Source organism: Thermotoga neapolitana DSM 4359 (genome assembly GCF_000018945.1).
Lineage (GTDB): Bacteria > Thermotogota > Thermotogae > Thermotogales > Thermotogaceae > Thermotoga > Thermotoga neapolitana.
Genome location: NC_011978.1, coordinates 1 through 115,343 on the forward strand (window position 1 = coordinate 1; position 115,343 = coordinate 115,343).

At 46.8% G+C, this 115,343-nt stretch carries 115 protein-coding genes, 1 tRNA gene and 1 CRISPR repeat array (1 of these 117 running past the window's edge); of the genes, 55 read left to right on the forward strand and 61 right to left on the reverse strand.

Going from position 1 to position 115,343, the window contains the following annotated elements; translation table 11 throughout:
* The first annotated feature begins 182 nt into the window (after window positions 1-182).
* The 7 genes from CTN_RS00005 to CTN_RS00035 all read left to right on the forward strand — a co-directional run bounded on the left by CTN_RS00005 (window position 183) and on the right by CTN_RS00035 (window position 5,731).
* Window positions 183-713, forward strand: a complete 531-nt coding sequence (locus CTN_RS00005) for a cupin domain-containing protein (protein WP_038068235.1) — start codon at window positions 183-185, stop codon at window positions 711-713.
* 25 nt (window positions 714-738) lie between these two features.
* The gene (gene speD, locus CTN_RS00010) at window positions 739-1,131 is read left to right on the forward strand and encodes an adenosylmethionine decarboxylase (RefSeq protein WP_038068175.1); all 393 of its coding nucleotides are present in this window, start codon (window positions 739-741) and stop codon (window positions 1,129-1,131) included.
* A gap of 13 nt (window positions 1,132-1,144) precedes the next feature.
* On the forward strand, window positions 1,145-2,026 hold the full coding sequence (speE, locus tag CTN_RS00015; RefSeq protein ID WP_038068177.1) for a polyamine aminopropyltransferase: 882 nt from the start codon (window positions 1,145-1,147) through the stop codon (window positions 2,024-2,026).
* Between the two features lie 72 nt (window positions 2,027-2,098).
* A complete protein-coding gene (gene miaB / locus CTN_RS00020; protein ID WP_012644895.1) occupies window positions 2,099-3,430 on the forward strand; it encodes a tRNA (N6-isopentenyl adenosine(37)-C2)-methylthiotransferase MiaB in 1,332 nt (443 codons plus the stop codon).
* Window positions 3,393-4,253: a phospholipase D-like domain-containing protein gene (locus tag CTN_RS00025; protein WP_038068180.1), complete on the forward strand. Its 861-nt coding sequence runs from the start codon at window positions 3,393-3,395 to the stop codon at window positions 4,251-4,253. Before miaB ends, CTN_RS00025 begins: the two co-directional genes overlap by 38 nt.
* Window positions 4,231-5,037 (forward strand): Cof-type HAD-IIB family hydrolase, encoded by an 807-nt coding sequence (locus tag CTN_RS00030; protein ID WP_012644897.1) that lies wholly within the window; start codon window positions 4,231-4,233, stop codon window positions 5,035-5,037. The genes CTN_RS00025 and CTN_RS00030 overlap by 23 nt, the downstream gene beginning before the upstream one ends.
* On the forward strand, window positions 4,997-5,731 hold the full coding sequence (locus tag CTN_RS00035) for a hypothetical protein (protein WP_174872575.1): 735 nt from the start codon (window positions 4,997-4,999) through the stop codon (window positions 5,729-5,731). Before CTN_RS00030 ends, CTN_RS00035 begins: the two co-directional genes overlap by 41 nt.
* 1 nt (window position 5,732) lies before the next feature.
* Here CTN_RS00035 and CTN_RS00040 read toward each other — a convergent pair whose 3' ends face one another.
* From CTN_RS00040 to CTN_RS00055, 4 genes are all read right to left on the reverse strand, one after another.
* Entirely contained in the window at window positions 5,733-5,990 is a 258-nt protein-coding gene (locus CTN_RS00040) for a ribonuclease toxin HepT-like protein (protein WP_012644899.1), read from the reverse strand.
* Window positions 5,991-6,110: 120 nt separating this feature from the next.
* Complete coding sequence (locus CTN_RS00045; RefSeq protein WP_012644900.1) at window positions 6,111-6,509, reverse strand: nucleotidyltransferase family protein; 399 nt, start codon at window positions 6,507-6,509, stop codon at window positions 6,111-6,113.
* Window positions 6,491-6,973, reverse strand: a complete 483-nt coding sequence (gene ispF, locus CTN_RS00050) for a 2-C-methyl-D-erythritol 2,4-cyclodiphosphate synthase (RefSeq protein ID WP_038068186.1) — start codon at window positions 6,971-6,973, stop codon at window positions 6,491-6,493. Before ispF ends, CTN_RS00045 begins: the two co-directional genes overlap by 19 nt.
* 4 nt (window positions 6,974-6,977) lie before the next feature.
* Entirely contained in the window at window positions 6,978-7,508 is a 531-nt protein-coding gene (locus CTN_RS00055) for a Holliday junction resolvase-like protein (protein ID WP_004081152.1), read from the reverse strand.
* Between the two features lie 59 nt (window positions 7,509-7,567).
* On the opposite strand from CTN_RS00055, the gene nadE reads away from it, so the two are divergent.
* Complete coding sequence (nadE, locus tag CTN_RS00060) at window positions 7,568-8,413, forward strand: NAD(+) synthase (RefSeq protein ID WP_038068191.1); 846 nt, start codon at window positions 7,568-7,570, stop codon at window positions 8,411-8,413.
* A gap of 27 nt (window positions 8,414-8,440) precedes the next feature.
* Window positions 8,441-10,366: an exopolysaccharide transport family protein gene (locus CTN_RS00065; protein WP_012644903.1), complete on the forward strand. Its 1,926-nt coding sequence runs from the start codon at window positions 8,441-8,443 to the stop codon at window positions 10,364-10,366.
* A 19-nt stretch (window positions 10,367-10,385) separates the two neighbouring features.
* On the opposite strand, the gene CTN_RS00070 is transcribed toward CTN_RS00065, so the two are convergent.
* Genes CTN_RS00070 through CTN_RS10015 form a run of 6 tightly spaced genes read right to left on the reverse strand, consistent with a single transcriptional unit; the run spans window position 10,386 to window position 18,044 of the window.
* Window positions 10,386-11,798 (reverse strand): clostripain-related cysteine peptidase, encoded by a 1,413-nt coding sequence (locus CTN_RS00070; protein WP_038068194.1) that lies wholly within the window; start codon window positions 11,796-11,798, stop codon window positions 10,386-10,388.
* A gap of 14 nt (window positions 11,799-11,812) precedes the next feature.
* Complete coding sequence (locus tag CTN_RS09910) at window positions 11,813-13,231, reverse strand: hypothetical protein (protein ID WP_038068239.1); 1,419 nt, start codon at window positions 13,229-13,231, stop codon at window positions 11,813-11,815.
* A gap of 4 nt (window positions 13,232-13,235) precedes the next feature.
* The gene (locus tag CTN_RS00080; RefSeq protein WP_004081157.1) at window positions 13,236-13,841 is read right to left on the reverse strand and encodes an HAD family hydrolase; all 606 of its coding nucleotides are present in this window, start codon (window positions 13,839-13,841) and stop codon (window positions 13,236-13,238) included.
* A 13-nt stretch (window positions 13,842-13,854) separates the two neighbouring features.
* Window positions 13,855-15,057 (reverse strand): hypothetical protein, encoded by a 1,203-nt coding sequence (locus CTN_RS00085; protein ID WP_012644906.1) that lies wholly within the window; start codon window positions 15,055-15,057, stop codon window positions 13,855-13,857.
* Window position 15,058: 1 nt separating this feature from the next.
* Window positions 15,059-17,875 (reverse strand): SLBB domain-containing protein, encoded by a 2,817-nt coding sequence (locus CTN_RS00090; protein WP_244857350.1) that lies wholly within the window; start codon window positions 17,873-17,875, stop codon window positions 15,059-15,061.
* Window positions 17,850-18,044, reverse strand: a complete 195-nt coding sequence (locus CTN_RS10015) for a polysaccharide biosynthesis/export family protein (protein ID WP_012644908.1) — start codon at window positions 18,042-18,044, stop codon at window positions 17,850-17,852. Before CTN_RS10015 ends, CTN_RS00090 begins: the two co-directional genes overlap by 26 nt.
* Window positions 18,045-18,270: 226 nt before the next feature.
* On the opposite strand from CTN_RS10015, the gene CTN_RS00095 reads away from it, so the two are divergent.
* The 20 genes from CTN_RS00095 to CTN_RS00195 all read left to right on the forward strand — a co-directional run bounded on the left by CTN_RS00095 (window position 18,271) and on the right by CTN_RS00195 (window position 34,379).
* A complete protein-coding gene (locus CTN_RS00095) occupies window positions 18,271-18,465 on the forward strand; it encodes a DUF1659 domain-containing protein (RefSeq protein WP_038068197.1) in 195 nt (64 codons plus the stop codon).
* Window positions 18,466-18,479: 14 nt separating this feature from the next.
* On the forward strand, window positions 18,480-18,689 hold the full coding sequence (locus CTN_RS00100; protein ID WP_012644910.1) for a DUF2922 domain-containing protein: 210 nt from the start codon (window positions 18,480-18,482) through the stop codon (window positions 18,687-18,689).
* An 18-nt stretch (window positions 18,690-18,707) separates the two neighbouring features.
* Window positions 18,708-18,941 (forward strand): hypothetical protein, encoded by a 234-nt coding sequence (locus CTN_RS00105; RefSeq protein WP_012644911.1) that lies wholly within the window; start codon window positions 18,708-18,710, stop codon window positions 18,939-18,941.
* A complete protein-coding gene (locus tag CTN_RS00110) occupies window positions 18,934-19,296 on the forward strand; it encodes a sigma factor (RefSeq protein WP_038068199.1) in 363 nt (120 codons plus the stop codon). The genes CTN_RS00105 and CTN_RS00110 overlap by 8 nt, the downstream gene beginning before the upstream one ends.
* A gap of 40 nt (window positions 19,297-19,336) precedes the next feature.
* Window positions 19,337-19,747, forward strand: a complete 411-nt coding sequence (locus tag CTN_RS00115) for a glycoside hydrolase family 73 protein (protein ID WP_012644913.1) — start codon at window positions 19,337-19,339, stop codon at window positions 19,745-19,747.
* 26 nt (window positions 19,748-19,773) lie between these two features.
* Window positions 19,774-21,000 (forward strand): sugar transferase, encoded by a 1,227-nt coding sequence (locus CTN_RS00120; protein WP_012644914.1) that lies wholly within the window; start codon window positions 19,774-19,776, stop codon window positions 20,998-21,000.
* A complete protein-coding gene (locus CTN_RS00125; RefSeq protein ID WP_196776456.1) occupies window positions 20,979-21,797 on the forward strand; it encodes a glycosyltransferase family 2 protein in 819 nt (272 codons plus the stop codon). Before CTN_RS00120 ends, CTN_RS00125 begins: the two co-directional genes overlap by 22 nt.
* 368 nt (window positions 21,798-22,165) lie before the next feature.
* Window positions 22,166-22,564, forward strand: coding sequence for a hypothetical protein (locus CTN_RS00135; protein WP_038068201.1), 399 nt, complete (start codon window positions 22,166-22,168; stop codon window positions 22,562-22,564).
* Window positions 22,565-22,593: 29 nt separating this feature from the next.
* Entirely contained in the window at window positions 22,594-23,391 is a 798-nt protein-coding gene (locus tag CTN_RS00140; RefSeq protein ID WP_012644917.1) for a glycosyltransferase family 4 protein, read from the forward strand.
* 12 nt (window positions 23,392-23,403) lie between these two features.
* A complete protein-coding gene (locus CTN_RS00145; RefSeq protein WP_012644918.1) occupies window positions 23,404-24,561 on the forward strand; it encodes an EpsG family protein in 1,158 nt (385 codons plus the stop codon).
* A 38-nt stretch (window positions 24,562-24,599) separates the two neighbouring features.
* Window positions 24,600-25,520, forward strand: coding sequence for a glycosyltransferase family 2 protein (locus tag CTN_RS00150; RefSeq protein ID WP_038068212.1), 921 nt, complete (start codon window positions 24,600-24,602; stop codon window positions 25,518-25,520).
* Complete coding sequence (rfbA, locus tag CTN_RS00155; protein WP_012644920.1) at window positions 25,521-26,429, forward strand: glucose-1-phosphate thymidylyltransferase RfbA; 909 nt, start codon at window positions 25,521-25,523, stop codon at window positions 26,427-26,429.
* Complete coding sequence (rfbC, locus tag CTN_RS00160) at window positions 26,426-26,992, forward strand: dTDP-4-dehydrorhamnose 3,5-epimerase (protein WP_012644921.1); 567 nt, start codon at window positions 26,426-26,428, stop codon at window positions 26,990-26,992. Before rfbA ends, rfbC begins: the two co-directional genes overlap by 4 nt.
* Window positions 26,989-28,017 carry a dTDP-glucose 4,6-dehydratase gene (rfbB, locus tag CTN_RS00165; protein WP_012644922.1) on the forward strand — a complete coding sequence of 343 codons (1,029 nt, stop codon included), beginning with the start codon at window positions 26,989-26,991 and terminating at the stop codon, window positions 28,015-28,017. Before rfbC ends, rfbB begins: the two co-directional genes overlap by 4 nt.
* Before the next feature lie 32 nt (window positions 28,018-28,049).
* The gene (locus tag CTN_RS00170; protein WP_012644923.1) at window positions 28,050-28,811 is read left to right on the forward strand and encodes a glycosyltransferase; all 762 of its coding nucleotides are present in this window, start codon (window positions 28,050-28,052) and stop codon (window positions 28,809-28,811) included.
* Between the two features lie 4 nt (window positions 28,812-28,815).
* Window positions 28,816-29,667, forward strand: a complete 852-nt coding sequence (rfbD, locus tag CTN_RS00175; protein ID WP_012644924.1) for a dTDP-4-dehydrorhamnose reductase — start codon at window positions 28,816-28,818, stop codon at window positions 29,665-29,667.
* Window positions 29,668-29,669: 2 nt separating this feature from the next.
* A complete protein-coding gene (locus CTN_RS00180; RefSeq protein ID WP_012310457.1) occupies window positions 29,670-31,037 on the forward strand; it encodes an MATE family efflux transporter in 1,368 nt (455 codons plus the stop codon).
* A gap of 78 nt (window positions 31,038-31,115) precedes the next feature.
* The gene (locus CTN_RS00185; RefSeq protein WP_012644925.1) at window positions 31,116-31,667 is read left to right on the forward strand and encodes a polysaccharide biosynthesis C-terminal domain-containing protein; all 552 of its coding nucleotides are present in this window, start codon (window positions 31,116-31,118) and stop codon (window positions 31,665-31,667) included.
* Window positions 31,668-31,791: 124 nt separating this feature from the next.
* A complete protein-coding gene (locus tag CTN_RS00190) occupies window positions 31,792-32,985 on the forward strand; it encodes a glycosyltransferase family 4 protein (RefSeq protein WP_012644926.1) in 1,194 nt (397 codons plus the stop codon).
* Window positions 32,982-34,379, forward strand: coding sequence for an oligosaccharide flippase family protein (locus CTN_RS00195; RefSeq protein WP_012644927.1), 1,398 nt, complete (start codon window positions 32,982-32,984; stop codon window positions 34,377-34,379). The genes CTN_RS00190 and CTN_RS00195 overlap by 4 nt, the downstream gene beginning before the upstream one ends.
* A gap of 520 nt (window positions 34,380-34,899) precedes the next feature.
* Here CTN_RS00195 and CTN_RS10245 read toward each other — a convergent pair.
* Both CTN_RS10245 and CTN_RS00200 read right to left on the reverse strand, forming a co-directional pair.
* Window positions 34,900-34,992, reverse strand: a complete 93-nt coding sequence (locus tag CTN_RS10245; protein ID WP_010865166.1) for a nucleotidyltransferase family protein — start codon at window positions 34,990-34,992, stop codon at window positions 34,900-34,902.
* A 174-nt stretch (window positions 34,993-35,166) separates the two neighbouring features.
* Entirely contained in the window at window positions 35,167-36,564 is a 1,398-nt protein-coding gene (locus tag CTN_RS00200) for an ATP-binding protein (RefSeq protein WP_012644928.1), read from the reverse strand.
* 255 nt (window positions 36,565-36,819) lie between these two features.
* Here CTN_RS00200 and CTN_RS00205 point away from each other — a divergent pair, with 255 nt between their 5' ends.
* Window positions 36,820-37,977: an AAA family ATPase gene (locus CTN_RS00205; RefSeq protein ID WP_011942970.1), complete on the forward strand. Its 1,158-nt coding sequence runs from the start codon at window positions 36,820-36,822 to the stop codon at window positions 37,975-37,977.
* A 54-nt stretch (window positions 37,978-38,031) separates the two neighbouring features.
* On the opposite strand, the gene CTN_RS00210 is transcribed toward CTN_RS00205, so the two are convergent.
* On the reverse strand, window positions 38,032-38,382 hold the full coding sequence (locus CTN_RS00210) for a nucleotidyltransferase family protein (RefSeq protein WP_004081204.1): 351 nt from the start codon (window positions 38,380-38,382) through the stop codon (window positions 38,032-38,034).
* A complete protein-coding gene (locus CTN_RS00215) occupies window positions 38,333-38,593 on the reverse strand; it encodes a HEPN domain-containing protein (RefSeq protein WP_012644930.1) in 261 nt (86 codons plus the stop codon). The genes CTN_RS00210 and CTN_RS00215 overlap by 50 nt, the downstream gene beginning before the upstream one ends.
* Window positions 38,594-39,108: 515 nt before the next feature.
* Here CTN_RS00215 and CTN_RS00220 point away from each other — a divergent pair.
* The 3 genes from CTN_RS00220 to CTN_RS00230 all read left to right on the forward strand — a co-directional run bounded on the left by CTN_RS00220 (window position 39,109) and on the right by CTN_RS00230 (window position 41,610).
* On the forward strand, window positions 39,109-39,513 hold the full coding sequence (locus CTN_RS00220; protein WP_012644932.1) for a hypothetical protein: 405 nt from the start codon (window positions 39,109-39,111) through the stop codon (window positions 39,511-39,513).
* Between the two features lie 351 nt (window positions 39,514-39,864).
* A complete protein-coding gene (locus tag CTN_RS00225) occupies window positions 39,865-41,082 on the forward strand; it encodes an AAA family ATPase (RefSeq protein ID WP_038054488.1) in 1,218 nt (405 codons plus the stop codon).
* 9 nt (window positions 41,083-41,091) lie between these two features.
* Window positions 41,092-41,610 (forward strand): DUF4276 family protein, encoded by a 519-nt coding sequence (locus tag CTN_RS00230; RefSeq protein WP_012644934.1) that lies wholly within the window; start codon window positions 41,092-41,094, stop codon window positions 41,608-41,610.
* A 209-nt stretch (window positions 41,611-41,819) separates the two neighbouring features.
* On the opposite strand, the gene CTN_RS00235 is transcribed toward CTN_RS00230, so the two are convergent.
* Window positions 41,820-42,830 (reverse strand): coiled-coil domain-containing protein, encoded by a 1,011-nt coding sequence (locus CTN_RS00235; protein WP_049750493.1) that lies wholly within the window; start codon window positions 42,828-42,830, stop codon window positions 41,820-41,822.
* 89 nt (window positions 42,831-42,919) lie between these two features.
* Between CTN_RS00235 and CTN_RS00240 the strand changes: the two genes are divergently transcribed.
* The gene (locus tag CTN_RS00240; protein ID WP_161595585.1) at window positions 42,920-44,164 is read left to right on the forward strand and encodes an HD domain-containing phosphohydrolase; all 1,245 of its coding nucleotides are present in this window, start codon (window positions 42,920-42,922) and stop codon (window positions 44,162-44,164) included.
* On the opposite strand, the gene CTN_RS10010 is transcribed toward CTN_RS00240, so the two are convergent.
* From CTN_RS10010 to CTN_RS00255, 4 genes are read right to left on the reverse strand one after another with little or no spacing between them, the layout of a single operon-like run.
* Window positions 44,148-44,246 carry a UDP-N-acetyl glucosamine 2-epimerase gene (locus CTN_RS10010; protein WP_144399056.1) on the reverse strand — a complete coding sequence of 33 codons (99 nt, stop codon included), beginning with the start codon at window positions 44,244-44,246 and terminating at the stop codon, window positions 44,148-44,150. The two genes, CTN_RS00240 and CTN_RS10010, sit on opposite strands and share 17 nt — an antisense overlap.
* The gene (locus tag CTN_RS00245) at window positions 44,243-45,346 is read right to left on the reverse strand and encodes a glycosyltransferase (protein WP_038066242.1); all 1,104 of its coding nucleotides are present in this window, start codon (window positions 45,344-45,346) and stop codon (window positions 44,243-44,245) included. Before CTN_RS00245 ends, CTN_RS10010 begins: the two co-directional genes overlap by 4 nt.
* Before the next feature lie 28 nt (window positions 45,347-45,374).
* Window positions 45,375-46,103, reverse strand: coding sequence for a queuosine precursor transporter (locus CTN_RS00250; protein ID WP_244857357.1), 729 nt, complete (start codon window positions 46,101-46,103; stop codon window positions 45,375-45,377).
* Window positions 46,088-46,963, reverse strand: coding sequence for an MBL fold metallo-hydrolase (locus CTN_RS00255; RefSeq protein WP_012644939.1), 876 nt, complete (start codon window positions 46,961-46,963; stop codon window positions 46,088-46,090). Before CTN_RS00255 ends, CTN_RS00250 begins: the two co-directional genes overlap by 16 nt.
* A gap of 115 nt (window positions 46,964-47,078) precedes the next feature.
* Between CTN_RS00255 and CTN_RS00260 the strand changes: the two genes are divergently transcribed.
* Window positions 47,079-47,408, forward strand: coding sequence for a DUF1292 domain-containing protein (locus CTN_RS00260; RefSeq protein WP_038066244.1), 330 nt, complete (start codon window positions 47,079-47,081; stop codon window positions 47,406-47,408).
* A 28-nt stretch (window positions 47,409-47,436) separates the two neighbouring features.
* Here CTN_RS00260 and rpsR read toward each other — a convergent pair whose 3' ends face one another.
* From rpsR to CTN_RS00280, 4 genes are all read right to left on the reverse strand, one after another.
* Window positions 47,437-47,664, reverse strand: a complete 228-nt coding sequence (gene rpsR, locus CTN_RS00265) for a 30S ribosomal protein S18 (RefSeq protein WP_038066246.1) — start codon at window positions 47,662-47,664, stop codon at window positions 47,437-47,439.
* Between the two features lie 14 nt (window positions 47,665-47,678).
* Window positions 47,679-48,107 (reverse strand): single-stranded DNA-binding protein, encoded by a 429-nt coding sequence (locus CTN_RS00270; protein WP_012644944.1) that lies wholly within the window; start codon window positions 48,105-48,107, stop codon window positions 47,679-47,681.
* A complete protein-coding gene (rpsF, locus tag CTN_RS00275) occupies window positions 48,107-48,490 on the reverse strand; it encodes a 30S ribosomal protein S6 (protein WP_012644945.1) in 384 nt (127 codons plus the stop codon). The genes CTN_RS00270 and rpsF overlap by 1 nt, the downstream gene beginning before the upstream one ends.
* A 76-nt stretch (window positions 48,491-48,566) precedes the next feature.
* A complete protein-coding gene (locus CTN_RS00280) occupies window positions 48,567-49,022 on the reverse strand; it encodes a metal-dependent transcriptional regulator (RefSeq protein WP_012644946.1) in 456 nt (151 codons plus the stop codon).
* 56 nt (window positions 49,023-49,078) lie between these two features.
* Here CTN_RS00280 and CTN_RS00285 point away from each other — a divergent pair, with 56 nt between their 5' ends.
* The gene (locus CTN_RS00285; protein WP_012644947.1) at window positions 49,079-49,414 is read left to right on the forward strand and encodes a hypothetical protein; all 336 of its coding nucleotides are present in this window, start codon (window positions 49,079-49,081) and stop codon (window positions 49,412-49,414) included.
* On the opposite strand, the gene CTN_RS00290 is transcribed toward CTN_RS00285, so the two are convergent.
* From CTN_RS00290 to CTN_RS00305, 4 genes are read right to left on the reverse strand one after another with little or no spacing between them, the layout of a single operon-like run.
* The gene (locus CTN_RS00290) at window positions 49,402-50,748 is read right to left on the reverse strand and encodes an NAD(P)/FAD-dependent oxidoreductase (protein WP_041437353.1); all 1,347 of its coding nucleotides are present in this window, start codon (window positions 50,746-50,748) and stop codon (window positions 49,402-49,404) included. The two genes, CTN_RS00285 and CTN_RS00290, sit on opposite strands and share 13 nt — an antisense overlap.
* A complete protein-coding gene (locus tag CTN_RS00295) occupies window positions 50,748-52,388 on the reverse strand; it encodes a CehA/McbA family metallohydrolase (RefSeq protein WP_012644950.1) in 1,641 nt (546 codons plus the stop codon). Before CTN_RS00295 ends, CTN_RS00290 begins: the two co-directional genes overlap by 1 nt.
* Before the next feature lie 13 nt (window positions 52,389-52,401).
* Window positions 52,402-54,510: a carbohydrate ABC transporter permease gene (locus CTN_RS09920; protein ID WP_012644951.1), complete on the reverse strand. Its 2,109-nt coding sequence runs from the start codon at window positions 54,508-54,510 to the stop codon at window positions 52,402-52,404.
* A gap of 9 nt (window positions 54,511-54,519) precedes the next feature.
* On the reverse strand, window positions 54,520-55,782 hold the full coding sequence (locus tag CTN_RS00305; RefSeq protein WP_012644952.1) for a carbohydrate ABC transporter permease: 1,263 nt from the start codon (window positions 55,780-55,782) through the stop codon (window positions 54,520-54,522).
* Between the two features lie 96 nt (window positions 55,783-55,878).
* Here CTN_RS00305 and CTN_RS00310 point away from each other — a divergent pair, with 96 nt between their 5' ends.
* The 5 genes from CTN_RS00310 (at window position 55,879) to CTN_RS00330 (ending at window position 60,753) form a co-directional block, all read left to right on the forward strand.
* Window positions 55,879-57,138 (forward strand): ABC transporter substrate-binding protein, encoded by a 1,260-nt coding sequence (locus CTN_RS00310; RefSeq protein WP_012644953.1) that lies wholly within the window; start codon window positions 55,879-55,881, stop codon window positions 57,136-57,138.
* Between the two features lie 123 nt (window positions 57,139-57,261).
* On the forward strand, window positions 57,262-58,578 hold the full coding sequence (locus tag CTN_RS00315; protein ID WP_038066247.1) for an NCS2 family permease: 1,317 nt from the start codon (window positions 57,262-57,264) through the stop codon (window positions 58,576-58,578).
* 38 nt (window positions 58,579-58,616) lie between these two features.
* Entirely contained in the window at window positions 58,617-59,357 is a 741-nt protein-coding gene (locus CTN_RS00320; RefSeq protein WP_012644955.1) for a basic amino acid ABC transporter substrate-binding protein, read from the forward strand.
* 14 nt (window positions 59,358-59,371) lie between these two features.
* Complete coding sequence (locus tag CTN_RS00325) at window positions 59,372-60,022, forward strand: amino acid ABC transporter permease (protein WP_012644956.1); 651 nt, start codon at window positions 59,372-59,374, stop codon at window positions 60,020-60,022.
* A complete protein-coding gene (locus CTN_RS00330; protein ID WP_012644957.1) occupies window positions 60,019-60,753 on the forward strand; it encodes an amino acid ABC transporter ATP-binding protein in 735 nt (244 codons plus the stop codon). Before CTN_RS00325 ends, CTN_RS00330 begins: the two co-directional genes overlap by 4 nt.
* Here CTN_RS00330 and CTN_RS00335 read toward each other — a convergent pair.
* From CTN_RS00335 to mreB, 4 genes are read right to left on the reverse strand one after another with little or no spacing between them, the layout of a single operon-like run.
* Window positions 60,698-62,371: a penicillin-binding transpeptidase domain-containing protein gene (locus CTN_RS00335; protein ID WP_038066249.1), complete on the reverse strand. Its 1,674-nt coding sequence runs from the start codon at window positions 62,369-62,371 to the stop codon at window positions 60,698-60,700. The genes CTN_RS00330 and CTN_RS00335 overlap by 56 nt on opposite strands.
* Entirely contained in the window at window positions 62,368-62,706 is a 339-nt protein-coding gene (locus CTN_RS00340; protein ID WP_012644959.1) for a hypothetical protein, read from the reverse strand. Before CTN_RS00340 ends, CTN_RS00335 begins: the two co-directional genes overlap by 4 nt.
* On the reverse strand, window positions 62,703-63,326 hold the full coding sequence (locus tag CTN_RS00345) for a hypothetical protein (RefSeq protein ID WP_038066271.1): 624 nt from the start codon (window positions 63,324-63,326) through the stop codon (window positions 62,703-62,705). The genes CTN_RS00340 and CTN_RS00345 overlap by 4 nt, the downstream gene beginning before the upstream one ends.
* On the reverse strand, window positions 63,326-64,336 hold the full coding sequence (mreB, locus tag CTN_RS00350) for a rod shape-determining protein (RefSeq protein WP_012644961.1): 1,011 nt from the start codon (window positions 64,334-64,336) through the stop codon (window positions 63,326-63,328). Before mreB ends, CTN_RS00345 begins: the two co-directional genes overlap by 1 nt.
* Window positions 64,337-64,414: 78 nt before the next feature.
* Between mreB and CTN_RS00355 the strand changes: the two genes are divergently transcribed.
* Genes CTN_RS00355 through CTN_RS00370 form a run of 4 tightly spaced genes read left to right on the forward strand, consistent with a single transcriptional unit; the run spans window position 64,415 to window position 68,672 of the window.
* Window positions 64,415-66,055, forward strand: a complete 1,641-nt coding sequence (locus CTN_RS00355; protein WP_038066252.1) for a putative manganese-dependent inorganic diphosphatase — start codon at window positions 64,415-64,417, stop codon at window positions 66,053-66,055.
* A 4-nt stretch (window positions 66,056-66,059) separates the two neighbouring features.
* Window positions 66,060-66,956 carry a DMT family transporter gene (locus tag CTN_RS00360; RefSeq protein WP_012644963.1) on the forward strand — a complete coding sequence of 299 codons (897 nt, stop codon included), beginning with the start codon at window positions 66,060-66,062 and terminating at the stop codon, window positions 66,954-66,956.
* Window positions 66,886-67,965: a Gfo/Idh/MocA family protein gene (locus tag CTN_RS00365; RefSeq protein WP_012644964.1), complete on the forward strand. Its 1,080-nt coding sequence runs from the start codon at window positions 66,886-66,888 to the stop codon at window positions 67,963-67,965. The genes CTN_RS00360 and CTN_RS00365 overlap by 71 nt, the downstream gene beginning before the upstream one ends.
* Window positions 67,965-68,672 (forward strand): rhomboid family intramembrane serine protease, encoded by a 708-nt coding sequence (locus tag CTN_RS00370; protein WP_038066274.1) that lies wholly within the window; start codon window positions 67,965-67,967, stop codon window positions 68,670-68,672. The genes CTN_RS00365 and CTN_RS00370 overlap by 1 nt, the downstream gene beginning before the upstream one ends.
* On the opposite strand, the gene CTN_RS00375 is transcribed toward CTN_RS00370, so the two are convergent.
* The 6 genes from CTN_RS00375 to CTN_RS00400 all read right to left on the reverse strand — a co-directional run bounded on the left by CTN_RS00375 (window position 68,659) and on the right by CTN_RS00400 (window position 75,012).
* Entirely contained in the window at window positions 68,659-69,963 is a 1,305-nt protein-coding gene (locus CTN_RS00375; RefSeq protein WP_012644967.1) for a nucleotide sugar dehydrogenase, read from the reverse strand. The genes CTN_RS00370 and CTN_RS00375 overlap by 14 nt on opposite strands.
* On the reverse strand, window positions 69,957-71,414 hold the full coding sequence (locus CTN_RS00380; RefSeq protein ID WP_038066255.1) for a B12-binding domain-containing radical SAM protein: 1,458 nt from the start codon (window positions 71,412-71,414) through the stop codon (window positions 69,957-69,959). Before CTN_RS00380 ends, CTN_RS00375 begins: the two co-directional genes overlap by 7 nt.
* Window positions 71,374-71,796 (reverse strand): thioesterase family protein, encoded by a 423-nt coding sequence (locus CTN_RS00385; RefSeq protein ID WP_231555923.1) that lies wholly within the window; start codon window positions 71,794-71,796, stop codon window positions 71,374-71,376. The genes CTN_RS00380 and CTN_RS00385 overlap by 41 nt, the downstream gene beginning before the upstream one ends.
* Complete coding sequence (gene ftsH, locus CTN_RS00390; RefSeq protein ID WP_012644970.1) at window positions 71,796-73,628, reverse strand: ATP-dependent zinc metalloprotease FtsH; 1,833 nt, start codon at window positions 73,626-73,628, stop codon at window positions 71,796-71,798. The genes CTN_RS00385 and ftsH overlap by 1 nt, the downstream gene beginning before the upstream one ends.
* Window positions 73,615-74,859 carry a tRNA lysidine(34) synthetase TilS gene (tilS, locus tag CTN_RS00395; protein WP_038066259.1) on the reverse strand — a complete coding sequence of 415 codons (1,245 nt, stop codon included), beginning with the start codon at window positions 74,857-74,859 and terminating at the stop codon, window positions 73,615-73,617. The genes ftsH and tilS overlap by 14 nt, the downstream gene beginning before the upstream one ends.
* Window positions 74,860-74,936: 77 nt before the next feature.
* Window positions 74,937-75,012: transfer RNA gene (locus CTN_RS00400), tRNA-Thr, on the reverse strand.
* A gap of 168 nt (window positions 75,013-75,180) precedes the next feature.
* Window positions 75,181-75,482: a CRISPR direct-repeat array (repeat unit 30 nt; unit sequence GTTTCCATACCTCAAAGGAAGTATTGAAAC).
* 618 nt (window positions 75,483-76,100) lie between these two features.
* Between CTN_RS00400 and proC the strand changes: the two genes are divergently transcribed.
* Together proC and CTN_RS00410 are read left to right on the forward strand one after the other, a co-directional pair.
* Complete coding sequence (gene proC / locus CTN_RS00405; protein WP_012644973.1) at window positions 76,101-76,868, forward strand: pyrroline-5-carboxylate reductase; 768 nt, start codon at window positions 76,101-76,103, stop codon at window positions 76,866-76,868.
* Entirely contained in the window at window positions 76,869-77,408 is a 540-nt protein-coding gene (locus tag CTN_RS00410) for a GNAT family N-acetyltransferase (protein ID WP_012644974.1), read from the forward strand. It begins immediately after the preceding gene.
* On the opposite strand, the gene CTN_RS00415 is transcribed toward CTN_RS00410, so the two are convergent.
* The 6 genes from CTN_RS00415 to CTN_RS00440 all read right to left on the reverse strand — a co-directional run bounded on the left by CTN_RS00415 (window position 77,405) and on the right by CTN_RS00440 (window position 87,151).
* Window positions 77,405-81,508: a PolC-type DNA polymerase III gene (locus CTN_RS00415; RefSeq protein WP_012644975.1), complete on the reverse strand. Its 4,104-nt coding sequence runs from the start codon at window positions 81,506-81,508 to the stop codon at window positions 77,405-77,407. The two genes, CTN_RS00410 and CTN_RS00415, sit on opposite strands and share 4 nt — an antisense overlap.
* A complete protein-coding gene (gene ruvC / locus CTN_RS00420; RefSeq protein ID WP_038066281.1) occupies window positions 81,495-81,992 on the reverse strand; it encodes a crossover junction endodeoxyribonuclease RuvC in 498 nt (165 codons plus the stop codon). The genes CTN_RS00415 and ruvC overlap by 14 nt, the downstream gene beginning before the upstream one ends.
* 81 nt (window positions 81,993-82,073) lie before the next feature.
* Window positions 82,074-83,081, reverse strand: coding sequence for a tRNA preQ1(34) S-adenosylmethionine ribosyltransferase-isomerase QueA (gene queA / locus CTN_RS00425; RefSeq protein ID WP_038066286.1), 1,008 nt, complete (start codon window positions 83,079-83,081; stop codon window positions 82,074-82,076).
* Between the two features lie 10 nt (window positions 83,082-83,091).
* Window positions 83,092-84,528 carry an apolipoprotein N-acyltransferase gene (gene lnt / locus CTN_RS00430; RefSeq protein ID WP_041437364.1) on the reverse strand — a complete coding sequence of 479 codons (1,437 nt, stop codon included), beginning with the start codon at window positions 84,526-84,528 and terminating at the stop codon, window positions 83,092-83,094.
* Entirely contained in the window at window positions 84,521-85,672 is a 1,152-nt protein-coding gene (locus CTN_RS00435) for a DegT/DnrJ/EryC1/StrS family aminotransferase (RefSeq protein WP_038066311.1), read from the reverse strand. The genes lnt and CTN_RS00435 overlap by 8 nt, the downstream gene beginning before the upstream one ends.
* Before the next feature lie 96 nt (window positions 85,673-85,768).
* On the reverse strand, window positions 85,769-87,151 hold the full coding sequence (locus CTN_RS00440) for a DegQ family serine endoprotease (RefSeq protein ID WP_012644980.1): 1,383 nt from the start codon (window positions 87,149-87,151) through the stop codon (window positions 85,769-85,771).
* A gap of 115 nt (window positions 87,152-87,266) precedes the next feature.
* On the opposite strand from CTN_RS00440, the gene ftsY reads away from it, so the two are divergent.
* Genes ftsY through CTN_RS00460 form a run of 4 tightly spaced genes read left to right on the forward strand, consistent with a single transcriptional unit; the run spans window position 87,267 to window position 90,859 of the window.
* Window positions 87,267-88,151: a signal recognition particle-docking protein FtsY gene (gene ftsY / locus CTN_RS00445; RefSeq protein ID WP_012644981.1), complete on the forward strand. Its 885-nt coding sequence runs from the start codon at window positions 87,267-87,269 to the stop codon at window positions 88,149-88,151.
* Window positions 88,148-88,801 (forward strand): DUF2225 domain-containing protein, encoded by a 654-nt coding sequence (locus tag CTN_RS00450; RefSeq protein WP_012644982.1) that lies wholly within the window; start codon window positions 88,148-88,150, stop codon window positions 88,799-88,801. Before ftsY ends, CTN_RS00450 begins: the two co-directional genes overlap by 4 nt.
* Window positions 88,777-90,441, forward strand: coding sequence for a peptidoglycan DD-metalloendopeptidase family protein (locus tag CTN_RS00455; protein ID WP_012644983.1), 1,665 nt, complete (start codon window positions 88,777-88,779; stop codon window positions 90,439-90,441). Before CTN_RS00450 ends, CTN_RS00455 begins: the two co-directional genes overlap by 25 nt.
* 10 nt (window positions 90,442-90,451) lie before the next feature.
* Entirely contained in the window at window positions 90,452-90,859 is a 408-nt protein-coding gene (locus CTN_RS00460) for an Rrf2 family transcriptional regulator (RefSeq protein ID WP_231555936.1), read from the forward strand.
* A gap of 18 nt (window positions 90,860-90,877) precedes the next feature.
* Here CTN_RS00460 and CTN_RS00465 read toward each other — a convergent pair whose 3' ends face one another.
* From CTN_RS00465 to CTN_RS00485, 5 genes are read right to left on the reverse strand one after another with little or no spacing between them, the layout of a single operon-like run.
* Window positions 90,878-91,072, reverse strand: a complete 195-nt coding sequence (locus tag CTN_RS00465) for a hypothetical protein (RefSeq protein WP_012644985.1) — start codon at window positions 91,070-91,072, stop codon at window positions 90,878-90,880.
* A 3-nt stretch (window positions 91,073-91,075) separates the two neighbouring features.
* Window positions 91,076-91,744 (reverse strand): DNA/RNA nuclease SfsA, encoded by a 669-nt coding sequence (gene sfsA, locus CTN_RS00470; protein ID WP_012644986.1) that lies wholly within the window; start codon window positions 91,742-91,744, stop codon window positions 91,076-91,078.
* Window positions 91,741-92,220 carry a flavin reductase family protein gene (locus CTN_RS00475; protein ID WP_081434628.1) on the reverse strand — a complete coding sequence of 160 codons (480 nt, stop codon included), beginning with the start codon at window positions 92,218-92,220 and terminating at the stop codon, window positions 91,741-91,743. Before CTN_RS00475 ends, sfsA begins: the two co-directional genes overlap by 4 nt.
* Window positions 92,141-93,520: an MFS transporter gene (locus tag CTN_RS00480; protein WP_012644988.1), complete on the reverse strand. Its 1,380-nt coding sequence runs from the start codon at window positions 93,518-93,520 to the stop codon at window positions 92,141-92,143. The genes CTN_RS00475 and CTN_RS00480 overlap by 80 nt, the downstream gene beginning before the upstream one ends.
* On the reverse strand, window positions 93,517-94,101 hold the full coding sequence (locus CTN_RS00485; RefSeq protein WP_414625524.1) for a DUF2238 domain-containing protein: 585 nt from the start codon (window positions 94,099-94,101) through the stop codon (window positions 93,517-93,519). Before CTN_RS00485 ends, CTN_RS00480 begins: the two co-directional genes overlap by 4 nt.
* Window positions 94,102-94,175: 74 nt before the next feature.
* Here CTN_RS00485 and CTN_RS00490 point away from each other — a divergent pair, with 74 nt between their 5' ends.
* Window positions 94,176-94,688 carry a DedA family protein gene (locus CTN_RS00490; protein ID WP_012644989.1) on the forward strand — a complete coding sequence of 171 codons (513 nt, stop codon included), beginning with the start codon at window positions 94,176-94,178 and terminating at the stop codon, window positions 94,686-94,688.
* Window positions 94,689-94,711: 23 nt separating this feature from the next.
* On the opposite strand, the gene CTN_RS00495 is transcribed toward CTN_RS00490, so the two are convergent.
* The 4 genes from CTN_RS00495 to CTN_RS00510 form a co-directional block, all read right to left on the reverse strand.
* Complete coding sequence (locus tag CTN_RS00495) at window positions 94,712-95,251, reverse strand: D-alanine--D-alanine ligase family protein (protein ID WP_255347888.1); 540 nt, start codon at window positions 95,249-95,251, stop codon at window positions 94,712-94,714.
* A gap of 52 nt (window positions 95,252-95,303) precedes the next feature.
* The gene (corA, locus tag CTN_RS00500; protein WP_038066295.1) at window positions 95,304-96,359 is read right to left on the reverse strand and encodes a magnesium/cobalt transporter CorA; all 1,056 of its coding nucleotides are present in this window, start codon (window positions 96,357-96,359) and stop codon (window positions 95,304-95,306) included.
* An 84-nt stretch (window positions 96,360-96,443) separates the two neighbouring features.
* Window positions 96,444-96,992, reverse strand: coding sequence for a DNA protection during starvation protein (dps, locus tag CTN_RS00505; protein ID WP_012644993.1), 549 nt, complete (start codon window positions 96,990-96,992; stop codon window positions 96,444-96,446).
* 109 nt (window positions 96,993-97,101) lie between these two features.
* Window positions 97,102-97,512, reverse strand: a complete 411-nt coding sequence (locus tag CTN_RS00510) for a PHP domain-containing protein (protein ID WP_012644994.1) — start codon at window positions 97,510-97,512, stop codon at window positions 97,102-97,104.
* Window positions 97,513-97,835: 323 nt separating this feature from the next.
* Here CTN_RS00510 and carA point away from each other — a divergent pair, with 323 nt between their 5' ends.
* Together carA and carB are read left to right on the forward strand one after the other, a co-directional pair.
* The gene (gene carA / locus CTN_RS00515) at window positions 97,836-99,008 is read left to right on the forward strand and encodes a glutamine-hydrolyzing carbamoyl-phosphate synthase small subunit (RefSeq protein ID WP_012644996.1); all 1,173 of its coding nucleotides are present in this window, start codon (window positions 97,836-97,838) and stop codon (window positions 99,006-99,008) included.
* A complete protein-coding gene (gene carB / locus CTN_RS00520) occupies window positions 99,008-102,307 on the forward strand; it encodes a carbamoyl-phosphate synthase large subunit (RefSeq protein ID WP_012644997.1) in 3,300 nt (1,099 codons plus the stop codon). Before carA ends, carB begins: the two co-directional genes overlap by 1 nt.
* A gap of 17 nt (window positions 102,308-102,324) precedes the next feature.
* On the opposite strand, the gene leuB is transcribed toward carB, so the two are convergent.
* Genes leuB through ilvB form a run of 9 tightly spaced genes read right to left on the reverse strand, consistent with a single transcriptional unit; the run spans window position 102,325 to window position 113,230 of the window.
* A complete protein-coding gene (leuB, locus tag CTN_RS00525) occupies window positions 102,325-103,389 on the reverse strand; it encodes a 3-isopropylmalate dehydrogenase (protein ID WP_012644998.1) in 1,065 nt (354 codons plus the stop codon).
* 3 nt (window positions 103,390-103,392) lie between these two features.
* Complete coding sequence (gene leuD / locus CTN_RS00530) at window positions 103,393-103,893, reverse strand: 3-isopropylmalate dehydratase small subunit (protein WP_038066298.1); 501 nt, start codon at window positions 103,891-103,893, stop codon at window positions 103,393-103,395.
* A gap of 4 nt (window positions 103,894-103,897) precedes the next feature.
* Window positions 103,898-105,151, reverse strand: coding sequence for a 3-isopropylmalate dehydratase large subunit (gene leuC / locus CTN_RS00535; RefSeq protein ID WP_012645000.1), 1,254 nt, complete (start codon window positions 105,149-105,151; stop codon window positions 103,898-103,900).
* On the reverse strand, window positions 105,152-106,693 hold the full coding sequence (gene leuA / locus CTN_RS00540; protein ID WP_012645001.1) for a 2-isopropylmalate synthase: 1,542 nt from the start codon (window positions 106,691-106,693) through the stop codon (window positions 105,152-105,154).
* Entirely contained in the window at window positions 106,680-108,296 is a 1,617-nt protein-coding gene (cimA, locus tag CTN_RS00545) for a citramalate synthase (RefSeq protein ID WP_012645002.1), read from the reverse strand. Before cimA ends, leuA begins: the two co-directional genes overlap by 14 nt.
* 12 nt (window positions 108,297-108,308) lie before the next feature.
* Window positions 108,309-109,973 (reverse strand): dihydroxy-acid dehydratase, encoded by a 1,665-nt coding sequence (ilvD, locus tag CTN_RS00550; RefSeq protein ID WP_038066300.1) that lies wholly within the window; start codon window positions 109,971-109,973, stop codon window positions 108,309-108,311.
* Window positions 109,963-110,973 carry a ketol-acid reductoisomerase gene (gene ilvC, locus CTN_RS00555; protein WP_012645004.1) on the reverse strand — a complete coding sequence of 337 codons (1,011 nt, stop codon included), beginning with the start codon at window positions 110,971-110,973 and terminating at the stop codon, window positions 109,963-109,965. Before ilvC ends, ilvD begins: the two co-directional genes overlap by 11 nt.
* Window positions 110,973-111,488, reverse strand: coding sequence for an acetolactate synthase small subunit (gene ilvN / locus CTN_RS00560; protein WP_012645005.1), 516 nt, complete (start codon window positions 111,486-111,488; stop codon window positions 110,973-110,975). The genes ilvC and ilvN overlap by 1 nt, the downstream gene beginning before the upstream one ends.
* Window positions 111,485-113,230 carry a biosynthetic-type acetolactate synthase large subunit gene (gene ilvB, locus CTN_RS00565; protein WP_038066302.1) on the reverse strand — a complete coding sequence of 582 codons (1,746 nt, stop codon included), beginning with the start codon at window positions 113,228-113,230 and terminating at the stop codon, window positions 111,485-111,487. The genes ilvN and ilvB overlap by 4 nt, the downstream gene beginning before the upstream one ends.
* Window positions 113,231-113,448: 218 nt before the next feature.
* Between ilvB and CTN_RS00570 the strand changes: the two genes are divergently transcribed.
* A protein-coding gene (locus tag CTN_RS00570) for an aspartate kinase (RefSeq protein ID WP_012645007.1) crosses the window boundary here: on the forward strand, window positions 113,449-115,343 show its 5' portion. It continues 277 nt past the right edge of the window; only the first 1,895 of its 2,172 coding nucleotides appear in the window; it begins with the start codon at window positions 113,449-113,451; the stop codon falls past the right edge of the window.

Sequence of the window (115,343 nt, forward strand, 5' to 3'; positions counted from 1 at the left end):
ACTCATAAAAAATTTTTGGATATCACGTAACTAAATTATACACTAATTGTCTTTCAAAGTAATTTGTTTGTAATAAAAGTAACACAAAATTAACCTTGACAGCGAGGAGGGGGTGTGTATAATAATGTCTGTGATACTGAACAAATTTGTCAACTATAGTGGTCAAAGGGGCTGGGAATTTTGTGAGGATCGGTGAAAAACTCAAAAAACTCAGGCTCTCGAGGGGACTCACTCAGGAGGAACTCGCAGAACGAACGGATCTTTCAAGGAGTTTCATATCACAACTTGAGTCGGACAAAACATCACCCTCCATAGACACACTCGAGAGAATCCTCGAGGCACTGGGAACCGATCTGAAACACTTCTTTTCCGACTTCGAAGAGGAAAGGGTTGTGTTTAAAAAAGAGGAAAGAGTTCCGGTCTACGACGAGCCTGAGGGTGTGAAGAGCGAGATTTTGATGAGTGGTGTGGAGGACAAGGAGATAGATCCAATACTGGTAACGCTCGAGCCCGGTGCTCAGACAGAGGAAGAATCTTATCACGAAGGGTCGGAGTTTGGTTTTGTGATTCAGGGAAAGATCGATCTCTATCTCGACGGCAAAAGGTACAGGTTGAAGGAAGGAGACTGCTTCTACTACAGGGCGGACAAGAAACACTACGTGAAGAATCCGGGTAAGAAGAAGGCGGTGTTACTCTGGATCATGATTGACTGAAAATCTTCAGAGGGGAGGGATTCACATGAAAAGCCTGGGAAGGCACCTGGTGGCGGAGTTTTACGAATGTGACAAGGAGATTCTCGACAACGTGCAACTCATTGAGCAGGAGATGAAACAGGCAGCCTACGAAAGTGGAGCGACAATAGTCACATCAACGTTTCACAGGTTCCTCCCCTACGGGGTGAGTGGTGTGGTGGTGATTTCCGAATCCCACCTAACCATTCACACCTGGCCAGAGTACGGCTATGCTGCGATCGATCTGTTCACCTGCGGAGAGGACGTGGACCCATGGAAGGCGTTTGACCATCTGAAAAAAGTCCTCAAGGCAAAGAGGGTACACGTTGTGGAACACGAAAGAGGCAGGTACGACGAGATAGGAATCCCGGAGGACTCGCCGCACAAAGTCACCGTTTGAGGAGGTGTGTGAATTGAAAGAACTGGAAAGAGAACTTCAGCCAAGACAGCACCTCTGGTACTTCGAATACTACACGGGAAACAACGTGGGGCTTTTCATGAAGATGAACCGCGTGATTTACTCAGGACAGAGCGACATACAGAGGATCGACATCTTTGAAAACCCCGATCTCGGTGTAGTCTTCGCACTCGATGGCATCACGATGACAACAGAGAAAGACGAGTTCATGTACCACGAGATGCTCGCACACGTTCCCATGTTCCTTCATCCCAACCCGAAGAAGGTGCTCATCATCGGTGGAGGAGACGGAGGAACACTCAGAGAAGTCTTAAAGCACGATAGTGTGGAAAAGGCGATTCTCTGTGAGGTCGATGGCCTCGTCATAGAAGCGGCGAGGAAATATCTGAAACAGACCTCCTGTGGTTTCGACGATCCCAGAGCGGAGATCGTGATAGCGAACGGTGCCGAATACGTGAGGAAGTTCAAAAACGAGTTCGACGTCATCATCATAGACTCCACGGACCCGACGGCGGGTCAGGGCGGGCACCTCTTCACCGAGGAGTTCTACCAGGCCTGCTACGACGCATTGAAGGAAGACGGAGTCTTCTCTGCAGAAACGGAGGATCCGTTCTACGACATTGGATGGTTCAAACTCGCCTACAAGAGGATCAGCAAGGTCTTTCCTATCACGAAGGTTTACCTTGGTTTCATGACCACCTATCCCTCCGGCATGTGGTCCTACACCTTCGCCTCCAAGGGAATAGACCCGATAAAAGACTTCGACCCGGAAAAGGTGAGAAAGTTCAACAAAGAACTGAAGTACTACAACGAAGAAGTCCACGTTGCCTCCTTTGCCCTCCCGAATTTCGTGAAGAAAGAACTCGGACTGATGTGAACAGCCCCGCTTCGGCGGGGTTTTTCCTTTCTGGTATAATCTAATTAGCCTGAACGAACTGGGAGGTCGAACATGAGATTTTACATCAAGACCTTCGGCTGTCAGATGAACGAGAACGACTCGGAAACGATGGCCGGTCTTCTAATGAAGGAAGGGTTCACCCCCGCCTCGGCTCCCGAAGAGGCGGATGTGGTCATCATAAACACCTGTGCAGTGAGAAGAAAGTCTGAGGAGAAGGCCTACAGCGAGCTCGGTCAGATGCTGAAGATCAAAAGGAAAAGAAAGCTCGTTGTGGGAGTTGCGGGTTGTGTCGCCGAAAAGGAAAGAGAGAAACTCCTGGAGAGAGGAGCCGACTTCGTCCTTGGAACCCGTGCCGTTCCGAGGGTGACAGAGGCCGTCAAAAAAGCACTCGAAGGAGAAAAGGTGGCGCTCTTTGAAGACCACCTGGACGAGTACACACACGAACTTCCAAGGATAAGAACGAGCAGGCACCACGCATGGGTCACGATCATCCACGGCTGTGACAGGTTCTGTACCTATTGCATCGTCCCCTACACCCGGGGAAGGGAAAGAAGCAGACCGATGGCGGACATCCTGGAAGAGGTGAAAAAACTCGCAGAGCAGGGCTACCGTGAGGTTACCTTCCTCGGCCAGAACGTGGACGCCTACGGAAAGGACCTGAAGGATGGCTCCTCTCTTGCAAAACTCCTCGAGGAAGCCTCGAAGATCGAGGGAATAGAGCGAATCTGGTTTCTCACCTCCTATCCAACGGACTTTTCCGATGAACTCATAGAGGTGATAGCAAAAAACCCGAAAGTGGCAAAGTCCGTTCACCTTCCCGTTCAGTCCGGAAGCAACAGAATTTTGAAACTCATGAACAGAAGGTACACGAAGGAAGAGTACCTTGCCCTCCTCGAGAAGATCAGATCGAAGGTGCCAGAGGTTGCAATAAGCAGTGACATCATCGTGGGCTTTCCCACGGAAACGGAAGAGGACTTCATGGAGACGGTGGACCTTGTAGAGAAGGCACAGTTCGAGCGTCTGAACCTTGCCATTTACTCTCCACGTGAGGGAACTGTAGCCTGGAAGTACTACAAAGACGACGTGCCCTACGAAGAAAAGGTGAGACGTATGCAGTTTCTCATGAACCTCCAGAAGAGGATCAACAGAAAACTCAACGAGCGATACAGAGGAAAGACGGTGCGTATCATCGTCGAAGCGCAGGCAAAGAACGGCCTCTTCTACGGCCGCGACATCAGGAACAAGATCATCGCCTTCGAAGGTGAAGATTGGATGATAGGGCGCTTTGCGGACGTGAAAGTGGAAAAGATCACTGCAGGGCCCCTCTACGGAAAGGTGGTCTGGGTTGAAAAGACTCCTTCTCCCGTTTCTTCTTCTGAGTGAAGTTCTTCTTTCACAGGTCTACTTCAGCATGGTGGATGACCTTTCTTTTCTTGTCATCTCACACCTGGAGTCTGCAAGCGATGTGACGGTGGTCGCCTACTCGATCGACCCTGATTATCTTGGCCTGAAAGAGTGCAGCATGGCCACAGAAGTTCCCGTAGAAGGTGCCTTCGTTCACATCTCAGATGGGCTTCTTCACTCGAAGTTCATCGTCCTCGACCACGAAACGGTGATCTTCGGCTCTGCGAACTTCAACCGCTCCAGCTTAGAAGAACATCTGAACAACCTCATCGTCTTTCACTCCAAAGAGATAGCGGACTTTTTCGAGGGAATTTATGACTGGCTCGTTCACGGGAAAAGGCCACAGGTTCGGCTCAAGACTGAAGAAGGTGAGTTCTTTTTGATCCCCGCGGTGGATGTCGAAGAGATCGTCTTGGATTCGCTCTGGAAAGCGAAAAGGTACGTTCTTCTCTGCAGCTACGCTTTCACAGATGAAGACGTCTTTGCCACGCTGAAATTCCTCTCCTCGCAGGGTGTGGAGGTGTACATCATCACGGACGAGTGGTTCGAGTCTTCAAGGCTCAGGGAACTTCCCCTTGAGACCTTCCACGTCCTCGAGGTGAGAGAACCCTTGATGCACCACAAGTTTCTTGTCGTCGATGGAAAAACTCTGATCACGGGTTCTGCCAACTTCACAGAGAGCGGGTTTCACAGAAATGTGGAAGTGATGTTCGAAACGAGTAACAGAGAGTACGTAGAATCTTTCGAGGAAGAGTTCAACAGGATCTGGAGGGGATACTTTGTACAGGGTGTTCGTTTTTGACCTGGACGGAACGCTCCTGAACGACAGCCTGGAGATCTCGGAAAAGGACAGAAAAGTGATCGAAAGGCTCTCGAGAAATTGCCACGTCGTTTTTGCAAGCGGAAGAATGCTCGTTTCCACACTGAACGTGGAGAAAAGGTACTTCAAAAGAACCTTTCCCACGATCGCTTACAACGGTGCGATGGTGTACCTTCCAGAAGAAGGCGTCGTCCTGAACGAAAAGATCCCGCCTGAGGTAGCAAAAGACATCATAGAATACATAAAACCGCTCAACGTTCACTGGCAGGCTTACATTGACGATGTGCTCTACTCCGAAAAGGACAACGAAGAGATAAAAAGCTACGCAAGACACTCGAACGTGGACTACCGCGTTGAACCGAACCTTTCTGAACTCGTCTCAAAGATGGGAACGACGAAACTTCTTCTCATCGATACCCCGGAAAGACTCGACGAGTTGAAAGAGATTCTCTCTGAAAGGTTCAAAGATGTGGTGAAGGTCTTCAAGTCCTTCCCTACTTACCTTGAAATCGTTCCGAAGAACGTGGACAAAGGAAAGGCACTGAAGTTTTTGAGAGGGAGGATGAACTGGAAAAAGGAAGAGATCGTCGTCTTCGGTGACAACGAGAACGACCTGTTCATGTTCGAGGAAGCGGGGCTTCGCGTGGCCATGGGAAACGCCATCGACAAGGTGAAGGAGGCGGCGGACGTTGTCACGCTCACTAACAACGATTCTGGTGTGTCTTATGTTCTTGAGCGCATTTCCACAGATTGTCTTGATGAGTGAGATACCGGAGAGCACCAGTACTTCTGTGGCGGTGAACGTTCCCCTTCAGAGCATACTGAAGGATGTTTCCCTTCTATGTCTTGGAAGTTCTGGAAACCTGAACCTCTCGAGGGATGTAGGAATCGCCGTGGGAAAGATCCTGAAAGAAAGGGGAGTCTCTTACTACGTATTTGGCAGTTTCGACGTTCTGAGAAGAACAGACCCTGATCCCCTCCTGAAAGTTTCCTCCTCCCCATACATCACCGCACAGGTTCTCTCTCTCCTTGCAGAGGGGCTCTCCATCGCCGGTGTCGTTCCTGTCTTCAACGCAACAGGCCCCGTCAATGATCAGGTTGTCACCGCTCTCATCACGAGAAAGGCCACCTACCCTGTGATGGTGGAAGATATGGAAAAGTACGAGTACCTGAAAAAACTCGGCTACACCACAACGTTCGTTATGGACACGAAGGGAAACGTGCTCGTGGGAAGGCCAGTAAGATTCTCCTGGGCCTATGGAAAGGAGATAGACTACGAAGATCTCAGAAGGGAAGTTCTGGAAAGCTCCGTAGTCCTTCTGGATAGAAACACGGGAAGAATCAGTGTGAACGATCCATGGGGTGGTGGAGTGCTCGTTTTTTCCAACGAAGAGTGGCTTTTGAAGATCGCACAGGACGTGCTCGATGGGAGAAGAGCCCCTACAGGAAGGACACCTTGATTCACATTTTTTCTGCAAGCTCTTTAAGAAAATCTTTGAATTCGCCTATTTCTTCTCTGAAACGTTCGTAAACAGTCCACGCTCTTTCCAGAAGAGGTTTCATCCTCGCCCATTCCAGAAGATAACCGTACACGTTCCTGAAAACATGTCTGAATCTCAGATATTCATCAAGAGTTTCCCTGAGTTTTTTTGAAATCACAGCGGGACGAACCCTCGGGATCTCAAGCGACATTTTGTTCAGTAACCTCGCTCCGTTCATCTCATAAGATATCAGTTCGAAGGAGACTTCCGAGCGCCCTCAAGATGAAACGGTCTGGCTCTTTATTGGAAAATTCTCTGCTTTACTCTTTCATCTCTTTCACAACCACATCAAGGGCATCTATCTATCTCCGCTATCAGTGAGAGAATCTGTTCCCTCTTCAATCTCCATTCCCTCCCTCTCGATCAGGTTCCTGAGGAACGCAGGACATCCTTCAAGATCGATCAGATCTACCTCGAACTCAGAGAGCCTGTTGATCTCAGAGAGCACCCTGAAGTACTCCTCTTTCGGAAGGCCTTCCACCGCAAGATCGATATCGGATCGCTCAGTGAACTCTCCTGCCCCTCTTAAGTACTTCGCAAGAGAGCCAAAAAGAACCACCCTTTTTGCACCGTACTTTTCTCTCAGTACCCTGGTGACCTTCCTTGCCTCTTCAAGAGCCTTCTGAGCCATCAATTTCATCTTTTCTTCTTCCTTCTTTTTTCTCTCTACCCAGGCCCTTATATACTCTTCGTACATTTTTTCTCCTCCACAAGACACACCGCATATGCGGAGATTCCCCTTTCTTCTCCCTCAAACCCCAGCGTGTTTCCGCTCTTGAACTTCACGTTCACACGGGATGTTTCAAGTGCACTTTTGAGGTTTTCCAAGATCTTTTCTCTGTAGGGGGAGAGTTTCACGATGGAGGCCACAACCGTTGCGTCCACGTTGACCACACTGAATCCTCTCTCCTCCAGTATCTTCACCGTTTCTTTCAAAAGGTCCAGACTGTTTGCGTCCTTGTACTCCTTCGTCTCCGGAAACCACGTTCCTATGTCGCCAAGACACCCTGCCCCCAGAAGGGCATCTATGATCGCATGTGAGAGAACATCTCCGTCGGAATGTCCAAGACTTCCAAGGGGTGCGTCTATCTCCACCCCGGCAAGGACCAGCCTTCTTCCCTCAACGAGCGGATGTCTGTCGTATCCAAAGCCGATGAACATGGAATCACTCTCCACGATAGTGCAGTTTCTCCCAGTAAACCTCTCTTTTTTCCACCACGTCCCTTACCTGTCTTTCTCTGGTGTTCAGATTTCCCGTTTTTCCCGTCTTGACCTCAACAAACACTATTCTTCTCAAGTTTCCTTCACTCAAACCATCGAAGACCACAAAATCCACTGGAGTTCCTATAAATCTTGCATCTTTTGGATTGTATCTGAATTCTGGGAAGAAAGGTATCAGGTGCTCTGTAACCTGACCCATTATCACACTTTTGCTTTTGTTGATGGCATCCTCTCTGATCCTTTTCTCCTCTTCCATCTTCCACTCCTGAAATTTCACTTCGTATTCTCTTTTCAAATTTGCCTCAAGAACTCTTCTCTGGAGTTCCCACTCGCTCTTCTTCCACTCTTCAAACATTTTCATAGCATTGCTCTCAATTTTTCCCCTGAGTTCCTGGATCTCGCGTGACATTTTCAGAAGGTTTCTTGTCAGGATAAAAACAACGATGATGAGAATTACGATGATCAAAACCGTCATGTAAATCCCCCTCCTCTATTCACATATTCTACATGTTAAAATCCCAGAGGGTGACCACAATGAAAGAAAGTCTCATCAGTTTCATAAGAGAAAAGATAGAAGAGTACAACTACAGAGGAGCCGTCGTTGGTGTGAGTGGTGGGGTGGATTCCGCCGTCGTTCTCTCGCTGTGTGTTCAGGCACTGGGAAAAGACAGGGTCTTTGCGCTCATCCTTCCTGAAAGGGACTCCTCGAAAGATTCATTGAAGGATGCCGTAGATCTCTGTGAGACTCTCGGTGTCGAGTACAGGAAAAGATCGATCACACCCATTCTGAGAAAGATCGGCGCCTACAGGCTCTTTCCCCCAAGGTTTTTCCTTCCAAACTCGATCGTGAAAAGATACGTCCTGAACAGGTGGAACACACTCTCGAAAGACCCTTTCCTGGACGATCTCAGAAACACCGGCCCTGAAGAGTTCCTGAAAGGTCTTGCGTACTACAGGATAAAGCACAGAATCAGAATGTGCCTTCTCTACTTCGAGGCAGAAAAGAGAGGATACGCCGTCGTGGGAACAACAAACAGAACGGAGTATCTGACGGGCCTTTATGTGAAATGGGGTGACGAGGCAGTCGACATAGAACCCATCATGCACCTGTACAAGACACAGGTCTTCGAACTCGCAAAAGAGATGAACGTTCCAGAAAAGATCCTGAAAAAACCCCCTTCTCCCGATCTCATTCCCGGCATCACAGACGAGATGGCGTTCAACATGAGTTACTTGGAACTCGACCGCATTCTGATGAAACTCGAAAAAAACGAAGACCTCTCAGACGAGGACCCGAAAAAAGTCGAGAGGGTGAAGAAGATTCTGGAATTTTCAGAAAAGTACAGAAGAGACATTCCCATCACTTTTGATAGAATATGATACAGAACACACCAGGGAGGGAAAAACGTGGAAGAAAGAGAACTCACACTCTCTGACATTCTTTTGATGTTCAAAAGAAGATCAAAACTCTTCTGGCTCGTTCTTGTTCTGACTGTCTTTGCAACAGGGATCTATCTTTTCCTTGCGACACCCCGGTACGAAGCCGCCGCGAAGGTGAAGGTTTCAACCCAGAAAGGAATGAGTCTTGGCCTTTCGATCGAGGGCCTTCTTGGAGGACTCTCCAGTCTTTTCGGTTCAGGTGGAGGTGCCATCGAAGACGAAATTGAGATCATGCTCTCAAGACGAAACATCATGGCCGTGATCGACGAACTCGACCTTGTTCACAAACTCCTCGACGAAAAAGACATAGAGAAGGCAAAGAAAAACGGCCTCACAGAAGACGATCTGAAACTATCCCTCTACAGTTACATGGTGGAAAAACTCATAACGGTAGAGCCGGTGAAAAACTCGAACATACTGGAAGTCAAGGTTACCTGGCACGATCCCAAACTTGCAGCAGAAATAGCAAACAAAATCGTTGAAAACTACACAAAGATCAGCGAAAGCATCGCAAAAAGTCAACTTGGAGCAAAGAAGGCATTCCTCGAAGAGCAAATCCCGAAGATAGAACAGGAACTCAAAGAAGCAGAGAGCAAACTCAAGGTCTTCAAAGAACAGAACAAAATCTACTCTGTAGAAACACAGACAGAGGTTCTGATAGAAAGATATGCTTCTCTTCTTCAAAAAATGGAAGAAGCCAGAATCGCCATGGAGGCAGCACAGAAACAGTCCGAGTTCTTCTCAAAAGAACTCGAAGATCTCGACATCGAAATTGAGCAGATCAAGGACAGTATCACCTTCGATCCCATCATCTCTCAGCTCAAAAGCAGGCTGATCAACCTTCAGATAGAACTCGCCGGTCTCATGGAACGCTACACAGAGACAAACCCGGCGGTGATACAGAAGAAAGCAGAACTTCAAGAGACACAAAAACAACTCGAAACAGAACTCAGAAGACTCCTCACCTCCCAAGTGAAAAAGACTGGCAATCCCATCTACGAGGAAGCACTCAGCAGTCTCATAAAGGCAGAGTCGGAGAAAATCCTGTATCAGTCTCAGTACGAAGCCTTCAAGAAACTCTACGAGGACATGGAAAAAGAACTTTCAAAACTTCCCGAACTCGAACAGAAACTGATAGAACTCGAAAGAGACTACAAGGTGAAAGAAACGATCTACACCACACTGCTTCAGGCAAAGTACGAGTCTCTCATCTCCGAAGCCGCCATCACCGCCAACGCGAACGTCATAGACTGGGCGGTGCCACCTCTTGAACCATCCAAACCCAACAAAAAACTCACGCTCGCAATTGGAGGTGTTCTGGGGATATTCCTTGGAATCCTCGCTGTTTTCTTCGCTGAGTTCTCGGACAGAAGGATCAAGTCTGAAAGCGAGGCGGAATACCTCCTGGGATTGGAAAAGATCGTCGCAAGGGTTCCACTAACACAGAACGAAGAGGTGATAGAAAAAGCCCTGGGAATTCCCGCCGTGAAATCAGGAAAGGTTACCTTCATCACCGCACTCGAAGACGGAGCGGGAGTGAGTACAATCGCGAGATACATGGCGGAACTGCTCTCGAAAAAAGAAAAGGTATTACTCCTTACAGAAGAAAAAGTGGAAGGCACTTTCGACAGAAAAGACGTTTTCGACCTTCTGAAAAATCCTGACGTTCTCGAAGAACTGAAAGAGCGCTACGACAAAATCATCGTTGACGCTCCATCCCTGAAGAGGACACCCGACTTTCTCCCAATTGCAGAAAAGAGCGACACCGTCTACATCGTGATCCGACTGGAACACACCCTCTCCGAAGACCTCAAGATGCTTCACTCTCTCAAAAAGATCGACGGGTTCATCCTGAACGGCCTGACGAAGAACAATTCAACGTATGTGAAATGAAGGCGGCTGAGCCGCCTTTTTAGTTTAACCAGTATTCCAGAAACTCGTCCCACTGAGTGTCATACGGAAAGGAAAGTGTCTGATAGTCTTCCCAATAGTCCTGATAACACAACATGCTCTCTGGCATGAAGATACTGATGGGAGAAGAGAGTGGCTGTCTGGCCATCTCACTGTAGGATATCTCACCGTAGGAATAAACGACAACAGATCTCGGATCTGGAGCAGCAGTGATCCTTGAAGAAACCCACTTGTCTATGAAATCTCCAAGATCAACAAGAACTGTCTGATTGTAATCGTCAATATAACTCTTCACCACATCAGAATAAACCGCATCGACCTTGCTCAGATCTGCTTTCAGATCACTGATGAACAAGTTTAAATCAGAAACAAACACCTCCACCTGCGAGGTGTCGTACACTGCAAGACTCAGTCCGATCTGGCGGTAATAATCATAAGAGGAATAGTACTCCCTATAACTGTCAACTATCATACTCGCTACGTCCAGCGGAGTGCTATCTGATGCTATCTCACCAAGAAAGGAGTAGTCCCATCCTTCAGCTGGCTCGTTGAAACTTGATGCCACGATATAATCTGCTGTGTTTCTGAGTTCGTATATCACCTCAAGAGATCCCATGAGACACGCGTCAAACCCGAGGATGTCGAGTTTGTCTCCAGAAAGAGCGTTTTCAAGTGCTTTCCTCAGGTCTGCTACAGCAATTGCCGTTCCTCGAGTCTCGTCGAACCCAACAGCCTTCGTTGAGATGTAGTATGAGTCACCGATCCACGCACTCCCGTGATCCCAAATCACAAGCGCGTAGCGATCGGCATCGAATTGATTGAGAATCATCTCAAGCCAGGCTTCCAGATTTGTGTACGATCCACTGTTGAAGTCAATTCCCACCATTCCAACAACAGCCTGCCAGTTTCCGTTTTCATCGAGCACCAGTACTCCATCACCAATTTCTACACCATCGTAGACAACAACCACAGAAACACTTCCACTGGCGTTTCTCATCTCGGAAAGGTCATCCTCGGAGTAGTAATAAAGATTGTTGTCTGCTGCCATCCACACGATGAAAAGCCACTTCGGTTTTGTGAAACTAACATCAAAAGACCTGCTCACACCACCTGCCACCGCTGTGAATGTGTAAGTTTTCTCCGATGGAGAGAAAAAACCTATTCTTGCTACACCGCTTGTGTCGGTGGTTGCTTCTCCAAGGAAGGCACCATCCACATAGAAAGAAACATCCTCACCTGAGACGGGAAGACCGTACTCGTCGAGCACCTGAACGTCCACAAAAGCGTATCTCCCAGCGATGTGGGTTTCATTATCCGCGATTATTGTGGAAGGTGTGGACGCGTGTGTGTAGATCTCCGGCATACATCCAGAAAGAAAAAGAGCAGAAACCACAATCAAAAGAAACCATCTCAAACTTCTCTTCCTCCTCAAAAGCCAAATTCGATCCCAAGACCAGCCAGAAACTCACTACCTGAAAAAAGAAGAGAAAAACTCACGTGCCCGATTTTCCCCCTCAAACTCGCCCCGAAAATGGTTTTCGTTTCCCCTTCCTCCGCCGTCGGATATTCCGTATAGAGTGTGTTCGGCCCCTTCACAAGGTAGAAGAAATCCGTTTCAAGACTGACGTTCTCTTTGAAAAGATCAAAAGATACGTTCAAAAGTTTTGCGTCCGGCCCGAAGGCAAAACCTACAGGATAGTCAACGATCGTTCTGGAAGATGGGAGATTTGTGAGATAGACGATCCTGTTGTTGAACTTCAAGTAGGGAAGGAACGTGTTGTAGACGAATTTTGTAGCCAGAGCGTACTCCACACCGAGCACGCCTTTCAAAGATCCGGTGGAAAGCGCTCTTCTCACACCCACGTTGAACGCATAAGCGGTGGGTTTTGACTCATCCTCAGTTGTTCCCACAAGATCGTCGAGAACGAACTCTCCGTGAACTTCAAAGCCTTTTTTTGGGACCCAGGAAAAGTCGAAAGATGCCATCGAGTTCGTGTAGCCCTCGTTGTAGTTGTTGTGCCAGATCGAAAAGGGACTCACGGCGAAAAGATCAGGGTACTTTCCACCGATCATCGTGAGCTCTCCCACACCGAGTCTCAGATTCTCCCTGATATGAAAGTCCAGTCGATGTGCTGCAAGTGTCTTCACCTTCTCCGTGTAAGGAGAAAGAGGATCCGCGTTGACCGGAACAAAAGTACTCTGCTTTTCCCACTCATCTTCTGTCAAAACCGGGTTGATCGATACAAGATGGAACGTGTACTGGATCTTTCCTTTTGTAGAAAACGTGAAGTGATTGAAATAGGGACTCACGTCCGATATCGCAACCGGAAACTCAGAACTTCCCCATCTGATCTTCGACCTTCCGATGACAGCGTAGAAGGAGTCTCCATCATAGACACCGTAAGCAGTGTAAGGAAAGTTCGAGTCGGGACTTGCTATCTCCTTCCACAAAGGTGGAATGTTGTTTAAAGACTCCTTGTAGAAGTAGTTGTAGTTGTTGTTGAAGGGAATTTCCGTGTAGAAAGAAAGATCCCCCACGTTTCCTTCCAGAATGACACTGAAAAGCGGTGGGGTGTTCTCGTACAGATAGAAGTTTTCCCAGGGTGGATCCGACAGAACAAACCAGCCCGTTTTCGTCTTTCCTTCGAAGTTTCCAGAGTAGAAAAACGGTGAAACACGAAAAGAGATTCCATTTCCCTTCTCACCGGACGGCACAGGAAGAACACCGGGAAGCGCTTCTTTGCTCTCAAGACTCTCATACACGAACTGTGGACTCATCTGTGTGACGAGGGGCTCAGAAAAAAGAACGCAGGAAAGCATCACGAAGAGAAAAACAGGCCACCTCATCTTCTCACCTGCCGATCTTGAGAGTTTCAAACAGGAGTTCCTTCAACCTGGAAGGCTCTGGAAGGTGTATCGTGTTGAAGCCAAGTTCTTCTGCTGCTTTTACGTTCTCCTCCATGTCGTCTATGAAAAGACTCTCCTTCGGTGTGATCTTATACTTTCTGATCAACTCAAGATAGATCTCTTTCTCTGGCTTTATGAAACCAACGTGCGATGAGATCACCATCCCATCGAAAAAGTCAAAAAATCGATATCTTCTTCTCACCATCTCGAAATAGATCTTCCCGTAGTTCGAAAGAACGTACAGTTTGAAGTTCTTTTCCTTCAAAATAGAAAGCAACTTCACGTTCTCCTCTATGGGTTTTAAGAGTTTCGGGACCTCCCTTTCCAGTTTTTCAACGTACTCTCTGTACTCTGAAAGTTCTTTCTTTTTCTTTTCCCAGAGATCGTTCTCTGGAAGAGTTCCCCTGTCCATTTTCTTCCAGTCTTCGTGCTTGAAGATCTCCCTCTCCAGAACCTTTGCCACGTCCTCTGGAAAGGACTCCACCAGGTATTCGCAAGGCCTCCAGTCGATCAGAACTCCTCCAAGATCGAAGACGATGTTTCGTATCATTTCACCCCTCCTGCTACATCTTGAAACTCAAAAAAACCCCAGCTCCAATCCCCTCAAGACTGCTCCACCAGACCTCCACCTTTCCACCGTACTCTCCAAAATCGCTTTCTGCAGAAACCTTCAGCGTGTGCTCTTTTGTGAGGTCTCCTATGAGCCACTTGGTGTCGGGTGGCATCTCCTTTCCATGCCAGGGCGTCTCCGGTGTTCTGTCTCCGTAGACGAGGTAGTGGTACATCAGATCGAGCGTGCACCATCCAGAGAACCTTCTCACACCGAGTTTCAAAGAGAAGGAGTTCTCGCCGTATTTGTATCCGATCATCCTCTCTTCGATCTTTCCCGTGTCAAAATAGGTGTACTCGTACGGAAGATTCTCCTGTGTTCTCTCAAAGGTGTACGCGCTCGCACCGGACACCTCCCCGTAGATCTTCCACGCACCAGTTCTGTACTCTCCTCCAAGAAGGAGTGCGACCTTGTCCGGATTCAGATAACTTCCTGTTCCAAGAAGCCTGTTCAGGCTCATGTCGTCTATCAGGGCTTCAAAATAGACTCTTCCCGCACCGAAGTTGAACTCGATCCATCCTCCCATGAGGGCGTTTGCGTTTTTGCTCTCATCTTTCCAGGGTGCTCCCTCCTGAGACAGCCAGATCTCCTGGATGGCGATCGGTGGAAGTGGAACGAAGAAGTAATACGGATTGAACACCTCGTTCAGATAGACCACGGCGTCTTCGTAGGCGATCTTCAACTGCCCAAAATCGAACACAACCGTTCTGTAGTTGAAACTCTTTTCCTCGTTTATGTTGAGCCAGAGAGATTCCACGTGCCAGTTGTCCTTTTTGTACTTCAAAGAAACACCGGGAAAACCGTAAAAGCGGGAGTTGTCGTCCAGAAAGAGTTTGTCGATCCCGGGGCCTCTTTCCTCGTTCAGTATGCCCGCCTTCAACTCGAAAGGCCCAACATTTCCGGAAACGAACGCCTCTGGAAAGTAGTAGAACTCCACGAACTTTTTGAGTTCGTCGATGATTCCGGTGTGAACGATTCCGTATCCCTTTCCCACACCGACCTCGAAACTGAAGGCCCAGTCCCTGAAAAGTGGCAGAGTCCAGTCCAGCTCCCCTGTCCACCTGAAAGAGCCCTCGTACGAAAGATCAAAAGAAACGCTCCCTCCGGCAAAGACAAGCGCCGGAAGGAGGATCAGAAGGAAAAGGTTCCTTTTCATATTACCACCCCATCACGTCTTTGACGTTTCTTATAGTGCTGAATATGGTGTTCACGATGGAGAGTGCCTCTGTCACCTGTATGAGCGGGTTGTCCGGAACGAAGACCACATCACCCGGCGAAACGTTCAGGTTCACTCCACCACCTTTTCCAGACAAAACTCCAGAAAGATCACAGACGGTCACCTCTCCCTGCGGCCCTCCCCTGAAGAGGAAGATCCTGCTTGCTGCCGCTTTCTCTGTGAAGCCTCCTGCCCTCATCACCACATCGAACACGGTGGAATACCTGTCCACCTTCACAATGCCGGGGTTTTTCACGTTTCCAAGAACGTACACGTAGTTCGTCTCAACGGGTGGCACGTACACCACATCTCCTGGCTCCACCTTCACGTTCTGGACCTCTTCGATGCTGGTGAAGTCGTAGGTGAACTCTTTCTCTCCTCTTCTCAAGATCACCTTCGTTCTCAGTGCCCAGTTGCTCAGGCCACCTGCCTGTGCGATGAGTTTGAGAAGCGTCACGTCTCCTTTCAACTCGTACGCTCCTGGACGTGCCACCTCTCCGACCACGTAGGCAAAGTTCTCCGTCTCAAGGGGCACGAAGACCACACTGCCGCTTTCAAGAACGGGGCCACCTGTTTTTATCACCTCTTCGTAGTCCACCTCTTCTTTTTCGCCGTCCGGTTTCACAACGACTATCCTCTCAGAGCCCGTGCTCTTCACACCACCGACCTTTCCAAGAACGCTCCTCAGAGTGGGAGTCTCTTCGTCCTCGAAGGTCACGAGTGTGTTCGTGATCCCTTCACCGAAGACGTACACGTGGGTTTTTTCTCTGTACTTCACAAAGACAAGATCTCCATCCTCGAGTTCAAAGGAACTTGTCTGCTCTTTTGGAACGGTGATCTCGTGGCCGTCTCGCAGAACAGTTATGTTTCCTGCCTCAAAGAGTGTGTCTTCTCTGTAACCTCCTGCCTTCACGATCGCCCTGTCGAGCACGGGAGTTTCGTCCGGCTCGAACACGACCATCTGGGGTGCTCTCACAAAGCCGTCCACGTAGACCCTGATCGACTCCTTCAGATTCAGTTCAACAACCGCACCGTCTTCAAGCGGAACATCCACAAGTTCATCGAACTTCTGAACCCTTCCATCCATGATCACCTTCAAACCTGCGATGTACTTTCTCTGAACCTTTCCAAACCTTGCGAGCGCCTTTTCCAGTGTGATATCCTCGTCCTTTGCAAAGTCAACGTAGCCGTACACGTCCCCTGTGAAGTAGACCCTCTTTGTCTGAACCGTTCTCACAAGGATCGTGTCACCCTTTTCGAGGGGAACGTCTTCTGTGAGGATCTTTTCCGGATCGAAAGTCATCTCTCTGCCATTCCTCAAAAGCGAAAGGCTCTTTATCAAAGAGAAGTCCTCGATCCCGTACTTTTTAAGAGCGGTCGAAAGTGTGAAGGGTTCTTCCTTCTCGAAACTCATCTTTCCATTCCTTGAGACGTTGTCTCCCACCATGTAGACGAACCTGTCCGTATACCTCTCCACGTAGACGAACACACCATCTTCGAGCAAGATGTCTTCCTTTACGATCTCGTCCGGGGAGTACTCCTTTCCTGCCACCTTCACGGACACGACCTGGCCTTCGTCAACGAAGCCCCCCGCCTTTGCGATGAGGTTTCTCAGGGTGAACGCCTCGTTCTTTCCGAAGGTGTAAAGCCCCGGATTTCTCACGTATCCCAGTACGTAGGCCTTCTTCGGGACGAACTCTTTCACGTTCACCACGTCTCCTGGCTTCACAGAAAAATCCAGATTGTTCGGTGAGAGTGTGATCACACTGCCATCTCTTGTCACGACGATGCTGTCGACCTCTTCCAGAGTACCCTTTATGCCTCCTGCCATGGAGAGGAGCTTTTCCAGGGTCACGTTCTCTTTTGGGGAGATCTCGTAAACCCCGGGCCTTGAAACGTATCCGGAAACATAGACTTCTGTCTTTTCGAACTTCTTTATCTCGACCACGTCGCCGACTTCTATCTCAACGTTTTCGTCCAGAACGTCCGGGTCGTACTCGAGAGTTTCTCCACCTCTTGTGATGAGGGCCTTCTCGATGAACCTTTTATCGACGGAGAGTCCTCCGGCCTTCGCCACGAGGTTCTTGAGTGTGAGAGACTCTTCCTTAGAAAACGCGTACATGCCAGGCCTTGAAACTGCTCCCACGATGTAGGCAAACCTTTCGTCCATCTTTTGAACGTGCACCGTGTCACCTGGTTTCAGAGGAACGTTCTTCTGGTAGAGTTCCTCTTCTGAGACCTCAACGGTTTCATCTTTTGAGAGAACAACGATCTTCCCAGAACTTTCCTGCGTTGTCCCACCTGCCACCGCGAGAAGGTCGACAAGGGTCATTCCCTTCCTGTAGGGGTACACTCCGGGTTTTGCCACGGCCCCAACGACCTTCACAAAGTCCGTGTAGGTCTTCTCTGGTAGTATGACCTGGTCGTTCTCTTGAAGCGTAATATCTTTCTCCGGTACCTCTCCCCACAGAAGAGAGGAAAGATCGAGCGCATATACCTTCCCATTCCTCACCACCTTTACCGAGGAAAGATCCACCATGGAAAGATCTACTGTGTTGTTGAGAAGAGATAGGAGCTTTGAGACGGTGAGATCTTCCATTCCCATGTCCACGGTCCTGTTCACAACACCTGAGATGTAGACGTTCCTCGGTGCGATCTGAAGGAGAGACACGACAACTTTTGGCTCAGAAAAACTGGAAGAGAGTCTTTCTTCCAGAAGTTTCATCACCTCTTCAACGCCAAGACCCTCCACCTTCACCCGTCCCCACGTAGGGAAAGGTGATCGCACCCTCGATATCAACGGTGCAGTCTCTTGTGAGGTCCGGATACCCCACGACCTCGATCCTCAGAACGTCTCCCTTTCTGATGCTGTAGGAAAGAAGAAGCACCGTCATCAGAAGAAATGCCACAAACAAAACCTTCTTCATCGAATTCCCTCCTCCTCTCTTTTCTGAAAAGATTATACCCCAGAACGGACAAAATCGGCACAGACAGATCGTTCGCTATTCTACTTTTATTCACTAATATGTTGAATACATCAAATTGTTTTCTTAACTTAAAATAACATATTAAGAGTTAACATTCCTGTCAGGACTTATATAAATGGAGGGGCTGCGCAGCCCTCAAAAAAAAATTCGTCAGGAGGTGTTCTCTGTGGAGAAGGCTCTCAGGATCCTCTGGGCAACGGGAGAGGTGGACGAAAACGGTGACCCAGTGACAAGAAGGCAGACCATCTCTGTGAGTCCGAACGCCACGGCACAGGACCTTGCAAACGCGGTGAACGCTCTCGATTCTCTCACAAACCACACCTACGTCTCCGCTCAACTCGTCACGTACGAAACCATATGAGGAGGTGATGGGGTATGAAGAGGCTCTATCTGGATTTTTACAACGAAACTGAGAACAAAAGAAGAAGGATCATCGTCAACGATCCCGTGGAAGGCCTCACAGCAGAACAGGTTCAGTCGGCCATGCAGACACTCCTTGACTCGAAGGTCCTGGAAGGATACGCGATCGACAGGGCAGTGGTTGTAGAGACTTCTTCAAATGAATTTTTTGATCTCATTCAGTGACGAAGGGAGGGCGTCTGCATGATGACAATACTTCCAATTTTGAAGGACGTCCTCCCGCTCGCCGTCTCCCTGGTCGAAAGACCGGGGGACGGTGAGGCCAAAAAAGAAGAGGTGAAAGAGATCGTGTTCAGCCTCTTCGACGACTTCGGTATCGACCTTCCCTTCGACGACGACATCTTCGAACACATACTGGACCGCGCGATAGACTTCATCGTCGATTTCTTCAACATTCGGGTGTGGAACAATGCCTAAGAGAAATACGAAGAAACTGAAAGATGAAGAACTCAACATCAACGAACTCTTCGAAAGATACAGGGCCGAGGTAGAAGCGAAAACGAGGTACTTCTTCAAGAAGTGGGGATACAAGGTCCACTCCTACGAAGACCTCTACCAGACGGTAGCCTGTATTTTCACCTACGCTTATAAAACGTGGAAAAAAGAAAAGGGAAGGTTCGATGCGCATCTAAAGTCCACCATAAACAGAAAGGTGATCGATCTTCTTCAGGGTATACCCCTTCCAGGTTGCAGCGATGCTCCATTCGACATCCTGAAGACAGAATACAAATCACGCTGCGAACTGATGGACTTCGAAGAAGAAAATCTCTGAAGGCGGGGGTCTCCCCCGCTTTCTTTCTGGAGGTGATAAGATGAAAGAGAAGTTTCTCGAAAGATTCGGCGAAACCGCCTTTCTTCTTGGAAAGCTCACCGGGATGGATCCGAAGATACTCCTTGCCCAGTCCGCCCTCGAAACTGGCTGGGGAAGACACACGGTGGGAAACAACCTCTTCGGCATAAAGAAACTCTCCTGGCTCGAAAGAGGAGTTGAAGCGGAAACGAAAGAGTTCGATGGGGTGAAAACGAGCGATACGTTTCAAACTTTTGTCAGTCCAGAAAACAGTATGATCGCCTACTTGATTCTTATAAAAGAGTGTTATAATAAGGCCTGGGCAGAAAGAAAGAACCCCAGGTTATATTTTCATCTCCTTCAGGAACTGGGATACGCAACAGATCCGGTGTACGCAAAAAAGTGCCTTGATGTTTACAATTGTGTTGAATAACTTTTAATTAAGGGGAGGCGAATGTTTTGTATCAACTGATTGTCTTCGATCTTGTGGTGCTTTCTGCACTCAACCTCCCTTTTTTTAACTGGTACGTGGGAATACTCTTTTCGCTGTGTATGACACTTTCTTTCTTTGCCTTCAGGCTCTACGACCTTGAAAATGTTCAAAACTACAACGAACAAATCATAAGAACAACTGTTGGCACTCTTTTTTCTTTCATACTGATCCTTTTCTTCTATCCCCTCTTCGAAAAAGACATCACCCGATACAACTTCTTCTACAACTTTTTGGTCTCTGTCGTTTTGATCCCTCCTCTGAACACCCTTCTTGGAAAACTCTTCATCAAAAACCAGCCCACAAAAACGTTCCTTGTCGTGGGAAGAAAAGAAGAAATAGAACCCATCCTGAAAGAAATAGAAGAAAAAACGACGGGAAAGTACCGCTTTGCAGAGTACATAAACCCAACGGTTGAAGTTCTGAAAAGAAAACTCGTCCATTACGACGGAGTCCTTCTTGCAGACCCAGAGTTCGAAGACGTTCTGAAGAAGGTGAACATCGAACGTGTGGAATACCTGCCAAACCTTGTGGAAAAAACCCTGAAGAGAATCCCCATGAAAGTCCTGGAAAAGTTCAGAGAGTACTACGAGGTTTGCTTCAGCGCTGTGAATGATGACTCACCGGCAAAAAGAATCCTGGACATCGCTGTCTCTCTGATCGCCCTTGCTGTCTTCTCCCCCATCATGCTCGTTGTTGGTATAATTATATACCTGGAAGATGGAAGGCCCGTTGTGTTCAGGCAAAAGAGGGTTGGGAAAGATGGGAAAACATTCACGATGCTAAAACTCAGAAGTATGAGGAAAAAGCAGGAGAAAACACCGAAGTTCGCAGACCAGGAAAAAGACAGGATACTCAAGATTGGAAGAATCATAAGACCATTCAGAATAGACGAGGCGCTTCAGTTTGTGAACGTGCTCAGAGGAGAAATGAGCGTTGCAGGACCAAGACCGGAACAGGTGGAGTTTGTCCGAATCTTTGAAAAACAGATTCCCTTCTATCACCTGAGACACAAGGTGAAACCCGGTATCACCGGCTGGGCACAGCTCATGTACAAGTATTCTTCCAGTCTGGAAGAAGTCAAAAAGAAACTCAGCTACGACCTTTGGTACGTGAAGAACAGAAACATCTTTCTGGATCTAAGGATAATCCTTCAAACGCTGGAGGCTGTGCTGTGGAGGAGAGGGGCGAAGTGAATAATAGCGATTTGGATATTTCGATCATAAGTTTGACGTGGAATAGTGAGAAGTACGTGAAGAAGTTTTTAGATTCGATTTTAGAAGATTTAAAAGAAAGTGGTTTGTCCTACGAAGTTATAATCATAGACAACGGTTCGAAAGATTCCACTTTGAAAATCTTGGAAGAATATCGTAGCAGAGAACCAAATTTTATATACATTCCCCTTGGAAAAAACACAGGTACAACTTTCTCGAGGAACATAGGGATACGCATAGCACGTGGAAAGTATATTGGAATTCTTGATTCAGATACGATGGTTCCAAAAGGAACTATAAAAAAGATAATTGACGCTTTCCAGGAAATACCATCAAACAGAATAGGAATAATTCATCCCAAGCTGGTCTATCCAGATGGTACGTTCCAGGAATCAGCTAGGCGATTTCCAACCTTCTGGATTAAAGTTGCTCGGTTAATGGGATGGGAAAGAATCAGAAAAAAGTTGGAGAGTATAGAAGAAGTATTAAATGAAAAAATCACAACTGTTGATTATGCCATTTCAGCTGCCTGGTTCTTAAAACGTTCTGTTTTTGATGAGGTTGGCCTTCTTGATGAAAAGATCTTCTATGCCCCAGAAGATGCAGAATTCTGTGCAAGATTATGGAGAAAAGGGTATGAAGTCTGGTACTATCCAAAGGTTACCATAATTCATGATGCTCAACGAATCACAAAGAAAAAACCTTTTTCAAAACTGGGAATACTTCATATTCTTGGTTTACTGCGTTTTTGGGTTAAGCATCACAGGATTTTGAGTTGAAAATCGTGAAGAAGATAGCAAGGAGGAAATTTGATTTCGTTTGTTTTAAAAATTCTCCTGAAAATGCTCCTCGTGGTCATGGAAAAGTTCAGAGAGTACTACGGAGTTGTGTTCACCAGTATACGATCTTTGGTACGTGAAGAACAGAAACATCTTTCTGGATCTAAGGATAATCCTTTGTTATCAAGAGAATTTTTGATGAAAATTCAAAATAATTCGGTTATTTGAAGAAAGCAAAATTCGGTTTTGATTTCTACTCTATATCCACATTCATATTCTCAAAACTCATATTGACATTTCCTAAGCTTCCATAATACTTCGTAAAACTCACGAGTATTTCCTTACAAATAGCGTAAGGAGGTATTTGAATGATGAAAAGAATGCTTTACATTACACGTTTTTTTGATCCTACAATCAGCTCTGGCTTGACAAACAGATTTTTAAGAATATTCCAGCAATTGTGTCAGAATTTTTCCGTTTATATGTTGGTGTTCGTTCCAGAAAAAGAAGCAAATAAGCTGAAGCATTTCAAAAACATAGGAGCAAAGACCATAATTCCCGTTTATATGAGTCCTTGGAAAAAAATGACAGGGTATTTTCGAGCCACCTTACTTAATGGTACGTTTTACGACTTCTTGTTTTATAATGAAAAAATCAAGGCCACAATTAAAAATCTTATACATGAGGAGTCAATAGACATGATTTTTGCAAATTATTTTTATTCAGCAAAAGTTTTTGAGGATATTCATAACGTAAAAAAAAAATAGTTGATCTTGTTGATTCTGTATCTCTTCACATGGAGTATGCATTGAGAGACAAAAATATTCCGATTTTACGAAGGATTTTGTATAAAAAAGTTAAGGAAAGGATTCTCAAGGAAGAAATTGAAGTAATAAGGAATGCAGATACAATCTTCATAACAACTGAAAAAGAAAAACAATTTTTTAAAGAAAAAATTGAAGAATCAGATTACAACAAGATACAGGTAGCTTATAATGGAGTAGATGAAAAAATATTAGAAGTTGGGAAAAAACGAGTCCAGATGATAAGAGACAAAGCTTTTGTGTTTAACAACAGATTGTTGTTTCTTGGAACCTTAAATTATTATCCGAATGAAATAGCTGCTATCAGACTGGTCGAAAAAATCTTTCCACAAATACTGAAACACAAAAAAGATCTGGAATTGTACATAGTGGGGTCGAATCCTTCAAATAAACTAAAAAGGCTATGTGGGAATAATGCAAAAATAAAATTGCTTGGTTACGTTGAGGATTTGCATGAGCTTCTAGTCAAGACAGACATTATAATACTTCCAATGACAGTAGTCAGTGGCATCCAAAACAAGCTTCTGACAGGATTATCATCCGCTATACCCGTTGTTATAACTTCTCAGGCTATCTTCGATGATAAACTTCAACATCTCAAAAATGTTATGGTCGCAGAAACTGATGATGATTATGTCAACGCAGTTGTTAAACTTTATGAGTCACCTTCCTTATATTTTGAAATAGCTGAAAACGCGTTTAAATTTGCTGATGAAAACCTTAGATGGTCTAAGGTTATAGAAAAATACATGAATGCGATTCTCTCATAAGGAGAATAAATAATGGTATATCTGCTTCCTGTAGTGGTACTATTCTTTATGAATTTAATACTATCGAAAAGTAATTTTAGGTATTCCAAGATAATTATCCTGTTTTTTTCAGTTACCTTCATTTTCATTTCATCATTGAGGTATAGAATAGGCACAGATTGGGAACCATACTATGAATTTTTTCATCTTCCCTCATATAAATTGATGTTGGAACATTATTTTGAACCCCTTTATAAACTGTTGGCAATTATTGTGAAATTGTTATTCAACAATTATTATGCATTTTTATTCGTTATAGGTTCTTTTTTCCTGGTAGAAACTTACACCGTAAACAAAATAGCACTTGAGACAATGAAACCAAGGGGATATAGCTCTACAATTTTATTGCTGGCTATTTACATGTTCAGGTTTGCAGATTACATGGGGGGACAACGACAAGCATTGGCTGTAGCTTTATGTATGGTTTCTTTAATGTTTCGATTAAAGAATAAAACGTTTGCATCTATAATAGTGTGGATTCTTGCAATTCTTTTCCATTATTCGGCATCTATCTTTATCATACCTATGATTATCTACGGTATGATCGAAGAAAGGGGAAGAAGAATTTTCGAAATAAATCCTTTGGTAATCTCATTGTTTCTTATTGTCTTTTTCTCAATATCATATTGGATCATCAACAACTCGTTAGTGCTCAATAGAAATATTCCAGTAATCTCCAGCATATTAATGAAAATGGTTGTGTATCAGGGAAAAAGGGGCACACTTGGGATAATTGATTACAGCTTTCGTGATCCTCTTTTAGTTAGTGAAAGGATACTTTTCAATCTGCTCTTTATCATAATCGGAAAAAATTTTTATCGTAAAAATAGATTTGGTAAATTCTTACTAGCGACTTACAGCTTTTCCACATTATATTACATATTCTTCATGTTTACTGCAAGAGTAATAGCAGGAAGAGGAATTGCTTACTTTAGATTTTCAGACGTACTGTTGTTATCAACGTTGCCAGAAGCTCTACGTTCTAGACTTCGTAAAAGTGACTACAATAGTCTCTTAGCCACAAAGCTCTTTGAATTTTTAATAATTACGTATATCGTTGCACGATTTGTCGTTGTAGTACTCTGGGCAAATCGTATTTTCTACTTACCATATAAAAGCATCCTGCAATAAATAAATGATTGTGATAGAACCTTTAAGGACGTGATATGGTGCCAAAAACAGTTGCCATTTTAGTGAGCTATAACGGTTTCCATGACACAGTAGAATGCGTAAAAACTCTGCTTAATCAAACGGTACCACTACATAAGATAGTGATTGTTGATAATGCTTCTCCTAACAATGACTATGAAAAACTCAAAGAAGTATTCTCAAACGAATCCAAGGTGGTTGTTCTCAAGACCCCAAAGAACGGTGGTTTCGCCTATGGTAACAACTTTGGGATAAAGTATGCTATGGAACATTCCAAGCCAGATTTTTTCCTCCTTATAAACAATGACACGATTGCTGACAGGCACTTACATGAGGAACTATTAAGGGCTTACGAAAGATTCAAAGATCAAAAGATAGGAATCGTTACTGGAAAGATCTACTATTACAACGAAAAAGACAAAATATGGTTCGATGGTGGATATTTCTCTAAGTTAAAATGCAGTGGTTATCATTCTAATTACGATAAATATGACACAGTCGTTGTCAATAACGATGAAATAAGAGAAATAACATTTGCCACTGGGTGCTTGTGGTTTGTACCCACCAAGATTTTTGAGGAAGTAGGTTTTCTTCCTGAAGAGTACTTTCTCTACCTCGAAGACACAGATTATTGTTTAAAGCTACAGCGGAACGGCTACAAGATTATCTACAATCCTAACACTAAAATCTGGCACAAAGTGGGAGCAAGCTCCGGCAACACAAAGAAGACTCCAAAATATTACTGGATGAACCGAAACAGGATAATACTTTGCAAAAAGTACTTTGGGACTTTCAGAGCCTACCTGTTCACATTTGGATTTCTGATACCAACAAGACTCATTAGATTCCTCCAGTTTTTGATGAAAGGAAAGTTAGTCAACACATTTGAGGGTATTATAGATGGCTTGAATTTCCGTGTGAACAAAGGAGGGGAGAAGTAAATGAATAGCATTGCGCGCAAAGGCATCATCCTCGCTGGTGGAGCTGGAACACGCCTGTACCCTATGACCCTTATAACTAGTAAGCAACTGTTACCCATATATGACAAGCCCATGATCTATTATCCGCTCACCACGCTCATGCTGGCTGGAATAAGAGAGATTCTTATCATATCAACACCCAGGGATCTTCCAAATTTCCAGAGACTTCTCGGTGATGGAAGTCAATTTGGAATTTATCTCGAATACGCTGAGCAATCTGAACCAAGGGGTATAGCGGAAGCTTTCATAATAGGGGAAAAGTTCATAGGGGACGATCCGAGCGCTCTTGTTCTTGGAGACAACATCTTTTTTGGACACGACCTCACAAAACTTCTCAGAGAGGCAAGCAGTAACACGGAGAAAGCTACTATTTTTGCCTACTACGTTGATGATCCAGAAAGATTTGGAATCGTGGAGTTTGACGAAACGGGAAAGGTGCTTTCCATAGAAGAGAAACCTAAAAACCCCAGATCGAACTACGCAGTCGTGGGACTTTATTTTTATCCGAAAGGTGTCTCTGAACTTGCAAAGACATTGAAACCCAGCAAAAGAGGAGAACTGGAAATAACAGACCTGAACAAGCTGTATCTGGAAAAATGCCTTCTCGAAGTGAAAATACTTGGAAGAGGATTCGCTTGGTTCGACACAGGAACAGCGGACGCAATGCTCGAAGCTTCAGAATTTGTGAGGATTGTTCAAAAAAGACAGAATATCATAATCGCATCTCCGGAAGAGGTTGCTTTCAGAAACGGCTGGATCTCAAGAGAAGAACTCTTAAAAGCTGCTGAAAGGTACAAAAATTCCGTCTATGGAGAATATCTGAGGAGAGTTGCAGAAGGTAAAATTATATACCGGAGGGAAGAGAAATGAAGGTCATGGAAACAGATTTGCCAGGAGTTTTGATTATAGAACCCAGAGTCTTTGAAGACGAACGTGGCTGGTTCATGGAAAGTTATTCTTACAGAGTATTCAAAGAGCTTGGAATAGATGCTGTGTTCGTCCAGGATAATCACTCCTACTCTAAGAGAAAAGGAACTCTCCGGGGAATACACTTCCAGAATAATCCGGTGGCACAGGCAAAGCTAGTAAGGTGTACAAGGGGAAAAATCCTCGATGTGGCAGTTGACTTGAGAAAGGGTTCACCCACGTACAAAAAATGGATCATGGTAGAACTCTCAGAGGAGAACAAAAGGATGCTCTTCATTCCAAAAGGCTTTGGTCATGCCTTCCTAACTCTCACCGATGATGTAGAAGTGCAGTACAAAGTCGATCAATACTACTCGAAAGAACATGACAGAAGCATCAGATGGAACGACCCGGATATAGGGATCGACTGGCCAATAGAAGAACCTATCCTCTCAGAAAAGGACAGAAACGCTCCGTTTTTAAAAGACAGTGACTGTAACTTTGTCTATGGTGGTGATGAACAGTGAAAATTCTCGTCACAGGTGGAGCAGGATTCATAGGAAGCAACTTTATACACTACATGATGGAAAAACATCCAGATTACAGAATTATCTGTCTTGACAAGCTCACCTACGCTGGAAATCTAAGAAACCTGGAAAGTGCGTTGAATAGAGAGAATTTCCGCTTCATAAAGGGAGACATATGTGACAGGGAACTGGTCTACAAGGTGTTCGAGGAAGAAAGGCCAGATATCGTTGTGAACTTCGCTGCAGAGTCGCATGTGGATAGATCCATTGAAGATCCGGAGATCTTTCTCAAGACCAACATCATAGGCACACAGGTTCTGATGGACGCTTGCAGAAAGTACGGCATCAAAAGATTCCACCAGGTTTCAACAGACGAGGTGTACGGAGATCTTCCACTGGACAGACCCGATCTGAAGTTCACAGAAAAAAGCCCGTTAAAACCCTCTTCTCCATATTCTGCCTCTAAAGCCTCTGCCGATCTTCTCGTCATGGCCTACCACAGAACTTACGAACTTCCTGTTACTATATCTCGCTGTTCCAACAATTACGGTCCATACCAGTTCCCTGAAAAGTTGATTCCATTGATGATTATCAACGCTATCCACGATAGACCTCTGCCCGTTTACGGAGATGGAAGAAATGTCAGAGACTGGATACACGTGAAAGACCACTGCGAAGCGATAGATCTTATAATACACGAAGGAAAAGAAGGAGAAATCTACAACATCGGTGGGGAAAACGAAAGATCCAACATAGAAGTGGTGAAGATGATTTTAAAGGAATTAGGCAAGCCCGAGAGTCTCATCAAGTTCGTGAAAGATAGACCCGGACACGATAGAAGATATGCCCTCGACATCACGAAGATGAAGGAAGAATTCGGCTGGTCACCAAAGATTTCTTTTGAGGAAGGACTCAGAAGCACTATAAAGTGGTACCTTGAAAACAGAAACTGGTGGGAAGAAATTATAAACGGTGAATATATGAAATACTACGAAAAGATGTATGGGGAGAGATTGAAAGAATAAATAAGAGCTAGTGGGATTGAGGGGGTGATTAGGTGATTTCCATAGTTTGTGTCTATAACAAAAAAAACATTTTAAATGAGTATCTAATAAAAAGTTTAGAAATCCAAACCTACAGTGATTATGAGCTTATACTGCTGGATAACCGAAGAAATAAATACAAATCCGCCGCTACTGCTCTAAACGTTGGAGGAAAGCGTTCAAAAGGTGAGTGGATAATGTTTGTTCATCAAGATATAAAATTTGAAAAACCGACGGTTTTGTCGGATATTGTTGAGATATTATCATCAAATTCAAGAAAACAGGAAGCAATTTTTGGAGTAGCTGGTCGTGATCCAAAAAAAGGTGTTTTGACAAACATCACCCACGGTTATCCACCAGTAAGAGCTGGTGAGGAGAATGTGAAAAATGATGTTATAGAAGTACAAACCGTTGATGAATGTCTTTTTATTATTCCGAGATCATTATTTGAAAAATTAAGATTTGATGAAACAACAATTGACGGCTGGCATTTGTATGCCGTTGATTATTGCCTAGAGGCATATGAAAAATTTAGGGCAAAATCATATGTAATGGGTATAGAGGGCATTTACCACAAATCCTCTGGATCATTGGACGAAAGCTATTTTAAGATCCTAAGAAAAGTGAGCAACAAGCATAAAAAAATAAAAAGGATATATACGACAATGGGTACATGGCCCACAAACACCATTGTATTAAGAAGCAAGATTTTCCTTCTAAAAATGAAAGTCAAGTTAAGACAAATTTACAAAAAAATAATTTTTAATTGGAGATGAGGAAATGCTGGTCCTCATAACAGGAGCCAATGGGCAGCTTGGGAGAGCCTTTCAGGAACTTTTTAAGGAACAAGGAATAGATTTTATCGCAGCTACAAAGGAAGAGCTCGATATCACAAACCTTCAGCAGATCAGGGAGTTTGTACGGAAAAATGAAGGGATCACCCACATCATCAACTGTGCTGCTTACAACAAAGTGGACGAAGCTGAAAGAGACTGGAAAACAGCGTACCTTGTCAACGGCATCGGCCCGAAAAATCTTGCGATAGTTTCAAACGAAATAGGTGCGGAACTCGTTCATTATTCAACGGATTATGTCTTTTCAGGAAAGAAAGGATCTCCATACACGATATACGACACTTCCGATCCTATAAACAAATATGGTGAGAGTAAGGTACTTGGAGAAAGATTCGTTATGAGCTTTTCTAACAGATACTACCTCATCAGAACGAGCTGGGTGTTTGGTGATGGTATGAACTTTGTGAGAAAAGTTTTGGAATGGAGCAAGAAAAGCAAAGTGCTGAGAATCGTAGATGATGAAGTGAGTTCCCCAACGTACGCACCAGATCTTGCAAAAGCAACGTGGGAGTTGATAAAACTCAAAGCGTACGGATTGTATCACATAACGAACAGTGGCTATTGCTCTCGATATGAATGGGCTGAGTTCATTCTGAACGAAATAGGGTGGGATGGAGAGCTCAAGAGAGCAAAGCAGGAAGATTTTAATCTTCCCGCGAAAAGGCCTAAGTTTTCGGTGTTGGATGGGTTTGGATTGAGGGAATTTACTGGGATGAAGATGGAATCGTGGAAAAGGAGAACAACAGAATTTATCGAAAAATTAGGAAGTGATTACTGAATATGAATTTGAAAAAGGATTTGGTAAAAGTCTTAGGCGCTAACTTTATCCAATTTTTGATAGGAGTGGTTAATGGCTTTCTAATACCTGCTGTCTTAGAAATTGATCAATATGCTTATCTAAAAACTTTTACTCTTTACACAAGTTACGTTGGTGTATTACATTTTGGGTTTAACGATGGTATTTATTTAAAATATGGAGGGAGAAAAAGACACGAAATAGATCTATCCTCACTGAAGTACGAACGTAATTTTCTTCTTAAGTTTCAACTGGTTGTAACGTTAATATTTATTGTCTTGGGTGTACTAAAAAAAGATTTTATAATCATATCATTTGCTCTGACAATTGTGCCTTCCAATTTACGAACATTCTTTAACTTTCTCTATCAAGCAATGGGAGAATTTTCAGTATACTCAAAAATTGCAGTCATTTATCCAATCAGCTTGCTTACATTTAATTTGATTATAATATTTGTCCTTAATTCGAAAAGTTATATTCCTTTTGTAATATCTTATCTAATAGCACTTTATCTTCCATACCTTGTATATGAAATAGAATACAATCGCTCGTTTAAAATAAACAATGTCGCTGTTGGAAAAGATTTTTCTGAAATAAAGATGTTGTTTAAAATAGGAATATTTATAATGCTCGGAAATCTTTCAACACTTCTCGTTTACTCTTTAGACAGGTGGTTCGTCAAGTTGTGGCTTACAATAGAAGATTTTGCTTTCTATTCCTTTGCAGTATCGTTGATGTCAGTTATAAACTTAGTGATCTCATCTGTTGCAATGACGTTTTATCCATATTTATCGAGAGGATATACAGAATCATTGCTCAACAAACTGAAAAGCTATCTTATCATTGTTGGAAGCATTTCATCAACTTCATATTTTATTATAGGTTTGATCGTGAAGGTTTTTCTCTTTAAATATGTGAAATCACTAGACATAATATCAATACTCTTTGCCAGCTTCCCTGCCACTGCTATTATCAGTGTTTTATATACCAATTTATATAAAGTCAATAAACTGGAAAGAAAGTATTTCAGGACTGTTGTCACAATACTTATTATTTCTTTCACCTTGAATACCATAGCTCTATCTATCGGCCACAATAGTCAATCTATAGCCTTAGCCACAACTATCACCTTTTATATATGGCTGTTCTACTCTCTGAAAGATTTTAGAGATCTTCGATTTCATCAGAAAGAATTTCTATTCTTAGTTGTTTATTTATCTCTGTTCTTTATATGTACTCTTGTCCTGGGATTCATGGAAGGTTTCGTCACTCTTGGAGCGGGTATTTTTCTACTGACAATTACAATTTATAAAAAAGAATTCATCGAATTGATTGGTGAGATATTTAAGTAGAGAACTAGTTTGTAATTTACATATTTATCCCAACTAAGACGTATAGGGATAGGATTTACCTAATACTCTATTCTTGCAATGGTACTCATTTTGGTTACGATGAAGGATTTCGTGCCATTGTTCTTTGGAAGTAAGTTTCTTAAGGTAAAAGATCTTGTGATTTATATAACACCCATAATTCTTTTCATATCTTGGAGCAATCTGTTTGGTATCCAGATCATGGTGCCGATGAAGAAAGAAAATTACCTGACAGCCTCCGTGATAGCTGGAGCATTGGTCAATTTCACAATGAACCTGCTGTTGATTCCAAACTATCAAGCTTTGGGAGCAGTTATCGGAACAGTTGTAGCAGAGTTTACAGTTACACTGGTTCAGATGATCCTGGTACGAAAGCTGATTTCTCTAAAACCTTTATTCTCTCAGATCTGGAAACACATTGTAGCAGGACTAATAACTCTTCTTGTATTGTTCCTTTTGTCTCAGATCAATCTAAATCCGATCTGGAGGATTGTCTTGGAACTCGCTACAGGTTTAACTGTTTATGTTTCAGTGGAGATGATATTGAAATCTTCCATAAATACTCTTGTTTTCAGAAAAATCCTTTCGTTCCTAAGAATATATCCCTCCTAAAAATGATCCCAATAGTCTTTTTATAAAGAAAGAATCGTTTTTTTCTAATTACTGCTTTTGAGATATCATAAGAGAGGATTTCACATTCTACAAAATCGAAGAACACTGGGGGTAACTTCAAAATATGAACACTCTCCTCATCACCAATCTTTTTCCAAAGGTTTCAAATCCAAATTCTGGAATCTTCATTGTCCAAAGATTGAAGCATTACAAGACTTATGGTGTGAACTTCGATGCTGTTTCACCAGCCTATGAGAATAGCAAATTGGTGGTTCTATTGAAGAAACTCTTGAAGAAGCAGAATGGAGAATATCCATTGGAAGAATATGAGAGAGTGAAGTTCAAACCTGTTCTGATTCACAGAAACTTGCATACAGTACTGATGAACAAAATCTCTCGAAGCTATTTTGTAAAGATTGCGGAGCGATTTGTCGGAGCGATTGAACAATCGTTCGATTTCAGAGAATACGATCTGATACACGCTCACGGTATGTACAGTGTTCCAGCAGGTTTAATAGCAAAGATCTTAGCAGAAAAGTACAGAAAACCTTTCATTGTCACCCTACACGGAAGTGATGTTAATATTCTCATGCCGCGGAGAAGAGAGATATACGTGTCCATCCTTGAAAGTGCATCGGCAACGATATTTGTTAGTAAGGCGCTTCTTGAAAAAGCAAAATCTTTAGGATTTTCCGGCAAAAACGCTGTTGTGATTCCAAACGGCTACGACGAGACAATATTCAAACCCATGGACAAAAAAGCTGTAAGAAAAGAACTTGGAATACACAGAGAAGGCTACAAGTACGTGGGCTTTGTAGGAAACCTCATACCGATAAAGCGAGCAGATAAACTGGGAGAGATATTCCATCTCATTGCAAAAGAGATACCAGAGATGTTCTTCATCATAGTTGGAGATGGGCCGTTGAGAAAAAAGATCGAAAAAGAAACGAAAGGCTTGAACATCATCTTTACAGGAAGACTTCCACAGAAAGATGTGGCAAAGTACATGAACGCAATGGATGTGATGATGCTTCCAAGCAGAGAAGAAGGTTTTGGTGCTGTTGTAATAGAAGCCCAAGCTTGTGGAACATGTGTGATTGGAAGTAGCAACGGAGGAATTCCAGAAGCGATAGGTTTTCCAGAGTACGTTGTCGAGGAAGGAGATCAATTCGAAGAGAGATTCGCAAAAAGAGTGGTACAGGTTTTAAGGGAAGGATACGATATGAACAAACTTCTGGAGAGAGCAAAAGGATTTGCCTGGAAATATATAGTAGAAAAGGAGATAGATGTGTACAAGCGAGTGGTGCGGAAACCATGAAGCAGTATTTGAGAGGTTTTCTATCTTTTTCGTTAGGTACCTGGTTTCGTGCGATAATTGGTTTCATTTCCACTCCCGTCATCAGCTACTTGATCGTGCCCGAAGAGTTCGGCCGTGCTTCGATGTTCACGTTAGTGTACAATGTAGCTCTGCTGTTTTCCCTTCTTGGACTTGATCAGAGTTTTGTAAGGTATTACTACGAAAAACAGGACAAGAGTGAAACCTTTTGGAACTGTCTAATACCCTCCGTTGTTTTCGGAATGGGAATTTCAGTAATTTTCATATTGTTTGAAAGACCCTTGAGTGTGGTTTTGTATGGAAAACATTACCGCTGGATCGGTTTACTTTTTGCATTATCACTGCTTACTGGAATTCTACAGAGATACAATCAACTCTCCATTAGAATGCAAAAGAAAGGGATTTTATTTTCCACATTGGATATCATTTCTTCTCTAGGCAATTTTGGAGGAACAGTATTATTTGTGTTGACCCTTTCAGGAAGTTTTTATGCAATTGTACTTGGTCAGATAGTTGGAAACATCTCTGCCTTAATAGCTGGATTTCTTGCCGATAGATCGTCTCGCAAATTCGCAAAGTTGAACATAAACCTTCTGAGAATTTTCCTGAAGTACGGCCTTCCTTTTGTGCCTTCTTCTCTCCTGTACTGGCTTTTCTCGTCGATAGATAGAATCTCGTTGAGACAATATTCCACCTTTACAGAAATAGGCCTTTACAGCGCTGCGTTCAAGATTGTCTCGGTAATGCAGTTATTACAGAGCGGCTTCACCACCTTCTGGATACCCGTTGCCTATGAAAAATACGAATTGAACAATGATTCGAAAGAGTTTTTCAAAAAGGCGAACACGATGGTCAGTGCTATTTTGTTTGTAGCCGGCATTTTTGTTCTTGGATTCAAAGATCTCATATTTCTGCTGTTCGCCAAAAGTTACAGAGAAGCATCGTACATCGCTCCATTTTTGATACTCTATCCGATTATGTACACGATCTCTGAAACCACTGTTTTAGGTATCAACTTCTCCAAGAAGACCCACTGGCACATTGTCATCACAAGCCTTTCTGCCATTGCGAATTTCCTAGGTAATACGTTACTTGTTCCCATACTTGGTGCAAGAGGCGCCGCTGTATCAACAGGACTTTCCTACATTCTCTTTTTTATACTGAGAACGGTTATTGCGAAGAAGTATTATCCCGTTGATTTTGACCTTGGGAGAATCTATCTGTGCACCCTTTTGACAATCACTGTTGCTGCAGCCGGCACATTTGTGAAAAACTATGCGTTCTACGGCATCCTCTGCGTTCTAGTGATGCTTGCTATCTTACTGATTTACAGAGATGCGTTTTCCTACATAAAGAATCAACTCAGAAAAAAGTGATCTGAAAGCAACAAACAGGGCACAAAAGGACTGTTTACATATATTTAGAGGAAAAGAATTCTCCATCCCAGTTCCCGCTTTTACAAATCAGAGTCGCATTAGACACCAAAGTAATCTATCGAATACACCACCGTACATCACCATACTGTCAAATATGATCTTTTCGGAAAAGCGTTTCAACTGCTATACTTGTGAAAATCCCAGTGGGAGAGATGAAGAATTACAAAGACACGGTAGAAACCAGAGGAAGACAGTCTACCTTCCACAGTTCCATCAGATAGCAGAGTCTTTCTTCAATTTTTGTTGTATTATCATTCACTCCCATTCTGATGTATCATATATCAATACAGAACTTAAAATTCTGGAAATCATTAGTAGAACTTCATCGGAGAAACTATAGTTCGATTTGACCCATCCACAGGTCAAAATTTGACCTTTCTGTAGGTCAGTCTCTTTCGAACACAGTACATAGAATCTCTTCAAATATCTTCTTTCCTGTAAATAACCACTCCGTTTTCGATCATCTTTGTGTTGGATCATCATAAACCACAAGGAGATCGATATCACTGAAGGCGGTGATTTTTCTCTTTGCGTGAGAAGCGAAGAGCACCACGAGTCTCAGACGATCTTTTCAGCAAGCTCACCAGCCTTGTTGCAACTGCGTCGTCTCGGCTTTCACCGGGGCTTCTGAGATCGTTATCCCTGGCGGTGGGAACTGATCGACATTTATGGGAGCGCTATGGACTGAGAACAGAGATTTCTTTGAACAGCGTGAAGACAAAGGTTACTATTCGTTTCCTTCAAACACTGCAAAGAAGAGCCATGCCGGTACCGCCACGATGTTTTCGTCTCTGAAGATCGCATCCTGGGTGATGACGATTCCTTTCTTGAAGACTTTCTTCATCCCAGCATAATCGGACCTGTGTATGTTGTTCTGGAAATTGATTTCAACCGGTATGAGAGAATCTCCGTGTTCGAAAACGAAATCTACCTCATTGCCACGATCCGAATACCAGAAAAATGGTCCGTCGTAAAGGTTCATGCCGTTCGGCAAGGTCTTTCCGTTTCCCATGAGATGTCTCAGAGTTAGCATCTCCACAATCTGGGGAAGCTTGATCTGCTTTCCGCTGATCTCTTCAATGATATCGACCACAACTCTATCGATGGGATACGTCTTCTTCTGTTTCTTCAATCTGACGGTTTTTCTGGAAATATCCACGAAAAACACGTTCATCAGAATGAAGCTGTAACCAAGATACTCGAAATATTTCTGAATCGTGTCAACACTTTCTATAGCGCCACTGAATATGTCAACAAGGGAGTTCCATGAAAAACGCTGCCCCACTATATCTGGAAGTTTTTTGAAGATCTCTATGATCTTAATTCTCGACCCCAGGTATTTCTCCGCGTCTCCCAGGATGAAATCTCGAAAAACTCCTTTCGTGATCTCGTCGATCTTGCCTTCTTTCAGGAAAACATCTATCACTTTTGGAAATCCACCTGTATTCAGGTATTTCAGGAAGTATTCCTTCAGAAAAGAGTTCTTGAGATACAGAATTCGAAGTTCTTCCTCGCTTTTCGAGAAGATATCATCCACTGACATTCTTTCCACCGAAACTCCAAGGCTTTTTAGAAATTCTCTGAAGGTGAGAGGAAGATACACCAGGTCTTCACCGTAACCCTTTCTTCCTGGAAGTCTTTCACTCGATCTCTTCAGATCGAAAGCAGAGGAACCTGTGAGTATGAGGAGGGAATTTTCAAGCAAGCCGATGTCTACCAGATATTTGATGGATTTCTGCCAGTCTTCCACCGCGGTTATCTCGTCTATGAATAGGTATCTTGTTTCACCGGCTTTCCTTTCGAAAATCTGAAAATAGGTCTTCATCGTTTCTATCAATTCGAACCTATCTTTCACGGCGTCGCATGTGAAAAAGAAAATGTTCGATGGTTTCACACCGTCTCTTAAAAGCTTCCTTATGTAGAGTTTTAAGAACGTAGTTTTTCCTATCTGGCGAGGTCCCCTTATTGTGTATATCCCGGGTTTGTTCAGCGGAATCTTCTTGAAGAGATTTTCTGGAAAGTATTTGAATGTGCTGTTTTCGAACATCGATATGTGTCGATCAGTGTTTATGACCTCTGGGTCTCGCCACCACGGATTCATAATGTAAAGCTCGTCCATCCTCACTGCGAACCACTCCCTGGAGAGATTTCATCTTATTTTACCATACTCGTTCGAATTTATCTACCTCATTCGATAAAAACGTACGAATTTATCGAATTGGTTCGATAAATATTGACGTGTTTGATTTTCAAGTCACGTCCGCCTGAGAAAGCTGTCGAACCTGTCCGGTGTCTGTCGAGTTTGTCGACGGTGTCGAGACGGTAACAGGAATTTGTAGTATAATCTAAACAAAACAGAAAATAATACAGGGGTGATTTTGTGAAGCAAACGGTGGCCGATCTTTTGAGTGTTCTGGTGGACAGACCGCTCAGAGAAGGCGAATCAGAGTACCTGGTGAACAGGGCCAGGGAGATAAACTATCTGAACTCAATAGCACTTCATCAACCTTTTGGGATTGTTGGTGTTTCTGGAGAGACGGGCATTGGAAAAACGACGGTACTCAACTTCGTGAACCCGGAAGGAGTATTCACGGTCAGGGTGAACATCTCGCTCAGAGACTCCATGGAGAGCATACTCTACGATCTTTTGCACAGTCTGGCGCTTTCCCTGGAGAAGGTGGAGGGAGTGTCGGATCTTGCAAAAGAGGTTAGAAAGTGGATAACGGATGAAGTTTCAACCATAAAGGGCTTTTCCCTTGGTGTTTCCTTTGGTGTGAACGCCAGCCTGACACACGAGAAATCGATCAGACCGAGGTTCAACTTCTTCGAAGCCAGAGAAAAACTCGGAGAACTGATAAAACAGACGGTTCAGAGAAAGGGAAAATTCCTTCTGATCATAGACGAACTGGACAAGGAGAAGAAGGAAGACGTTCTCAGGGTGATAGATTCGATAAAGAACTTCATCATCATGGAGGATTTTGTCGTTATACTTTCTCTTCCCTTTTCGATATACCGCGAATACGCTGCCGACAGACTGAGATGGAACGAAGCAGGAAATCTGGAAAACATATTCACGGACATCGTTTTTGTTGAGACTCTGAAGAAACTTGAGATCAAAGAGTTGATCATCAAAAGGCTTGGATCTTACATTGAACTCATCGAAGACGGAGTGCTCGATATAGTGGCCGGTTTTTCCGATGGAAACCCAAGAGACGGCCTGTGGATATTGACAAAGGCGATCTACGACAACATTCACAAGGAACTGTTGAGTAAAGAGGATCTGATCAACACGATCAACAGGACGATATCAGAGTACACCGGGCTGACTCTGAACCTGACAGAAAACCAGAAAAAGGCCATTCGAGTCCTGAGAGGTTCTGTCTACTCCAGAGAAAAGATCATAGAAACACTTCAGAAAGAGGGCTTCAAGCGAACAACGGCGTACTCAGTCATGGATCAACTCCTTCAAAAGCGGATACTCCTTGTTGAAAAGGAAGGCTACAGGATCTCTGGAAAGTTCAGTTACATGGAGATCTGACGGTTTGTCGATCCCGTTCGATGTCTGTCGAGTTTGTCGAGGTTGTCGAGATTTCTATAACGCTTTATAAACAACCACTCCACCCTCGATCATCTTCGAGATGGTCTTTTCCATCTGTTTGTATTCACTCAGAGAGTAGACGTGCGGTTCCAGTCCTTTCAATTTGATGGTCCTTTTCACGATTTTATAAGCGTCTTCTCTGAACGGGTCTTCGTACACGACAAGAAGATCGACATCGCTGAAGACGGTGAAATTTCCCTTCGCATAAGAGCCAAAAAGTACCACAAGTCTCACAGGAAGTTTCTTCAGGAGTTGTGGAAGGGAATTTCTGATGATTCCCAGGACCTTTTCCCTTTTATATTCTGGATAGAAGATCTTCGCAGAATCGGATGATCTTTTCAGCATAGTTCACCAGCCTTTCGGCTTCAATTCTGGAATACCTGTTTCTGGGGGAGCCGGAAGGAAGGGCATCCGGATACCTTGTGGGGATACAAGCTTTGTCCAGTTCAAGGGCATGGTCCATGAGTTCTTCAGGGATTTCAAAGTGTCTGGAAAGTTCTTCGAGCAGATCTGCTATGGAACGTTCCCATGCCTGTGCTCCCATTTTCTGGAACACGGCTTTTACGGCTTTTTCTGCTGCCTGTTGTGAAGAAAAGTAAGTAGAGATTTTCTCGTGATTATTATAACCCCACTAGTTTGGAGATTTTGACCTATATGTAGGTCAAAATTGGGAAGATTTGACCTTTTGATAGGTCAATATGTGTTATAAAGCGGGAAAAGAAATACCCAGGGGTTGTTTCGGATGCCCGAAAGATATCTTATAACCTGGGATTTGCACACCGAACTCTCCCTGGATGGTGTGAAAATAAAAGTTCTGCCTGCCTATCTCTTTTTGCTCGACGCGGTTTGATGTTTGTTTCAATATCTTTCAAATAGGTAATATACGTTGAGATGTCAGTGTTTTTACTTTTACACATTGTAAAATAAAATTTTCCGTTAATTAAAGTGAGAACTGTTGTTTTAATGCTCTTCGGGGTGGCTCTTCTGGGAAACGAAGTGTGGTTTTTCTTCGATCCTGTATTTTCTGTCCTTCCATGAATCATTGAAGGAAGTGGTGGTTTCACCGGCGGTGTGGAGTTCTCTGTGTCAAACACGGACACTGTTCTCATCCGCGGAATTGGATACACAGCGTCTATGTCTGATCCTTCGAACATCGAAATCTTGGCTTTTGGAGGGGAGATTTCGTACAATCGATATTTCAAAGAAGTTTTCAACGGAGGATATGTTGGTGTGTCACTTGGTTATTCTTTGATAACATACAAACTCAACGACACATCTCTTAACATTCACGCGCCTGTTTTTGGTGGATCACTTGGTTACAAAATAAGATTCAACCATGTGTACATCAACCCTTACATCGATTATAGTTACTACTTCCTCATCTGGAATGAATCAGACCTGGAAGAAGACATTTCTCTTCCAAATATTTTCATGGAAGGCTTTGGATTTGGTATAAACCTGGGAGTACAATTTTGAAGGTTAGATCAGTATCCTTCGCCTCTGTCTGAATTAAACATAGGGCATTCGACCCCCTGGCATCTGTCAGGGGGTTTTTGTTTACCTGGAGATGGGCTTTTCACAGTGGACGGTGAAGATCCAGAGCGTTTCTCATGCCAGCAGGGTACGCTAAAGACCCAACCACCAGATCTCTTCCCGCATTTCTCGTCACCTAGCAAGCATGAAACTGCTACTTCAGCCTGATTACTCTGAAAGGTTATAGTTCAGACTATTATATTTTGGACTATAATTCCTATAAGTTGAGTTCTGCGGTTTGTTTTACCGACAATTGATTTATGTAGTAATATAGTGTTGAAGGGAGGAGGAAATATGTTTATTGAAAAGATAGAGGGAAAAAACTTCAAGAGTTTTGATGAACTAAAAGTCGATCTTGGGAATTTCAATGTTGTGATTGGCCCTAACGCTTCAGGAAAGTCAAATTTCATTCGCATTTTTGAGTTTCTAAGAGATATTGCCAACTTTGGCCTGGATAACGCAATATCCCTGCAGGGAGGGCATGAGTACATAAGAAACATGAAAATAGGTTCAACCCAGGATCTATCGCTAAAGGTAACTTCTTCTGAATCACAGTCGCAAAACAAAGAAATACCATCTTTTCTAGGGAACGGAGAAGTTTTAAAGATAGTAAAGATTGAGTACGAATTTTGCTTGCGGTTTGACCAAAAGACATGGTGTAGAGTAACAAAAGAAGAATTGAAACAAGATCTTAAAATTTTTACAAGAAAAGATCAGACAGATGTTTTTTTAAAAGTTCTTCGGAAAAACGGAAAATTGAACTACCAGATAGAGGTACCAGATTCTAATTACAAAAAGATGGTCGAAAATACGCTCTTTTTATTGAAAGAAAATATACCAGAAAATTCTCTTTTGATGGAAACTCCTTTATTCAGGTTCCTGACCCCACTTGGTGATATATTCAGAGAGATCGCAATTTACGACTTCGATCCAAAACTGTCAAAAAAGGCTATTCCTATTACAGGGAAAGCCGAACTGGAAGAGAATGGCCAGAACTTACCAATAGTGGTTAAGAAAATACTGGAAAACGAAGAAAGCCGAAAAAAGTTTTTCAATCTTGTAAAAGACCTTCTTCCTTTTGTGGAAAGCCTTGATATAGAAAAACTTGTAGATAAATCTCTGTTGTTCAAGATACGAGAAAATTACTTTGAAGACTACATACCGGCACCTTTGATTTCTGATGGGACAATCAATATAATTGCCCTTGTTCTCGTTTTGTATTTCGAAAAGAAACGTGTGGTGATCATAGAAGAGCCAGAAAGAAACATTCACCCCTACCTTGTTTCCAAGATAGTAGATATGATGAAAGATGCTTCTCGTCAAAAGCAGATAATAATCACCACACACAATCCGGAGTTTGTGAAGTATGCAGGTCTAGAAAACTTGCTCTTTGTCTTTCGTGATGAAAAGGGTTTTTCGAGGATTGAAAGACCCGCAAATAAAAAAGAGGTAGAGGTATTTCTCAAGAACGAAATAGGTATAGATGAACTCTATGTCCAGAATTTACTGTGAGGTTCAAGCATGCTCCTGATCATATTTGTTGAAGGAAATGATGATGAAAGATTCTTTGAAAGAATTGTGGTGCCAGTTTTGAAGAAAAAATTTGATAGTGTGAAATTGGTAAAATACGCTCAGATGAAAAAAGAGCGGCTTGAGAGTTATATACGTTCCATCACAAGTGCTGGATGGGATTACATTTATGTAACTGATATGGACGATTCACCATGTGTAACTGCGAGAAAGCAACAAATACAGAATTATTTGCCCAATATAGATCCAAAAAGGGTTGTCGTTGTTATCAGAGAGATAGAAAGCTGGTATCTTGCTGGATTGAACAAAGACAAATCTCGAGATTTAAAAATCAAAGAAAGAAAATTAAAAAACACCGAAAATATAACAAAGGAACAATTCAACCGTTTGATCCCAGAGAAATATTCTAGAATAAACTTTATGATCGAATTGCTTGAAAACTTTTCCATAGAAACAGCCAAACAAAAAAACAGATCTTTCAAGTATTTTGTCGAAAAATTCTGTTCCTAACACCTATGGGGTACACTAAAAGCCAGGTCATCAGGTTTTCGTTCATATATTTCCCATCGCCCAAGCATATTGTGTATCGTTGTTTCATAACAGTATCCCGACAGAGTGGATGATTGGACTCTGCAACACGGTCATTGAATAGCAGCACTAACTTTTTCCGTTTTCAAGCGTTTTGATTCATTCTTCTCCAACAACTGTGCTGATATTTTCTAGCTTTCAAGGCTGATGGCTTCAAGGCTGGAGAGATTCTCTTTCAGAACCCTGAGGATATCGTTGAGGGATTTGAGTATTGATAGTGCTTTCTTCAATTTTTCTCGAAGTTTTTCAGATTCTGCCTGTGCTTTTTCAACTTCCCTGGTTAGAGTTTCTGAAAGGATTTTCAGCTGTTCGTCTTTTTCCTTCAAAGCCTCCTGAAGGGTGGTCAGTGAGCTCTGGTAAGTTTCTACCAGAGTTTCCAGCTCGTTCATTCGCTCCAGCTGAGTTTTGGCCTGAGATAGCTGTTCATCCCTTTTTCGAATCTCTTCTTTCAGAATTGTGATGGTGGACTCTGCTGTCTCAAGACGCTTTTTCAGATCTTTGTTTTCCTTGAAAATCTCCGTTATCGTAGCCGGTGCACTTGCAAGCGAAGCAAGAATGGTGATCTCCTCGTTCTTCGCATCGAGTAGATTTTCCAGATCCTGGATTTGATTTTTCAGGTTGAGAATATGCTGATCCTTTTCTGCTATTTTTTGATCTTTCTCTTCTAGCAGGCTTTTCAGGAAAGACACAGACGCGGTGAGAGTTGTGATCCGATCTTCCAGGTCAGACTCACGATCTTGAAGTTCTGTTATTTTTTGATCTTTTTCTTTCAGCAGGCCTTCTAGGGAAGACACAGATGCAGTGAGGGTCGTGATCCGATCTTCCAGGTCTCCTATGGTCTGTTCTTTGTTTGAAAGTTGGTCTTTAAGATCTTCAATCTGGCTCTCCAGTTCACTCACTTTCTGCCTCAGACTTTTAACATAACTTTCGTTTCGCTGAATCACAGATCTCAATTGCTCAAATTCACTTTTTGAAATGTCCACGTAGTCATCGTGTCCCACCCACGTATGAAGTTCTGAATCAAGCATATAGTGGATTTCATAGGACCTGTTCGCTGAAAAATCCAGAACGGAGAATGTTCCCCTTGCAAAAAGTATCAGAGAGATCAGTAAAAAAAGCACACCAGACACTTTCATCCTCATGTTGATCCCCCCTGAACTCGATATCACCGATATTATATAATTGTCCTGGAAACTTCCCTGCAACGAGGTGAAAAATGTTGAATTTAACGGTGCAGGTTCCCCTTGAGTCTTTTGTGAAAATATTCAATCACTTTGGAATCCTCGAGTACAGAAATTTTGTCAAGCACTCTATCCAGGTTGCAAAAATTACAAGGGAGATGGTAGAAAAACTCTCACTTCCGGTAGATCTGGATCTTGCCTATCTTTCCGGGTTGGTACATGACACCGGGCTTGTTCTTCTCGCATCGACGGAGAACTACAAAAGGTTCAGCGACCTGTTCAGAGGAGTGGCCGACCTGGAAAAACTCGTATTTTCCCTCGATGAAAAGAACAGACACGCTGGTGTTTCCCATACACTCATTTCCTCCGTGGACTTTCTGTCTTCAGAATGTAAAGAGGCCGTTTTGTATCATCACGCACCATACCATGAACTGAAAGATGAAACAACAACCTTGCTTGCAAACTGTATAAACGCCGCTGACAGGATCTCCCAGATTCATCTGAAACACCACACCGAAGAGTTAAGTGTGGACTTTCTGAAAGAAGCAACCGAGAGAATAGAGAATGATCCGGGCATAACTTCACCGGTGAAACAGGTGGCACTGGAAATTCTGCACGATCACTGCATTGTATATCTTCTGGATGAGAATCCAAGGTTCCATTCTCCCAGGCTTTTGTCTCTCAGCGAGTTTGAACCCCTCGTTAAGATCCTTGCCTTCTTGCTCGATGTGAGAAGCATCTACACGAGACAGCACACACTCACGGTTGCCGAAGTTTCCAGAATCATTGCTGAAGAGATGCTGGGCGAAGAGGATGCCAAACTTGTTTACATCGCCGCTTTGCTTCACGACGTGGGAAAGATCAGCGTCCCACTTGAGATACTTCACAAACCGGGCAAATTGAACGAGGTTGAGATGTTCATCATGAGAAACCACGTGGTGGATACCTACAGAATTCTGGAAGAAGCAGGCCTTGGCTACATAACAAAGATAGCGGCCGCACACCATGAAAGGTGCGATGGATCTGGATATCCTCTTGGGCTGACCTCACGAAACCTCACCGTGCACCAGAAGATTCTTCAGGTAACGGATGTGTTCTCAGCACTCATCGAGGACAGACCATACAGAAAGGCACTCTCTGTTTCTGAAGCACTGAAGATTCTGGAAAAAGAAGCCTCTCAGGGTAAACTGGATCGAAGGGTGATCGAAACACTGAAACTCCTTGTGGAAAGGAAAGATACCGTTTCCCGGTTGAAAGAACAGGCTTTTGCCCGATTCTCTAAGATGCACTTGTGAGAACTATCACCTCAACGATCCTTCCGGCAGCGTTTCCGTCACCGTACAGTCCATCTGGATAATATGATCCAAGTACTTTCATTCGATCACCTCGGCTATTTTCTTCAGAAATTCTTCTTCTTTCCTTTCATCCCAGACGAAAAGGTTCTGATGTTTCTTGATGTTTTCCAGTATTCTTTCGTATCTTTGACAGGCGTCTTCTATTTTCCTCAAACTGTCCTCTGTATTTGAAGGATCAATGACAACTCCTATCTCTAACTCTTTAACTAACCTTGCCATTGATACGAAGGATTTTTTGACAACAACCGGAGTACCGGCAGCGATGGAATCGTAAAATTTATGCGGCAGAGCGTACAAATCGTTCTTGTAGTCCTCTCTCCCGATTGTACTGTAAGACACAAGCGAAAACATTCCTTTTGAGATCTCCTCCATCATTTTCTCATACGGTAGAAAGGAAGTGTATGTGTGAGGCACATCGGAGAACACTTTTGATTCCATTCCTATTACTCTGAAAGAAAATCCCTTTTCGATCAGTGCCTTTATGAGTTTCTTTTCATAGGTGAGATTTCTCTGGGTTTTTCCCACCATGATGATTTCCTTTCTTTTTCTGCCGGAATCAGGTTCGATTTTCAATGACGCATAATTCGGAACAACGAAGGTCTTTGACGGGGCCAGACCAGTTTTTGCGACGATCTCATCCCGTGTTTCTTCAGAGACAAAGATACACAGGTCAGACAGTTCAAGTTGTTTTTTGAATATTCTCCACATGAAAAATTCTTTCAGATCACTCAATGGTCTGGGAAGGACGTTGAGGAAATTTTGGGGATGGTATTCGTGAATATCGTAGATGATCTTTTTCCCCTGTTTTTTGGTTATCAGAAATGGTTTCAAGGGCTTCGTGGCCGGAAAGTGATGGAGGTAAAGCACATCGTAGTCCTCTCTTTCCACAAGATGACAGATCTTCTCATCGAAGATCCTTCTTTCTGAAAGTTTGCGCAAAACGCTTCCTGTGTTCTCGCATTTTAGTGGTATGTATTCAATTCCTCTTTCCTCGAAACCGGATTCTGATTCCTTCGTTCGGTACTGGTATATGACCTTCCATCTTTTAGACAGTGCTCGCACCGTTCTGAAGACCCTTTTGTCGTCTCGAGAATGCATGTATCCGATGACAAGAATCTTCACAGCAGTCACTCCTTTGAAGATGTCGTTTTCAACCTCTCACAGTGATTGTTTCTTCATGAAAACCCGTCATCCACTTCACACCCTTCACCACGACCCAGGTGTCCAGATAGTCGAAGAGCCATTCAAAGAGCGTTGTCCAGATGAGAAAAACGGTGATTGTTCTCAGGGAGAAGTACCCGGTGAGGGCACCGTAGAAGAAGATCACGTTGTCCACAAGTTGAGCGAGTTTCGTCGCTGCGTTGTCACGGAGCCACAGGTGTTTTCCAAAAAGACCTTCTGTTCTCTTCAGAAAATCCTGAAAGCGCGCCTTGAAGACACCGGACACAACGAAGGCAATCCAGCTGAAGATCGTGGTCCTCCAGACGGGAAGGAAGAGAGCCTTCATGTGCTCGTGAGCCCAGTCCTCGTTCGATGGAACGTATCCGAGGGCAACAAGCATTCCCGCAAGGAACACAACCTGGGCGAAGAAACCAACGGCAACCAGTTTCTGTGCTTCCCTGTATCCGTAAACCTCCGTCACGATGGCAACCAGCGTGATGAAAAAGGGGCCAAGGAAGACACCGGCGTACAGCTGTACACCGGGAAGCAGATCGTACGCCTTCAACACAGCCACGTTCATGTAGAGCACCAGCATCGCCCCGAGGGCGTATATTCCCTTCAATCCGAAGAAACGAATGGTGATGAAAACAAGCAAAACTCCAAGGAAGTATTCAAGGGAAAGAAAGAGCCAGTTCACAACCATCACACTCGCCTCCACAAGAGTGTGTTTTCTCTGAACTCTCTTTCCACTTCTTTTCTATCCAGAAGAAAACTCAGATACGCATGAACGGTGGATCTGTAGAGTACGTACTGTGTGAGGTTCTCCAGGGTGATTTCAAACCTGTCGAAAAGACTCTTCATGAGTTCTTCTGTTTTTGCTGGAACCTTCAGAATGTCCAGGATCGTGTTGATGACGCTTTCTACCGTTTTTCTGTTGAGTTCAACAAGTTCTTCTATGTCCTGAACCACCTTCCCATGAGACGGCACGTAGTAGTTGTAGTTTGTCTTTTCCAGAAAGTTCAGCGTCTGAAGGAACTCTTCCACGTTGTAGACGACGAAGATCCTGTGTTTTTTGATCGACTCTTCGGAAAAGACCGAATCGGCACAGAAGAGAACACCATCCACGGCCACACCGATCTGTCCTGGGGAGTGTCCGGAAAGAGAGACGATCTCAAGTTCCACTCCATCGAGAATGAGAGGGCCTTCTTTCAGTGTTTCGTCGACCTTTGAAGGTTTTGCCATGAGGAACTTGTTTCTGAGTTCTTCAGGTGGAAAGGCACCGTAGAGGTAGAACGGTTCGAGGACGGTGTGTTCTATGATCTCTTTTTCCAGTTCCGAGGCGAGCACTCTGGTGGAAAAACGCTTTTTCAAAAACGCGTTCCCGCCGCAGTGGTCGGCGTGTGAGTGGGTGTTTATGAGATAGAGCGGAGGCTTTTCTAAAAGACGTGAGACCTTTCTCGGAACGCTTTCGTCGATGCCGCTGTCTATGAGAACGCTGGAATTTTCTGCGTGAACGACTCCTATGTTCACCGGGTTTGGAACGTAAGACACCCTCTCTGTGAGGCGTTCTATCTCCACGGTTTCAGAACCTCCTGATGGGCGGATCTCTGGAAGATTATACCAGAGACTTGATTTTCTCTTTCACAAATGGTAGTATTTCTCAGAGCACAGTTTTTTCAAGGAGGTTTTTATTATGAGTATGCACGAGCATGAACACGAACATGAACATCAGACGGAAGTCTTCAGCCTGTTCGACCAGGATGGAAACGAGGTGTTCTTCCACAAACTGGGAGAAGTTGAAGACGAAGGGAATACCTTCTGGGTCTGCGAAGAGGTCTTTCTGAACGACGCAAGGGACATGATAGAAGACCTCGGTGAAGTTTACATCTTCAAGGCAGACGAGACTCCCGAAGGCATCATGCTGGAAGGAGTAGAATACGAAACGGCGAAAAAAGTCTTCGAGAAGTGGCAGCAGAGCATTCCCGATATCGAAGAGATGTTCTTCGAAGAGGACGGGGAATGAAAAAAGGGCGCATCGGCGCCCTTTTGTTTTATATCTTCAGGTAAGGAAGTAGTCCCATCTGTCTTGCCCTCTTGATGGCCACCTTCACCATTCTCTGATGCTTGGCGCACGTTCCGGTGAGCCTTTTTGGAATGATCTTTCCCTTGTCCGTGAGGAAATCACTGAGGAGTTTTGTGTCTTTATAGTCAACGTAATCCAATTTCATCTCACAGAGTCTGCACTTTTTGATCTTCTTTCTTCTTCTTCTGTAAGCCACAGCACACACCTCCCTCAGAATGGCGGTTCGTCTTCACTGAAGGTATCATCGGTGAAATCTTCCTCTGGAATCTCCAGTTTTTCTTCGATGTCTTCGCTGGGCATCTCGACAGGCTTTCTGTCCATGAACCTCACGACGTTCGCAACCACCTCTGGAGAGACCCTCTTTTCTCCGGTCTGGGTTTCCCATCTTCTCATTCTCATTTCACCTTCGACGAGGATGAGCCTTCCTTTGGTGAGGTAAGTTCTTGCGAACTCTGCGAGCCTTCCAAATGTCACCACCCTGAAAAAGTCCGTCGTTTGAGCATCGTCGGGGGCGTTCTTCCTTGGAACCCTATCCACCGCTATCGTGAAGGTGGTGACGGGCGTTCCACTCAGGGTGTATCTCTCTTCAGGGTCTCTCACGAGTCTTCCAATGAGGATGATCCTGTTGAAAAAAGACATCAGGCTTCGGTTCCTCCTTCACCCTCAGAGACCTCAGCCTCTTTCTTTTCGCTCTGAGCCTTCCTCTCTTTCTTTTCCAGGTCAAACCTTCTGAAGGTCTGCCATCTGATGATCTCCGGGGTTATCCTGTAGAAATTCTCCAGTTCCTGAAGGTGCTGTCCGTCACACCTGAAGTAGATCACCGTGTAGTCTCCTTCGCTGAACTTTTTGATCTCGTAGGCGAACTTCCTCATGCCCATCCTTTCGACTTTGTCGATCTTTCCCTTGACCCTCTCTTCGATGATTCCTTTGACTCTTTCGACGAGTTTTTCTCTTTCTTCTTCTGGTACGTTTGGAGCGATGATGAACATGCTCTCGTAGATCCTCTCCTTCACGTAAGCCACAAAAACTCACCTCCCTCGGACATCTGGCCCCACCTCCGGTTCGGTGGAGCGGGATTTCACTCTCACGATTATACCATCACCTTTTGAGTCTGCAAAGGGTTGGAAACTCTCCTGTTTCCAGATATTCTTTGAAGCCCTTTATACAGATGGGCGTTATGTGAGGACAGTGTGTGAGGAAGTTCATGAAGTCGACGACCCTGTCTGCTATCTTCTCCTCGAGATTGAAGAAGATCTCCCACGCACCCTTTTCTGCCTCTTCCTCATCGAGGAACAGGATCTTCTTCAAAAACTCCTTCAGGTTGTTGAAGCGCTCCAGTTCTTTCTGGGCAAGTTCTGTACCCTTTTTTGTGAGGGAAATGGGGCCCCTTCTCACGTAGTTTATCAGTTTTTTCGATGCGAGTTCTTCGAGGATTTGCTTGGCAGATGGCATCTTCACTCTGAGAAAATCCGATACTTTCTTCAGCCTTGTGCTTCCCTCATCCAGTGTCAAAAGGACCGCAAGAAGGTATCGCTTTTCGGTCGGTGATAACATATTTCTACCTCCCTTTAAGGTTATTCTAACACAGATGTCGGGATGGTAGAATATCGTTGAACGCAGGTGAAGGGGTGATGAAGTTGAAGTTCTTCGGAATGGTCCTGATACTCCTTGGGGTACTCATTCTTCTTTCTGTCTTCAACGTCTTCGATGTTTCCTTTGGAAAGTTTCTGGGCTTTGTCTTTGCGGCACTCTTTGGTTACACGGGGGTGAACGCCCTCGTGAGGAAGGGCTTCCCTAACGGGCTTGTCTCCTGTGCGATAGCCCTCGTTCTTGTGCTTCACGTTTTCGGTGTCCACAGGTTCACCTTCTGGGAAGGTTTCGTTGTTTTCTTCTCTGTTCTTCTCATAGAGTGGGGATTCTTTGCGATTCTCTCTCACAGGGGCTGAATCTTCATTCCCATTGCTCTCATGTAGCCCATCGATGTGGCGTACTGGACCGATCTTGTCCAGCCTGAACAGTCTCCGATGACGTGAAGGTCTTCCACCACGTCGTTGAGGAACTTGTTGGTGTAGAACTTCACCTCGACCGCGTAGAGCAGGTTGTCGAAGTAAGCAGCCCCCGGTATCACCCTGTCGAGGTTCTCAACGAAGTCCACAAGGGACTCTCTTATCTTCGAGGGGAACACGAGGTTCGCGTCTCCGAGAATGTAACTTTCCGGGTCCAGGGTGGGGTGGACCCTTCCAAGCCTTTTGGTCCTTCTGAACTCTTTGAAATCACCATACGTCTGGAGAATCACTTTTTCCCTGTCTCCTGCGAGGATGTTTGCGAGTTTTGCGAGATTCACCCCGTAGCCCGTCGGGTCTTTGAAGGGCTCTGTAAAACGCGTGGTGACCAGGATGGCAAAGTTCGTGTTCTCTGTCTTTCGAAGACTGTCCGAGTATCCGTTCACCGTGGTGAAGTCCTCGTACTTTTCCAGGGTCACCTTCCCTGCCGGGTTCTGACAGAAGATCCTGCAGATGTAACCCGTTTTCGTTCTGTAACGGATCTTCACCTCGTACATGTCGGAGAAGGGATCCATAACGTGGTTTGGAAGTTCGTATCTGATTCCGATGTCGACGAACTGATTCGGTTTCACAAGTTGTGGGTACTTCTCTTTGAGACGTTCCATGAGTCTGTGACCACTTCTTCCTACGGCGATCACGAGTTCATCGAATTCGAAGTCTCCCTTTTCGGTGTGTACCCTGTGGGGTGGCCCAAAGTCCACGTCCTCTGCGGTAACTCCGAAGAGAAATTCGATGTTTTCGAACGAGGAAAAGTGTCTGTATATGTTCTCGTTCGTCTCTTTGAGTATGTCAGTTCCCAGATGGAAGAAGTACGACTTCACCGGCTCAAAGCCGTGGTGGTAGAAGAGTTTGTAGACTCTCTCGTTCGAAAAGGACTCTCCAAACTCGATCTTTTTTCCGTCTCTTTCGAAGGATCTCAGATAGTTTATGAGGCCTTCTCTTCTGTCAGCGGCTGGCTTGTAGCCGGAAAACTTCAGGTAGAACTCCACCGTCTTTGCCTGGATTTCGAGGGGAATGTAGATCTCTCCTCCCATGCCGTATGAGATGAAGATCTTTCCATCCATCCTCACACCGGAGATGGTGTTGTGGGCGTAGTCCTTTCCCCTCTCAAGAATGGTGATCCTGTAGTTGCTTATCTTTCCACTCTCTATGAGGCCGTGAATGAAACCGATTGCACTCGCACCAAAACCAACAATCCCGAGTTTCTTCAACCACATCACTCCCCAAGCAGTTTCTCCTTCAACTCCTCGGTTGTGACGACTTCACCTTTTATCTGTTCCAGGTAGGTCTTTCTGTACTCTTCATCACCACCCGGCACGATGTATATTTTACCTTTGAAGTTTTCGATCGCCTCCAGCTCTTTCTGAGAGAGTTTCTTGGCAAAACTCAGTCCACCTTCTTTCGGTGTCGAGATGATGAGGATGTCAACGCCTGACAGGTCTTTCAGCATCACCTTCGGATACTCCACTCTGTATCCTTTCTTTTCCAGTTCTTCTGCAAGGACTTTGAGTTTTTCCAGATGGTCGTTCTCGTGGAGAGTGTCTATCATGATCACGCCCCTGAGTCTTTCTTCAACGAAGAAGCTCACAGATTGAACGATTTTTCCATCAACGAGGAAGGATACCCGGTGGAATCCTTTCTTCAGCGCCCCGGTGGAAACAACGAATCTCTTCACCTGGTACGGAGAAAACTCCTGGGGAACCTTCCTGAGTGTTTCACCGTCCAGAAGTACAGAGAGCGACACCTTCTTTTTTTCGTCCGTTACATTGTAAATCTCAAAGTAAATCTTTGCAACCTCACCCTCGTGGATCTCCTCTGGAGACACCCTCACACTGTTCACGTAGACAGAAGACGGTATCTGAAACCAGATCGGTGAGGTGACGATTTCGTCACCGTCCATCTGTTTCATGTAGACGAAGTACCATTCGTAACCATCGGAAGGTGTGACCGAGAGGGTCAGGTTCAGTCTTTCTATGTTCGGTCTGAGTTCCAGAACGGTCCCACTCTGGGAGATGACGGCAAGGTAGAGGAGTTTTTCCGTATCCTGATACTCGACGGTCAGAGTCCTTGGGGAAAGATCGTCCACGAAGACGACGTCTCCCATGAGGTGCTGGCCGCTCTTCAGAAGAACTCGAACGTTTCTGTCTTCACTTCCGAAGGTGTGTCTCTTCCAGAGGGCGTCCATGATGGAGTCGTAAGTCAGTGCGTCTGCCACTATCCCCGTTCTTGCCTCGTTTGCGCTTCCCCAGTTTGGCTTGTGGTTGTCCTGTCCGACGGTGGCTCCAAGGTGCCATCCTCTGTTGAGTGCGAGGATGTAGTTTCCGTACATCTCGGGGTTTATCACATCACCCGAGGACCAGTTTCCGTTTCCCACCTCGATCAAATTCACGTACTCGTCCGCCTCGGGAAAATACCTGAACGAGTCGAAGGTTCCAAAGGTGCTTATGGGATGGTTGAACTGGGCAAGTTTTCTGTGTTCGACGAGCCACCTGTAGAAGCCCTCCAGACTGCTCTCTCTGTTTCTGTCGATCCACTCGAGGGACTCGTACACGTTTATGTGCCCAACACCCGCCGTCCACTCGAACCCCTGAAGGGCTACGAACTTTCCATCTTCCGTGTGTCTTTCTGCGGCAAGTTTTGTCAGATACGGCTTTGTCTTGCCGTTTATCTTCTGAGCAAAATAGTAGGCGTGGTCCGTGATCGCAAGAACGTCGAGGTAGTTCTTCGCGTATTCGTAGGCCTGATCCGGTGTTCCGGAGCCGTCAGAGTAGGACGTGTGAGAGTGCAGATTTCCGTAGTATATCCCTCCAAAGGCCACACAGGAAAGAACAAGTAAAAAGAGCACCAGTTTCTTCATTTTATCGCCTCCCTCACTTCAGTCCGGTCCTTGCGATTCCCTGTATGAAGTACTTCTGGGTGAAGATGAACAGGATCACCACGGGAAGAATGGAGAACGTTGCCGCCGCCATGAGGAGGTTGTACTGTGTTCCCACGTCGGAACTGAACGCCTGAAGTCCCACGGGGAGTGTTCTGTACTTTTCGCTGTTCGTCACGATCAGAACCCAGAGGAAGGCGTTCCAGCTTCCAACGAACTTCAAAAGTGCCGAGGTGATCACGGCTGGTCTGCTGAGAGGAACGACTATCTGCCATAGGAACCTCCAGTGAGAACACCCATCTATCTTCGCAGCGTCGAAGAGTTCTTTTGGAATGGTCAGAAAGTGCTGTCTCAGAAGGAATATGGCAAAGACACTGACGATCCAGGGAACGATCAGAGCGTAGTAGGTGTCTATCCAGCCAAGTTTCGATATCGTGATGAAGTTGGGAACGAGGAGCACCTCACCCGGAATCATCATCGTGGCAAGAAAGAGCCCGAAGATGAAATCCCTTCCCGGAAAGACCATCCAGGAGAAGGCGTATGCGGCAAGGGACGCGGTGATCACCTCAAGGATGGTCGTTGCGGAGGCAACGAAGAAGGTGTTGAAATAGTATCTTGGAAACGGAGCGGCGTTCCAGGCATCGACGTAGTTCTGAAAGATGTTCGCCAGCACCTCACGGAAGGAAAACCTGAGTTTCACGGATTTTATGGGTTCGTCGCTCAAAAAGACAGCGGGAACACCCTCAAGGAGGATCTCTATGACCTCACCGTTTTTCACCCGGACTTCCTTCACGAAATCTGGAGCGTCCACGATCTTCCAGGAACTCATGGCATCCTCGTAGGCCTTTCTGAGAACGGCAACACTTCTGAGGTACTGCGCAATCGCACCGAGCACATCTTCGCTCAGATCAATCTGGGAGAGTTTTGACTTCAGGACCCTGTAGGTGGAACTATCGAAGAGAACGGTGTCCAGTTTCTCCATCATCGTGGAAAAGTCTTCCTCTTCGATGCCATTTTCTTGTGCTAGACTGATCAGAGAAGAGATGACGGGTTTCAACGTGGCTATGGTGAGAAGGTCGATGTGATACTTTTCTGAGATCTCTTTTTCCTTCAACGACACGTAGTTTTCCAGAAGGTTTTCTTTCGACTCTTTCAGGAGTTTCTCAACGATTTTTCTGTCGGGGAAGCGTTCTATCTTCTTCAAAAAGAGCGCTTCTCTTTCTTTTTCACTCATCGCCCTTGCAACGATGTTCTTTTCGACCGTGAGGTTCTGAGCGCTCTGGAAGAACTCATTGACCTCGAGGTAGTAGGAGATGTTGTCTTTTATCCCTTCGATGGGAAGGACCACTCTGTTTTCGTACACGGAAACGAGAGGGTTGTCTCCAGAGTACTCGAGGTTCACACCTTTCAGTATTGCATAGAGATCCCTTATTTCGTTGTCGGAGAGAATGAGTGTGCTTCCTGCCTTCATCTTCTCTACGTTCTCCTGGAGTGTGGAGAGTTCTTTCTTTTTGGCTTCAAGAAACAGGCGGAACCTCTCTCTTTCTGCGTCGTCTTTTATTCTCAGTTCTGTGAACCTTTCAAGTTGAGAGATCGTTCTCAGCGAGTTTTCTATCGCACCTGAAATCTCGTTTATCAGGGTTGCCCTCTGAAAGTATGGACTCGCACCGCTTCTGTAGTGAATGAAGAACTGCTCGAAAAACTCCTCCGGCGTGTTCCAGGAAAGTTCAAAAGGAGCCTTCGAAGCGATTTCTCTGACTCTTTCCTCGTCCACCTTCGTTGTGTACCTTGCTCCTTTCAGAGGGATCGTCATCGTTCCTCTGTAGAACGGGTCGTCGTTCACCGTGATGGTCAGAAGGTTTTCCTCTTTCACCTTCAGTGCGTAGGCCTCCCTCAAGCTGACTCCCCTGGACACCTTCTGAACACCTGGTTTCAGGACCACCTTCACATCACGGGAAAATGAGAAGTTCTTCGTGTAGAACTTCGGAGGCCACTGCTGTACCTCAGAGGGTGCCTTGAAGGAAGTGAGCACCATCCAGACGAAGGGCCCAAGCATGATGACAGCACCGAATATGAGAAGGAGGTAAACGATCAGTTTCTTCACGCTACCACCTCACGATACGTACTCGACCGCTCTTCTTCCAACCCTGTACTGAATGAAGGTGAAGACGAGGATGATGGCGAAAAGGATGTACGCTGCCGCCGAGGCGATTCCCATCCTCTGCTGTCTGTAGAACAGATCGAACACGTAGTACACGAGCGTCATTCCACTGTTGTTGTAAGGGCCGGGAAGTCCATCGTAGAGAATGTAAATTTCTGCAAAGACCTTGAAGGCGCCTATGAGGGAGACGATGAGCAGAAAGAACGTCGTTGGAGACAGAAGGGGCCAGGTGATGTAGAAGAACTTCTGGAAGGAATTCGCACCGTCGACCTCCGCCGCTTCGTAGTAGGACCTGTCTATGTTCTGAAGGCCCGCAAGGAATATCACCGCGTCGTACCCCACGGTCTTCCAGACAGAGACTATGGCGATCGTGGGGATCGTCCACCTTTCATCTTTCAGCCAGGAAACTGGATCTATGTGAAACAGTGAAAGGATGTAGTTCAAAAGACCGAACTCGTCGTTGAATATCCACTTCCAGACAAGGGATATGGCGACGACGGACGTGACGAAGGGAATGAAGTAGGCGGTCCTGAAGAAGACCCTGAATTTGACGTTGCTGTTCAAAAGGAGGGCTATCACAAGAGACAGAAAGATCTGGGTTGGAACACTGAGTATCACGTAATAGAGCGTGTTCGTGAGAGCCTTGAGGAAGAGGTTCTTGTCCTTTGCATCGAGCAGAAAGTTCACCATCCCGGGAAGAGAGGAACGAAGTTCCACGAAGGCAAAAACCACAAGAAACAGAACGAACCAGATCCAGGTGTTTTTCATGTTCAGTCTTCTGAAATCGTACACCAGCCACGACCAGGAGATCGCCGCCACAAGGAAGGAAAGCAGAGGATTTTCTACGTTGAACAGGTTCAAGGCAACGTACATCATGATAACAGCCACGTTCGAGAGGATTCCAGAGAGCGTTCTTTTCTTCAAAAGGTGAACGATCAGAAGAACAACGGCGGCCGCAACGGCAAGGTGGAAGAAGGTGTTCAAAACGGTGAATATGAATGAGTACTTCGGAGGATATTCGAAGCGAAAGATCTCGATGTAGTTGTCGAGCCCTGTGAAGTAGGGATTCTTCATGTTTCTGAAGTCCCACTTGAAGAAACTCAGAACGAAGGAAAAGCCAACCGGCCAGAAGACGAACATACCGAGGACCACAAGTGAAGGAAGCAGAAAAAGATACGCAAGGACCGTCTCCTTGAGCTTTTTCGATACCTTCATCTTCAGCCCTCACTTCCCTGTGGTTTCTTCACACTCAAATTATAACCTATGCGGTATAATTCATTGTGGTGAAAGCTCAAGAAAGGAGGGATTTCTGTGAAGAAAGTTCTTGTTCTTTTGATGGTGGTTTTGAGTGTTTTGGCTCTTTCGAAGGTGAAGGTCACGTTCTGGCACGCCATGGGTGGTGGACACGGTAAGACACTTCAGGAGATAGTGAACACCTTCAACGAACTCCATCCCGACATCGAAGTGGAAGCGGTCTACGTTGGAAACTACGGTGCCCTTTCCCAGAAACTCCTTGCGGCCGCACAGGCAGGAGAACTTCCCACCATCGCCCAGGCGTACTCCAACTGGACGGCAAAACTCATACAGAGCGGAGTTGTGCAGCCTCTGAACGAGTTCGTGAACGATCCAAAGATAGGCCTCACGAAAGAAGAATGGGAAGACATCTTCGAACCTTTGAGGAAGAACTGTATGTGGGGTGACACCATATACGCTGTTCCTTTCAACAAGAGTCTCTATGTACTCTACTACAACGCGGATGCTTTTGCGATGTACGGTGTGGACGTTCCCAAGACGATCGATGAGCTCTACGAGGCAGCACGTATCATGACGGAAGATTTCGACGGAGACGGAAAGATCGACCAGTACGGATTTGGCTTCAGAACCACCGTTGACTTCTTCCAGATTCTTCTCACTCTGCGCGGTGGATCCATTCTGAAACAAGTCGATAGGAAGTGGGTGTCCAACATCGACAGTCAGGAAACAAGAGAAGTTCTTGCTTTCGTGAAGAAGATGGTCGACGATGGTATCGCCTACTACCAGGGAGGATACCTGGATGGGGTCTTTGGACAGCAGAAGATCATGATGTACATAAGCACGATAGCGGGAAGACCCTACGTTGAGCAGTCCACGAAGGGTAAGTTCACGTGGAGCTGGGCACCCGTTCCCACCTGGGTGACGAACAAGGTGCCTTTCGCGGGAACGGATATCATCATGTTCAACACAGCAAGTGAAGAAGAAAAAAGAGCAGCCTGGGAGTTCATGAAGTACCTCATCTCTCCTGAAGTGACCGCCTACTGGGCGATAAACACGGGTTACATTCCGGTGAGAAGAAGTGCCCTCGAGACCTCCATCTGGAAAGAGGCGGCAAAGTCCGATCCTCTGCTTGAGATACCACTTTCTCAGATAGACAACGCCGTGTTCGATCCGCAGATTGGTGTCTGGTACGAGATCAGAACGGTCGTTGGAAACATGTTCTCCGATTTCATAAACGGAAAAGTCGATATGGAAACGGCGATAAAGACGGCGGATCAGAAGATAAAAGAGTATCTGAAGGAAGAGTACGGCGAATGAGCGGGAGGGTGTTCCTCCCGCTTTTCTTTTGTTTAAAGTGCTCTTAAAGAAAACATGAGAGAATCAAAACAAAGCCTGGGATCTTCCGATCCCTTTAAATTTTTTATACCGGAGGTGAGGTGTGTGTTCCATCTGAAAGAGCATGGAACGAACGTGAAAACGGAGATCTTTGCGGGTATCGCAACTTTCCTCACCATGGCCTACATCGTCTTCGTGAACCCCTCCATCCTCGTTCAGGCAGTTGGAGTGGATGCGGGAAGCCCTCTGTATCAGCAGTTCTTCGGAGCCTTCATGGTCGCAACGATCCTGGGATCTGCCACGGCAACACTCGTGATGGCCCTCTTTGCCAACTATCCCTTCGCACTCGCCCCCGGTATGGGGCTGAACGCGTACTTCACCTACACAGTGTGTCTTGGAATGGGGATCGACTGGAGGGTGGCACTTGCGGCAGTTTTCGTTGAAGGTCTCATCTTCATCGGTCTGACGCTCGTTGGATTCAGAAAGTTCGTGGCCGGCATCATCCCTGAATCCATAAAGATCGCAATCTCTGCTGGAATCGGGTTTTTCATAGCGTTCATAGGATTGAGGAGCGCAGGGATCGTCGTGTCGAATCCTGCAACCTCCGTTGCCTTAGGCGATCTCACAAATCCCGGGGTTCTCGTGACTGTTGTGGGGCTTCTTGTGATCGTGGCGCTTTACCACAGGAAGATTCCGGGTGCTGTGATGATCGGAATCCTCGTTGCAACACTCGTGGGTGCCATTCCGGGAATAGGTGTTACGAAGTACCAGGGGATCGTTGGACCCATTCCGGACATTTCCCCCACGTTCATGAAACTCGACTTTTCTGGGTTTCTGAGTCTTGATTTCTGGATCGTGGTCCTCACGTTCTTCTTCGTTGACTTCTTCGACACGCTCGGCACCATCACGGGGCTTGCCCAGAGTGCCGGCTTCATGAAGAACGGGGAGCTTCCACGAGCAAACAGGGCGTTTCTTTCGGACGCCATAGGAACCTCGGTTGGTGCCCTCTTCGGTACATCGACGGTGACGACCTACATAGAGAGCGGTGCAGGAATAGCAGAGGGTGGAAGGACGGGACTCACCGCTCTCGTTGTGGCACTGTGTATGCTCGCCATGCTCTTCTTTGCCCCCCTTGCCCAGACGGTTCCCGGATACGCCACAGCCCCCGCTCTGATCTTCGTCGGAGCCCTCATGATAGGAAACCTCGGAAAAGTCAGATGGGATGACATAACAGAGGCACTGCCTGCGTTCATCACGGTCATAACGATGCCGCTCACGTACTCCATAGCAAACGGTATTGCACTCGGAGTCATCTCCTACGCTCTGGTAAAACTCTTTTCTGGAAAAACAAAGGAGGTTCACTGGTTCACGTGGATCCTTGCTCTTGCTTTTGCACTGTGGCTTCTCTTCATAAAGCATTGATATGCAAAAAGATGGTATAATAACTCAGGGGTGATAGAATGAGAAGGCTGATCGCAGTACTGGTTCTTGCAATTTCAATGGTGGCTTTTTCAGGAGCCATCGAGGAGATCAAAAGCAGAGGGTATCTTCTTGTTGGGCTCTCTGCGGACTTTCCACCTTTTGAGTTCGTCGATGAGAACGGAAACATCGTGGGATTCGATGTAGATCTTGCAAAGGAAATAGCAAGAAGGCTTGGTGTGGAACTCAAGATAGTCGACATGACCTTCGATGGCCTCATTCCAAGTCTTTTGACGAAGAAGATCGATGTGATCATCTCCGGTATGACGATCACAGAAGAGAGAAAGAAAGTGGTGGCCTTCTCCGATCCATACTTCGATGCGGGACAGGTCATCGTGGTGAGAAAGGACAGCGACTTCCGGCCGAAGACCTACGAGGACCTTGTGGGAAAGACCGTGGCGGTTCAGATAGGAACCACAGGAGACATAGAGGTTTCGAAATACGAGGGAATCAACGTCGTCAGGTTCGACAAGTTTACCGATGCCTTTCTGGAACTGAAGAGGAAAAGGGCAGACGCCGTGGTGCTGGATTCTGCTACCGCAAGGGCCTTTGTTTCAAAGAACCCTGACATTGTCATCTCAAGTGATGTTCTCTCCAGTGAACAGTACGGTATCGCCGTGAGGAAAGAGGACACGGATCTTCTTGAGTTCATCAACGGTGTTCTGAGAGAGTTGAAAAAGAGCCCCTACGACGTGCTCATAGAAAAATGGTTCTCAGAGTGATGGAGGAGTGAAGGATGCCAGAATGGTTGAAGGTGATCGTTGACAATCTGCCTCTTCTTCTGAAGGGTGCCCTGCGCACCCTTCAACTTACTTCACTTGCGGTTCTTATAGGACTTGCCATAGGAATCTTCGTCGGTATGGGAAGGCTTTCGAAGTACCGGATCATAAGGTACCCATCTTCCGTTTACGTGGAGTTCATCAGGGGAACCCCGTTGATGGTCCAGCTCTTTCTGGTGTACTTTGGGCTTCCCGAACTTGGCCTTGAGTTCGACAGGTTCACGGCTGCCGTTGTTGCACTGGGCATAAACAGTGGAGCGTACGTTGCCGAGATCGTGAGGGCAGGAATACAGTCCGTACCGAAGGGACAGTACGAGGCGGCAAGATCCCTTGGAATGTCACACTTTCAGGCGATGGTTCACGTGATACTTCCACAGGCGTTCAGGCACATTCTTCCCGCACTTGGAAACGAGTTCATCGCCCTCGCAAAAGACAGCTCTCTTGCGATGGTGATAGGAACGGTCGAACTCATGAGGAGCGCCCAGTACATCGTCAGCAGAACCTTCATGAGTTTTCCCATATACGGTGGAGTGGCGCTGATCTACTTTGCCATCACCTTTTCCGTCTCCAGACTGGTGAGGTTCGTGGAAGGCAGGTTAAAGATATGAAAGAGACCGTTTTGAAGATCGAAGGACTCCACAAGTTTTTTGGAAAACTCCACGTGCTCAGGGGAATTGACCTTGAAGTGAAAAAAGGCGAAGTGATATCGATAATAGGACCGAGCGGAAGCGGAAAGAGTACACTTCTTCGCTGCATAAATCTGCTCGAGGAGTACCAGAAGGGGAAGATCTATTTCAAGGGAGAACTCATAACCCACAGGAACATAAACCGGATAAGAAGTTCCATCGGAATGGTCTTCCAGCAGTTCAACCTCTTTCCCCACCTTTCCGTTCTGGACAACCTCATACTGGCACCGGTGAAGGTGAAGAACATGCCAAAGGAAGAGGCCATAGAGAAGGCAAGAAAACTGCTTGAGAGGGTTGGTCTCATCGACAAGATAAATGAAAAGCCGGGAAACCTCTCCGGAGGCCAGCAGCAGAGGGTGGCGATAGCAAGATCTCTCATGATGGATCCTGAACTCATGCTCTTCGACGAACCCACTTCCGCTTTAGATCCGGAACTTGTGAAAGAAGTTCTCGACGTCATAAAGGATCTTGCGCAGACGGGCATGACCATGCTGATCGTGACACACGAGATGAGGTTTGCCCGGGACGTCTCCGACAGAGTGATCTTCATGGATGAGGGAAAGATCGTTGAGAGTGGCCCACCGGAGAAGATCTTTTCTAATCCTGAGAGTGAGAGGACGCGTGAGTTTCTCGGACACTTTCTCTCAGTTTGAAGTATTCTGAAAGGACCTCTTTTGCAATCTGGGCGGCTGCACCAGAACCGTAACCTCCATGTTCCACCATCACAACGATCGCAACCTCGGGATCCTCGGCAGGGGCAAAGCCCACAAACCACGAGTGTGGATCACCGTTTGAAGTCTCTGCCGTCCCCGTTTTCCCAGCCACCCTGTAGGGAAAACCCCTGAACACGTGGTACGCGGTTCCGGGGTCTTCCTCTTCGTTTCCCCTGAAAGATGTCACATCGACCATGGCATCTTTGAGGAAAGTCCAGATTTTCTCGTCGATCTGAATCTGTGTTTCGATCTCTGGTTTCACCTCTTCTGAGCCGATCTTTTTGACCACGTGTGGCCTGTAGAACACACCTTCGTTTGCCACAAGTGAGACGAGTTTCAAAAGTTCTACGGGGGTGACCTCGAGGTATCCCTGGCCGATGGACATCAAGATGGTGTCACCGGGATACCATGGTTCTCCGACCTTTTCAATCTTCCACCCAGGCGTTGGAAGAAGGCCTTCCTTTTCTCCGGGAAGGTCTATCCCTGTTTTTTCGAAAATTCCAAACTTTCTTGCGGTCTCCGTCATCTTTTCAACACCGAGTTTCAATCCGAGTTGATAGAAGTAGACGTTGCAGGAGACCCTGATCGCCTTTCTGAGATCTGTTGGGCCGTGCCCTTCTTCTTTCCAGTCCCTGTACCTTGCAACAACCTCTCCTTTACTGTTCCTGTAGTTGAACACTCCGTGGCAGTCGATCTTTTCGTTCGGATCGATCCCGTTCAAAAGAGCAGCCAGAGCCCAGAGGACTTTGATGGCAGAGCCAGGATTGTAGACAGAAGAGATCGCCCTGTTGATGAGAGGAGAGGGAGAATCTCTCAGTAGTCTTTCCCATTCCCTCCTTGTGAACCCTTCATAGAAGTCTTGGGGATTGTACTCCGGGAAAGAAGCCAGAGCGAGAATTTCTCCTGTCTTCACTCTGGAGAGAATCACGGCACCTGGTTTTCCAGCTTCTTCCAGGGATTTTTCCGCGACTTTCTGTATCCTGGAGTCGATGGTGAGCGTTATGTCCTCTCCTGGCTTTGGAGGGCTTTTCATCACTTCTGAGGTGACCCTCCCGGAGGGTTCCACGAACACCATCTTTGCTCCTTCGATTCCCGTCAGAAACTCATCGTAAACACGTTCAACACCGTACATACCCTTTCTGTCCACGTTCACGTACCCCACAACGTGAGATGCAGTGAGGGTGTATCTTCTTCTGTAGTCCAGACTGATGCGCACTCCCTTTTTTGAAAGAACGTCCGCACGTGCCTTATCGAGAACGACCTTTTCACCCCTTATGAGACGAAGGACCTCCTCTGATGTGAGAAGACCTGTTTTTTTCAGTTCATCGATGTTGTTCAACCACGGATCGAGAACGTACACCTCCTCGTCTCTGGCAAGGACCTTTCCATCACTGGTGAGGATCTTTCCTCTGGGAGCAGGCACCTTCACAATCCTCGTCTGAAGAAGTTCCAGATACTTTCTGTGTTCCTCGTGCTCGAGGATCTGAACCTGAAAAGCCTTGATGATGATCAGAACGAACGAAAGTGCCATGAAAAGCAATATCAATCTGTTCTTCACCGCCGCCTCACCCACAACAGAAGGAATATCCCGGAAAGAGCAGACAGAACAAGAGAAACAGAGTCAGAAGGGATACATCCCATCACGATCAAAACAGAAGCGGGCAGGATCATCGATGAGAAATGACCCCTGAGTGCGTCAAGAACAAGAAACGAAAGGAGGATGATCACGTACCAGTAGCTGGGCATGGCAAGGAACCTGATCAAGAGAACAAGAAAAAAGAGGGTGTTTTTCCTTCTGTAGAGAGCAAGTCCAAGAAAGGCAGGGAAAAACATCAGAACGTCTTTGAAGACAAAATCCCAGAGAACACTCAGGACGGCAAGAGCGTAGATCATTCTACCACCCCTACCACGGCCACTCTGTCGGGAAGGTCTTTTTCTGCATTCAGAAGAAAGTACCCCCCGTCGTAACCTGCCACAGTTCCGACGAAAAGAAAGTCCTTCAAAGCCACGTTCCACTTTTCATCTTCCAGGAACACCTTCCATCCCGTCACGTCCACGTCTTCGAGTATGGAAACCCTTGGAACGGCCCCTCCCTTCAACACCCCCACAACGGAAGAAGATGCATTCTCTATCCGAACCCTCTCAACGAAGTCCTCGGAAAACACGGTTTCCACTTTCGAAAGAGGCCCCTTTTCCACAACGATTCCAAGGAATCTCCTCTCGAAGGGATCGAGTACGAGAGAGCCTTCCTGCACCTCTCCGAGAATGTAGAAGTATCCATCACCCCTTCCTGTAACAAAAAAAAGGCCCCCAACACTTTTCGATCCCACGTAGATGTCTCCGGGGTAGATTTTGTTTTTCAGTTTCAAAATGACGTCTTCGATCGACGCCCTCAGTTTCAGGAAGGGAAACGACACTCTGTAGAAAAAAGGATGAAGTTTGTCAGAGACGTCGAACGTTTCGTTCAGAAAGAAGACGGTCAAAAACAGAAGAAAAACGATCGCTTTTTTCATCATCCAGCACCCTGGAGTTTCTTCAGGATGTTCACCTTCTCGAGGACCATTCCCGCTCCTTTCGCAACAGCTGTGAGGGGCTCTTCTGCTCTGATCACGCTGATGCCCGTTTCTTTCTGAAGAAGCGTGTCCAGACCCCTCAGAAGGGAACCTCCACCGGTGAGGAAGATTCCCCGCTCTATGATGTCAGAGACGAGTTCGGGAGGTGTCTTTTCCAGAGTTGTCCTCACACTCTCCACAATTGTGACCACGACACTTCTGAGGGCCTCTCTCACCTCTCCACCCTTCAGGGTGAGTTTTCTTGGAAGGCCTGTAGACAGATCTATTCCGGAAACGGTCGTTTCGAGTTCGTCGTTCTCTTTGGACGGGAAAACGTTTCCTATTTCGATCTTCACTCTCTCTGCTGTTCTTTCACCGATCGCCACCCGGTACGTTTCCCTCACGTACTGCATGATGGCCTCATCCATCTCGTCTCCTGCTATACGCACTGACTCCCAGGTGACGATGCTGCCAAGGGAGATCACGGCGACCTCTGTTGTACCACCACCGATATCCACCACCATGTTTCCAGAGGGCTCTTCAACGTTGAGATTGGAACCTATCGCTGCCGCCATGGGCTCTTCTATCAGAAAGACCTTGCTCGCTCCGGCTTCGAGTCCTGCATCCAGTATGGCCCTTCTTTCCACATCGGTGATGCCTATAGGAACACCTATAACAACACGTGGTTTGAGGAAATTAAAGCCGTTTTTTGCCTTGTTTATGAAGTACTTCAGCATCACAAGAGCCACGGTGTAGTCGGCTATTACTCCATCCTTCATGGGTCTTATGGCCTTTATAGTGGCCGGTGTTTTTCCCAGCATGTTTTTCGCTTCGAGACCAACTTTCAGTATTTCGCCTGTAGAGGAATCTATCGCGATCACGGAGGGTTCGTTCACAACGATACCCTTTCCCTTGAGAAAAACGAGCGTATTCGCCGTTCCAAGGTCGATTCCTATGTCTTTTCTTAACACCTTCTTCCCCCTCTCAACAATCTCTTGCTGTTAAGGATTATACCATCTGATAGAATTTCTAGTACGGAGGTGAAGACTTTGGAAAGAGTGTACGTGGTGGGACACAGAAATCCGGACACGGACAGTGTGTGCTCTGCAATAGGGTACGCCCATTACAAGGCTGAAGTGGAAAAGAAAAAACAATTCATCCCAGCACGGTGCGGGGAGCTGACGAACGAAGCACTGTTTGTCCTCGATTATTTCAAGGTGAGGCCACCAATCTTTCTTGAAACGCTGGAGCCCACCGTTGAAGACCTCGAGTTGAAAGATCCGATCTTCGTCTCCCCTGACACACCGGTTTACGATGTCGCCATGCTGATGGAAGGAAAGGGAATAAAGAACGTTCCCGTAGTGTCCAGAGGGAAGATGATAGGAGTGGTCACAGAGAGCAACCTTGCCCGGGTTTATGTGAGAAGGTTGAAGATAGAACCACTAGTCATACATCCCGTTCCTCTTGAACAACTCGTCAGAGTGTTGAAAGCAGAAGTCGTGTGCGATCACCTGAAAGAAAAAACCATCTCCGGAAAGGTCCACATCGCCGTTGACGCGCTCCACGTGCTCCTTGGAAAGATCGAAATAGGTGACGTGGTCATTGTTGGAGACAACGAACCATCCCAGATAGCGCTTTTAGAAAAGGGAGCAAAACTCATGATAATCGTGAACAACGCGCCCGTTTCCAGCAGGGTACTTGAGATCGCAAAGGAGAAAGGTGCCGCCGTCCTGAGAGTGAAGTTCGACGCTTTCGGTGCGGCAAAGCTCATAAACCTGGCTCTTCCTGTGACACTGGTGATGAGCAAAAAATTTCCAACGGTGACCAAAAGAGACACGCTCGAAGACGTGAAAAACATCGTGTTCACCTCCAAACTGAGGGCAGCGTTCGTGGAGGACGAAAAAGGAAAACTTCTTGGTGTGATAACGAGAACAGACCTGATGAAGGATGTGAGAAAAAAGGTCATCCTGGTGGACCACAACGAGATCACACAGGCGCCGGAGGGCGTGGAAAAGGCGGAGATCCTTGAGATCATCGACCATCACAGGCTCGGTGGTTTGAGTACCCTGAACCCCGTCTTTTTCTACAACGAACCCGTGGGCAGCACCTCCACGATCGTCACGGAGTTTTTCCTGAGAGACGGTGTGAAGATGGAAAGAGAAATCGCCGGGGTTCTTCTTGCCGGGATCGTATCCGACACCCTCTTCTTCAAGCTTTCCACGACGACAGAGAAAGACAGAGCGATGGCAGGTTTCCTTGCCAGGATCACAAAGCTCGATCTGGAAAAGTTCGCAAAAAAGGTGCTGAAGGAAGGAATGAAGATCCCGGAAAACGTCGATCCCCTCGATCTGCTGAAGAGGGACGTGAAGGTGTACGAGATGGGTGAGGAATCATTTGCAGTTTCCCAGATCATGACGTCAGATTTCTCCGTCCTTTTGAAAGAAAAAGAAAAGTTCGCTACTGCCCTGAAGAGCCTCAAAGGAGAGCTCGGTGTGACGCACTGTTTTGTTCTCTTCACCAATCCGATAGAAGAGGCGAGCCTTGTGATGGTGGAGGGAGATCAGAGGATACTGGAGAAAGCCTTCGATGGTGCAGAAAAGAAAGACGGTCTCTTCCTTTTGAAGGGTGTCATGTCCAGAAAGAAGGATTTTGTTCCAAGGATCGGAGATATCCTGAGAAGGGAGAGATGATCCCTTGGAGAGGTTTTTTGCGTGGCTTGTGATAGTGCTCTGGGGTGTTTCTTTTCTTGCAACAAAGGTGGTTGTACAGGTTCTGAATCCTTTCCTTGCAGGCTTTTTGAGATTTCTGCTTTCTTTCCTCTTTCTGAGCCTGGTATCGGGAAGGCCGAAGATCTTCAACAGAGATATCTTCATGGCGGGTTTCTGGGGCGTTTTTGGTTACTTTGCCTTTGAGAACTCTGCTCTCATGTTCACAGAACCTACCAACGCTGCGATCATCGTCTCATCTGCTCCCATCTTCTTTCTTCTCTTCTCACACATCGTCCAGAAGAAGAAAACCACGGCGGGCATGTACCTTGGCGTGCTGCTTTCTTTTCTGGGAGTTGTCCTCGTCATACTGAACGGACGGTTCGTTCTCAAACTCAATCCGATTGGAGACCTTCTCGCCTTCGGGGCGGCCCTGTCGTGGGTCTTCTACACACACCATGTGGAAAGACTGGGAAGTCTTTCTTTCAAAGAGAACGCCGGTATCATGTTCTGGGGAATGGTTCTTTTTCTTCCCTTTTCTGCTGGAAAGTTCCATCAGGTGCTGGACATGAATGCCTCTGTAATCGTGTCTCTGATCTATCTTGGGATTTTGTGTTCTGGCCTTGCATACTTTCTCTGGAACAGGGCGATCGAGAAACTTGGAAGCAGGAGAACAACGAACATGATATACTACATACCAGTTGTAACGGCCGTGGTTGAACACACTGTGAAGATGAGGTTTCCGTCTGCTCTTTTGATCGGAGGAGTTGTGCTCGTTGTTCTGGGACTTTCCATCTTCGAAAGGGAGGCAGAACATGAAACTGAGAGTAGCACTGATAGGATGCGGAAGGATCGGCCAGAAAAAGCACGTTCCTGCTCTGATTGAAACGAGGGATCTTTTCGATACGGTGGCCGTATGCGATCTGGTGGAAGAGAGGATGAACGTGGCCGCCGATCAGTTTGAGAAAGCGGGTCTTAAAAGACCTGAGACTGTGAAGGATTACAGGGAAATTCTCAGAAGAGACGACATAGATGTTGTATCCATCGCAACAGAGAGCGGAAAGCACTATCAAATGACGATGGAGGCACTGGAGAGCGGAAAGCACGTTCTTGTGGAAAAACCCATGGCACTCTCTACACGGCACATGAACGAGATGGTGGAACTTTCGAAGAGAAAGAACCTGAAACTCGGTGTGTTCTTTCAGAACCGGTTCAATCCGCCTGTGCAGGAGGTCAGAAAAAAGCTGGATTCTGGGGCTTTCGGAAGGGTGTTCTATGCGTCCGTGGCGGTGAGGTGGAACAGAAACGAAGCGTACTACAGGCAGGCAAAATGGAGGGGTACCTGGGAGATGGATGGAGGAGTGCTGATGAACCAGTCCACCCACGCCATAGACCTCCTTCAGTGGTTTCTCGGTGGAGAGATCGAGGAGATATACGGCCACATAGCGAACACGAACCACCCTTACATAGAGGCTGAAGACACCGGGTTTGCCATTGTGAAGTTCAAAGGAGGAAAAACGGGTCTGATAGAAGCAACAAGTAACGTGTTCCCGAGAAATCTCGAGGAAACACTCGCCATCTTTGGAGAAAAAGGAACCGTCGTCGTTGGAGGGCTTGCGGTCAACAGGATCCTCACCTGGAGGTTCGAAAAAGAAGAGTCCCATCCGTTCATGAACCTGCCAGATCCGGACACGGTGTATGGAGACAGTCACAAGTACGTGTACAGAGACTTCTACGAAGCGGTCCTCAAAGACAGAAAACCCTACATCTCAGGAGAAGATGGAAAGAAGGCTGTGGAGATAGTGCTCGGGATATACAAGTCCTTCCTGGAGGGAAGACCGGTGAAGTATCCGTTCGATTTTTCCACAGAGGAAATGAAGGGAGTAAAGCTGTGATGAGAAAAAGGGCTGTTTATTTCATTCTTCTGTTCAACGCGTTCATATTCGTGTTGATGGCGCTTTCCGGGGTTTTCTCCACAAGAGAGCCCATTCTTCAGATGCTTCTTCTTCTCAGATACGGTGCCCAGTACGGTCCCAGAGTCGATGCGGGAGACTGGTTCAGGTTGATCACGGCCCTCTTTGTCCACGGAGGAATCCTCCACATTCTCTTCAACTCCTATGCCCTATACTACTTCGGGCTGATCGTGGAGGACATATACGGTTCGGAGAAGTTCCTGTTCAGTTACTTTTTCACGGGAGTGGTTGGAAACATCGCAACGCACATTTTCTACCACGACACGATCTCTGTTGGTGCAAGTGGTGCGATCTTTGGCCTCATAGGAGTGCTCTTTGCGGCAGGCTTCAGAAAGGACACACCCTTTTTCATGAAGCCGGTGACCGGTGTTTCTCTTCTTCCCATCATTCTGATAAACGTGGTGTACGGGTTTCTTCCCGGAACGAACATCAACAACGCGGCGCACCTTGGAGGATTTCTGTCTGGGATGCTCCTTGGATACACAATGAAGCCCTTCTCGTGGAAGAGAAGGGCCCTCTGGAAAGCCATTGCCATTCTCACCGTTTCACTTGTGGTTCTCTCTTATGTTTTCCTGATCAGACAGATCCCGGAGATCGATGAGGCGATCAGAAGGTTCAGAGCAGGATGATCTTTTCTCTGTTTTCCTTCACATCCTTTGTGATGTTCTTGGTGTCGAAGACAACGGGTGCGTGCTTTACAACGAAGTTGTAATCCACTCCGTTTTTGTGAGCAGTTGTTATCACGACGATGTCCACGCTCTTCAGGTACTCTTCTGTGAGTTCGACCCTTCTGTGGATTTTCTCTCCTCTCTTCACCTCAGGAACGTAGGGGTCGAAGAACTCGACGATCGCTTTTTTCTTTTCGAGATGATCCCATACCTTGAGGGCAGGTGACTCCCTCACGTCGTCTATATCGCCCTTGTAGGCAACCCCGAGGAGAAGGACCTTCGAGCCGTTCAGAGGTTTTTTTCTCTCGTTGAGTATGTCCTGGACCCTCATCACAACGTACTCGGGCATGAAATCGTTTATCTCCCCTGCCATCTCCACAAGATCGAGTCTCACGTCGTACTCTTTTGCCTTGTAAGCGAGGTAGAATGGATCTATCGGTATGCAGTGGCCACCCGCTCCAGGACCGGGATAGAAGGGCATGAAACCAAAGGGCTTCGTAGCGGCAGCGTCTATCACTTCCCATATGTTGATTCCCATCCTTCTTGCAAGGATCGCCACCTCGTTTATGAGTGAGATGTTCACGAGTCTGAAAGTGTTTTCGAGTACTTTTGACATCTCCGCTGCTCTTGGGGAGGAGACGGTGTGCACCGGTGCTTCGAGCACGTTCTCGTAGAGGATCTTCGCAAGTTCAGTGCACTTTTCTGTGACTCCACCCACCACCTTCGGTGTGTTCTTCGTCTTGTAGATTCTGTTTCCAGGGTCCACCCTCTCTGGACTGAACGCAAGGTAGAAATCTTCTCCTACTTTCAAACCAGTGGACTCCAGTATGGGAAGAACGACCTCCTCTGTGGTACCGGGGTAGGTCGTGCTCTCAAGGACAACGAGCATTTCCCTGTGGAGGTACTTTGCTATCTCTTTGGCGGTGTTTATCACGTAGGTCAGATCGGGCTCTTTGTATTTTCCCAGTGGGGTCGGGACACAGATCGTTGCAACGTCGCAGTTTTTCAGTTCAGAAAAATCTGTGGTGGCCCTGATCATCCCCTTTTCCACAAGATCCTTTAGCTCTTCATCCACCACGTCCCCTATGTAGTTTATTCCCGCGTTCACCATATCGACCCTCTTTTTCTGGATATCGAAGCCGATCACTCTGTATCCTGCTTTTGCTTTCTCCACGGCCAGAGGAAGTCCCACGTATCCAAGACCGATGACACCTACCACTGCCGTTCTGCTCACAAGTTTTTCCTTCAACACAGCCTTTTCCTCCCTTCGTTGAAGATCATCTTTCTGAAACGCTTCTTGTTTTCGAACGACTTCACCCACTCGACTATCTCTTCTCTGGAAGCACGTGCTATCGTGTACTGTATCACAGATTCTCTGATGCTCTCAAAGTCAACCCTGAAACCTTTGAGATATTCTTTCAGAAACTTTTCTTTTTCTCTCAGAACATCCACGGGCTCCATTCTTCTTTCTTCAAAGTCCGTTCCCGGTTTTGGAATGAGAGGGTTGAAGCTCATATGGACCTCCCTGTAGCCCATCTGGAGTGCGAGCTCTCCTATCTTTCTGAAAGCCCTGAGGTCTTCTTCTGTTTCCTCTTCAAGACCGTATATGAAGTACATCTTTATTCTATCAAAACCGACGTTTCTTGCCATTTTCAGGGCGATTTCGATCTGTTCATCCGTTATGTCCTTCTTCAGTATGTCTCTGATCTTCTGAGAGCCGGCCTCCGGGGCTATTGTGAAGGATCTCTGCCCCGATTCTTTCAGTACCTTCAGAAGTCTTTCAGAAAGGCGGTCGAGTCTCAGGGAGGAGACCGAGATCTTCAACTGATGCCTTTCAACAACGTCGAGGAGTTCGTTGAGCCATGGATAATCGGTTATGGTGGCACTTATGAGCCCGTATTCCTTCCAGGGTATTTCCTCCACAAGACTCTCAAACCTGTCCGGTCTCACAAACCGGGCGGGCTTTAAATTCTTTCCAAATATGCAGAAGGCACACCTTCTTATACAGCCTCTTCCCAGCTCCACCAGGAGTTTTCCGAGAAAGACACCAGCATCCGAAACGATGTGTGCATGGGGAAGAAACTCATCTACGATCACACCGGTTGCTATCTCCGAGTGTTTCTTTCCCAGAGAAGGAACGTTCATCGAAGGAATCTCGGCGAGTGCTTTCAGAATGTCTTCTTTTTTCTCTCCGGTGAGAGCTTCTGAGAACTCTTCAAGGTGTTTTTCCAGCTCACCGTAGTAGACCGCATCAGCAACGGGAAGAAGAAACTCGGTGTTCAGATAGGTCACAGCACCACCTGCCACAACAAGGGGATGATGCTCTTCTCTGTCTTTCCAGAGAAGAGGGATTCCCTTTTTTTTGAGAAGATCGAGGAGGTTCAAAAGATCGTTCTCAAAGCTCACAGAGAAAAGCCAGATGGGAAACTCATCAAGGGGAGTCTGTGTCTCAAGAGAATAGTATTTTGAAAAGGATTCGTCGTAGAAGAACCTTTCGCACCTGATACGTGGATGATGGTTGAGAAGTTTTTGAACGTAATAGAAGGCAAGTCCAGAACTTGCAACGATGTAATCGTTGGGAACAATGAGGGCGACACGAACGTCGCCCTCGAGTTTCAGATTTTCAACCTGTCTTTCTTTGCTTTTGAAGCCCAGGACCTTTTCATATTCCAAAAAATCCTGGGGTCTTCTCGGTTTTCTCAAGCGCTACCCTCCGCAAGTAATTCCTGGAAACGATAGCTCTTACAAATTCTGCCTCCAGAATTTTTTCATCGCCACTCATCACGATTCCCCTGAACTTCACCCGGTTTCCTGTGACTCCGATCACCCTCACACCAACAGCTACTCTTGTTCCTGTGGGAATGGCTTTCACATGCCTTACACAGCTTTCCACGACAACAGCCGTGTAGTCGTCGGGAAGGTATCTGCTCAAAAGGTCGTAGGACACCCTGTGTACAACTCCCATGAGAGCAGATGTGGAGACAAGATGAAGATCGAGCATCATCACGTCCTCATTCCATGCCATCGTTTCATCGAGCGCCACGTCTTCCGTTAGCCTCTTTCCCTCAAGAAAGTCAAATTCCATCATTCCACCACCTTTTCAAACTCCTCAGAGAGGATCTTCCTGAGCTCTTCTCCCTCAATGGTCTCTTTTTCCAGAAGAATTTCCACAATGTTGTCAAGTTGTTTTCTGTACTTTCTTATGATCTCTTTTGCACGCTCGTAGCAGTTCGTCACGATCTTTTTCACTTCCTCATCGATTTTGCTCGCCACTTCTTCACTGTAGTTTCTCAGACGTGTGATCTCCTTTCCAAGGAAGACCTCCTGCTCTTCCTTGCCCCAGGCAAGGGGACCGAGTTCTTCACTCATACCAAGCTGGCACACCATGTTTCTGGCGATCTCGGTTGCCCTCTCTATATCGTTGGCTGCTCCACTCGTCACATCTCCGAAGACCACTTCTTCCGCTGCCCTTCCCCCGAGCAAGGCGGTGAGCTTGTCGAGGAGTTCATTTTTCGTAACAAGATACTTGTCTTCCTCTGGAAGATGAAGAGTGTATCCGAGTGCTTTGTAACCTCTTGGAATTATCGAGATTCTGTGAACGAGTTCTCCGTTGGGAACAACGGTTGAGACAACTGCGTGCCCTGCCTCATGGTATGCGATGATGCGCTTTTCTTTTGGACTAATGAGACGGGATTTTCTAGCAGGACCGGCTATCACCCTGTCTATCGCCTCTTCGAAATCTTTCATCGTGATCTTTTCTCTTCCATCTCTTGCCGCAAGAAGCGCTGCTTCGTTGACAAGGTTTTCCAGATCGGCGCCCACAAAACCAGGGGTTCTCTTTGCGAGGATCTCCAAATCGACATCCTCAGCGAGGGGTTTGTTCCTTGTGTGTATTTCCAGTATCTTTTTTCTTCCAAGCATATCAGGTGGATCCACCACGATCTTTTTGTCGAACCTTCCAGGTCTCAGGAGGGCCGGGTCAAGGATGTCCGGTCTGTTCGTGGCGGCCATGACTATGATTCCTTCTTTCGAGTCAAAACCGTCCATCTCCACGAGGAGTTGGTTCAGCGTTTGCTCCCTTTCATCGTGTCCCCCACCAAGACCCGCTCCTCTGTGTCTTCCCACCGCATCTATCTCATCGATGAAGACGATACAGGGAGCGTGGGCTTTCGCCTGTGCAAAAAGATCCCTCACTCTTGCCGCTCCAACTCCGACGAAGAGTTCTACAAAGTCGGATCCACTGATGTGGAAAAATGGAACGTTCGCTTCACCGGCAACGGCCCTGGCAAGGAGAGTTTTTCCGGTACCCGGTGGTCCAACGAGTAGAATTCCTTTCGGCATTCTGGCTCCGATTCTGTTGAACTTCGATGGGTCTTTCAGAAATTCCACGACTTCTTTTAATTCTTCTATCGCCTCGTCTGCTCCACCCACATCCTTGAAGGTGACTCTCTTGCTTCCAGAAGGTTTGTACATGGTTGCCCTGCTCTTTGTGAAGGTGAAAGCCTGACTGTTTCTACCAGAAAGACTCCTCATTATGAAGAGCCAGACGATTATGAAGAGAATCGTCGGTATGAGAGTTCCCAGGACGTTTATCCAGAAGGAACTGCTGCCACTTCTTTCACCGGAAACTTTTACTCCTTTCGAGACGAGTTTTTCGATGAACTGTGAGTCGTTCACCACCCATGGAGCGTCAACTTCGTAAACCCTTCCGTCTTTGGTGTAAACCCTCAACACTCCATCGTCCCTGATGACCACTTCGGATACCAGTCCTCTATCGTCCTCCACCATCTGAACAAAACTCGTGTAACTCAGCTTGGAAACGGGAGAACTTTCGATGTAGAAAAATCTTGCGAGCCAGAACAGAGAGACTATTATGAGAATCGTAAACAATAGATTCCAGATACTAGACCTGTTCAAAACTCGTACCTCCTTTCACGTAACCGATCGGAAATTCTAAAAGTTCCACGTTCACTTCCGGTGGAAACTCGTCTGAAAATGCGATCCCCGGTACCCAGAGAACCCTGCCCTGTTCGTCAACGAGCAGGGGCACTCTGTCCCGGTAAAACACTGGCACTTTCTTTTCAATGAAAATGTCCTTCAGTTTTTCTTCCGAGCCGTTGATTATAATTCTATCACCTTTTCTTCTATTTCTGAGCCAGAACGCACGTTCAATTCCGTGGAGGTTCACCTTTATTTTAAACCCTTCGATGTCGAAAATGCCATCTTTCACCTCCAACCTGTACTTCTTTTTGAACAGAGTTTTCCCCACCGCCCCGTATCCAAACGATCTTTCCACAAACACATCTTTCCAGAGCTCAACCCTTCTTGATTTCAACGATTCTATTAACTTTTCGTAATCCGGTGTTCTTCCATAGAGGGTTTTCAGCACCCATCTTGTGACTTCAAGAAACAGGAACTGGTTCTTCGGCTCTTCGAAGACGGCAAAATCCTTGTAAAAATGAACTTTTTCTTTCACGAAGTTCTGAACAGTCTCCTCAACGAATTCTCTCAACATGAAACTGATCGAAACCAGTCTGTAAACAGCATCTTCTACGTTCGGGTTTAGTTTCTTGAGAAGAGGAACAACCCTGTGTCTTATGAAGTTTCTGGTGTATTTGATGTCGTAGTTCGTTTCATCCACGACGAACGGGATCTTCTGTTTTTGAGCGTAGTCCTCTATCTCAGATCTCTTGAAAACAAGAAAGGGCCTTATGTACTTTTCTCTCTTCACCGGAATACAAGCAATTCCCAGAGGGCCGGTGCCTCTCACCAGTCTGTGAAGGACTGTTTCCAAAAGATCGTTCTTGTGATGAGCAAGAGCGATCTTTGTTGCCCCGAGTTTTTTTGCCACTTTCTCAAGAAAACTGTACCTCACCTCTCTTGCCACTTCTTCCAGAGTCTTTCCAGAGCCCTTCCACAGTGCAGGAACGTCCACAACAGCAGTTTCCACAGGAACGTTCCATTGACGACAGATGTCTTCTACGAATTTTCTGTCCCTTTCTGAACTTTCTCTTATTCTGTGATCGAGATGAGCACCCAGAACTTCGATCTTCAAAAGGGGGGAGAGTTTCTTCAGGATGTACAGGAGGGTCATCGAATCTATTCCACCGGAGACGGCAACGAGAACAATGTCACCTTCACCGATCAAGCGATTTTCCTTCACGAATTCTAGGAACCTTTCCTCAAATTCTTCGGTAATGTTTCACACCCCTCTATGAAAAGAAATGGAGCCAGCGGTGGGACTCGAACCCACAACCTGCGCATTACGAATGCGCCGCTCTGCCGGTTGAGCTACGCTGGCCTCCCTCTAGTTTCTATTTTACCAGCAGGTGGGAGAATTTCAAGACCGGTTGGTAAAAGATTCCCCAGTGAGAGTATGGGGAGATAATGAATGTTTTTCAAAAGGGTTATACCTCTAAGGAAGTATTGAAACCGAAATCGTGGTTTACTTCCAGAATGCCGGTGGATTGTTTCCATACCTCAAAGGAAGTATTGAAACGTGCTGTAATAGGATTTTTCCTCAGAAAGAAACTTTTTGGTTTCCATACCTCAAAGGAAGTATTGAAACCAAAAGAGACTTTCCCCAACCACTCTCCAAACCAGAAGTTTCCATACCTCTAAGGAAGGATTGAAACTTGGAAACTTGGGAAGGAGGAGTCTTGTTTGGTTTAGTTTCCATACCTCTAAGGAAGGATTGAAACCAAGAACGAATCGATGCCGTATTCGTTCCGTGTCAGAACGGTTTCCATACCTCTAAGGAAGGATTGAAACCGTTGGATTTCAAAGAAATTATACCACAAGGCATTTCAAAAAGCAAGAGTACATGAGAACATACAGAGGGTGTTTCATCACAGGTGATTCTAACACACAGAAAGATTCAGTCAAGTACTGTTTGGAAAAATGGAATAATTGCATAGTCAATGAAAAGCCTAAAGAAAGACAAAATCAAAAGATAAATTATCCTAACCTAGGTCAGGGCATTTTGGAGTGTTTCAAGGGAAAACCGTCTAGTTCCTGTTTTCACAAGTTTGTTCAAAAAGGTCCCCCTTAAAAGGTTAGAGACTAAGTGTGTGGTTTCTTTATTCATGATAGATACATAAACACAGATGAAGACATATTCTCATATCATGTTTCACATTCTCGCTCATTATTCCATTTTCCATGCATACATCACCTCTCTCAAACCCGCATGAATTTTTTCGTTACCGGTAATTGCATACTCTGTATCACACATCCAATGCCAGTTACAATCACCACCCACCTTGTGAATAAATGGAACTTACCGTATTTTAGTGAATAAAACTGTATTACCTTCTATTTACTAATTTTCTTCTAACAACAAGGAACGAAATTGTATAATATTCACAAACCAATGTCGGAGGGAAGAGTATGAAGGTATCCGTTATCGGTGTTGGAAACATGGGGTCTATCTTTGCAGAGAAACTGTCTGAGAAGGCAGAAAAGGTGCTTCTTGTTGAAAAAGTGCCGGAAAAACTTGCTCGTTTCAAAAGAGAACCATTCGAGATAGTCGATATCGAAACGGCAAAACTTTCTGACTACATCGTACTTGCTGTGAAACCACAGGACGCCTCAAGCATCCTGGAGAAACTGAAAGGATACAGCGGTGTTCTCATATCCATAGTTGCCGGGTTGAAGATATCAACGATAGAAGAATACGGCATCCTGAAGGTGGCGCGTGTCATGCCAAATGTCGGTGTGAGGGTGAAAGAAGGTGTTCTTGCCGTCAGTTACAGTGAAAAAGTCCGTTCCGAAGAAAAAGAAGGTGTGAAATCACTTCTTGAAAGCCTCGGTCTTGTTGTGGAAATAGAGGAGAAACACTTTCCTGCGATAACTGCCCTCACAGGAAGTGGACCGGCCTTTGTCTTTGTAATGACAGAGGCTTTCCTCGATGCCGCATTGAAGATGGGGCTTTCCTTTGAGGTGGCCAGGGATCTTGTGTACAAACTCTTTGAAGGCTCTGCAAGACTTCTTTTTGAGACAAAAGAACATCCTGCCGTCTGGAAACACAGGGTCACCTCACCGGCAGGAACCACCATCGAAGGGATAGTTGCAATGGAAAAATCTGCCGTGAGAGGTGGGATCATAGAATCTCTACTTGCATCTCATAGAAAAGCTCTAGAACTGGAGGGAAAATGAGTGTTTCCAAAAAGGGTTCTACTCAAAGACGGATCCTCTCTCATGATACGTGAAGCAAACATCTGGGACGCAAAAAGGATCGTTGAATACATGAAAGAGGTCACCTCTGAGACGGACTTTCTCATAACAAGGCCGGATGAGGTGTACGACGTTTCTACCGAGAGAAGTTACATAAAAATGTACAGAAACGATCCCAGAAAACTCATGCTCTTAGGGGAGATCAACAGAGAGATCGTTTCCATGCTGACCTTCACGGGATTTGGTAGAAAAAGAACAAGGCACGTTGGTGAACTCGGAATAAGCGTCAAAAGAAGGTACTGGGGCCTTGGTATAGGAACGGCAATGATGACATGCGCTATCGAATGGGCAAAGGAGAACGGTTTCAAGAGGATTCAGCTGGAGGTTTTGAAATCAAACGAAAGAGCGATAGGCCTCTACAGAAAACTCGGTTTCGAGGTGGAAGGTGTGAAGAAAAAAGCCGTCAGAAAAGACGACGGCTCCTATGAAGATGTACTCATCATGGCACTTCTTTTCGATTAAAAGAGCGTGAACTGTTCCGTTTCTGGAAGGTCTCTCAGAACCCCCAGACTCTTCATCAGTTCGACGTGGTTTTTGTTCACCTTCGTCCTTCGAACGAGGTCCTCTATTGAGGTGAACGGTTTCTCTTCACGTGCCCGAACGATAGATTCTGCAACGCTGTCACCAAGCCCTGGAAGTTTGTTGAAGGGGATTCTGAGGGCGTTTCCTTCTATCAGAAACTTCTTTGCATCCGACTTGAATATATCCGGTGGAAGGAACGAAAATCCCCTCAGTATCATCTCCAGGGCAACTTCCAGAACACTCTCTTCGTTTTTCTTCTGAGCATCCTTTCCTGTCATCATCTTCAGTTCCCTGAGACGCGCTTTGATGGCCTCTTTGCCCTTCAACACAAGGGTGGGATCGAACTGATCACCCTTTATCGTGAAGTACGCCGCGTAGAACTGAAGCGGATAGTGAACCTTGAAATAGGCGATCCTGAAAGCCATGCTCACGTACGCCACAGCGTGGGCTTTGGGGAAGAGGTACTTTATTCTTTTACACGACTCTATGAACCACTCCGGTGTTTTCAGCCTTCTCATCTCTTTTTCCATCTCTTCTGTGATGCCCTTTCCCTTTCTCACGCTCTCCATGATCTTGAACGCAAGAGATGGTTCCATTCCCTTGTGGATGAGAAAGTTCATGATGTCGTCCCTACAGGATATCACCTCGGAGAGTTTGGCATAGCCCAGGTTTATCCAGTCTCTCGCGTTGTTCAGCCACACATCCGTCCCGTGCGAAAGTCCAGAAATCCTCACGAGTTCTGCAAAGCTCTTTGGCCTCGTTTCAACAAGCATTCCTCTCACAAATTCCGTTCCAAACTCTGGAATGCCGTACGTTCCCACATCGCTTCCCAGTTCCACGGGATCCACACCAAGAGGCTTCACCGAACTGAATATGGCGAGGGTATCGGGGTCATCCATGGGAACGCTCATGGGATCGATCCCGGTGAGATCTTTGAGCATCTTGATGAAGGTGGGATCGTCGTGACCGAGTGCATCTATCTTCACAAGGTCGTCGTGTATCGTTTCGTAGGCAAAGTGCGTGGTGAACACTCCCGCTTCTCTGTCGTTTGCAGGATACTGTATCGGAGTGAAATCGTAGACTTCTTTGTCTTTCGGTATGATCATGAGACCGCCGGGGTGCTGTCCTGTTGTTCTCTTCACGCCGGTGATCATAGAGACGAGTCTTTCCATCTCTGCCCTTCTCAGTTTTTTGCCCGTTTTTTCTTCGTAACTTTTCACGTAACCAACGGCGCTCTTTTCCGCTATGGTGTTTATCGTTCCCGCTCTGTAGACATGGTCCTTGCCGAAGAGTTCTTCAACAAACCGATGTGCCTGATCCTGATACTCACCTGAGAAGTTCAAGTCTATATCGGGTACTTTGTCTCCTTCAAATCCCATGAACGTTTCGAAGGGTATATCGTGTCCATCTTTTTTCAGTGGAGTTCCACACTTCGGGCAGCTTTTGTCTGGAAGGTCGTAGCCTGCACCGTACCTGTCGTCTTCCACTATCTCGAAGTATTTGCACCTGGGGCAGCGATAGTGAGGAGGAAGCGGATTCACCTCGGTGATTCCAAGAAGGTGGGCAACCAGTGAAGATCCAACAGAGCCCCTTGAACCAACAACGTAACCATCGCTCATGGATTTCTGAACGAGTTCCTTCGCTATGAGATACAAAACGGCGTAACCGTGGTTTATTATCGCATCGAGTTCCTTTTTTATCCTCTTTTCAACGATCTCGGGAAGCGGGTCCCCGTAGAGTTCGTGTGCCCTTTCCATGGTGAGATTTCTCACGATCTCGTCCGCGTTCTCTATGACGGGTGGATGGAGTTTTTTCTCAAGAGGCTGGACTTCCTCTATCATTTCGGCTATTCTGTTTGGATTTTCTACAACCACTTCCTTTGCTATTTCTTCATCTTCGAATATCTCCATCGCCTTTTCCAGCATTTCTTCCGTTGTTCTGAGATAGAGAGCGGGCTGTCTTTCAAAATTCCTGCTTTGAGGAGCAAGGAGTGCGGAGCGTCCCTTTGCATCCTCTGGATCCAGGAAGTGAACGTCCCCTGTCATGACAACCGGTTTGTTCAATCTCTTTGCGATTCTGTAGAGTTTTCTGTAGACCTCTTTGAGCCTTTCCCTGTCGACCTCTTCGTCCTCTTCTATTACATCCAGGGGCATGATCTCTATGTAATCGTAGAACTTTGCTATCTCTTCGAGTTCAGAGTCACTGGCTCCTTCAAGCGCTGCACGTGCAAGTTCACCTGAGATGCAGGCACTTCCCACGATCAAACCCTCTCGTTTTTCTATCAGTTCGCTCTTCAGAATTCTTGGTACGCTGTGGAAATACTTCGTGTAGGAGTCGGATACCAGCCTGTAGAGGTTTTTCAGGCCTGTTCTGTTCTGAACGAGTATCGTGCAGTGATAGGGTTTCTGCGCGGTGAAATCCACGGAGTCCTTCAGTTTTTCCATCTCGGAGAGCTTAGTGATTCCGATCTTTTTCATCATTTCGATGAATCTGAGGAAGACCTGAGCGGTGACTCTTGCATCGTCCAGTGCCCGGTGGTGTCGGAAAGAACCAAGACCCAGTTTTTTCACAACGGAATCAAGAGAATAACTCTTCAGTCTCAGAAGGGATTTGGCAAGTGCAAGGGTGTCAACGTAGGGTTTTTCCCAATCTTTTCCAAGTACCTTTTTGATCCAGAGCCTCAAAAACCTGTAATCGAAGTTCGCGTTGTGCGCAACCAGGATGGAATCTTCCAGGAACTCAAGGAACTCCGGTAGAACTTCTTCGATGGCCCTTTCTCCTTCGAGCATTTCCTGAGTGATTCCTGTGATCTCAGCACTTTTCCTGGAAATGGTTCCGGACGGTTTTATGAGCGTGTGGTATTCATCGATGATACGTCCTTCTTTTATCTTCACCGCTCCTATTTCAATGATTTCATCCACCTGAGGATCGAGACCGGTTGTTTCAAAATCGAAAACGACGAAGGTGACATCCTCGAACGTTGCATTGCCCGAAAAGTTCTTCAGTATGGGTTCCACATCGCTCACAAGATACGCCTCTATTCCGAATATGGGCTTTATCCCGGCACTCTTTGCTGCGTCGTAGAAATAAGGAATCGCCTGAACGTTTCCGTGGTCTGTGATTGCCACAGCCGGAAATCCCCACTCTTTCGCACGATTGACATATGATTCAATATCCATTATTGCATCAAGATCGCTGAACTTGGTATGGGCATGAAGTTCCACCCTTTTAATGGGAGAGTTGTCCACTCTTTTCTCTTCGGGAAGTTTGGTCACACCCTTCACGTAAAGAACCGGCTCTCCATTTTCCTGAGCCAGATCCCCTGTCACAACAACGACGTCACCTACCGATACTCCCTTTTCTATCTCTTCTATGCCGTTGAAGGCCTTGCAGATGAGAGAGTCTTCACCGTCTGTGAGATAGAGTAGGAGAAGTGTCCTTTTGCCGTCCACTTTTTCCATCTTGAAGACTTTTCCTTTTATGGAGGTTTTCTTGTTGTATTCGAACACCTTCGAGGGGGTGAAGACGATCTTTCTTGGTTTCTGCCCGAACACGTGGTTGCTGTCTTCGACCTTCACTTCTTCACCTTCAGACTTTTTCTCATCTTCTGGCTCTATCTGCGGGAGGATTTTCTTCAGAAGATCATCAGAAGGTTCTATAACTTCCAGCATGATCTCAACACCGGAGGGTAGAATATTATTCAGTTCCCTTCTCATGCTTCTGAGTTTTGATGCGATTCTTTCACGGGCAAAATCTCCCAGGACTTTCAGTACGAGCCTGTTTCCCTCAAGCACGACATCCTTTATGTAGGGAACGTTTCCATTCAGAATGGAAAGGATCTTCTCTTTCAGATCACTACCATCTCTGTGGTATCCGTTCAGCACGACGCGAAACCTCGTCTCCTTCTCCAGAGACCGAACGAGATCTTCAACTTCCTCGGAGTAGTTCTCAACAGATATGGTCACGACGCCGGTACCAGGATCGATCACCAGACTTTTCAGGGTGATGTTTTTCCATCTCAGGTTTTCAATCTTTTCCATGTGTTACCCTCCTCATTCTGCTCTGAAGGGCGTGACACCACGCTATGGCAAGGGCATCCGCAGCATCATCGGGCCTGGGAATCTCGGAAAGTCCAAGAAAACGCTTCACGTTCTCCTGAACCTGTCTTTTGCTCGCTCTTCCGTATCCCGTCAGAGAGATCTTCACTTCGTTTGGAGCGTATTCGAAAACAGGAACGCCCTTTTCCTCCAGGGCAAGAAGAATCACTCCACGTGCTTCTCCAACACCTATGGCGGTGGTAACGTTCTTGACGAAAAACAGCGTTTCCATGGCACACTCATCGGGAGAGAATTTCTCCAGAATCCTCAAAAATTCTTCGTGTATCTGCTTCAATCTTTTCCCCCTGGGAAGATCTTTGGAGGTTTCTATCGCCCCATGGAAGACATGGGATATCCTGTTTCCAGAGATCTCAATGATGCCTATTCCCACTATTCCATACCCGGGATCAACACCGAGGATTCTCAACCGTCCGACCTCCATTATACTGTTCACATATTTTCGGTTTTTATACCATCTGTTTAAGAGAAAGTCGTGTTTTCCAAACCGCTACAGAATCAGCATCGCATCACCGAAAGAGAAGAATCTGTATCTTCTCTTCACAGCCTCCCTGTAGGCTTCCATGATGAAGTCCTTTCCGGCGAACGCCGCAACCAGCATGAGGAGGGTTGATCTGGGAAGATGAAAGTTCGTGATCAGTGCATCGACCATCTTGAACTCGAAAGGAGGGTATATGAAAAGATCCGTCTTTCCCGCGTACTCCTCCTGCTCGGGAAGCCGGGCTATCGTCTCCAGAGTCCTCACGGTTGTGGTCCCAACCGCCACAACCCTCTTTCCTTTCTCTTTTGTTTCTCTGATCTTTCTGACGGCCTCCCTGGGTACCCGGTAGTATTCCTCGTGCATTCTGTGTTTTTCCACTTCTTCTACCTTCACCGGCCTGAAGGTCCCTATTCCAACATGAAGAACGATCTCGGCAAATTCTACTCCCTTCTCTTTCAACTTCTCTATCAACTCAGGTGTGAAATGAAGCCCGGCAGTCGGTGCTGCAACGGACCCGTTTTCTTTTGCATAGACAGTCTGATACCTGTCCAGCGGAACTTCCTTCTTTATGTAGGGAGGAAGCGGGGCTTTTCCTTTTTTGAGGATGAGGTCGTCGTTTTTCGGTCGAAACTCCAGTATCCTTGTTCCATCCTCGCTTCTGTCGAGACAGACTGCCGAAAGATTGTTATCGATCAACAGTTCAGTTCCCTTCTTCACCTTCTGGCCGGGCTTCACAAGACAGCGCCAGATTCCTTCCTCCAGGCGATCAAGAAGGAGTATCTCTATGTGTGCACCTGTTTTCTTCTTTGCGTAAAGGCGAGCAGGTATCACCTTTGAAACGTTCAGAACGAGAAGATCACCAGGTTCCAGATACTCTACTATTTCACGAAAGATACGATGTTCTATCTTTTTTGTCTTTCTGTGAAGAACCATGAGACGCGAGGCGTCACGCGGTTCTACCGGCTCCTGTGCGATGAGCTCTGGCGGAAGTTCGTAATCGAACTCTGAAACCTTCATTATCATCACCTCACAGTTTCGATAGCACCCAGGAAAGACCACTGAGAAGAATCGAGAAGTAGAAGAACCAGTCTCCGAATTTCACGTAGAAAGTTTCTCCCTTTCTCGGTTTCACATGAAACAGTCCCAGAAGCCTTTCTTCAGATGGAAGCACCCTGAGAATTCTACCGTACTCGTCTATCAGCCCGGTGATACCCGTGTTTGCAACCTGAAGAAACTGTCTTCTTGTTTCAGCGGCCCTGAAGACTCCCTGAACAAAGTGGTTGATCAGCGCCACTTTGTAGTGAAACCATCCGTCGTTCGTCACGGTCACAAGGAACTCGCTTCCGTTTTTCACGAAGTTTCGGGACACCTCCGGAAAGTAACTCTCAAAACATATCTGAACGGAAAACGAAGGACTTTCTCTCACTTTGAAGACGGAAAATTCTTCACCGGGTTCATAGTAAGAGAGCCCTCTCAAAAAACTGAAGACACCAAAGACTTTAGGATAAGGAAGTGTTTCGACGAAGGGAAAGAGTTTCACCTTCGAGTAGACTCTTTTGAACTCACCGTTTTCCAGCAGAAAAACACTGTTTCTTCCACTGGCCGGAAAGCCAAGGATGATCGAGTTTTTTCTTGAAATCTCCTTCAAACTGTTCGAAACAGATGAATACCTGACATCTTCCAGGAAAAACGCCTCGGGTGTGATCACAACGTGGTCTTCTTTTCCTTTCAACATATCTTCGAGGATGTTGAGCATGTTCTCGCTCGACGTGAAGTACTTCAAAGAGGTGGAAACGTTGGGCTGAAGAGCCATCACTTCGAACGTTCCACTCTCCGGTAGTGGAAGAAGATGTTCCACCGTGGCGTTGAGGATGTAAACAAGAGCGATCAGCACAAAAATGAAAACAGCCTTTCTTTTCTTCAGAAGTTCGTAGAAGACGGTGTTCAGAAACACTATCAGAAACACAAGACCCAGTGTTCCCGTGACAGAAACAACTTGCAAAAGACCGGTGTGTCTGAACAGGGCCTCGGAGATCCTTCCTCCTGTGAACCCCAGTTCTCCGATCCCACGGATGTACTCAAACATCGTGTAGATGGAAGCAAGATAGAGTGACCTCAGAAGCGTTCCACGCGGTGCAAAGTGGGAAAGGAATCCAAAACCAAAGAACGGAGCAGCCTCTATGACTCCCATCAAAAGATACACCACAACACCGAGCCACGACGGGTACCTTCCAAAAACAAAAGGAAGGTTCTCCGTCAATGTTGGAAGAACCCAGAAGAAGGTAATTAGAATGTGTGTGAAGAAGTAGAGAAACGAAAGGAGTGCCTTCTTCCAGATCCCCACCCGCTCCATGGCGAAGAGAAGAGGGATCAGGGAAAACCAGATCAAAGCCCCGGATAGAAAGCCGGGCATTGAAAGGGCCGTGAGAACCCCAGATAAAACACTGAGAAAAAAACTAGCCAACCCTTTCCACCGCCTCCTCGAGGATTTCCACCACACGCTCCTGTTCTTTCGGGGATATGTTTGTGAAGAAGGGAAGCGCGAGCGTCTTTTTAGATTCTTCTTCCGTTACGGGCAGAAGTCCTCTCATGTTTCCAAACGTCTTCTCGTAAAAGGGCTGAAGATGAACGGGATGGAAGTAATTTCTCACCTGAACACCCTTTTCTTCCATGTATTTCATAACGCGGTCTCTGTCCGGTCCGTTCAGTCTGATCACGTAAACGAACCAGCTCATTCTGGTCACGTATTCTTCGACAACGGGAACCTGAACCCATGGAAGATCCTTCAGCATCTTCGAGTATCTGTCTGCCGCCTCTGAACGCTTTTCCAGTATCCTGTCGATCCTCTCCATCTGCGATAAACCGAGTGCAGCGGACATCTCATCGATCCTGTAGTTGTAGCCAAACCTCACATGATAAAGCCACTTCTCGTCTTCTCCCCTTCCCTGGTTGCTCATGCTCTTTACGAGTGTGAAGATCTGTTCGCTGTCTGTCACAACGACCCCACCTTCTCCGGTGGTGATCTGCTTGTTCGGGTAAAAGGCAAAAGCTCCCGCCACACCGAAGGTTCCCGTTTTCTTTCCTTTGTATTCTGAACCGAGGGCCTCACATGAATCCTCTATCACAGTGATCCCGTACCTGCTGCAAACTTCCAGCACACCGTCCCAGTCGAGGGGATGCCCGAACACATCCACCGCCATGAAGAACCCGGGAACACCTTTTATGTGAACATCTCCCTGTTTGAATCCCTTCAGACACCTTTTGATGGCATCTTCAAGTGTCTCAGAAGAGACGTTCAGTGTTCTTCTGTCCACGTCCACAAAAACGGGAATTGCCTTTTTCATGAGGATGACGTTCACAGAAGCAATGAAAGTGAAGGAGGGAACAAGAACGATGTCTCCTTCTTTCACGTCCAAACTCTCCAGTATGAGATGAAGGGCTGCGGTTCCGCTGCTGACGGGCCAGCCGTACTTTGCTCCTACGTACTGGGCCACGACTTCGCCGAACTTTCTGGTGTGATCTCCCAGGCTCAGTCTGCCACTCTTCAGAACTTCCACGACTTCTTCTATGTCTTCTTCTGTTATATCCGGTCTGGAAAGTGGTATCATCCTTCTCACCTCGTTTCTATGATATCAAAAAAAATCCCCCTCCACTGGAGGGGGAACCACCGCAGGGGGCTTTATTGACATTGAGGGGAGGTTCCTCTATCTCTGATAGATAAAACTCACAAACACCCTCGCACCGTTTCTGTAGATGTACAGAGCCACATAGTCTCCTTTCTTGATTCCTGAAGCGACTCTTTCGAGATCCTCCACTGAATTTATATCATATCTTCTTCCATTTATGTAAACTGCTACGATGATGTCTCCTTTCTGGATTCCGAACTTTCCGCTGCTCTCTCTTACTATGACTCCCCGGATCTCTTCTGGGATCGAATAAGTTTCTCTGTCCGCCGGTGTGATGTTGGCCACCGTGATTCCGAGAACGTCTATCGTTTTTTCTCCTTCTGCTGCCGCGGTTTCCTCTTCAGAGGAAGATCCGAACGTTACCTGAACTTTCATGATCTTTCCTTTCCTCTCTATGGTGAGAGTTGCGGTGTCTCCTGGTTTGTAGGTGTGGATGATGGAAACGAGTTCTTCGTGACTCCTCACATCCTGATCATCGACTTTGAGAATCACGTCACCTTCCTTGAGGCCGGCTTTTTCTGCGGGAGAGCCTTTCTGTACACTCGTTATGAGGGCACCGCTTGTGGTTTCAAGTCCCAGGGCTTTGGCCGTCTCTTCTGTGAGGGTCATGACGGTCACACCGAGGTAGGCTTTCTCAACCTTCTTTTTGGTGAGAATGGTGTCCAGGAACTTCTTCACTGTGTTTATGGGTATGGCGAACCCAAGGTTCACCGCCTCTTGAGGATTGACTATTGCGGTGTTTATTCCGATCACCTCACCGTGGATGTTCAGAAGAGGACCTCCACTGTTTCCGGGGTTTATCGCTGCGTCCGTCTGGATGAGTCCCACGTAATATCCGCTGCCATCGGGCTTTGGTATTTTTCTGTTCGTAGCACTGACCACACCCACGGTCACCGTGTGCTGGAATCCAAGCGGATTTCCTATGGCTATTGCCCACTCACCGATTTTCACCTTGTCCGAATCACCAAACCCAAGGTATGGAAATTTTTTGTCTGTTGCCTTGATCTTTATAACGGCGATGTCGAGTTCTTCGTCACCACCTATGTACTCTGCATCGTACTTGCTTCCATCCAGCAGCGTCACGGTGATGTTGTCGGCCCCACCGACCACGTGGTAGTTGGTGAGGATGTAACCTTCAGGATCGAAGATGAAACCAGATCCAAGGCTGGAAACCTGTCTTTCAAAACCCGGAGGGAGTTCTCCAAACCACTTCCTGAAGAAGTCCTCAAAATAGGGGTCAAAGAAGGAGGTTCTCACCGTTTTCGTCACATCTATCTTCACAACGGCCGGTGCACACGCCTCCACAACCTTCACGATGGGACTTTCGTAGTCGGGATTGACGTATGGAAAGACGCTGGAGAGAACAACCACAGTTAAGATGAGTGCGAGAAATTTCTTCATCCTTGATCCCTCCTTCGGTGAGGTTTCCGGTTTCTTAGACACACATCTTCCCCAGACGGTTCAAAAAACACATGTGGTATTCTTATATTGATGGAAAAATCGGGAGGTAGAAAAGATGGGACTCTTTGACTTTCTGAAAAAGGGTCTTCAGAAAACAAAAGATGCGTTCTTTGGAAAAGTGGTGAGTCTTCTTAAAGGAAAGAAACTCGACGACGAAACCCGCGAAAAACTCGAAGAACTTCTCATTCAGGCAGACGTTGGTATTGAAACAACAGAGTACATTTTGGAAAGGCTCGAGGAGAAAGATGGAAACGCCCTGGAAGCACTGAGAGAAACCCTTCTTGAAATTCTGAACTTCGACACAGCACTGAACGAACCGGACAACCCCCCCTTCGTGATAACCGTGGTCGGTGTGAACGGAACGGGAAAGACCACATCCTGTGGCAAACTCGCAAAGATGTTCGCTGATAGAGGAAAAAGCGTTGTACTGGCAGCCGCCGACACCTTCAGAGCCGCTGCCATAGAACAGCTCAAACTCTGGGGAGATCGCGTCGGCGCCACCGTGATAGCCCATTCAGAAGGTGCAGATCCCGCTGCCGTTGCGTTCGATGCCGTCTCCCACGCTCTTGCCAGAAACAAGGACGTGGTGATAATAGACACCGCTGGAAGGCTTCACACGAAGAAGAACCTCATGGAAGAACTGAGAAAGGTCCACAGGGTGATAAAGAAAAAGATCCCGGAGGCTCCACACGAGGTGCTCCTTGTGATAGACGCCACCACAGGGCAGAACGGACTCGTTCAGGCGAAGGTGTTCAAAGATGCGGTGGACGTCACAGGAATCATTCTGACAAAGCTCGATGGTACCGCAAAGGGTGGAATTGTCCTTGCCATAGCAAAGGAGTTGGGAATTCCCATAAAGTTCGTGGGAGTTGGTGAAAAAGAAGACGACCTGAAACCTTTCGACCCCAACGCGTTCGTGGAGGTGCTCCTTTCCGAATGAGAACCTTCTGGGAAAAAGAGTTCACGTGCCCTTTCTGCGGACACAGGTTCAAAAAAAAGATGGTCTTCTTCGATGCGGTGAAGATCAAATCGAGAGACATCGACCTGAAACCAATCTTTGAGGATGTAAATCCCATGCTCTACGAGGTAGTAACGTGTCCAAACTGCTACTTTTCCGCGTTCGACAGGGATTTTGAAACCATCAAAATAAAAGGTGAGGAAACAGAGAAAAAACTCAAAAAACTGCTCGAAGAGGCCAGAAAGAAGATCAAAATAAAGGACGAAGAAACACCCACAGAAGCGATAAAGCGGTACGCACTGAGCGGAATCGTGTACTCTGTTTTGAATCAGCGGAAGAAAGTGGCAATTTCCTACCTCAAGATCGCCTGGATCTTCAGAGAAATGGGAAAACCAGAAGATGAAAAGCGATACCTTGAGCGTGCTCTGAGGGAATTTGAAAATCACTTCAAATACGACAGTTATGAAGAGTCGGATGAGCCCATGATACTCTTCTACCTCGGAGTGTTGAATCAGATCCTTGGAAACAGGAAAGAAGCTGCAAGGTGGTACGAGCGTCTCCTTGGAAAGCACAGAGATTCCCTGTATGCGAAAGTGGGGAGAGAAAGATGGCAGGACTTAAGAAGATCGTGATCTTCCTTCTGGTACTGGTTCTTCTTGGAGCGTGTGTGCCTTCTGAATGGAGAGAAAAACTGGACAGAGTGGAGGAACAGATCAGGCAGATCAACGCCCATATGGATCTTCTGGAGAAAAAGATCGACGATCTTCAAAAAAGAGTGAACTCCCAGGACGCCTCTCAGGAGGAGATGGAGTCGCTGAAGAGAGAAATGGAGTACCTGAAAAAGGATCTTTCTTCCCTGCAGGAAGAATTCCGCACAAGACTGGATGAGATCGAAGGTAGCTACTACACCATTTCCATGAAACTTCCTGCCGTTGAGAAGGCTGTCTCTGTTCTGTCTGATCTTGAAGATCTGAAGACGAAGGTCTCAGAACTCGAAAGAAAGATGAGCATAGCCACCCTCGGAAGTTCCCCATCCCCTTCTGAAGATCTCAAGCACATCCTCCTTGATCTGGAGGAGAGGGTCTCCCGTCTGGAGAGAAACTCTTCGCGTGTTGACGAAATGGAGAAAAGACTGGAAAGTTCAGAAAAACTTCTCTCCAAGGTGGCTCTGCGCGTGCTGTCACAGAACGAGGCCAGAGAAACGGTCGTGTACACCACAAACGATGAGATCGAAAGCCGCATCGAACAAATAGAGAACAGACTCTCGCAGCTGGAAAACAACCAGAAGAACCTGGAGCAAGTAGTGCAGGAGATGAAAAACATCGATACTTCCCAGTTTGTGAATGTGAATCCGGCATCGTACACCGAGCAGTTGAGGAAGTACCTGGACGAGTTCAGAAGGCTGGTGAGAAGTTACGAGATAGCCAGAATTCTTGGAATCGAAGAGGGATACGTTTTCGTCAGGGTGGAGCGGGGAGACACCCTTGCAAAGATCAGCGATGCCTTCAATCTAGGACCGGACGGAGTGGAGAAGATCATGAAACTCAACGGAATAGAAGACCCCAGAAAGCTCATAGCGGGACAGATCATAAAAGTGCCCGTGACGAATCTTTCTGCGAGTTTCCCGGTGGGAGAAAAGCCCGATCCAAAGATCGTGGTCGCTGGATTCGGCCTGAAATCGGATGGCTCGTTCTCTTCGGGAGTTGTGCTGGAAAGTTCCGGCCAGAAGGTGAAGGCTGCTCTTCCGGGAAGGGTGAAGAGCGTAAAAGATGGAACGGTCGTTGTGTACCATGGAAACGACGTGGAGACCGTGTACAGGAATCTTTCCGTTGTGAGAGTCAACGTCGGTGACTGGGTTGGTGCGGGAGAGACGATCGGATACGGAGGAAGCAACGTGGAGTTCGAACTCTACGTGGAGGGAGAACCGAAGGATCCCATGCTCCTGTTCTTTTCGAACATGGGAGAGTTCGAAATCAGTTTCTACACAGAGTGGGAGGACGGAAAACTTCCTGAACATCCTGCTTTCAGGCTCACAAAATCCGGGAAAATACCGAAGGAGTGGCAAACGGCCGCGGCTGACACGTCTGTCTTCCCCATCGGGTCCGTTCTTTACATTCCTGAACTCAGAGACGCCCCAAACGGTGGTGTTTTCGTCGTGGAAGACATCGGAGGAGTCATAAAGGGAAGAAAGATCGACATATACCTGGACAGCATAAGAGAGGCGCTTCACAACCGAAAGATCGTGTCCAGAGTTTTCGTCTGGAGGGATTGACGTGTTCACGATGCGGAGTGAGTACGCTCTCAGACTCATGATCGTGATGGCAAAGGAGTACGACAGATACCTCTCGATGACGGAGATACTGGAAAAGGCAAAAAACTCCGTTCCCAGAGAGTTCGCAGAGAAAATACTCTACACCCTCAGGAAATCAGGCATCGTGGAAACAAAAAGAGGAAAGACCGGAGGATACAGGCTTGCACGACCGCCAAAGGAGATAAGAGTGTCCGATATCATCTTTCTTCTGGACAGAAAGGCCAGGGTGTTCTTCGACATGCCTGGCTGTCCCGATGAACTGGACTGTGTCATCAGATCTCTCTGGAAGAGGGTGGAAGAAGAAATAGAGAAGGTACTCGGTAGCGTCACCCTGGAAGATCTTGTGAAGGAACAGGAAGAGAAGTTGAAACAAATGTGAGGCCCGCCTCGTGCGGGCTCATTTCACTTTCAAACTGAGTTTCTCTTCGAAGAAGACCTTTTTCCCATCCACCTCGAATTCTCTGATTCCAGTTCTCTGAGCGTATTCTCTCAAAACCTCCTCGATTTCTTTCTTCTCCGCCCTGAGTTCCTTCATGAGGTCCTTTATCTCCACGTACCTTCTCACAAGCTGCTCGATGGTTGGATTCTCCATCTCTTACACCTCCTCGCAGATCGGCAGATTTCCCATCGAGTGGAGATACTCTCCATCATATTTTAACCTGAATACACAAACATCGACCCCTTTGCTCAAAGCGTGCCAGAAGATCTCGGAAAAGAAAGGATCAACCTTTCTGTTTGGAAGAAAACACCTGCTCTCAAGGAAAACCAGTATCAAAAGAAGCGCCCTGAAACCACTTTCAACACATCGGATCAGTTCTTCCACGTGTCTTTTTCCCCGCACTGTTGGAGCATCCGGAAACATGGCAACGCCGTTTTCTTCGAACGTACATCCCTTAACTTCCACAAAGGTTTTCCCGTCTACCAGAAAATCCAGCACGCTGTTTCCTGAGGTCTTTTCTCTTTCTATTCTGGCACCCGGGAACATCTCCCCGAGAATCCTTTCTGCCACGAGGCTGTGGTATCCAGAGTGAACAAAGACAAACTCTTCTCTGTATTCGACCGCAAGAAGGTCCCATTTTGTCTTTCTCCTTTCGGATTTTGCCCGCTTTAAAAGGACCCTTTTTCCAGGTGACAGCAGTGGAAGACGGCCTGTGTTGTGGATGTGTGCCTGTGTTCTCTCTTTTCCAACAGAGACGATACCCGTGAATCTGGTCTTCCTTTCAAGAAAAATCCCTTCTTCGTCGAAGGGTATCTCGAGTTTCATCTCTGAAGCACCTTCTCGATCTTCCCAAAAAACAACGTGTGGAAGCCGTGATCTTTGTAGAACCTGTCGATGATCTCCTGAGGAAGAACGAAGGGCTCTACGTTGTTTGCGAAAGTCACAGAGCACTCGATCAGTGTGTGTGCTTCTTTTATGGGAGCACTGAAGCCTTCCAGTTCATCCAGGTGAAGAAGTACCTTCTCGAACTTGTCTTCCTGGTATCCACTCACCCGTCCAAAGTAGTTAAGCGCCTCTCTGTGTTCTTCGCTCAGAAAGTTCAGAGTGAATCTTTTGCTCTCTTTGATGAGACGCCAGGTGAATCTCTGAGGCCTCACAGCGGTGATGAAGTACTCTTCTTCCCACATGATGCCGAAGAATCCCCACCCTATAGTCATGCCGTTAACTCTGTCCTTTGCCCTGCTCGTCAGAATCACCCTTCCTTTTCTTAAGTCTTCCAGCAGTCTTTCGTACACGCTCACCACTCCTTTTCAGGATAAGATACACATCCATCAGTCTGTACACGGGCCTTCTCAGGGTGACAAATAGGGTGCTCAACATGAACGCCCTGAACGGAATGTACTGCCTCACCTTAACTTTCCTCAACAGGAATATAGCAGAGAATCTGAAGAATCCAGCCATTAAAAAGAGTATCTGAAGACCGTAGATCTCAAAACCGCTTACGTTCACGTAGATGTCAGAAAGAAGTTTTGCGACGATCCCGCCCAGGAAAGAGCCTGCCAGACTTCCCACACTGGCAAAAGAAGCGTTCAGGCCGAAAAAGATGGGGTCCGATTCGAAGGCAACCTCCATGGGGAGAATGGCAAGCGACAGGTTTATGGCAGACCAGGCCACAGAGGAGATCACCGCATCTGCAAACATCAAAGTCCTGTACGTTCCACCGTTCATGAAAAGCCACATCCCAGAAACAAGTGAGGCAAGCACTATTCCAAACTCTGCTATCGTTTTGTGTCCGACGTTGTCGGAGATCTTTCCCAGAACCCTGTAGGCCAGCATCGCCACGAAATTGTTCAGTATCATCATGTAGGCGATGTAGGTGTAACTCACGTTCAGGTTCTTCAGAAGGTGGTAATGGTAGAACGCAGAAGAGAACGTAACCGCCATGTTCCAGTAGAACGTGAAGAGAACGAACCTCATGAAGTTGTCGTCTTTGAAGACGGCCTTCAGAGGGACACCACTTCCCGATACCTTTACCGGGACGTCTGGAATCTTGTTCATCGAGAGGATGGAAAGAACAGTTCCCACCGAGGAGATGAGAAGCACAAAGACAAAACCCATGGAGAAACGATCGACCAGGAAGGAGTAGAGGTATATTATGAAGGCGTTGCCTATGGAAAGGAACATGTTTCTGTTTCCGAACACCCTTCCCCTTTCTTCAGGGGGAATGAGATCTCTCATCCAGGAGTTCCAGGTGCTGCTTGAGAGGGCCGCAAAGATCTGTGAGATCATCAGGGAAGCGATGAAGACAATCGGATCTGTTTTTCCAAGGAGAATGAACACAACGAGCGCTGCAAAACTGAATCTGCTCAGGGCGTTGAACACGTTGACGAGAAAGCGCCTCTTTCTGTACTTTCGCACGAAGAAAGAAGCGAAAAGTTGAAAGAACTGCATCATGGGTGGTACGGCGGCGGCGATGCTTAGGAGGAACTCATCCAGGTTGAAAAGCATCGCAAGTCCCGTAAAAACGGGACCCTGAACGAGCAAAGAATAGAACAGTGAAAAGATACCTTCGAGTGTGAGAAAAAGATAGGTGTTTTTCATGACCGCGGTCTCCAGAACACGTGTCCTGTCTTCTTTTTGTAGAGGATTTTGGCCATCACATAACTTCCAAGAAGGTCGAAGATGAGATCCAGCATCGTGTCGTCCAGTCCTTTTTGAGTGTTGTATCCCGGAACAACCTTGTCAGTGACGAATTCAGCGATCTCCCAGAGGAGTCCAGAGAAGGTACCAAGAAGAAAGGCCATCAGTATCGCTCCTGGAACCTCGTTCCAGTACCTGGATTTCTTTGTCAGAATCTGATAGAAAAAGTAAGTGACAACGAAAGATCCATAGAAATGAAGGTACTTGTCCCAGAAGGGGATCTTCTCGTAGAAGTTCATGAACTGCCCCAGAACGGAGTGAAGAAATATGGACGAAGAGAGCATCAGTTTTGTCTTTTCAGGCACTTCCTGGTGCACGATCTTTTCGTACACGTACGGGGAAAAACCTCCCAGCCAGAATATGAAATAACCCACCGTCTCAACAATTTTGGCACGGATTAGAGAAAAAACGGCTGGAATTCCAAGAAAAAGTATCAATATTTTGTTCAGAACCCTTTCACTGGTTCTTTCGACCGTATCGATTATTTCCTCATCACCTCCGTGCGCTATTATATTCGCAGAGGGAGTGAGAAAACTTGAAGTATCTGTTACTCTTTTTGACAACGTTTCTTTTCGACAACTCGGGAACACCCCTTCCTATTCTAGCAGCGTCCACACTGATTTCAGCAGGGAAGATGCAGGCAGGACCGGCTTTCTTTGCGATCTACCTGGGACTTTTAAGTTGGGACTCTCTTACCTTCTTTGCGGGAAAGATGCTGAAACCTTTCTTTTCCAGACTCAACTGGAAGGTTTTTCAGAAAATCCTCAGGGAGTTTTCGAATGTTTACATCTCTTCGGAAAAGATCCTGATTTTGTTCTGCAAGTTCGTTCCGTGGGTGGGAAAGGCCACACCGTTTCTTGCAGGATACATGGAAAGACCCTTCAGAACACTTCTTGTGATATGGGCCGGAGATCTAATATACGAAAGCGTGTTCTTCTTCACCACACTGACGGCTGGCAGGGTCTTTCTAGAGTTTTCAAAAATTCTGGGAATCGCTCTTTTTGCAGTGCTGATGGTTGTCTACTTTCTCTGGAAGAGAAAGATGAGAAAGTTCATTGAAAAACATTGAAAGGGGGGCCAGGCCCCCGTGCTTCACCTGATGTTCAACCTCTCCTCTGCCGCTTTGAGTATTGCCTCCAGCATTTCTGCGTAGGACATTCCTGCTATCTTTGCCATCTTTGCAAGATGACCATCCCAGCACCATCCGGGATTTGGATTCACCTCGAGAAGTTTCGGATTTCCTTCAGCGTCGAGCCGCCAGTCGAATCTGCAGTAATCTCTGCACTCCAGCCTTTCGAACAGTTTCAAACAACATTCGATTATGAACTTTTCCGTTTCCTCTGGAAGTTGTGCGGGGACAGACTTTATGTTCCAGTATGGAGAATCGGGCAACCATTTCGCTTCATACCCACATATTCTTGGGAGTTCTGGAGGAAGTGCAGAATAGTCCTCTTCTATTATGGGAAGTACGACGTAAGATTCTGGTGGGTTTCCTATGATACCCACACTCAGATCCTTCCCCGTCAGAAATTCCTCTACCAGGATTGGTTTGTCATAACCAAACCTGTCTCTTATCTCTGAAACGGCGTTTATCAGCTCTTCAGGAGAGTAAACAACACTTCTTTGAGTGATACCGAAAAACTACTCCCATCATCATTACAACTCAAAAGTCAAAATTCTCATCTCATAACCACTTCTTTTTCCTGAAATAGACCACCATCAGAAACGCTATCACACCCATCACAATGAGAACCACTGGATAACCCCATTTCCAACTGAGTTCTGGCATGTACTCGAAGTTCATACCGTAGATACCCGCTATGAAGGTGAGGGGCATGAAGATCGTTGCTATTATGGTGAGAACCTTCATCACCTCGTTCGTTCTGTTACTCATGTTCGAAAGGTACACGTCCAGAAGGCCACTCGCGATGTCCCTGAATGTTTCCACGGTGTCTGCAATCCGGATGGTGTGATCGTAAACGTCTTTGAAGTAAGGAAGAGTTTCTTCTTTGATGAGTGAAGATTCACCTCTAGAGATTTCGTTCAGAACCTCCCTCAGAGGCCAGATCGTCTTTCGCAGTTCTATGAGGTTTCTCTTCAACACGTATATCTTCTGGACTGTGTCTTCTGCGGACATTTCCAGAACTTCTTCTTCCAGTATCTCGGTCTCGTCGTCGATCTTCTCCAGCAGGACGAAATAGTTGTCCACCAGAGCGTCCACCAGCGCATAAAGAAGATAGTCTGCTCCCCTCTTTCTTATGACCCCTCTGTTGTGTCTTATCCTTTCTCTCACAGGATCAAAGACATCTCCCCTCTTTTCTTGAAACGTGAGAACACAGTTTCCTCTGAGAATCAAACTGATTTGCTCTGAGGTAAGTTCAGAGGAATTCTCATCGTAGGTGATCATTTTCAGTACGAGAAATACGTACTCATCGAAGAATTCGATCTTCGGTCTCTGATTGATATTTAGGATGTCCTCCAGAACAAGGAGGTGTATCCCGAAATGTTCTCCTATTCTTTCTACAACGTCTGTTCTGTGGACACCAACGATGTTTATCCACGTGGTCATTGAAGAATCTCTGAGGGAAAGAACATCCTCAACATTTGTTGTCCTGAACTCTCTGAATTCCTCAGGTGAGTAACTCATCACTTCAATCTCAAAGTCCTCTCTGTACTTTCCTGTATAAACGAGCGTTCCCGGAGGAAGACCCTTTTTGATGGACAGAACACGATCTTCCATCACAATCCCTCCCTTTTCTTTGTTCATCCTATTTTAAAACAAAAGGCGCACCCTCGGGTGCGCCCTTTTTGATCACGGAAGCCTTCACTTGAGGAACTTCGAGACGAACGGTGAGGTTTCCCCGCGTCTCATGAAATGCCCGGAAGGACCTTCTCCTAAAAATTCGGAAAACCAGGACTCGTGCTCGATCTCTTCGTTTAAAATTGCAAGAGAAAGTTCGTATGTTCTGTGGTCCTTTCCTGCCGTCATGTTGCAAATTTCCGTGTAGCCTCTCACTGCACACCTTTCAGCGGCAACGAGCACCTTCAATATCTCCTGAACGGTTGGAGTGTCAGGAAGTCTTGCAGGAGGACACGCAGAAAGGTCGTGGAACTCTTTCATGCAATCTGGAAGCTTTCCTCCGAGTTCGTAGATTCTGGGAACGAGCGCTTCAAAGTGATTTCTGTCTTCAATTCTGGCCACTTCTGTGATTTCTTTGAGAGTCTCTCCTTCAAGTCCGATGAGATTTGCTCTTAAGATGGTGTAGTAGTAATAAGTTGTGAGTTCTGCCGCTGCGTTTTTTATCAGGAGTTCCAGTAAACGATCAACATCCACCCCTGCCTTTTCAACCATTTCTCTTGCTACTCTCGCCATGTTAACGCCCCCTTCGATCTTCCTGAAAATCGTTTAGCACTTCCGTGAAAGAACCAAACTGTTTCAATCGAAAGTGTTGGTTTATGATACCATTTTCCCAGAGGAAAAGTCAAGTTTTTTCTCTCATCAGATAGATCGCCACATCCGTGTTCTTCCTTATCGCTTCTTTGATCGCCTCTACGTTCCTCTCCGATCTGATCAGTGTTTTCCAGGAATACACATGCCACACCTCATGGAAATCGGAGTTTGCCACGTACCGGTATTTCTTCACACCGATCGAGTTGAAAAGATCATCTCGATTCGCCACTTCCCAGGCATCGAACATGTCTTTGAAACGCTCCATGTTCACCCAGAGAAACCAGGAAAGATGTTCCTCGTCCTGTTTTTTTCTATCTGGATGTGCTGCTATAACCAGTGCATTCTGTTCTTTCAACCTTTTCACGATCTCCTCCACCGGGAGAGAAGGGTCCACGTACCCCTTTACATCTATGGCAAGAATGTGATAGAGAAAGGTGTCCATCGCTCATGTTTGTGTGCACATGAAAATCGCACAGAAGTCATTCCACAGAATCCTTCATAGATTCCCACCTCCGTTCACATGATAGGAAGAATCCTTTAAATCTGTGTTCAGTTCTGTGAAGATAATGTATTCCAGAATCCTTTCCTTTCGGTTTTCAATGTCTGTCAGGAAAATAGCCTTCATCATTTTTGCATATAAATGTTCAAGTAGTAAATGTTTATTCCAAATTAATACCCTGTGACTTTCCTTTAATTCAAAGTAAAGAAAACTGACTAGCCCTTTACCTGTGGTTATAATCTCTGAGAAAGGGAAGGAGGTGCAACATGAAAACGCTTCTTGCTCTGGAAGACGGATCGTTTTTTTTTGGGCAGAGTCTGGGTGCAGAGGGTGAAACCTTCGGCGAACTGGTCTTCAACACAGGAATGACCGGCTATCAGGAAGTTCTCACAGATCCCTCCTACACGGGTCAGATCGTTGTGATGACCTATCCTGAGATAGGAATCTACGGAGTAAACGAAGAGGATGTGGAGTCGGATGGGATAAAGGTTGCGGGATTCGTTGTCTACAGAAGTGTGTCCGTTCCTTCCAACTGGAGAGCCACCATCTCCTTTCCGGATTATCTGAAAAAACACAACATAGTTGCCATCGAAGGTGTGGACACGAGGGCCCTCACGAGGAAGATCCGTGTGAAAGGTGCCATGAAAGGTGCCATATCCACGGTGGATCTGAACCCAGAATCCCTGGTCAGACGCGTGAAGGAAAGTCCCGGCATAGTGGGAAGAGACCTGGTTGGTCTTGTTTCTCCGAAAGAGATCATCGTGGAAAACGAAGATGGGGAATTTTCAGTCGTTGTCCTGGACTCCGGGGTGAAATGGGGTATCCTCAGAGACCTGAAGAGAGTGGGAGCACGGGTGGTGAGGGTACCCTACGGTGTGGACATAGATGACATCAAAAAGCTCAATCCGGATGGTGTTCTCATCTCCAATGGTCCCGGAGACCCGGCCGCCCTGCTGAAAACTGTCCGTCTGATAAGAGACCTTCTGAAGGAGGAAATACCCCTTGCGGGAATCTGTCTTGGACATCAGCTTCTTGGTCTTGCAATAGGAGCCAGAACCTACAAGATGAAGTTTGGACACAGAGGAATAAACCATCCTGTGAAGGATCTGAGAAATGGACGTGTTCTGATCACCACCCACAACCACGGTTTTGCAGTGGATCCAAAGAGTTTTGGCCTACCAGAACTTGGAAGCGAAGATCAGGATGCGAACGTTCTCACCAGCAACCTTCAGAAGATATCCGTTCTTGAGGGAACCAGTCCGCAGGGAATAAAAGTTGAGATCACCCATATTTCTCTCAACGATGGAACGATAGAAGGAATGAGGCTGGTTGATTATCCAGCCTTTTCTGTTCAGTACCACCCTGAAGCCTCTCCCGGTCCTCACGATGCAAAGTACTTCTTTGAAGAATTCAAACGCCTCATAAAGGAGGTAAGGTAATGCCCAGAAGAGAGGATATAAAGAGGATCCTCGTCATAGGATCCGGTCCGATCACGATCGGTCAGGCCGCCGAGTTCGACTACTCGGGCACTCAGGCACTCAAAGCCCTCAAAAGTGCGGGATACGAAGTGATCATAGTCAACTCAAACTCCGCAACCATAATGACGGATCCGGAGTTCTCGGACGCCGTTTACATAGAGCCCCTGACGGTCGAGTTTCTGGAAGAGATCATAAAGAAGGAAAGGCCGGACGCTCTGCTTCCCACCCTCGGAGGACAGACCGCTCTGAACCTCGCCGTAGAACTCGCCGAAAGTGGTATTCTTGACAGGTACGGAGTTCAGTTGATCGGCGCCAAACTTGAGTCGATCAAGAAGGCTGAAGACAGAGAACTCTTCAAAAAGACCATGGAGGAAGCTGGCCTTGAAGTTCTGAGAAGCAGACTGGTGAACAACCTCACGGATGCACTGGAGACGGCAAGAGAATTCGGCTATCCCGTCATCATAAGACCCAGTTTCACACTGGGAGGAACGGGCGGAGGAGTTGCGTTCAACGAAGAGGAGTTGAGGGAGATCGTTACAAAAGGACTCATAGAAAGTCCCGTACACACCGTTCTCATAGAAGAGTCCGTCATCGGTTGGAAAGAGTACGAACTCGAAGTGGTGAGGGATGGAGCAGGAAACTTCATCGTCGTCTGTTCTATAGAGAACCTCGATCCGATGGGGATACACACGGGAGATTCCATCACGGTGGCTCCCTCCCAGACGCTCACCGACGTTGAGTACCAGAGGATGAGGGATGCAGCGTACAAAGTCATCGATGCGATAGGAATAGAAACGGGTGGTTCGAACATCCAGTTCGCCGTGGATCCGAAGACCGGTAGGATGGTCGTCATTGAGATGAACCCGAGAGTTTCAAGATCGTCCGCTCTGGCGTCGAAGGCAACGGGATACCCCATTGCGAAGATAGCCGCACTTCTTGCCGTTGGATTCACCCTCGATGAGATCCCAAACTACATCACGGGAAAGACGCTGGCGGCCTTTGAACCTTCCATAGACTACGTCGTGGTGAAGATACCGAGGTTCCAGCTCGAAAAATTCCCCGGAGCCGATCCAAGGCTCAACACCCAGATGAAATCCGTTGGAGAAGTGATGGCAATAGGAAGAACCTTCAAAGAGGCACTGGGAAAGGCCCTTAGGTCTCTCGAACTCGATGCTGCCCCGAAACTCGATCTTGACCACATAAGGGAACACCTTGCAAATCCAACTCCTGAGAGGATCTCCTATATCTTTGCTGCGTTCAGAAACGGAATGGATGTGGAAGAAGTACACGAACTCACGAAGATAGACAGATGGTTTCTCAGGGAAATGAAGGCCTGCATAGACCTCGAGGAAGAACTGAAAGAAAAGAAATTCGACGTCGAGGTTCTCAGGAAGGCGAAACAGTGGGGATACTCCGACAGGGAAATTGCCGAGATCTGGCAGGTTTCCGAAAAAGATGTGAGGAAGATGAGAGAGAAAAACAGGATCTTTCCGGTCTACAAGATGGTGGACACCTGTGCGGCAGAGTTCGAAGCCCAGACCCCGTATTACTACTCAACGTACAACGGAGTGGAAAATGAAGCAATACCTACAGACAAAGAGAAGATCATGATCCTCGGCTCCGGCCCAAACAGAATAGGTCAGGGTATAGAGTTCGACTACACGAACGTTCACGGTGTGTGGGCTTTTCAGGAAGAAGGGTACGAGGCGATCATGGTGAACTCCAACCCGGAGACCGTCTCGACAGACTACGACACCTCCGACAGACTTTACTTCGAACCCCTCACGGTTGAAGATGTCCTCGAGATCGTGAGGAACGAAAAGCCAAAAGGTGTTGTGGTGGCGTTCGGTGGTCAGACTCCTTTGAGGATCGCAAGGCACCTTGTGGAAGAGGGTGTGAACATCATAGGAACGAGTTTTGAGTCGATAGAGATCGCTGAAGACAGGGAAAAGTTCGCAAAACTTCTCAAAAGGATCGGGCTCAGATGCCCCCCGTTCGGGACGGCATCTTCCGTGGAGGAAGCACTGAAGGTGGCAGAGGATCTTGGATACCCGGTTCTTGTAAGACCAAGTTACGTCCTTGGAGGAAGGGCCATGGCGATCGTCGACACACCGGAAGAACTGGAAAGATACGTCAGGGAAGCGGCGATCGTCTCACCGGGGTACCCCATACTGATAGACAAGTTCCTGGAAGATGCGATAGAACTCGATGTGGATGTTGTATCGGATGGAAAGTACGTGTGGATAGCGGGTTTGATGGAACAGATCGAAGAAGCGGGCGTTCACTCCGGAGATTCGGCGTGTGTTCTTCCGCCGGTGAGCCTCTCGGAAAAACTCGTTGAAGAGATAGAGAAAACCGTTCACAGACTGGTGAAGGCACTGAAAATAGTGGGAATCGCGAACATTCAGATGGCGGTAAAAGACGAAGAGATCTACATAATAGAGGCAAATCCACGGGCGTCAAGAACCGTTCCATTTGTGAGCAAGGCAATTGGAATTCCTGTGGCAAAGATTGCCGCCAAGATCATGGTGGGAAGGTCCCTTCCAGAACTTCTTTCCGAGTACTTCCCCTATCCAACAAGACCGGGAACAAAGGTGGACAAATTGGGAGACAGCGAGATCCTTCCCACACCGTGGCCGAGGATGTTCTCCGTGAAGGAAGTGGTGATACCATTCCACAAGTTCCCCGGCACAGACGTTCTTCTGGGTCCTGAGATGCGCTCCACAGGAGAGGTCATGGGAATAGGAGAGGATTTTGCAGAGGCTTTTGCGAAAGCCGAGATCGCTGCGGGAAATCCGCTCCCGACAGAGGGTGCCATCCTTGCAACGATCGCAGACAAAGACAAGAGAGACGCCATCCCACTTCTTGCACACCTTGCGGACATGGGATTCGAGATCTACGCGACCAAGGGAACGGCAAAGGCACTCCAGTCCCATGGAGTGGACGTCAAAGTTGTTCCCAAAGTGGGTGAAGGAAGGCCGGATGTGATCGACCTTCTGGAGCAGGGAAAGATCTCTCTTGTGGTGATCACCCAATCCAGCGATGAACCCTCACTCGTTGCGGTCTCGCACGGAAAGGACCCCTTCAAGGTAGAGGGAAGAAGAACGGTGGGATACATGATTAGAACCACAGCACTGAAGAGAAAGATACCTTACCTGACAACGGTGGAGGCACTCAGAGCAGCGGTGGCGGCGATCAGAAAGATGAAGAGGGGTTCGATCGTGAAGGTGAGAAAACTCACCGACACATGGAAAATGTGAAGGGCCTCTTCGGCCCTTCACCATATTTCTTCAAGTTTTTTGCATATGAGATCTCCCATTTGAGAGGTGGAGACGGCCTTTTCCGGATCTTCCGCGATGTCCTTTGTCCTGTACCCTTCTTCTATGACCATCTCGACCGCCTTCTCTATCTTTCTTGCCTCTTCCACCATGCCAAAAGAGTACTCGAGCATCATGGCGAGGGAAAGGATCTGAGCGATGGGATTGGCGATGTTTTTCCCAGCTATGTCGGGTGCCGATCCCCCCGCCGGTTCGTAGAGATTCTTGTCGCCGAAGGAAGCGGAAGGAAGAAGACCAAGAGATCCTGGAAGTGCGGCACTCTCGTCTGAGAGTATGTCTCCGAACATGTTCGTTGTGAGTATCACGTCGAACTGTGAGGGTTTCAATATGAGTTGCATGGCCGCGTTGTCCACGTACATGTGGTTGAGTTCCACGTCTGGATAATCCTTTGCAACTTCGCTCACGACCTTTCTCCAGAGCATCGAACTGTAGAGAACGTTCGCCTTATCCACGGAGGTGACCTTTTTCCTTCTGTTTCTTGCAATTTCAAAGGCGGTTCTTGCTATCCGTTCCACGGTTTTTCTGTCGTAGATCATGGTGTCGAAACCTTTTTCCTCGTCGATACCCCTTGGCTGGCCGTAGTACACTCCGTAGGAGAGCTCTCTTACAGTGACAAGATCTACGCCGGCCTCGATCACCCTTTCCTTCAGAGGAGAGATGGATACAAGTGATCTGTAAACCTTTATCGGTCTGATGTTCGCGTAGAGATTGAGCATCTTTCTGAGGGCAAGAAGGCCACCGATCTCCGGTCTTTTCTCAGGTGGAAGATCGTCCCACTTTGGGCCTCCCACACTCCCGAGGAAGATGGCATCTGCCTCCATGCAGATCTTTCTGGTCTCCTCTGGGAGAGGTTCGTCGAATCTGTCTATGGCATCTCCTCCGATGTGACCAAAGACCTTCTCGAAGGTTTTGCCCGTTTTTCTTTCAACAACCTCGAGGACCTTCAGGGCTTCTCTCACAACTTCAGGACCTATACCGTCTCCCGGTAGGATCGCTATCTTCATCTTTCACTCCCCCATCTCTTTAAGACAGTATTCGAGCCATCCACCGGCTTTCATGATATTCATGAGAAACTCGGGATAGGGCCTTATTTTGTACTCTTTTCCCTTCGAAAGATTCTTCACGACACCGTTTTCAAGGTCCACCTCGGCAACATCACCTTCTTCGAATTCGTCCGCTTCCTTCAGCTCAACAATGGGAAGACCTATGTTTATAGCGTTTCTGAAGAATATTCTCGCAAAGGACTTGGCGATGACACAGGAGATGCCCGCAGCCTTTATGGCAACGGGGGCGTGTTCTCTTGAGGAACCACATCCGAAGTTTTCACCGGCGACGATGATGCCTCCCTTTATGTCGTCCCGCCTTCCAAAACCAGGTCTTGCATCCTCCATGCAGTACTTTGCCAGTTCCTGAGGATCCGAGGTGTTCAGATACCTTGCGGGTATGATCTCGTCTGTGTTCACGTTGTCTCCAAAAACGAATACCTTCCCCTTTATCTTCATCTTCATCACCTCACAGTTTCCTGGGATCTGCTATGTATCCTTTCACCGCACTGGCTGCGGCAACGGCGGGGGATGCAAGAAACACCTTGCTGTTTGGATGTCCCATTCTTCCCACGAAGTTTCTGTTGGTTGTGGAGACGGCTATTTCTCCCTCTGCGAGGACCCCCATGTGTCCTCCAAGACAGGGACCACACGTTGGAGTGGAAACGGCGCATCCGGCATCGAGGAAGATATCGATGAGACCCTCCTTCAGGGCCTGTTTGTAAACCTTCTGAGAGCCGGGTATGATGATGCACCGCACGTTCGGAGAAACTGTTCTTCCCTTCAGGATCTGGGCTGCGAGTCTGAGGTCTTCTATTCTTCCGTTGGTGCAGCTTCCTATCACCACCTGATCTATTTTGATTCTCTCTTTTTCTGACTCGGAGATGTCCTTCGTGTTGGACGGCAGGAAGGGATAGGCAACCTGGGGTTCGAGCTCAGAGAGGTTCATCTCCACTTCTTTCACATACTCTGCGTCCTCATCCGGGTACATCTCTTCCACCTCTATTCCTCTTTCTTTTTCGTAGGCTATTGTTGTCTCGTCCACGGGGAAGAGACCCGTTTTCCCTCCTGCCTCGATCGCCATGTTCGATATGGTGAATCTGCCATCCATGGAGATCTCCTTCACACCTGGACCAGAAAACTCTATGGCCTTGTAGTTTGCACCGTCCACCCCGAGGATGGATATGAGTTTCAAAACAAGGTCCTTGGCGGTCACCATTTCGTTGAACTTTCCATAGAGCGTCACCTTTATGCTCTCTGGAACCCTGAGCCACACCTTTCCGATGAGGTAGAAGCCCGCTATGTCCGTGGAACCAACGCCCGTGGCAAAGGCCCCCAGTGCCCCGTAGGTACACGTGTGAGAATCTGCCCCCACAACGAGGTCGCCAGACTTCACTATCCCTTCCTCGGGGAGTAGAACGTGCTCGATTCCCATTCTTCCTATTTCGAAGAACTTTTCTATTCCCTGCTCTCTGGCGAACTCTCTCATCATCTTCACCTGCATGGCGGACTTTATGTCTTTGTTCGGTGTGAAGTGATCTGGTACGAGAACCACCCTGTCTGGATATTTAACCCTCTTTCCACCGTACTCTTTGAACTTCTTTATGGCAAGAGGACCCGTTATGTCGTTGGCGAGGGCAATATCTGGCTCTAGAAGGAGAAACTCGCCCGTTTCGACCTTTCTTCCGGCCTTCTTCGAGAGGATTTTTTCTGCAAGTGTCATTCACTCAACACCTCCGTTTTTTCTCAAAAGCCCCTTTGCTATGAGATACTTGTTTATAGCGTTTATGTAAGCGATGGCGGAGGCCTCAACGATGTCCGTGGAAACACCCCTTCCACTGTAGAGTTCACCGTCTATCTTCAGGGTCAGTTTCACCTCTCCCTGAGCGTTCTTTCCTGTTCCAACCGCCTGGATTATGTACTCCTCAAGTTTTGGTTGAAGCCCGAGTGCTTTATCTATGGCCTTGAAAATGGCATCCACAGGGCCGTTTCCTGTTTCCGCTGCCTCTTTTTTCTCGTTTCCAACCTGAAGAACGACCGCCGCCGTGGGAAGCAGGGTGTTTCCTGTGTGCACGTGGAAGTGAACGAGCCTGTAACCATTCAGGGGTTCCTTCAAGACTTCAGAGACGATGGAAAAGAGATCGTCATCGTAGACTTCTTTCTTTCTGTCGGCAAGCTCTGTGAATTTCTCGAACACCTTCTGGAAGGTCTCATCGTCCAGTTTTATGCCGTAACTCTCCAGTTTCTTTCTCAAGGCATGTTTCCCCGAATGCCTTCCGAGAACGAGCGTTTCAGAAGACCTTCCTATGTCCGAGGGTTTCATAATTTCGTAGGTCTCTCTGTGCTTCAGAACACCATCCTGGTGTATGCCCGACTCGTGCAAGAAGACGTTCTCTCCCACTATGGGCTTGTTTCTTGCCGGAATGAGGCCCGTTATGTGGGTGAGAAGTCTGGAAGCAGGGTATATCAACTCTGTCCTTATACCCGTTTCGTACGGGAGTCTGTCTTTTCTCACCTTGAGAGCCATTACGAACTCTTCCAGTGCACAGTTACCGGCTCTTTCTCCTATCCCGTTCAGGGTCACCTCCACCTGAGTCGCACCGTTCTGAACCGCAGCGATGGAATTTGCCACGGCAAGACCAAGATCGTTGTGGCAGTGAACGGAAAGATCGACGTTTTCTATCCCGGGAACTCCTTCCTTCAGGGTTCTTATGAGTTCTCCGAACTCATCGGGAAGAGCGTATCCCACGGTGTCTGGAACGTTTATCGTTGTTGCGCCGGACTCTATGGCCGTTCTGTAAACCTCTATCAAAAAGGGCACTTCCGTCCTGGAGGCATCCTCTGCGGAGAACTCCACAAGATCGAAGAACTGTCTGGCGTAGGTGACGTACTTTCTCACCCTTTCGAGAATCTCTTCTTTTTCCATTCTCAGTTTGTACTTTCTGTGTATGGGAGACGTTGCTATGAAAACGTGTATCATCCTCTTGTCTTTTGGGCGATCTTTCAGGGCCTCGTACGCCGCGTCGATATCCTTTTCCACACACCTTGCAAGCCCCACCACTATGGGTCTCTGAACAGCCTCTGCCACCCTCTTCACGGCTTCGAACTGAACGGGCGAGGAGACGGGAAAGCCCGCTTCGATGAGATCGACACCGAGGTCTTCAAGCATGAGGGCCATCTCAACTTTTTCTTCAACGGACATGGAGGCTCCAGGTGATTGCTCTCCATCCCTCAGCGTTGTATCGAAGATCTTAATCCTTCTCATTTCTTCTCATCTCCTCTTCATCCCTGTGGAGTTTGTACTCCAGGGATTCAAGCAGTGCCGTCCAGGAAGCCTCTATGATGTTCGGGGAAACACCCACCGTTCCCCATCTTCTCTTTCCATCGCTGGACTCTATGAGAACCCTCGTGGTCGCTCTGGTACCCGCCTGTTCGTTTAGGATCCTCACCTTGTAATCGGTGAGTTTTGTGTTTTTCAGGGAAGGATAGAACTTCTCAAGTGCCTTTCTCACCGCCCTGTCCAGTGCTTCGACGGGTCCTTCACCCTCTGCCGCGGTGTGTTCGAAGGGTTCATCGTGCCCCAGCCTCTCCGCCACTTCATCGGGTACCCTTACCTTCACGGTCGCTTCTGAGAAACTCTTTTCGTCCCTGTTCTTCACGGTCATGACGGTGAAGCCAAGAAACTCGAAATACTTCCTTCTTATTCCAAGCATCTCTCTGACGAGAAGTTCAAAGGATGCCTCTGCACCCTCGAAATGATATCCCTGCGCTTCGAGTTCTTTTATCCTTTCGAGTATCTCCCTGACCTTGGGCGAGGATTCGTCTATTTCAAATCCCATCTCTTTTATTTTCTCAAGCACGTTGCTTTTTCCAGAAAGTTCGGAGATCGAGATGATCCTCCTGTTTCCCACGAGTTCTGGAGGAATGTGCTCGTAGGTTCTGGGATCTCTCTTTATGGCAGAAACGTGCACTCCACCTTTGTGTGCAAAGGCATAATCTCCCACATAGGGCATGTTTTCAATGTGTGGCCTTCCGGAAAGTTCGGCCACAAGATGTGCGACGTCGAAGAGTTTTTTCAGGTTCTCCTTCGGTATGACCTCAAGTCCCATCTTGAGAACGAGGTTCGGAATCACAGAACAGAGATTCGCATTGCCACATCTTTCGCCAAGGCCGTTTATGGTTCCCTGAACGTGTACCGCTCCCTTTCTCACGGCAGCGAGCGTGTTGGCTACGGCCACATCGGAATCGTTGTGTGCGTGTATTCCTATGGGAGCCTTCACATGTTTTTTCACCTCTTCTACGATCTCTTCGATCTCGTGGGGGAGTGTGCCGCCGTTTGTGTCGGCAAGAACAAGACAGTCTGCCCCCGCCTCCTCTGCCACCTTGAGGGTTTTGAGGGCATAGTCTTTGTTTGCCTTGTAACCGTCGAAGAAATGTTCAGCGTCGTATATCACCTCGTCGGCGAATCTTTTCAGGTAAGTGATCGTGTCGTATATCATCTTGAGGTTCTCTTCGAGAGTTGTTCGAAGGGCTTTTTCCACGTGTAGATCCCAACTTTTACCGAATATCGTGTAGACCGGTGTTTCGGCTTTTATGAGCGTCTGTATGTTTGGATCTTCTTCTATCCTCGTGTTTGGTCTTCTTGTGGAACTGAAAGCGGCCACCTTTAAATTCTTGAAGCGCATGTTCTTCACGGCTTCGAAGAATGCAATATCTTTCGGGTTCGAACCGGGCCATCCCCCTTCGAGGTAGTGAACGCCGAGGTCATCGAGTGCCTCGGCGATTCTGATCTTGTCTTCCAGGGAAAAGGAAACTCCAAAAGCCTGAGCCCCGTCCCTGAGAGTCGTATCGTAGATCTTGATACTCAAAAGACCACCTCCTCAGGGCTTTCTGAACGTAGCCCCTTTGCTGGCAGACTGAACGAAGAAGGCGTACCTTCTCAGATAATCACTGTCCATATCCTTTACTTTCGGTACGAATTCCCTCATTCTTCTGTTGAACTCTTCCTCCGATATCAACAGGTTTATCATTCTCTTTTCGAAATCTATCTCGATGAGATCTCCATCTTTTACGATGCCTATGGGACCACCTTCTGCTGCCTCCGGAGACACATGACCGATGACAGCACCGTGTGAACCTCCAGAGAACCTCCCGTCCGTGATGAGAGCCACATCTTCTGCAAGGCCCATCCCCACGATCGCGGACGTAGGAGAGAGCATCTCCCTCATGCCGGGTCCACCCTTGGGACCTTCATAACGGATGATCACCACATCTCCCTTTTTGATCTTTCCGGAAAGAATGGCTTTTGTTGCCTCTTCACCATCTTCGAACACAACGGCAGGTCCAACATGGTGCTTCATCTTTTCGGGGACACCGGAGAGTTTGGCAACTGCCCCCTCCGGGGCAAGGTTTCCGAAGAGAATTCCAAGCCCACCCTCTCTATGGTATGGATTGTCGAAGGGTCTGATCACTTCTTCGTTCATGATCTTTGCTTCCCTGACAAGATCTCCTATCTTTCTCAAATAGATGGTCATGGCATCTTCCTTCAGAAGATTGTTTTCCTGAAGGCGTTTCATTACAGCGTAGATACCACCCGCTTCATCGAGATCCTGTATGTGGTAAGGTCCAACGGGTGAGATGTTGCAGATGTGGGGAACCTTCCGGCTGAGTTCATCGAAGAGTCTTATGTCGAAGTCTATCTCGAAACTTTCTGCGATCGCTTTCAGGTGAAGTACGGTGTTCGTCGATCCTCCCGTTGCAAGATCCACCATGATTGCGTTCATGAGGGACTCCCGGGTGACGATGTCCCGAGGTCTTACGTTTCTTTTCACGAGCTCGACGACGAGCATACCGGCCTCTTTTGCCATTCGAAGCCTTTTTGCATGAACGGCAGGCACCGTTCCGTTTCCCCTAGGAGCGATCCCCAATGCTTCTGCAAGAGAATTCATCGTGTTGGCGGTGAACAGTCCTGCACAGGATCCTGCGCCCGGACAGGCAAGATCTTCGATCGCCCTGAGGGTTTCTTCGTCGATCTTTCCCACTTTATAACCACCGACGGCTTCGAAAACGGTGATGAGGTCTATGTCTCTTCCAGCGTATCGACCAGCGAGCATGGGACCACCGGAGATCAGGACAGAGGGAATGTTCAGCCTTCCCATCGCCATGATCATCCCTGGAGTGATCTTGTCACAGTTTGGAACAAACACCAGACCGTCGAAGGGAAAAGCGTTTGCAACTATCTCTATGGAATCGGCTATGAGTTCCCTGGAAGGTAGTGAGAACTTCATTCCCTTGTGATCCATCGCTATGCCGTCGCAGATCCCGATCGTTGGGAAGACGAACGGAACTCCCCCGGCCATCCTCACTCCTGCCTTCACTGCCTCAACGATCCGGTCAAGGTGCATGTGGCCGGGGATGATCTCGTTCCACGAAGACACGATACCGATGAAGGGTCGGTTCATCTCATCATCGGTTATTCCAAGTGCCTTCAGAAGGGACCTGTGTGGAGCCCTTTCCAGTCCTTTCTTTATCACATCACTCCTCATCCACATTCCTCTCCTTGAGCCAGGGCATCATCTTTCTGAGTTCCTTTCCCACTTTCTCTATGAGGTGTTCGGATTCTTTCTTCCTCATGGTGTAGAAGAACGGTCTTCCTGCCTGATTTTCGAGTATCCAGTCTTTTGCGAACTTTCCTGTCTGAATGTCCTTGAGCATCTGTTTCATGTTCTCTCTGACTTCTCTGGTGACGATCTTTTCCTGGCTGATGTAATCACCGTACTCTGCGGTGTTGCTGACGGAGTACCTCATGAAACTGAGTCCACCTTCATATATGAGGTCGACGATGAGTTTGAGTTCGTTCAGACACTCAAAATAAGCAATCTCCGGCTGGTATCCGGCTTCCACGAGAGTTTCAAATCCCGCTTTTATGAGAGCCGTCACACCGCCGCAAAGGACTGCCTGTTCTCCGAAGAGGTCCGTTTCCGTTTCTTCCTTGAAGGTTGTTTCTATCACACCCGCTCTCGTCACACCGATTCCCTTTGCGTAGGCAAGAGCGATCTCTTTGGCTTTTCCGGTGTAGTCCTGGTAGACCGCCACAAGTGCGGGAACTCCTCTTCCTTCAACGTACTCTCTTCTCACGATGTGACCTGGGCTTTTCGGAGCGATCATGGTCACATCGACGTTCTTTGGCGGGATGATCTGATGGTAGTGTACGTTGAAACCGTGGGCAAACATCAGCATCTTTCCCTCTGTAAGATGCTTTTCAATGTACTTTTTGTACACCTCCGGCTGGTGCTCGTCTGGAATGAGAATCATGATGATATCTGCTTCCTTTGCTGCTTCTTCGATGGTCTTCACGGTGAGTCCCTGCTCTTCTGCTTTCTTCCAGCTTTTACTTCCCTCTCTCAAACCCACTATGACGTTGAGTCCACTGTCTTTTAAGTTCAATGCGTGTGCATGCCCCTGACTTCCAAAACCGATTATGGCGATCTTTTTGTCTTTGATCAAATCGAGATTGGCATCCTTGTCATAGTAGATAACCGCCATCAAAACCCCTCCTTCTCTTTTGTGTTCCACCTGTTCATAGCGACGATACCCGTTCTTGCGATCTCCTCCACCTGTTTTTCCGGAAGAAGATTTATGAAGGCTTCCACCTTGCTTCTTGCTCCGGTGATCTCTATGATGGCTCCCTCTTTGGAAACATCTATGATCTTGCCTCTGAATATTTCAACGAGCTGAAAGATTTCCTGCTTGTCTTCCCCGAATTTCACCTTGATGAGGGCCATTTCCCTTTCCACACGGTTTTCCGGAAGAGGATCTATGGGAGTTACCTTCACAACCTCAACGAGCTTGTACGCCTGTTTCTCTATCTGTTCTATCGTTCTGTCGTCCCCTTTCACCATGATCACAAGCCTGGAAAGACCCGGCACTTCCGATTCTCCAACCGTGATACTGCTGATGTTGAAACCCCTTCTTGCGAAAAGATTCGCTACTTTCCTCATCACACCGGGTTTGTTGTGGACCAGCATGGAAACGAGATGTTCATGGACCTGGTTCGTCATCTTTCATCACCTCTCCTGCTCTCCTCGATAACCTTCAGAACCCTTTCGACGAAACTTTCATCGTAGGGTGCTTCGACAAGGGGTGTTCCCACATCCCCTCCTGGTGGGACCATCGGAAGCACGTTCTCGGCAGGATCAACGACCGCGTGTATGAGCATGGGCTCTTTCGATCTTGCGAGTTCCTCCACCGCCCTGTCTACTTCATCTGGCTTTTCTATTCTCATCGCTTTTATACCGACTGCCTCTGCTATCTTTGCAAAGTCCGGGTTGTCGGCAAGGATGGTGGCGGAGTACCTGCAGTTGAAAAAGAGCTGCTGCCACTGCCTGACCATCCCCAGAGCCTTGTTGTCCATAACGATGATCTTCACCGGAAGGTTGTACCTTTTCACCGTCATGAGTTCCTGGATGTTCATCTGAAAACCACCATCACCGGCGAAGATCACAACTTCCCTGTCAGGGGCTCCTATCTTCGCACCTATCCCCGCCGGAAGGGCGTATCCCATCGTTCCAAGACCACCGGAACACAGGAAGGACCTCTGGTGTTTGAACCTGTAGTACTGCGCCACCCACATCTGGTTCTGTCCCACGTCCGCCACAACTATCGTGTCATCGGGAAAGACCTCGTTCACCTTCTCCACAATGTACTGGGGTTTTATGAGTTTTCCATCCCTTTTGTAGGTCAATGGGTACTTTTTCTTCACTTCCTGGAGTTCTTCGATCCATTCGGAAAAATCTGTGTCCAGATCGTACTTCAAGAACTCCTCAAGGACGTTTCTCAGATCTCCAACGATGGGTACATCCACGGAGACGTTCTTTCCTATCTCAGCGGGATCTATGTCAACGTGGACGATCCTGGCGTTTCTGGTGAAGGTTCGGGGATTGCCGAGTATCCTGTCACTGAATCTCACACCGAGGGCTATGATGAGATCGGCGTTCGCCACTGCGTAGTTTCCATAGTACGCACCGTGCATCCCTATTCCATCGTAGTAGAGCCTTTCATCGGACGGATTCACTCCACGTCCCATCAGGGTGCTGACAGCCGGTACACCGAATTTATCGATGAACCTGTTCACCAGGTCCATGGCACCGGAGAGGTTCGCTCCGCCCCCAACGATGACGATGGGACGCTTTGATTCTTTCAAAAGTTCCATTGCCTTCTTTATCTGTTTTGGGTGACCCTTCACGGTGGGTTTGTATCCCAGAATCTCTATTTCATCGGGATAGTTGAACTCTCCTTCTGCTGTCTGAATGTCTTTTGGAAAGTCCAGAACAACAGGACCTGGTCTTCCCGTTGTGGCAACATAGAACGCCTCTTTTATGGCATAAGGAAGTTCTTCTATGCTCGTGACAAGGTGATTGTGTTTTGTGATGGGCATCGTGATGCCGGTGACGTCGACTTCCTGGAAGGCATCCGTTCCAATGAAGGAGGTTGGAACCTGACCCGTGATCACAACAAGCGGTATGGAATCCATGTAAGCGGTGGCAATTCCCGTCACCGTGTTGGTGGCTCCAGGACCAGAGGTGACTATGACCACGCCTGGTTTTCCGGTGACCCTCGCGTAACCATCCGCTGCGTGTGTGGCTCCCTGTTCGTGTCTGAAGAGGTAGAAATTTATCTTGTCTTCGTAATTGCAGAGTTCGTCGTAGACGTTGATGATGGCGCCTCCAGGGATACCAAAGATCGTATCCACACCTTCTCTCAGAAACGCCTCGAACAACATCTTGGAACCTTTCATCTTCACGTGGATCACTCCTCTCGGGTATTGAATGATTATACCAAAATCTTGGAATAACGAATCATGGGGGGTTTTTTAGGAATAGTATCATCACGTGCTTTACAATGTCAAGTTATCGAGTCGAATTTTTTAGTATCGGTAGCATTTTCATCATGAAAATGTAAAATTCAGGATAAGAGGGGAACATATCGATCGTTTAAAATGTTCACAAATTCTGCTGAGGAGTGAGAAAGGTGAGGGTGGGAATTGCGGGTCTTGGAACCGTGGGTGGAAGCATATACAGAATACTGAAGGAGAGGGGAGAAGAGATAGAGAAAAGAGTCGGTGAAAGGTTTATCGTATCGAAGGTCATAAATCGTTCCCCGCAGAAATACGAGGTCTACGGCGTGCCTCCGGAGGAAATAGCGTTCGATTTCGATGATCTGATCCTGAACAGTGACGTGGTGATAGAGGCCATCGGTGGAACGGACGTGGCCGTGGATCTTGTTAGACGAGCCCTGGAACTTGGAAGAATCGTTGTGACTCCCAACAAAAACCTCATCTCGGAGTACGGAAACGAATTCGTGGATTACATAAGAAAGAGAAAACTCTTCTTCGAAGCCTCGGTTGGTGGAGGCATTCCGATCATCTCCCTTCTTCAGGATTATCTGATCTTTCAGAAGGTGACCAGAATACGCGGGATCATGAACGGAACGACAAACTACATTCTCACAGAAATGAGCAAGGGAAGGCCTTTCGATGAGGTCTTGAAAGAGGCTCAAAAACTCGGATACGCCGAAGCAGATCCCACGAACGATGTCGAAGGATACGACGTCGCGTACAAGGTCTCGGTCCTGGCGGGCGTGGTGACGGGAAGGTTCCCCGGTATCCACAGCGTTCGATTCGAGGGGATAACGGGCATAGATCCCGAGTATCTGAAAGAAATCGTTCGCTCCGGGAAAAAACTCAAATTGATCGGGGAACTCGACTTTTCGACGAACACCTACGAGGTACGTTTGAGGGAGGTCACGCCGGAAGATCCATTCTTCAACGTCGATGGTGTGGACAACGCCATAGAAGTGTCCACCGATCTGGCCGGGGACTTTCTTCTGAAGGGAAGGGGAGCAGGCGGATACCCGACAGCCAGTGCGGTGATAGCGGATCTGTTCAGAGTGGCAAAGTACAAGGTGCTCGGCGGTGCTGAAAAGTTCTCCGTTGTGGTGATGAAATTCGGTGGTGCGGCCATCTCCGATGTGGAAAAACTGGAAAAGGTAGCGGAGAAGATCATAAAGAGAAAGAAAAGCGGTGTAAGACCGGTTGTCGTCCTCTCGGCGATGGGTGACACCACCGACCGCTTGATAGACCTCGCAAAGACCATAGACGAGAATCCCGATCCAAGAGAACTCGATCTTCTTCTGTCAACAGGAGAGATTCAGAGTGTTGCTCTGATGAGTATTGCTCTCAGGAAAAGAGGTTACAGGGCCATCTCCTTCACCGGAAACCAGTTGAAAATCATAACGGACAAAAGGTACGGTTCTGCAAGGATCATCGATATCAACACGGACATCATCTCGAGGTATCTGAGGCAGGATTTTATACCGGTCATCGCGGGATTTCAGGGTATAACGGAAACGGGGGACATAACCACACTCGGAAGGGGTGGATCGGATCTCACAGCGATCGCCCTTGCGTACTCTCTCGGTGCGGACCTGTGCGAGCTTTACAAAGATGTGGACGGTGTCTACACGGCAGATCCCAAGATTGTGAAGAACGCCCGGGTTATCAAGGAACTGTCCTGGGAAGAGATGATAGAACTTTCCAGGCACGGAGCGCAGGTTCTACAGGCAAGGGCAGCGGAATTTGCAAGAAAGTACGGTGTCAAGGTGTTGATAAAGAACGCGCACAGAGAGACGCGCGGCACTCTCATATGGGAGGGGACAAAGGTGGAAAATCCAATTGTCAGGGCGGTTACCTTCGAGGACGGCATGGCAAAGGTGGTCTTGAAAGACGTTCCCGATAAACCCGGTGTTGCTGCGAGGATCATGAGAACCCTTTCTCAGATGGATGTGAACATCGACATGATCATCCAGGGAATGAAGAGCGGTGAGTACAACACCGTGGCTTTCATCGTTCCGGAATC

Coding starts and splice junctions, on each gene's coding strand:
- speD (WP_038068175.1), top strand. CDS start 739: ATGAAAAGCCTGGGAAGGCACCTGGTGGCGGAGTTTTACGAATGTGAC.
- miaB (WP_012644895.1), top strand. CDS start 2,099: ATGAGATTTTACATCAAGACCTTCGGCTGTCAGATGAACGAGAACGAC.
- CTN_RS00035 (WP_174872575.1), top strand. CDS start 4,997: ATGTTCTTGAGCGCATTTCCACAGATTGTCTTGATGAGTGAGATACCG.
- CTN_RS00040 (WP_012644899.1), bottom strand. CDS start 5,990: ATGAACGGAGCGAGGTTACTGAACAAAATGTCGCTTGAGATCCCGAGG.
- CTN_RS00045 (WP_012644900.1), bottom strand. CDS start 6,509: ATGTACGAAGAGTATATAAGGGCCTGGGTAGAGAGAAAAAAGAAGGAA.
- ispF (WP_038068186.1), bottom strand. CDS start 6,973: ATGTTCATCGGCTTTGGATACGACAGACATCCGCTCGTTGAGGGAAGA.
- CTN_RS00055 (WP_004081152.1), bottom strand. CDS start 7,508: ATGACGGTTTTGATCATCGTAATTCTCATCATCGTTGTTTTTATCCTG.
- nadE (WP_038068191.1), top strand. CDS start 7,568: ATGAAAGAAAGTCTCATCAGTTTCATAAGAGAAAAGATAGAAGAGTAC.
- CTN_RS09910 (WP_038068239.1), bottom strand. CDS start 13,231: ATGAGGTGGCCTGTTTTTCTCTTCGTGATGCTTTCCTGCGTTCTTTTT.
- CTN_RS00080 (WP_004081157.1), bottom strand. CDS start 13,841: ATGATACGAAACATCGTCTTCGATCTTGGAGGAGTTCTGATCGACTGG.
- CTN_RS00085 (WP_012644906.1), bottom strand. CDS start 15,057: ATGAAAAGGAACCTTTTCCTTCTGATCCTCCTTCCGGCGCTTGTCTTT.
- CTN_RS10015 (WP_012644908.1), bottom strand. CDS start 18,044: ATGAAGAAGGTTTTGTTTGTGGCATTTCTTCTGATGACGGTGCTTCTT.
- CTN_RS00100 (WP_012644910.1), top strand. CDS start 18,480: ATGAAGAGGCTCTATCTGGATTTTTACAACGAAACTGAGAACAAAAGA.
- CTN_RS00105 (WP_012644911.1), top strand. CDS start 18,708: ATGATGACAATACTTCCAATTTTGAAGGACGTCCTCCCGCTCGCCGTC.
- CTN_RS00110 (WP_038068199.1), top strand. CDS start 18,934: ATGCCTAAGAGAAATACGAAGAAACTGAAAGATGAAGAACTCAACATC.
- CTN_RS00115 (WP_012644913.1), top strand. CDS start 19,337: ATGAAAGAGAAGTTTCTCGAAAGATTCGGCGAAACCGCCTTTCTTCTT.
- CTN_RS00135 (WP_038068201.1), top strand. CDS start 22,166: ATGATGAAAAGAATGCTTTACATTACACGTTTTTTTGATCCTACAATC.
- CTN_RS00140 (WP_012644917.1), top strand. CDS start 22,594: ATGGAGTATGCATTGAGAGACAAAAATATTCCGATTTTACGAAGGATT.
- CTN_RS00145 (WP_012644918.1), top strand. CDS start 23,404: ATGGTATATCTGCTTCCTGTAGTGGTACTATTCTTTATGAATTTAATA.
- rfbA (WP_012644920.1), top strand. CDS start 25,521: ATGAATAGCATTGCGCGCAAAGGCATCATCCTCGCTGGTGGAGCTGGA.
- rfbC (WP_012644921.1), top strand. CDS start 26,426: ATGAAGGTCATGGAAACAGATTTGCCAGGAGTTTTGATTATAGAACCC.
- rfbD (WP_012644924.1), top strand. CDS start 28,816: ATGCTGGTCCTCATAACAGGAGCCAATGGGCAGCTTGGGAGAGCCTTT.
- CTN_RS00180 (WP_012310457.1), top strand. CDS start 29,670: ATGAATTTGAAAAAGGATTTGGTAAAAGTCTTAGGCGCTAACTTTATC.
- CTN_RS00185 (WP_012644925.1), top strand. CDS start 31,116: ATGGTACTCATTTTGGTTACGATGAAGGATTTCGTGCCATTGTTCTTT.
- CTN_RS00190 (WP_012644926.1), top strand. CDS start 31,792: ATGAACACTCTCCTCATCACCAATCTTTTTCCAAAGGTTTCAAATCCA.
- CTN_RS00195 (WP_012644927.1), top strand. CDS start 32,982: ATGAAGCAGTATTTGAGAGGTTTTCTATCTTTTTCGTTAGGTACCTGG.
- CTN_RS00210 (WP_004081204.1), bottom strand. CDS start 38,382: ATGCTGAAAAGATCATCCGATTCTGCGAAGATCTTCTATCCAGAATAT.
- CTN_RS00225 (WP_038054488.1), top strand. CDS start 39,865: ATGTTTATTGAAAAGATAGAGGGAAAAAACTTCAAGAGTTTTGATGAA.
- CTN_RS00230 (WP_012644934.1), top strand. CDS start 41,092: ATGCTCCTGATCATATTTGTTGAAGGAAATGATGATGAAAGATTCTTT.
- CTN_RS00235 (WP_049750493.1), bottom strand. CDS start 42,830: ATGAGGATGAAAGTGTCTGGTGTGCTTTTTTTACTGATCTCTCTGATA.
- CTN_RS10010 (WP_144399056.1), bottom strand. CDS start 44,246: ATGAAAGTACTTGGATCATATTATCCAGATGGACTGTACGGTGACGGA.
- CTN_RS00260 (WP_038066244.1), top strand. CDS start 47,079: ATGAGTATGCACGAGCATGAACACGAACATGAACATCAGACGGAAGTC.
- CTN_RS00270 (WP_012644944.1), bottom strand. CDS start 48,107: ATGTCTTTTTTCAACAGGATCATCCTCATTGGAAGACTCGTGAGAGAC.
- CTN_RS00280 (WP_012644946.1), bottom strand. CDS start 49,022: ATGTTATCACCGACCGAAAAGCGATACCTTCTTGCGGTCCTTTTGACA.
- CTN_RS00290 (WP_041437353.1), bottom strand. CDS start 50,748: ATGTGGTTGAAGAAACTCGGGATTGTTGGTTTTGGTGCGAGTGCAATC.
- CTN_RS00295 (WP_012644950.1), bottom strand. CDS start 52,388: ATGAAGAAACTGGTGCTCTTTTTACTTGTTCTTTCCTGTGTGGCCTTT.
- CTN_RS00305 (WP_012644952.1), bottom strand. CDS start 55,782: ATGAAGGTATCGAAAAAGCTCAAGGAGACGGTCCTTGCGTATCTTTTT.
- CTN_RS00320 (WP_012644955.1), top strand. CDS start 58,617: ATGAGAAGGCTGATCGCAGTACTGGTTCTTGCAATTTCAATGGTGGCT.
- CTN_RS00325 (WP_012644956.1), top strand. CDS start 59,372: ATGCCAGAATGGTTGAAGGTGATCGTTGACAATCTGCCTCTTCTTCTG.
- CTN_RS00330 (WP_012644957.1), top strand. CDS start 60,019: ATGAAAGAGACCGTTTTGAAGATCGAAGGACTCCACAAGTTTTTTGGA.
- CTN_RS00340 (WP_012644959.1), bottom strand. CDS start 62,706: ATGATCTACGCTCTTGCCGTCCTGAGTGTTCTCTGGGATTTTGTCTTC.
- CTN_RS00345 (WP_038066271.1), bottom strand. CDS start 63,326: ATGAAAAAAGCGATCGTTTTTCTTCTGTTTTTGACCGTCTTCTTTCTG.
- CTN_RS00365 (WP_012644964.1), top strand. CDS start 66,886: ATGAAACTGAGAGTAGCACTGATAGGATGCGGAAGGATCGGCCAGAAA.
- CTN_RS00370 (WP_038066274.1), top strand. CDS start 67,965: ATGAGAAAAAGGGCTGTTTATTTCATTCTTCTGTTCAACGCGTTCATA.
- CTN_RS00385 (WP_231555923.1), bottom strand. CDS start 71,796: ATGGAATTTGACTTTCTTGAGGGAAAGAGGCTAACGGAAGACGTGGCG.
- proC (WP_012644973.1), top strand. CDS start 76,101: ATGAAGGTATCCGTTATCGGTGTTGGAAACATGGGGTCTATCTTTGCA.
- CTN_RS00415 (WP_012644975.1), bottom strand. CDS start 81,508: ATGGAAAAGATTGAAAACCTGAGATGGAAAAACATCACCCTGAAAAGT.
- queA (WP_038066286.1), bottom strand. CDS start 83,081: ATGAAGGTTTCAGAGTTCGATTACGAACTTCCGCCAGAGCTCATCGCA.
- CTN_RS00435 (WP_038066311.1), bottom strand. CDS start 85,672: ATGATACCACTTTCCAGACCGGATATAACAGAAGAAGACATAGAAGAA.
- CTN_RS00440 (WP_012644980.1), bottom strand. CDS start 87,151: ATGAAGAAATTTCTCGCACTCATCTTAACTGTGGTTGTTCTCTCCAGC.
- ftsY (WP_012644981.1), top strand. CDS start 87,267: ATGGGACTCTTTGACTTTCTGAAAAAGGGTCTTCAGAAAACAAAAGAT.
- CTN_RS00450 (WP_012644982.1), top strand. CDS start 88,148: ATGAGAACCTTCTGGGAAAAAGAGTTCACGTGCCCTTTCTGCGGACAC.
- CTN_RS00455 (WP_012644983.1), top strand. CDS start 88,777: ATGGCAGGACTTAAGAAGATCGTGATCTTCCTTCTGGTACTGGTTCTT.
- CTN_RS00460 (WP_231555936.1), top strand. CDS start 90,452: ATGCGGAGTGAGTACGCTCTCAGACTCATGATCGTGATGGCAAAGGAG.
- CTN_RS00465 (WP_012644985.1), bottom strand. CDS start 91,072: ATGGAGAATCCAACCATCGAGCAGCTTGTGAGAAGGTACGTGGAGATA.
- sfsA (WP_012644986.1), bottom strand. CDS start 91,744: ATGAAACTCGAGATACCCTTCGACGAAGAAGGGATTTTTCTTGAAAGG.
- CTN_RS00480 (WP_012644988.1), bottom strand. CDS start 93,520: ATGAAAAACACCTATCTTTTTCTCACACTCGAAGGTATCTTTTCACTG.
- corA (WP_038066295.1), bottom strand. CDS start 96,359: ATGGAAGATCGTGTTCTGTCCATCAAAAAGGGTCTTCCTCCGGGAACG.
- dps (WP_012644993.1), bottom strand. CDS start 96,992: ATGGCGAGAGTAGCAAGAGAAATGGTTGAAAAGGCAGGGGTGGATGTT.
- CTN_RS00510 (WP_012644994.1), bottom strand. CDS start 97,512: ATGGACACCTTTCTCTATCACATTCTTGCCATAGATGTAAAGGGGTAC.
- carA (WP_012644996.1), top strand. CDS start 97,836: ATGAAAACGCTTCTTGCTCTGGAAGACGGATCGTTTTTTTTTGGGCAG.
- carB (WP_012644997.1), top strand. CDS start 99,008: ATGCCCAGAAGAGAGGATATAAAGAGGATCCTCGTCATAGGATCCGGT.
- leuB (WP_012644998.1), bottom strand. CDS start 103,389: ATGAAGATAGCGATCCTACCGGGAGACGGTATAGGTCCTGAAGTTGTG.
- leuD (WP_038066298.1), bottom strand. CDS start 103,893: ATGAAGATGAAGATAAAGGGGAAGGTATTCGTTTTTGGAGACAACGTG.
- leuC (WP_012645000.1), bottom strand. CDS start 105,151: ATGACACTTGCAGAAAAAATCCTCTCGAAGAAGGCCGGAAGAAAGGTC.
- leuA (WP_012645001.1), bottom strand. CDS start 106,693: ATGAGAAGGATTAAGATCTTCGATACAACGCTGAGGGATGGAGAGCAA.
- ilvD (WP_038066300.1), bottom strand. CDS start 109,973: ATGAGGAGTGATGTGATAAAGAAAGGACTGGAAAGGGCTCCACACAGG.
- ilvC (WP_012645004.1), bottom strand. CDS start 110,973: ATGGCGGTTATCTACTATGACAAGGATGCCAATCTCGATTTGATCAAA.
- ilvN (WP_012645005.1), bottom strand. CDS start 111,488: ATGACGAACCAGGTCCATGAACATCTCGTTTCCATGCTGGTCCACAAC.